Here is a 115,343-nt window from a genome sequence, read left to right on the forward strand (position 1 = left end):
TTTACCCATATTCACCTTTACCTAATTTAATTCTTCCAGGAATACGCCGCATGTTGATTTCCCTTCCACTGACGACGAGCCATTGATATTGCGACTGCGTCAGGGGATATCAACCCCTTTGTCTTACTGAACGTCAAAGCGTTAACGCCCAGGTGATTGAGTTATCGGGTATTTTTCTCACATCGGATGTAATTCGTGACGAATTCCCGGTCGAATGTCAAGCAATTCTGTTGCCAGAATGACGAAAGCGCACACTCTACCTGATAAAATTCGTTACGCAACTTTATTAGCATGCAAAAGCAAATCCTGCCAGCCAGGTCACGGCACCTTACCCCCTCACATTACAGGGAAAATTTGCCCCCAAAGCGCCCCCGGCGTAGACTATTGTCACTGTTTAAGGAGTGGATTATGCAGAATACAACCCAACCCATTGATCGAGCCTCTCTGCTTATCGAAGCAAATAAGCTGATTCGTGACCATGAAGACACCCTGGCGGGCATTGAAGCGACCGGCGTGGAACAACGTAACGGCGTGCTGGTATTCAGCGGCGAATACTTCCTTGACGAACAAGGGTTACCCACCCCGAAAAGCACCGCCGTGTTCAATATGTTTAAATACCTGGCGCACACGCTTTCAGAGAAATATCACCTGGTCGATTAACGCAAAACGCGAGGCACTGGCCTCGCGTTTTTGTTTACAGCAGCGGTTTTTGTCCGCGTTGCAACCAGCGGAGTAGCAGGCGATCCGCGCTTTCGGCCGCGCTGTTCGTAAAGCGGTCAAGCAGTCGCTTACGCTGAGTAAAGCGCACGCCAACCAGTTCGCGCCCTTCCATCAGATTCAACAGCAGGTCGTCACTGGTGCCCACTTCATCCACCAGCCCTTTTTCCAGCGCCTGCGTACCGTACCAGTGCTCCCCTGTTGCCACCTGGTCAATATCAAGCGCCGGGCGCATACGGTGCACAAAGTCTTTAAAGAGGTGATGGGTTTCATTGAGATCTTCACGGAATTTCTGCCGTCCTTCTTCCGTGTTCTCCCCCAGCAGCGTCAGGGTACGTTTGTACTGACCCGCCGTGTGCAATTCAATGTCGATCTCTTTGCTTTTCAGGAAGCGGTTAAAGTTCGGGATTTGCGCAACCACCCCGATGGAGCCAATAATAGAAAACGGCGCCGCAACAATTTTATCCGCCACGCAGGCCATCATATAGCCACCGCTCGCCGCGACTTTATCCACGGCAACCGTCAGCGGGATCTGTTTTTCACGCAGACGCTGTAGCTGCGAAGCCGCCAGCCCATAACCATGAACGACCCCACCCGGACTCTCAAGACGGACGACCACCTGATCCTGCGGGTTTGCCACGGCAAGCACGGCGGTGACTTCTTCACGCAGGGAAGAGACTTCATGGGCATCCATGCTGCCTTTAAAATCGAGCACATAGACACGCGGGGTTGACGTTTCCTCCGGCGCGTTAAGCTTCGCTTTGGCTTTTGCCGCTTTGGCGTCCTGCTTATGCTTTTTCTTCTGCGCTTTGTGCCACAGTTTCTGTTGATGGCTGTCAAGCAGGGCCAGAGACATCTCTTCCTGCATCTCTTTATACTGCTCGCTCAGGCGGGTAATGCGTAACTCACCACGCTGACGTTTGCGCTGCGTCAGGTTAACAATCAGAACGGCCACTACCGCAATGGCAATCACCACCGTCGCGATCTTTGCCAAAAACAACCCATATTGAGAAAGTAATTCCACGCGTTCCACCTTGATTTAACCACGAATCTTTCACGGCAGTGTACAACAGCCCTGCCCATGCGTCTCGCTCGTGACATTACCTCTGCGAGCCGTCTTCAGGAATCCCCCGATTCTGGTTTAAATATTTGCAAATTGTTAATTTTACAGCGATGCGTCCTGTAGACTGATTGAATTCTCATGCTAATTCGGGCATAAAGCCGAAAAGTCACACAATAAGGCGTCTTTGCATCACTGTGCGCCGAGGAGTCACCGTGCATTATCAACCGCAAAAAAATCTGCTGCAGAACCGCATCATTCTGGTCACTGGTGCCAGCGATGGCATTGGCCGCGAAGCGGCACTGACCTACGCTGACTATGGCGCGAGCGTAATTCTCATTGGCCGTAACGAAGAAAAACTCAAAGGAGTGGCTCAGGAGATTGACGCCGCCGGTGGCATTCCTGCCCGCTGGTACACACTGGATCTGCTCACCTGTACCCCTGAAACGTGCCAGGAGCTTGCCCACCGCATCAGCACCCACTACCCACGGCTGGATGGCGTACTGCACAATGCCGGCTTGCTTGGGGAGGTTCGCCCGATGGATGAACAGGATCCTGAAATCTGGCAGCAGGTCATGCAGGTCAATATCAACGGCACCTTTTTCCTGACCCAGGCACTTCTTCCTTTATTACTCAAATCTGATTCCGGTTCGCTGGTGTTCACCTCCTCCAGCGTAGGGCGCGAAGGCCGCGCAAACTGGGGGGCGTATGCGGTCTCAAAATTCGCGACCGAAGGGATGATGCAGGTGCTGGCGGAGGAATATCAGAGCCGTCATCTGCGCGTGAACTGCATTAACCCAGGCGGAACGCGCACCAAAATGCGCGCCAGCGCCTTCCCGACGGAAGATCCACAGAAGCTTAAAACCCCGGCAGATATTATGCCGCTCTATCTCTGGCTGATGGGCGATGACAGCCGCCGTAAAACAGGGATGACTTTTGATGCCCAGCCAGGCCGTAAACCCGGGATTTCGCAATGAGTGAAGAACGTCACCAGCAACGTCAGCAGCGCCTGAAAGAACAGGTTGATGCCCGTGTCGCCGCTGCGCAGGATGAACGCGGGATCATCATCGTGTTTACCGGCAACGGCAAAGGCAAAACCACCGCTGCCTTTGGTACCGCCACGCGCGCCGTTGGTCACGGGCAGAAAGTGGGTGTCATTCAGTTTATTAAAGGGGAATGGCCCAACGGCGAACGTAACTTACTTGAACCGCACGGGGTTGAGTTCCAGGTGATGGCGACAGGCTTTACGTGGGATACCCAAAACCGGGAAACCGACACCGCGGCCTGCCTCGCGGTATGGGAGCATGCAAAACGAATGCTGGCAGACCCGGCCCTGAACATGGTGTTACTGGATGAGATCACCTACATGGTCGCCTACGACTATCTGCCGCTGGACGCCGTACTGGAGGCACTGAGGAATCGCCCGGCGCATCAGACGGTGATCGTCACAGGCCGCGGCTGTCATCGGGATATTCTGGAATTAGCGGATACCGTCAGCGAATTGCGTCCGGTTAAACATGCTTTTGATGCCGGTATCAAAGCGCAAATCGGCATTGATTACTGATAAAAAAGCCCGGTGATATTAACCGGGCTTTTATTTTTAACCGTTGTTATTACGGCTGCCAGCGCGGCGATTATTGTTCACCTGGCTGTGGCGTTTCACCGCACGACGGATCTGGTTCGCCTTCATGCGACGACGATCTTTCTCCACCGCCACTTTGGAAGTGGTTTCTGGCGCCAGGCCCACCAGTTCACGCAGGTAGTTGGTCTGCGTCAGGTCCAGTTCGGTATAGCCACCACGTGGCAGACCTTTTGGCAGCAGAATATCGCCGTAACGGACACGGATCAGACGGCTAACCTGCACGCCCACCGCTTCCCACAGACGACGAACCTCACGGTTACGGCCTTCGGTCAGGGTAACGTTGTACCACTGGTTGATCCCTTCACCACCGGTAAATTTGATGGTTTTGAATGCTGCAGGACCGTCTTCCAGCTGAACGCCACGCGACAGATCGCGCAGTTTGTTCTCATCAACCTGGCCGAACACGCGTACGGCGTATTCGCGTTCCACTTCACGACTAGGGTGCATCAGACGGTTTGCCAGCTCACCATCCGTTGTGAACAGCAGCAGACCGCAGGTGTTCACATCCAGACGCCCCACGGCAATCCAGCGTGCGCCACGCAGTTTAGGCAGACGGTCAAATACCGTCGGGCGACCTTCCGGGTCGTTGCGCGTACACAGTTCACCTTCCGGCTTGTAGTACGCCAGCACGCGGCAGATCTGCTCAGCAGATTCTTTAACCGAGATAAGATGACCGTCGATACGGATTTTAAGCCCCGGCACGATTTCTACGCGGTCACCGAGCGTGGCGATTTTACCGTCCACACTCACGCGTCCGGCTTCAATAATGGCTTCGATTTCACGGCGCGAGCCGTGGCCGGCACGCGCCAGCACTTTCTGTAACTTCTCGCTCATTGAGCTTCCTCAGGTGTCGCCTTCACAGGCGTCGAATCAGGTCAAACCAGAGCTATGCCCTGATTTGATGGCCGCGTAGTATAGCTGCTTACACCTTTACAAGAAAGGCTTAACATCGCCCACGCCTTCGCGAATCACTTCCGGTGCATCTTCCGTTAAGTCGACAACCGTGGTCGGCTGCTGACCGAGGTAACCGCCATGAATAATCAATTCAACTACCTTTTCCAGACGGTCTTTGATCTCTTCCGGATCGGACTCGGTGAATTCACTGCCGGGCAGCATCAGCGAGGTTGAGAGCATCGGCTCACCCAGCGTTTCCAGCAAGGCCTGGGCAATCGGGTTAGACGGCACGCGCATCCCGATGGTTTTGCGCTTTTCCTGTAACAGACGGCGCGGAACCTCTTTCGTCCCTTTCAGGATGAAGGTGTAGTTGCCCGGCGTGTTATTTTTAATCAGACGAAATGCCACGTTATCGACATAAGCATAGGTCGATAGCTCAGAGAGATCCCGGCACATCAGGGTAAAGTTGTGACCGTCCGGCAACTGGCGAATACGGCAAATACGCTCCATCGCCGCTTTATCTTCAATCTTACAGCCCAGCGCATAACCCGAATCGGTCGGGTAGACGATAACGCCCCCTTTACGCACGATCTCCACGGCCTGATTAATCAGGCGCGGCTGCGGATTATCCGGATGAATATAGAAAAACTGACTCATACTTCCCTCTCTTCAAGTTGCTGTGGCTGTTCCCAGAGCTGCCAGACAGGCTCAACGCCTGCGGGTAACCAAAGCTTGCGTCCCAGTTCTATCCACGCACAGGGCTGATGAAAATCTGAGCCTTGTGACGCCAGCAAACCAAACTGGCGGGCGTAGGTCGCAAGCTGCGAACGCTCGTTGGGCGCCTGCTGACACTGGGCGACTTCCATCGCCTCGCCACCGCATTCGGCAAAATGCGCCAGCAGTCTTTTCAGCCATTTAGCAGAAAGATTATACCGCCCCGGATGGGCCAGCACGGCCTTACCGCCAGAATGATGAATCACATCAATAGCTTGTTTTATTGTACACCACTGTGGCGGAACATATCCGGTTTTCCCGCGAGCCAGATAGCGTTTAAAGACATCCGCTATCGTTGTGGCCTTGCCGGCCTCAACCAGAAAACGGGCAAAATGACCGCGCGTTACCGCGCCCCCGTTTGCCAGCCTTTGTGCCCCCTCCAGTGCGCCCGGAATATGCGCCTTTTCCAGACGTTCAGCGATCATTTCTGCGCGCTGATTGCGGCGCGTTTTTTGTTCTTGCAAAAACGCACACATTACCGGATGGTCTATATCGATGTTCAGGCCAACAATATGGATTTCGTGATTCTCCCAGACGGTCGATATCTCGACGCCAGGAACCAGTTTGAGTGCCAGACCACTGCGGGCAATCTCGGCGCGCGCGGCTGGAATGGCATCGGTTGTATCGTGATCGGTTATGGCCAGCGTGCCAACCCGCATTTCAACGGCACGATGCACCAACGCTTCGGGCGTCAGCAGACCATCGGAGGCCTGGGTATGGCTGTGTAAATCATAAATTACGGCGTAGGTGGTATCGCTCAAAGCACTTCCCGTCACAGGTTAGAGACATCTTAAAAGCCCATGATACCGACTTGCCACGAAATTCTGAAATCAAGGGTTGACAACACGCCATCGAACTAGTTAACTAGTACGCAAGTTCACACGAGAAAGGTATCTGAAAATGACTGCACATTTCACTCTGCACGGTTGGTGGCGCACTTCCTGATTTCCGGGCAGTGTCACACGTCTGCGTACAGCAAACAGATACCCGCCCGCTCATCCGCGGGCTTTTTTTTGAACAGAATAAATGAGAACAACATAATGCAAACAGCCAAACCACACCTCGAATTGCTGACCAGCGAGGCGGCCTATCGCCACAACCCAACCGCGCTGTTTCATCAGGTCTGCGGTGCGCGTCCAGCCACGTTGTTACTGGAGTCCGCTGATATCGACAGCAAAGACGATCTCAAGAGCCTTCTGTTGGTCGAGAGCGCACTGCGCATTACCGCGCTAGGTGACACTGTCACTATCAAAGCGTTATCGGATAACGGTGCGGCTCTGCTGCCGTTACTGGATGCGAGCCTGCCTGCTGGTATCGAAAATGAACACCATCCTGAAATGCGCGTTCTGCACTTTCCGCCGGTGAGCCAGCTGCTGGACGAAGACGCACGCCTGTGCTCTCTTTCCGTTTTTGATGCCTTCCGTCTGCTGCAAAATTTGGTCACCGTGCCGGAAGATGAACGCGAAGCAATGTTCTTTGGCGGGCTGTTTGCTTACGACCTGGTGGCCGGGTTCGAAGATTTACCGGACATTGAACAGGGTAACCGCTGCCCCGACTACTGCTTCTACCTGGCCGAAACCTTACTGGTGATCGACCACCAGAAAAAAAACACCCGTATTCAGGCAAGCCTCTTCACGCCATCTGCGACAGAGAAAAAACGCCTTGAGCAGCGAATTGAGCAGTTGCAGCAACAAATGACCGAAGCACCGCCTGCGCTCCCTGTACATCGTGTCGAGAAAATGACCTGTGAGGTTAATCAGAGCGACGATCAGTACGGTGCCGTGGTTCGCCAGATGCAAAAAGCGATTCGCGCCGGAGAAATTTTCCAGGTTGTTCCTTCCCGTCGTTTCTCTCTGCCCTGCCCGTCGCCGCTCGCGGCCTATGACGTGCTGAAAAAGAGCAACCCAAGCCCGTACATGTTCTTTATGCAGGACAACGATTTCACCCTGTTTGGCGCATCCCCTGAAAGTTCACTGAAATATGACGCCACCAGCCGCCAGATTGAGATCTACCCGATTGCCGGAACCCGTCCACGCGGCCGTCGAGCCGATGGCTCGCTGGATCGCGATCTCGACAGCCGCATTGAGCTGGAAATGCGTACCGACCATAAAGAGCTCTCCGAGCATCTGATGCTGGTTGATCTGGCTCGTAACGACCTGGCGCGCATTTGTACCCCTGGCAGCCGCTACGTGGCGGACTTAACCAAGGTCGACCGCTACTCGTTTGTTATGCATCTGGTGTCCCGCGTGGTGGGCGAACTGCGCAGTGACCTCGACGTGCTTCACGCCTACCGCGCCTGTATGAACATGGGCACGCTGAGCGGCGCGCCGAAAGTCCGCGCCATGCAGCTGATCGCGGCGGCTGAAGGGCGCCGTCGCGGCAGTTACGGTGGTGCAGTGGGCTACTTCACCGCCCACGGCGATCTGGATACCTGCATTGTGATCCGCTCCGCCTACGTTGAGGACGGTATCGCTACCGTGCAGGCAGGCGCAGGGATTGTTCTTGATTCTGTTCCGCAGTCTGAAGCTGACGAAACCCGCAGTAAAGCCCGCGCGGTATTGCGCGCCATTGCTACCGCACATCACGCACAGGAGATTTTCTGATGGCTGACATTCTGCTGCTCGATAACATCGACTCTTTTACCTATAACCTGGCAGATCAGCTGCGTGCGAATGGTCATAACGTTGTCATCTATCGTAACCATGTTCCGGCACAGACGCTGATTGACCGTCTGGCAACCATGCAAAACCCGGTGCTGATGCTCTCCCCTGGCCCCGGCGCCCCCAGCGAAGCAGGCTGTATGCCGGAGCTGCTGACCCGTATGCGCGGTAAACTGCCGATTATCGGCATCTGCCTGGGTCACCAGGCGATAGTGGAAGCCTATGGCGGCTACGTGGGTCAGGCAGGCGAAATTCTGCACGGCAAAGCCTCCAGCATTGAACATGACGGCCAGGCGATGTTTGCCGGCCTGCCAAATCCACTGCCGGTTGCGCGTTACCACTCGCTGGTAGGCAGTAACATCCCTGCCGGCCTGACCATTAACGCCTCGTTTGAAGGGATGGTGATGGCCGTGCGCCACGATGCGGATCGCGTCTGCGGCATGCAGTTCCATCCGGAGTCGATTCTCACGACCCACGGTGCGCGTCTGCTGGAGCAGACGCTGGACTGGGCGTTGCAGAAACTGGAGCAGACCAACACGCTGCAACCGATTCTTGAAAAACTGTATCAGGCGCAGACCCTGAGCCAGCAGGAGAGCCACCAGCTCTTTTCTGCCGTGGTTCGCGGTGAGCTGAAACCTGAGCAGCTGGCGGCCGCACTGGTAAGCATGAAAGTGCGCGGCGAAAGCCCGCAAGAAATCGCCGGTGCCGCCACGGCCCTGCTGGAAAATGCCGCCCCCTTCCCGCGCCCGGATTATCAGTTTGCGGATATCGTCGGCACCGGGGGTGATGGCAGCAATAGCATCAATATCTCCACCGCCAGTGCCTTCGTGGCCGCGGCGTGTGGCCTGAAGGTGGCGAAACACGGTAACCGCAGCGTCTCCAGCCGCTCGGGCTCGTCCGATTTGCTGGCTGCCTTCGGCATTAACCTGGATATGAACGCCGAACGCTCCCGTGAAGCGCTGGACGATCTGGGCGTCTGCTTCCTGTTTGCGCCGAAGTATCACACCGGTTTCCGCCATGCGATGCCGGTTCGCCAGCAGCTTAAAACGCGCACGCTGTTTAACGTGCTGGGGCCACTGATCAACCCGGCTCATCCGCCGCTGGCACTGATCGGCGTTTACAGCCCGGAACTGGTTCTGCCAATTGCAGAAACCCTGCGCGTGCTCGGTTATCAGCGCGCGGCAGTGGTTCACAGCGGGGGGATGGATGAAGTGTCGCTTCACGCGCCAACCCTGGTCGCGGAACTGCGCGACGGCGAGATCCTGAGCTACCAGCTTGAAGCCGCTGACTTTGGTTTAACGCCGTATCACCAGGAGGCGCTGGCAGGCGGCACGCCGGAAGAAAACCGTGACATTCTCACGCGCTTATTACAAGGTAAGGGAGAGGTCGCCCATGAGGCTGCTGTGGCAGCCAACGTCGCCATGCTGATGCGATTGCACGGCGAGGAGGACCTCAAAGCCAACGCACAAAAAGTTCTGGACGTACTGCGCTCTGGTGCAGCTTACGATCGCGTTACCGCACTTGCGGCAAGAGGGTAAAGAATGCAGACCGTTTTAGCGAAAATCGTTGCCGATAAGGCCATCTGGGTGGAAGCCCGCAAAGCGCAGCAGCCGCTTGCCAGTTTCCAGAACGACGTCGTCCCAAGTAGCCGTCGTTTCTATGATGCCCTGCAGGGCGCGCGCACCGCATTTATTCTTGAGTGCAAAAAAGCCTCCCCGTCGAAAGGCGTTATCCGTGAAGATTTCGACCCGGCGCGTATTGCCGGCATTTACAAGCATCATGCGTCAGCCATCTCCGTGCTGACGGATGAAAAATATTTCCAGGGCAGCTTCGATTTTCTGCCTGTTGTCAGCAGCATCGCGCCGCAACCGATTCTGTGCAAAGACTTTATTATCGACCCGTATCAGATCTGGCTGGCGCGTTTTTACCAGGCTGACGCCTGCCTGCTGATGCTCTCAGTGCTCGACGACGAGCAGTATCGCCAGTTGGCTGCGGTGGCGCACAGCCTCAACATGGGCGTGCTGACCGAGGTGAGCAACGAAGAAGAGCTGGAGCGAGCCATTGCACTGCAGGCGAAAGTGGTCGGGATTAACAACCGCGATCTGCGCGATCTGTCAATTGACCTGAACCGTACGCGCCAGCTGGCACCGCGTCTGGGTTCTGGCGTGACCGTTATCAGTGAATCCGGGATCAACAGCTACGCCCAGGTGCGCGAACTGAGCCACTTCGCCAACGGTTTCCTGATTGGCTCCGCGATGATGGCACATGACGATCTCAATGCCGCAGTGCGTCGCGTGTTGTTGGGTGAAAACAAAGTGTGCGGTTTAACCCGCGAACAGGATGCCCAGGCCGCCTATGAGGCGGGGGCTATTTACGGCGGGCTGATCTTTGTGGACGCCTCACCGCGTGCGGTGAGCGATGAGCAGGCACGCAAGGTGATCGCGGCCGCCCCACTCAGCTATGTGGGCGTCTTCCGTAACGCTGATATTGCGGACGTTACGGCAAAAGCCGAAGCGTTATCCCTGAGCGCAGTACAGTTGCACGGTGATGAAGATCAGGCGTACATCGATGCCCTGCGTGCCGTGCTGGCTCCTCAGGTTCAGATCTGGAAAGCGCAGAGCGTGGGCAGCACCCTGCCAGCACGTAACCTGAATCATGTTGATAAATACGTGCTCGATAACGGCCAGGGCGGTACAGGCCAGCGTTTTGACTGGTCACTGCTGAACGGCGAAGCGCTGGACAATGTCCTGCTGGCGGGTGGACTTAGCCCGGATAACTGTGTGGAAGCAGCCAAAACCGGCTGCGCGGGCCTCGATTTCAATTCAGGCGTAGAGTCGCAACCGGGCATCAAAGATGCCAGTAAGCTGGCCTCGGTATTTAAAACTCTGCGTGCATATTAAGGAAGAAAAAATGACGACATTACTTAATCCGTATTTTGGTGAGTTCGGCGGGATGTACGTTCCGCAGATCCTGATGCCCGCACTGCGCCAGCTGGAAGAAGCGTTTGTGAGCGCACAGAAAGATCCAGCGTTTCAGGCTGAATTTACCGACCTGCTGAAAAACTACGCGGGCCGTCCAACAGCGCTGACCAAATGCCGTAACCTGACTGCCGGCACCAAAACCACGCTGTACCTCAAGCGTGAAGACCTGCTGCACGGCGGCGCGCATAAAACCAACCAGGTGTTAGGACAGGCGCTGCTGGCAAAACGGATGGGCAAAACCGAGATCATCGCCGAAACCGGCGCGGGTCAGCACGGCGTGGCATCAGCACTGGCAAGCGCCCTGCTTGGCCTGAAATGCCGTATCTATATGGGGGCGAAAGACGTTGAGCGTCAGTCTCCGAACGTATTCCGTATGCGTCTGATGGGCGCAGAAGTGATCCCGGTTCACAGTGGTTCAGCCACGCTGAAAGATGCCTGTAACGAAGCGCTGCGCGACTGGTCTGGTAGCTATGAAACCGCGCACTACATGCTCGGCACGGCCGCTGGCCCGCACCCGTTCCCGACTATCGTGCGTGAATTCCAGCGCATGATTGGCGAAGAGACCAAAGCGCAGATCCTTGAAAAAGAAGGCCGTCTGCCGGACGCGGTGATTGCCTGCGTGGGCGGGGGATCAAACGCCATCGGAATGTTCGCTGATTTTATCGACGAAACCCGTGTTGGCCTGATCGGCGTGGAGCCAGCTGGTCACGGGATTGAAACCGGTGAGCACGGCGCACCGCTGAAACATGGCCGCGTGGGGATCTACTTCGGCATGAAAGCGCCGATGATGCAGACCGATGAAGGTCAGATTGAAGAGTCGTACTCCATCTCTGCCGGTCTGGATTTCCCGTCCGTCGGGCCACAGCATGCGTTCCTGAACAGCACCGGACGCGCGGACTACGTCTCCATCACCGATGACGAAGCGCTGGAAGCGTTTAAGACGCTGTGCCGCAGCGAGGGGATCATCCCGGCACTGGAGTCCTCGCATGCTCTGGCGCATGCGCTGAAAATGATGAACGAAAACCCGGAAAAAGAGCAACTGCTGGTCGTTAACCTTTCCGGTCGCGGTGATAAAGATATCTTCACCGTTCACGATATTCTGAAAGCACGAGGGGAAATCTGATGGAACGCTACGATAACGCATTTGCACAACTGAAATCCCGCCAGGAAGGCGCGTTCGTTCCCTTCGTCACGCTGGGCGATCCGGGCCCGGAGCAGTCGCTAAAAATTATCGACACCCTGATTGAAGCCGGTGCCGATGCGCTGGAGCTGGGGATCCCGTTCTCTGATCCGCTGGCGGATGGCCCGACCATTCAGAACGCCACCCTGCGTGCCTTTGCCGCGGGCGTCACCCCAACGCAATGTTTTGAGATGCTGGCCGCGATCCGTCAGAAGCACCCGACCATTCCGATTGGCCTGCTGATGTATGCCAACCTGGTGTTTAACCGCGGAATCGACGAATTTTATGCCGAGTGCGCGCGGGTCGGCGTTGACTCCGTGCTGGTGGCCGACGTCCCGGTTGAAGAATCTGCACCGTTCCGCCAGGCGGCTATGCGTCATAACGTGGCGCCGATTTTCATCTGCCCGCCAAACGCCGATGACGAACTGCTGCGCCAGATTGCCTCTTACGGCCGTGGTTACACCTACCTGCTCTCCCGCGCGGGCGTGACGGGTGCTGAAAACAAAGCCGCGCTGCCGCTGCATCATCTGGTAGAAAAACTGGCTGAATACCACGCAGCACCTCCGCTGCAGGGATTCGGGATTTCATCCCCGGATCAGGTTACGGCGGCAATTGACGCAAAAGCGGCAGGCGCGATCTCCGGCTCTGCTATCGTCAAAATCATTGAGAAGAACGTGGACAAACCCGAGCATATGCTGGCTGAACTCAAAGCATTTGTTACGGCGATGAAAGCCGCAACGCGTAAAGCCTGATCCTTCCACCGTCTGGCGACTCAGCCAGACGGTCTTCCTCTTATATTCCCGCTATCACTTAAGCGTTACGCCAAAATTGATCCCATCGATATTTTCGGCGTGAATGGCTTTTCAAACCTTGCCGTAAGCGTATGATTTGGTCTCTTTTCGGCTTTAAACCTTCTGAGTTCAGAGGCTTACTCATGTCATGGCAATACTTCAAACAGACTTACCTGGTTAAGTTCTGGTCACCAGTACCGGCCGTCATCGCGGCGGGGATCCTTTCCACCTACTATTTCGGCATTACCGGCACCTTCTGGGCCGTGACCGGCGAATTCACCCGCTGGGGTGGGCAACTGCTGCAGCTCGCTGGCGTACATACCGAGGAGTGGGGTTACTTTAAGCTTATTCATCTGGACGGCACGCCGCTGACCCGCATCGACGGTATGATGATTATCGGCATGTTCGGGGGGTGTTTTGCCGCCGCGCTGTGGGCTAACAACGTTAAGTTGCGAATGCCTAAAAGCCGGATACGCGTTATGCAGGCGATTGTCGGCGGCATGATTGCCGGATTCGGCGCCCGCCTGGCGATGGGGTGTAACCTGGCCGCTTTCTTTACCGGCATTCCACAGTTTTCGCTGCACGCCTGGTTTTTTGCTGTCGCCACGGCGATTGGCTCTTACTTTGGCGCGAAGTTTACCCTCCTGCCGCTGTTCCGCATTCCGGTCAAAATGGTGAAGGTCAGCGCTGCCTCGCCGCTGACGCAAAAGCCTTCTCAGGCGCGTCGTCGTTTTCGTCTTGGCATGCTGGTCTTTTTCGCCATGGTCGCCTGGGCGCTCTGTACGGCGCTCAACCAGCCTAAGCTGGGCCTGGCCATGCTGTTCGGTGTCGGTTTCGGCCTGCTGATAGAACGTGCGCAGATCTGCTTCACCTCGGCGTTTCGCGATATGTGGATCACCGGCCGTACAATGATGGCCAAAGCGATTATTACGGGCATGGCGGTAAGCGCCATTGGCATCTTCAGCTATGTGCAGCTGGGTGTTGAGCCGAAAATCATGTGGGCTGGTCCGAACGCGGTGATTGGCGGCCTGCTGTTTGGCTTCGGAATTGTACTGGCTGGCGGGTGTGAAACCGGCTGGATGTACCGCGCGGTTGAAGGTCAGGTGCATTACTGGTGGGTAGGTCTGGGGAACGTCATCGGCTCCACCCTGCTGGCCTGGTACTGGGACGATTTGTCTCCGGTGCTGGCCACGAACTGGGACAAGGTGAATCTGCTCAGCACGTTTGGCCCGCTCGGCGGGCTGCTGGTGACCTACGCCCTGCTGCTGGTCGCTTTTTTACTGGTTGTCGCGCAAGAGAAACGCTTCTTTCGCCGTGCCACGGTTAAACCTGAACCCCAGGAGAATGCAGCATGAAAGAGATTGTGCCTGACTACCGCCTTGATATGGTCGGTGAACCGTGTCCTTACCCGGCTGTCGCTACGCTTGAAGCGCTCCCGCAGCTTCAAAAAGGGGAAATTCTGGAAGTGGTGAGCGACTGCCCGCAGTCCATCAACAACATTCCTCTGGATGCCAAAAACCACGGTTACACCGTACTGGATATTCAGCAGGATGGCCCGACCATTCGCTATCTTATCCAGAAGTAAACCGCCAGGTGACGGGGGGCGTCCCCCCCGTCAAAAAAGCTGCCTCACCTCCCATTTTGATGGCGAATACAGCGCCACTGAAAATGGTAGCACTACACTTAAAGTGGATAAAAAACAAACAGGAGGTGAGGTATGTTTAATTCAATTTTAGTCCCTGTCGATATCTCTGAAAGTCGTCTGACCGAACAGGTGATTCCCTATGTTCAGGCAAACGCAGCAATCGGTAACGGTAAAATCCATTTTCTGACGGTAGTGCCTTCTTTCCCTTACTATTCATCGCTTGGGCTGGCGTATTCGGTTGAAATGCCAAAGCTGGCGGAGATTCAGGAGGAAGCCCTTACGAAGCTCAAAGAGATGGTTAAGCAGTTCAATTTACCTGCCAATCGTGTGGAGACACACGCCATCTCAGGTGCGCCTAAAGATCAGATCCTGAAGCTGGCTGACAGTATCAACGCTGACCTCATTATCATTGCGTCCCATCGACCGGATATCACAACCTACCTTTTAGGTTCAAACGCGGCGGTTGTGGTACGCCATGCTAAATGCCCGGTGCTGGTTGTACGCTAGCGAGGCTGCTGAGAAACTTAAGCCCCGGAATTCCGGGGCTTATTTAAGACGTTGTACAATAAAATAATTTCGATAAACGGACTTAACAATGAAAAAAGTAGTGATGCTGGTATGCCTTGCCACAGCAATAACGGGCTGTGCTCCTCTCGCGCCTGAAGGTTGTCAGAAGAAAACCGCTCTCGACTCGTGCTCCTATAAGCAGTCCGGTAAAGTCTCCGATAAGGATATCTATGGTCAACAGGCTGCCGCGATAAAGAAAGCGCTGGACTCGGCGCTGGCCGATCCACACGCCTGGAATGGTAAGCAATGCAACATGCATCTCGACTTTACCGTCGACGGACTACTGCAGAACCTGGAGATAAAAGGCGGAGACAAAGCGTATTGCCAGGCTTTAGCCGACGCGGCAACACGGGCCACCTTCCCGCCCTTCACGGACGAGCGTGTGTTTCAGGATATGGGTTCTGCCCGCTGGAACATGGAGGGGCAACCGTAGAGGTAAGCCGGTAGAAAGACTGGCCATGTTCTGGCCAGTCCCGGAAAGTAGAATCAGAAACGATAACCCGCAGAGAACATAAATACCCACGGATCCAGACGGGTACTGATGCTTTGTTGCTGTCCGCCTGCCTTGAAGCGGACATCGGTATCGATATCCATATACCAGACTGAGGCGTTAATTAACCAGTCGCGGTTAATGAGATAGTCCATGCCCACCTGTCCTGCCACGCCCCATGAATCTTTCAGGCTGAGATCGGTCAGCCCGGCCTCTTTACCGGTATCGTTGAATTTCTCATCAAAGAAGGTTGTGTAGTTCACGCCTGCGCCAATATAGGGACGCAGTTTGCTGCTTGAGTCACCAAAGTACCACTGCGCCATCAGCGTTGGCGGCAGATGATGCACCGTGGCGATATCACCGGTTGGGCCTAAACCAACGCGATGACGGAATGGCGTCGCTGCCAGAAGCTCAACGCCAATGTTATCCGTCGCCATATACGTGAATGTTAAACCTAACTGGGTATTGTTGCTGACGTTAAAGCCACCCATCCCCAGCACGTTATCAGAACCTTCAGTTGGACGTACCGTTGCCGAACCGGCACGAATAAAGAATTCACCTGCTTCATGCGCATACGCGCCGCCAGAGAGACTGCTTAAGATAAGGGCTGCCACCGCTAATTTTTTCATATCCGCTCCATCGTTGTGGTTTTAGCTGCGGATGAGAATATACTCACAAATGAGTAATAAGTGATCTGTCACAGATCACATTAAAACCAGTAACTTAACATTCATTGATCTGGGTTAATTTTTGGTGACACACCGTAAGGCCAAAAGTTGTTCTTACGTCAATTTTTGGCATTTCCCGGTTACAAAATTTTCTGTTTCCCCCCTCTTGCTCTTCGAATGGCGGCTGGATAACTTAGCGCTCTCACAATGTGATTTGATGCGTTCTTTTTTGCAGGTGTGCCATGAGTGATATGAACCCGTGCATGACGTGCGGAGCCTGTTGTGCGTATTTTCGAGTCTCTTTCTACTGGGCCGAAGCCAGCGATGGCGGCGGTACTGTTCCGGTTCATCTCACTGAACCGTTATCCCCTTTTCTGCGCTGCATGAGCGGTACGAATCAAAAGCAGGCCCGCTGTGTGGCGTTACAAGGCGAGCCAGGCGTGTCGACCCGCTGCTCCATCTATGAGGATCGCCCCAGCCCGTGTCGGGACTTTGCGATGTCTGGCGAAGAGGGTCAGGTCAACGAAGCCTGTAATCGCGCCCGCGCGCGCTTCGGATTACCGCCGCTTTACAAAGATATGCTTTTCCATACAAGCCTTGATGCTGCCACGACCGCGTTATCCGGTGTACAATTGCCGGCTAATTAACACCTGCAATACTCAAGGAGAGTGCATGTCTATCACGGCGAAGTCTGTCTACCGTGACACGGGAAACTTTTTCCGCAATCAGTTCGTAACCTTTTTACTGATCGCGTTGTTATGCGCCTTTATTACGGTGGTGCTGGGTCACGCGTTCTCTCCGAGTGACGAACAGATCGCCAGCCTGAGCCAGGGCGACCATCTTGCAGGTAGCGTGGGGTTGTTTGAGCTGGTGCAAAACATGACGCCAGAGCAGCAGCAAATCCTGCTGCGGGCCTCTGCGGCATCGACTTTCTCTGGACTGATCGGCAATGCCATTCTCGCGGGCGGCGTTCTGCTGATGATCCAGCTGGTTTCTGCAGGCCACCGCGTCAGCGCCTTACGGGCGATCGGTGCCAGCGCGCCGGTATTGCCTAAGCTGTTTATCCTCATCTTTTTAACCACCCTGCTGGTGCAGATGGGGATCATGCTCGTTGTGGTTCCAGGCGTGCTGCTGGCTATCGTCCTCGCGTTCGCTCCGGTGATGGTGGTGCAGGACAAAATGGGGATCTTTACCGCCATGCGCAGCAGCATCAAACTGGCATGGGCCAATATGCGCCTGGTGGCACCGGCCGTAATTAGCTGGCTGCTGGCCAAAACGCTCCTGCTGCTGTTTGCCCCAAACTTTGCAGTCTTAACGCCGAACGTCGGTGCGGTGGTAGCCAACACGCTGAGTAACCTGATTTCAGCGATACTGCTGGTTTATCTGTTCCGCCTGTATATGTTAATTCGTCAGTAATCCTGTGGCCGGGTGCATCGCAAAACCCGGCCACACACAGAAGATGGAATCACAGAATGAAGCAGTTTCTTGATTTTTTACCGCTGGTCGTGTTTTTCGCGTTTTATAAGCTGTATGACATTTATGCAGCCACGATGGCGCTGATCGTTGCTACCGCTATCGTGCTGATCTACAGCTGGGTTCGCTATCGTAAAGTCGAAAAAATGGCTCTGATTACGTTCGCACTGGTGGCCGTGTTCGGTGGGCTTACGCTGTTCTTTCACAACGATGAATTCATTAAATGGAAAGTCACCGTGATTTACGCGCTGTTTGCCGGTGCGTTGCTGATCAGCCAGTGGGTAATGAAAAAGCCACTTATCCAGCGCATGCTGGGTAAAGAGCTGACGCTGCCACAGGAAGTATGGTCCCGTCTGAATATCGCCTGGGCGCTGTTCTTTATTCTTTGCGGCCTGGCGAATATCTACATCGCCTTCTGGCTGCCGCAGAATATCTGGGTCAACTTCAAGGTCTTTGGTCTGACGGCGCTGACGCTCATCTTCACTCTGTTAAGCGGTGTCTATATCTACCGGCACATGCCGCAGGATGATAAACACTGATGAATCCCCGACCAGAACGTGCACAACAGGCGTTCTGGTCTATTCTCTCCTGCCAAAAATCATAGTAGCATCCCGCCTGAAGTCTTCAGTTACGAGTTTAAAACAATGACAACAAATGACGCCCCTCAGGGCGAACTGGTTTTACGCACACTGGCAATGCCTGCGGACACGAATGCCAATGGCGATATTTTTGGCGGCTGGCTGATGTCGCAAATGGATATGGGCGGCGCAATTCTGGCAAAAGAGATCGCGCATGGTCGCGTTGTGACCGTCCGGGTGGATGGGATGACCTTCCTGCGCCCGGTCGCGGTGGGTGATGTGGTCTGCTGCTATGCACGCTGCGTCAAGCGCGGTAATACTTCCATTTCCATTAACATTGAAGTCTGGGTGAAGAAGGTCTCATCTGAACCGATTGGACAGCGTTATAAAGCAACAGAAGCGCTGTTTATTTATGTGGCAGTCGATAGCGAGGGCAAACCCCGCCAGCTGCCTCAGGCCTGATCTTCAGGCATAAAAAAGCCTCCTTGCGGAGGCTTTTCTTATTCCATCTGCGCCCCGCCGTTCAGGCGGAAAACAATATTAACGATCAACCCACTGCCTGGTTTGCCTGGCTCATAACGCCATCTGCGCATCGCCGATTTCACTTCACGCTCAAACATATTTGAAGGCTGAGCAGACAAGATTTCCACGTTATCAACACGCCCGTCCGGGGTGACGTCAAATTTGACCCGCACGCGACCTTCAATGCGCAACGCCTGAGCACGAGGAGGATATTGCGGCTGGTTGCGGCTCACGGCGCGCGGGCCAGCGGGCGCGGTTGGAGTCGGTTTTGCGGTCGCGGGCGTGTTATTCATCAACGGACGCGAAGGCGCTGTGTTTTCTACCCTCTGCGTAGCGCGTGGTTCAACAGGGCGTTCTTCCCGTTTAGGGCGCTCCTCCACCTTTTTCACCGGTTTTGGTTTCGGCTTAGGCTTCGGTTTGGGTTCGGGCTTATGGATCACCACCGGCGCTTCCTTTGGTGGCTCCGGAACCGGCTCAGGTTCTGGTTCTGGCTCCGGCTCAGCAACCGGCTGCGGCGGTGGTGCAACCTGCGGCGGCTCAAGATCCGCAGGCGAGACCATCGTCACTGAAATGGGCTGCGAAGGCGCTGGCATTTCAATAACCTGATGAACCGAGGTATAGAGCAAACCCGCCACGACAGCACCGTGAATCACGACAGAAAGCAGCGTCGGCCAGGGAAAGCGGCGAGGTAAATCAAGGGTCATCGAAGTCATAATCATCAACGTTAAAAAACCGAATCCTGATTTTAAATGCAAATAGCAATCATATTCAATAAGACACTTTGTTCTGGCGCAATTTAGGCGCGGGAGAGGCCAAAAAAGAGGCATTCAGATCAGGGTATTAACATTGTTTTTATTTTACATTGCAGTCAGTTGTCCTTTCACATAACGTAACTGACACTTTTAATGGTTAAGGAGCTTCACCGTGTTTTATGTGATTTACTCTGAAGATGTCGCTGATTCCCTGGAAAAACGCCAGTCTGTACGCCCTGCTCACCTCGCACGCTTACAGTTGCTGCAGGATGAAGGGCGTTTACTGACTGCGGGCCCTATGCCGGCCGTCGACAGCAACGATCCGGGTGCTGCCGGTTTTTCTGGCTCCACGGTGATTGCCGAGTTTGAATCCCTGGAGGCCGCTCAGGCCTGGGCCGATGCCGATCCGTACGTTGCTGCGGGTGTGTATGCGAAAGTGACGGTTCGGCCGTACAAAAAAGTGTTCTGATACCAAAAAGGCTCCCTCAGGAGCCTTTCTTGCAATCAATGCAGCGATGCTAACCGCGCCGCAAACCCGACAAACAACAGTCCTATCAGGCCGTTCCCCAGCTTTGCCAGTTTCTTTTTCGTTTTCAGATAACGTGTGACAAAAGCGCCTGAGAAGATCAGGAAGCTCATATACATAAAGCTTATTAGCTCAAGCGTGGTCGCGAGGATCAGGAAAGAGGTACCGGTATTCTTCGCATTCACATCGATAAACTGAACAAAGAACGAGACGTAGAACAGAATCGCTTTCGGGTTCGTCAGGCTCAATACCAGCGAGCGTTTCATGATCATGCTGGCAGGCTCGGTACCGCTTTCATGTGTATTATTCTGACGGGTAATAACCGACCAGAGCATTTTGCCGCCCAGCCACAGCAGATAAAAAGCACCTAAATAACGTACGATATTAAACAGTACCGGTGTGGTCTGAATTAACGCGGCAACGCCCGCCCAGGCCAGGAACATCAATACGGCATCGCCGATAAACACGCCGGTGGCGGCGAGATAGCCTTTTTTAACGCCGTGACCAATCCCGGTTTTCAGCACAAATAAAGTATTCGGCCCTGGCACCAGCACGATAAAAAATGCGCCGACAACGTATGTCCAGAAATTCAGTACGCCAAACTCCGCAAACACTTCTCCCTCCTTTTGCTCAACACAACAGGAATAGCGCTGCAAAGACGCTATTCCCAACAACCAGACGCCATAAAATCATTGGGCACCTTGCGGTGCCCTGATGGTTCTCAGAAATCCTGGACTGCGAACAGCAACGCGTTGCGGTGCCGGGTCATTCCACATTTCCTGATGGCGTGTATACGCATATTGCGGCGGGATTGTGCTTCCAGCCAACGAGCCTTACGACGGTTCACCTGTCGCAACATGCGCCAGCGCCCTACTTCAGTTCTACTGCGCTTCATGTCTACAACTCTTTCTCTAAAAGAGAGGCCATTATAAACCCAACCCTGCAGCAAACCAGCGCTTTTACCTGGCGTTTTTATTTGCCAGATGATTCCTGATGCGTACACTCATAACAATACGCTTTCAAAAGGATTTTTTTACCTATGACAACCTTCTACACCGTGGTGAGTTGGCTGGTCATTCTGGGATACTGGCTGTTAATCGCGGGTGTGACATTGCGCATCCTGATGAAGCGCAGAGCCGTACCCTCTGCCATGGCCTGGCTTCTTATAATTTATATCCTGCCGCTGGTAGGAATTATTGCCTATCTCTCTTTCGGTGAACTTCATCTGGGCAAGCGTCGTGCCGAGCGTGCCCGGGCCATGTGGCCTTCCACCGCCAAATGGCTGAGCGATCTCAAAGCCTGTAAACATATCTTCGCAGAGGAAAACAGCAGCGTTGCCTCCTCATTATTTAAACTGTGCGAACTCAGACAAGGTATTGGTGGGGTAAAAGGCAATCAGCTCCAGTTGCTGACCTCTTCTGATGACGTCATGCAGGCCTTGATCCGCGATATTCAACTGGCTCGTCACAATATCGAGATGGTGTTCTATATCTGGCAGCCCGGCGGGATGGCAGACCAGGTGGCGGAATCGCTGATGGCTGCCGCACGTCGTGGCATTCACTGCCGTCTGATGCTCGACTCCGCAGGCAGCGTCGCCTTTTTCCGTAGCCCCTGGGCAGGGATGATGCGTAATGCCGGCATCGAAGTGGTGGAGGCGTTAAAGGTCAATTTACTGCGCGTTTTCCTGCGCCGGATGGATCTTCGCCAGCACCGCAAGATGATCATGATCGACAACTATATTGCCTATACCGGCAGCATGAACATGGTTGACCCCCGCTTCTTCAAGCAGGACTCGGGTGTCGGCCAGTGGATTGACCTGATGGCAAGGATGGAAGGACCTATCGCCACCTCCATGGGGATTGTCTATTCCTGTGACTGGGAGATAGAAACCGGTAAGCGTATTCTCCCGCCGCCACCGGATGGCAATATCATGCCCTTTGAAGAGGCCAGCGGACATACCATCCATACCATTGCCTCCGGGCCGGGTTTCCCGGAGGATTTAATCCATCAGGCGCTACTGACCGCCACTTACGCGGCGCGTGAATATCTGATCATGACCACGCCCTACTTCGTTCCGAGCGATGACCTGCTGCACGCAATCTGCACCGCAGCACAGCGCGGTGTCGATGTCAGCATCATTCTGCCACGCAAAAATGACTCGCTTCTGGTGGGCTGGGCCAGCCGAGCGTTCTTTAGCGAACTGCTTGCCGCCGGTGTAAAAATCTACCAGTTTGAAGGCGGGCTCCTGCATACCAAAAGCGTCCTCGTGGACGGTGAGTTAAGTCTGGTGGGCACGGTAAACCTGGATATGCGCAGCCTGTGGTTAAACTTTGAAATCACGCTGGTCATTGATGATGCCGGATTCGGGGGTGACCTGGCGGCGGTACAGGACGATTATATCTCCCGTTCGCGCCTGCTGGATGCCCGGCTGTGGGTAAAACGTCCGCTGTGGCAGAGAATTGCTGAACGACTGTTTTACTTCTTTAGTCCGTTGCTGTAAAACGTGCCCAACGATGTTTAACAGGTAGTCATCATGGAAATGGATCTGAACAATCGCCTGACCGAAGACGAAACGCTCGAGCAGGCCTATGACATTTTTCTCGAACTGGCGGTTGATAACCTCGATCCCGCAGATGTGATCCTCTTTAATCTGCAGTTCGAAGAGCGCGGCGGTGCGGAGTTATTCGACCCTGCAGAAGACTGGGCTGAGCACGTGGATTACGATCTCAATCCTGACTTCTTTGCCGAAGTGGTGATTGGGCTGGCAGATGAAGATGGTGGCGAAATTAATGACATCTTCGCCCGCGTGCTGCTCTGCCGCGAGAAAGACCATAAGCTGTGCCATATCATCTGGCGCGAATAGTAAAAGGCTGCGGATGCAGCCTTTTTTGTTTAACCCGGTAGCGCACTCCCGCAACGGTTACAGAAGCGGGCGTTAAGCTCATGTTCAGCCTGGTGACAACCCGGACATTTTCGCTGCTGTTTGCGGCTCTGAAATGCGCTGCTCATATGGGTTGTGATAAGACCTGTCGGAATGGCAATCACCGAATACCCAATCAGAATCAGCACCGATGCGACGATACGTCCAAGCGGCGTATGCGGCGTGATATCCCCGTAGCCAACGGTCGTGACGGTGACAATGGCCCAATACACAGAGGCATTCAGCGTTGTGAAGCCATATTTTGGCCCTTCTATCAGGTACATCAACGCACCGAAAACAATCATGACGATCGCGATAAACGAGTAAAACAGAATGAGCTGATGCCGGGCACTGACTATTGCGCTCCAGAAGACCCGCAGAGACGGCATAAAACGCAGCAATTTCAGAATACGTAATACACGAATAACGCGCATCGCCCGCCATGCAAAGACATAGCTCATGCTAATCTCCGGCCACAACCACATGACGTAGAGCGGCAGGACGGTGGCTAAATCGATAAATCCCCAGAAGCTGAAAACATATCTCGCCGGGTTGGGCCAGCAGACAACCCGCAGCAGATATTCGGCAGTAAAGACCAGGGTAATAATCAGTTCGATCCAGACAAATATATGCCATTCATCATAGGTCAGGTGATACTGCGTCCCGGCTCCCGATTCAAAGAAAATAACCACCACGCTGATGAGTGCAAACAGCCCGCAGATCCCTTCGAAGCGGCGTCCGGATATCGTTTTAGGATCGAATAAAAAATGATAAAGCCGCCGACGGGCTGAGGTGAATAGACTCGACACGGTAACCTCGCAAAAAATAAGGGCTGACATCATGTCAGCCCTTGCGATTATAACGGGTCTACTTTCAGGCAGGAAACCGCATGTCGGAAACTGCCTTCCAGAACCGGTCGTGTTTTCGCACACTCCGGCCCGGCCAGTGGGCATCGCGTACGGAACACGCAGCCTGATGGCGGGTTAATCGGCGACGGCAATTCGCCTTCCAGCAGCTGGATGGTTTTATTTTTTTCCAGATCGGGATCGGGAATTGGCACCGCGGACATCAGCGCTTTGGTGTAGGGGTGCAGTGGATTGTGGTACACCTCATCATAGGTGCCCAGCTCCACGGCATGGCCCAGGTACATGACCAGTACGCGGTCAGAAATGTGCTTCACCACCGCCAGGTCGTGCGCAATGAAGATCAGCGACAGCCCCATCTCACGCTGCAGCTTCTGCAGCAGGTTAACCACCTGCGCCTGAATCGACACGTCCAGCGCGGAGACAGGCTCATCGCAGATGATCAGCTTCGGCTCAAGGATTAACGCGCGGGCAATACCGATACGCTGACACTGGCCGCCGGAGAATTCGTGCGGATAGCGGTTGATGAGGTTTGGCAGCAGCCCCACTTTCATCATCATCGCCTTAACACGATCGCGTACTTCCTGACGTGGCATCTTCGGATGATAGGTCCGCAGCGGCTCGGCAATGATTTCACCAATGGTCATACGCGGGTTTAAGGAGGCCAGCGGATCCTGGAATATCATCTGGATATCGCTGCGTACGTCGCGCCACTCTTCGGGCTTCATCCCCAGCAGATCTTTACCCAGCCATGCCACTTTACCGCCGGTCGCTTTCACCAGCCCGATAATGGCACGCGCAAAGGTCGATTTACCGCATCCGGACTCACCCACCACGCCCAGCGTTTCCCCTTCATACAGACGAAGCGTTACGCCATCCACAGCTTTCAGGGTCTTGGGCGGCTGCCAGAACCACTGTTTACCGTCTTTGATGTCGAAATGCACTTTAAGATCGGCAATTTCGAGCAGCACATTTCTTTTTTCATCTAATGCGTTCATACCAGTTCCTCCTGCGGCTTAAAGCAGGCGCGCAGACGGCCTGGTGCAAACTCTTCCAGCGGCGGAGCGCTGTTACAAATCTCCATCGCGTGCGGGCAGCGCGGCTGGAACGGGCAGCCTTTCGGCAGGCGCAGCAGGTTTGGCGGGTTGCCCGGAATGGTCAACAGGGATTCCCCTTCCGCATCAAGACGTGGCACCGCATTCAACAGGCCGATCGAGTACGGGTGCGCAGGCTGATAGAAAACATCGCGCGCTTTGCCATATTCCATCGTACGGCCGGCATACATTACCAGCACTTTGTCACAGATACCGGCAACCACGCCCAAATCGTGGGTGATCATGATAATCGCCGTGTTGAACTCACGCTTAAGCTCGTTCAGCAGAGTCATGATTTGCGCCTGGACGGTCACATCCAGCGCGGTGGTCGGTTCATCGGCAATCAGCAGTTTTGGACGACACAGCAGCGCCATGGCAATCATCACACGCTGACGCATACCGCCAGAGAACTCATGCGGGAACATGCGCATGCGCTTACGCGCCTCCGGCATTTTTACCGCATCAAGCATTTTAACGGACTCTTCAAAGGCTTCAGCTTTGCTCAACCCTTTGTGCAGCATCAGGACTTCCATCAGTTGCTCACCGACGCGCATGTACGGGTTCAACGAGGTCATCGGATCCTGGAAAATCATCGAAATCTGCTCGGCACGCAGCTTGTTCAGCTCGTGTTCAGGCAGGTTGAGGATCTCACGTCCGTTGAATTTGGCGGATCCGCCAATTACACCGTTTGCGGCCAGCAGTCCCATCAGCGCGAACGCCGTTTGAGATTTCCCGGAGCCGGATTCGCCCACGATACCCAGCGTTTCACCCGCTCGCAGGTTGAAGTTGAGATCGTTTACGGCGGTGACATCCCCGTCCGGTGTCTTAAAGGTGACGCGGAGATCGTTTACATCCAGCAGAAGGTCACTCCGCTGTTGCGCCTGTGGCGCAGTTGCCGTTTCAATAATTGTCATGACGGCGCTCCTTAACGGTCTTTCGGGTCGAGGGCATCACGCAGGCCATCGCCGATAAAGTTGAAACAGAACAGGGTCACGACCAGGAAACCCGCCGGGTATAACAGCAGCCACGGTGAAACTTCCATTGAGTTTGCGCCATCGCTCAACAGCGCGCCCCAGCTGCTCAGCGGCTCTTGCGTGCCCAGCCCAAGGAAGCTCAGGAAGGATTCAAACAGGATCATGCTTGGTACCAGCAGTGAGGCATACACCACCACCACGCCCAGCACGTTAGGAACAATGTGGCGGACAACGATATTCCCTGTTGATACACCACCCACCTGCGCCGCTTCGATAAACTCTTTGCGTTTAAGGCTCAGCGTCTGGCCACGTACGATACGCGCCATATCCAGCCAGGAAACCATGCCGATGGCCACGAAGATCAACAGGATGTTCTGGCCGAAGAAGGTTACCAGCAGGATCACGAAGAACATGAACGGGAAGGAGTTTAAAATCTCCAGCAGACGCATCATGACCGAGTCCACTTTCCCGCCGAGATAGCCGGAGAGCGAGCCGTAGAGCGTGCCGACGATCACGGCCACCAGCGCTGCTGCAATCCCCACCATCAATGAAATACGGCCCCCAATGGCGACGCGGACCAGCAGGTCACGGCCGGACGAGTCCGTACCAAAGTAGTGACCGGACTCCATATCCGGCGCACTGGACATCATGCCCCAGTCCGTATCGAAATAGGTGAATTGCGACAGCATCGGCGCCAGGGTCACAAACAGCGCGATCAGCACCAGAACAACCAGACTGGCGACCGCTGCGCGGTTATGCATAAAGCGACGGCGGGCGTCTTGCCAGAGGCTACGACCTTCGACTTCCAGTTTTTCACTGAAGTTTTCCAGCGCCTCGCTGTTTTTCTTACTCAACATCATGGCGTGCTCCAGTTAGTAACGGATTTTCGAGTCGATAACGGCATACAGCACATCGACAACAGCGTTAAAGAGAATGGTCAACGCACCCACGAGGATCGTCAGGCTCAGCACCAGAGAATAGTCGCGGTTGAGGGCACCGTTAACAAACAGCTGGCCAATACCCGGCAGACCGTAGATGGTTTCAATAACCATTGAACCGGTAATAATACCGACGAACGCCGGTCCCATGTACGAGAGCACAGGTAAAAGAGCCGGCTTGAGCGCATGGCGGAAGATAATCCGGCGCATCGGCAACCCTTTCGCGCGCGCGGTACGGATGAAGTTTGAATGTAACACTTCAATCATCGAACCACGGGTGATACGCGCGATACTGGCGATGTAAGCCAGAGAAAGCGCCACCATCGGTAAAATCATGAATTTCAGTGCCCCGCCGTTCCAGCCGCCGCCGGGCAGCCATTTCAGCGTGATGGCAAATATCATCACCAGTAACGGCGCGACAACGAAGCTGGGGATAACCACCCCGGTCATTGCGACCCCCATTACCGTATAATCCCATTTGGTATTTTGTTTAAGCGCGGCGATAACGCCTGCGGTGACCCCGAGAACCACGGCCAACAAGAATGCCGCAGCACCCAGTTTTGCCGATACCGGGAAGCTGGACGCCACCAGGTCGTTAACGGAATAGTCTTTATATTTGAATGACGGCCCGAAATCGCCATGCGCCAGTTGCTTCAGATAGTTGAAGTATTGCGTGGAGATAGGATCGTTTAAATGATATTTCGCTTCGATGTTCGCCATCACTTCAGGTGGCAGCGTACGTTCACCCGTGAATGGACTTCCCGGCGCGAGACGCATCATAAAGAAGGAAATTGTAATTAGAATAAATAACGTTGGTATCGCTTCTAAACAGCGACGCAGGATAAATTTCAACATTGCCCGTACCTTCTGGCGTGTGCCTGATGAATGTTACAAAGTAGACACAGTGGGGCAAGCCAGGCCCGCCCCACGTATTGCCATTAATGCTTGATAATATATAGATTCTTAACGGAAATATTATCCAACGGGTCTTTACCGGTATAGCCGCCAACCCATGGTTTCACCAGGCGGGCGTTCACGTAGTAGTAAACCGGTACAATTGCCGAGTCTTTATCGAGTTGTTGTTCTGCTTTGGCGTACAGGTCTGCGCGTTTTGCATCGTCAGTAACCTGCAGCGTTTCAGCGATAAGCTTATCGAATGCCGGGCTCTTATAGTGCGCCGTGTTGTTCGAGCTGTCGCTGAGCATGGTATTCAGGAAAGATGTCGGTTCATTATAGTCCGCACACCAGCCTGCACGCGCCACGTCAAAGGTGCCCTGATGACGGGTATCCAGGAAGGTTTTCCACTCCTGGTTTTCCAGCTTAACGTTCGCGCCCAGGTTTTTCTTCCAGATAGAGGCAACGGCAATCGCCAGTTTTTTATGCAGATCGGACGTGTTGTACAGCAGGTTAAACGTCAGCGGCTTATCTGCGGTATACCCCGCTTCGGCCAGCAGTTTTTTCGCTTCTTCGTTACGTTTTTCCTGTGACCACTTGAACCACTCAGGTTCAACCAGTTTCATGCCGTCGGTGTACGGTGGAGTGTAGCTGTAGGCTGGCAAATCGCCCTGGTTTTTCACTTTGTTCACGATGATATCGCGATCCAGTGCCAGCTTCAGCGCCGTACGGACACGTACGTCGGTGAACGGTGCTTTCTGGTTGTTAATTTCGTAGTAATAAGTACACAGGTATGGATCGACATGAACTTCTTTCGGGATCTCTTTCTTCAGTTTCTGGAACAGTTCAATCGGCATGTTGTTATAGGTCATGTCGATTTCACCGCTGCGGTAGCGGTTCACGTCAGTCACTTCAGAAGAGATTGGCAGGTAGGTCACCTGGTTAATCACGGTTTTGGCGTTATCCCAGTATTGCGGGTTACGCTCCAGAACCATACGTTCGTTGACCACCCAGTCTTTCAGTTTATAAGCACCGTTGGTCACAATATTGGCAGGCTGGGTCCATTTTTCACCGAATTTTTCCACTGCGGATTTCGGTACCGGGGAGACAGACGGGTGAACCAGCAGCTTATAGAAGTACGGAACAGGTTCGCTCAACGTCACTTCAAACGTGTTGGCATCAATCGCTTTTACACCCAGATCGGTGACCGGTTTTTTACCGGCGATGATGTCATCGATATTGGCGATATGGCCATATTGCAGATAGCTCGCATACGGAGAGGCGGTGTTTGGATTCGCCAGGCGCTGCCAGCTGTAAACGAAATCTTCGGCGGTAACCGGTGTACCGTCGGACCATTTAGCATCTTTGCGCAGATGGAAGGTCCAGACTTTAAAATCTTTGTTTTCCCACTTTTCGGCGACACCCGGCGCCGGGTGGCCTTCTACGTCAGTGACCAGCAGCCCTTCAAACAGGTCGCGGTTGACGTTTGACTCTGGCACGCCCTCAATTTTATGCGGATCAAGAGACTGGACTTCCGCCCCGTTGTTACGTACCAGCGTCTGCTTCTCAGCCAGCTGTACCCCTGCAGGCACGTCCGCAGCCATTGCAGCGTTGCCCGCGATTAGCGCAGTTAAAATCCCCGCCGCTACCAGATTTTTTTTTGTGATGATGGACATTGTGTTGGTACTCCACTCATTATAATTACTGGCCTTCGCCAGCTGTGTAATCCCCTGTTGGGGCCTGTACAGCGCAGGAGTTTTTTTTGCTGCTGTCAGGTTCTTTTTTTACTTCTTGCTATCACCGACTTCTTTATTACTGACCGCTCGTATGGCCGTCTTGCGTCGATTCTTTACACGTCTCCCCTGTCTGAGACATGTGTTGGATATTCGCGAAGATGACTATATGAAAATAATTCTCATCTTCTTGTTTTATGCTGCAAAATATTAGGCCGGAAAGTATCAAAAGGCGGAAACGCACGCCAATACATTTTGCAAATTTGTTAAGCAATTCTCTTTTACGAAGTGTACTAAATCGTTGAGGGCAGCCCTGTCAGACATGAAAGGACAAGAAAAATCTTTTCATTCAAAGAGATAAAAAAATCAGTCTCTCTGCGCGCGTCGCTGCGCTACCATCACGTCATTTTGTACAAAAATTTAACAACTGATTATTATTTAGCACATTCCTCTAAGGGAACGTTGAATTTACTAATATCATTTCGGTTATCACTCAGCAAGCCCCAGAGTATCGTGTGAGTAAAATAACAGAATGATCGCAGGTTTTCTGTGCAGGCAGGAAACGGTGGGATTAATAACTCGTTGAAATATAAGAATTGAACATTATTAGTAGAATTTATTATGACATGTAAGCATTTCAACTTTATTTATATGATTTGCTGATATTCACGTAAAAAAAACGGAGCCGTTGGCTCCGTTCTTTCATATGAAACTTCAGTGCAATAAGCCGGGGAAAATGCTTTTGATGCCGGTCACAATGAATTCGATGCCCAGGGCCATCAATAGCAGCCCCATAATACGGGTAATGACGTTGATGCCTGTCTGCCCAAGCAGACGCACCAGCCAGGGTGCCATGCGGAAAACGCCCCAACAACAAAGCGCAAAAATGGCAATGGCGACAGAAAAGCCAATCAGATGCACCCAGTTGTGGTAGCGCGTACCCCAGACAATCGTCGAGCTAATAGCGCCGGGACCGGCCATCAGCGGTAACGCCAGCGGCACTACGCCTATGCTCTCGCGAATGGCGGTTTCTGATTTTTCCTGCTTGTTCTGTTTGTCTTCCCCCAACTTCCCGCTGATCATCGACATAGCGATGGTGACCACCAGGATCCCACCCGCAATACGGAAAGAATCAATCGAGATACCGAACACCTGAAGAATGGCATCCCCAAGGTAAAGGGAGGTCAGGAGAATAATCGCCACTGACAGGTTAGCGGTAAGATTGGTTTTGTTTCTTGCCGCCGCCGTCTGGTAACTGGTCATACTAATGAAGACAGGAATGATCCCCACCGGGTTGACCAATGCAAACAAACCAATAAAAAACTTAAAATATGTAGGAAAATCAAAGAGCGATAAGATCACATTTTGCTCCGCTTATGCGTATGCCCCGGGGCTGACAACTGTCAGTGAAAATCGCGCTGAAGATACGCTTTTTATCAGCATACTTCACCAGAAATCTGTGCCAAAACGTTATCAATTCATGATGTTAAATATTTGTATAAGCAATGATAGCGCCACTTCCAATAGTTACTTAATTATTTAACACTGGAATAATCTCAAAGAAATAACCCTGCTGAAAGGTATCAGCTTGGGGGAAAATTGACGCAGATCATGATTTTCGTACTCAGAAGTGAGTAATCTTGATTACGTCCCCAGGGAGATGACCTGCCAAAAAAGGATGATGCTAAGGTAAGGCTCTTTTAGTAAATTAGTGGGCTGGTGCAGGAAGTAACCCATTGTTTTACTGTGTGTTACGCAAGTCGTATTGGCTCTGTCTATACTGTCTGACGTATCGAGCGCTGGTTTACTAAAAGAGTTTAAACATTATCAGGAGAGCATTATGGCTGTTACTAATATCGCTGAACTGAACGCCCTCGTCGAGCGCGTTAAAAAAGCCCAGCGTGAATATGCCAATTTCACCCAAGAACAGGTTGATAAAATCTTCCGCGCGGCCGCTCTGGCTGCTGCAGATGCTCGAATCCCTCTCGCTAAAATGGCCGTTGCCGAATCCGGCATGGGTATCGTTGAAGATAAAGTGATCAAAAACCACTTCGCTTCAGAGTATATCTACAACGCCTATAAAGATGAGAAAACCTGTGGCGTGCTGTCTGAAGACGACACTTTCGGTACTATCACCATTGCAGAACCTATCGGCATTATTTGCGGTATCGTTCCAACCACCAACCCAACGTCTACCGCTATCTTCAAATCTCTGATCAGCCTGAAGACCCGTAACGCAATCATCTTCTCCCCGCACCCACGTGCAAAAGATGCGACCAACAAAGCCGCTGACATCGTTCTGCAGGCTGCGATTGCTGCCGGTGCCCCTAAAGACCTGATCGGCTGGATCGACCAACCGTCCGTTGAGCTTTCTAACGCGCTGATGCACCACCCGGACATTAACCTGATCCTGGCGACCGGTGGTCCAGGCATGGTTAAAGCGGCATACAGTTCCGGTAAACCTGCTATCGGCGTAGGCGCGGGTAATACCCCAGTGGTTATTGATGAAACGGCCGATATCAAACGTGCTGTTGCGTCCGTGCTGATGTCCAAAACCTTCGACAACGGTGTTATCTGTGCTTCTGAACAGTCTGTTGTTGTTGTTGATTCCGTTTATGATGCTGTTCGCGAACGTTTCGCCAGCCACGGCGGCTACCTGCTGCAGGGCAAAGAGCTGAAAGCGGTTCAGGATATCATTCTGAAAAATGGCGCGCTGAACGCGGCTATCGTGGGTCAGCCAGCGTATAAAATCGCTGAACTGGCAGGCTTCACTGTTCCGGCAACCACCAAAATTCTGATTGGTGAAGTTAAAGTTGTCGACGAAAGCGAACCATTCGCTCACGAAAAACTGTCCCCTACTCTGGCGATGTACCGCGCCAAAGATTTCGAAGACGCGGTAGAGAAAGCAGAGAAACTGGTTGCGATGGGTGGTATCGGCCACACCTCTTGCCTGTACACTGACCAGGATAACCAGCCAGAACGTGTTGCTCACTTTGGTCAGATGATGAAAACTGCACGTATCCTGATCAACACCCCGGCTTCTCAGGGTGGTATCGGCGACCTGTACAACTTCAAACTCGCACCTTCCCTGACTCTGGGTTGTGGTTCCTGGGGTGGTAACTCCATCTCTGAAAACGTTGGTCCAAAACATCTGATCAACAAGAAAACCGTTGCTAAGCGAGCTGAAAACATGTTGTGGCACAAACTTCCGAAATCTATCTACTTCCGCCGTGGTTCTCTGCCTATCGCGCTGGATGAAGTGATTACTGATGGCCACAAACGTGCGCTCATCGTGACTGACCGTTTCCTGTTCAACAACGGTTACGCTGACCAGATCACCTCTGTTCTGAAAGCCGCTGGCGTAGAAACTGAAGTGTTCTTTGAAGTTGAAGCTGACCCAACCCTGAGCGTTGTGCGTAAAGGTGCGGAGCTGGCTAACTCCTTCAAACCAGATGTGATTATCGCACTGGGTGGTGGTTCCCCAATGGACGCCGCGAAAATCATGTGGGTAATGTACGAGCATCCAGAAACCCACTTCGAAGAACTGGCGCTGCGCTTTATGGACATCCGTAAACGTATCTACAAGTTCCCGAAAATGGGCGTAAAAGCGAAGATGATCGCCGTTACCACCACTTCCGGTACAGGTTCTGAAGTTACGCCGTTCGCAGTGGTCACTGATGACGCAACGGGTCAGAAATACCCACTGGCTGACTACGCGCTGACCCCGGATATGGCCATCGTTGATGCCAACCTGGTGATGGATATGCCGAAATCACTGTGTGCATTCGGTGGTCTGGACGCTGTGACTCACGCCCTGGAAGCCTATGTTTCCGTACTGGCTTCTGAGTTCTCTGATGGTCAGGCTCTGCAGGCGCTGAAACTGCTGAAAGAAAACCTGCCAGCGTCTTACAACGAAGGGTCTAAAAACCCGGTTGCCCGTGAGCGTGTCCACAGTGCAGCAACCATCGCCGGTATCGCGTTTGCTAACGCCTTCCTCGGGGTTTGCCACTCCATGGCTCACAAACTGGGTTCTCAGTTCCACATTCCTCACGGTCTGGCGAACGCCCTGTTGATCAGCAACGTTATCCGTTATAACGCGAATGACAACCCAACCAAGCAGACTGCTTTCAGCCAGTACGACCGTCCGCAAGCACGTCGTCGTTACGCTGAAATCGCAGACCACCTGGGTCTGAGCGCACCGGGCGACCGTACTGCTGCGAAGATCGAGAAACTGCTGGCATGGCTGGAAAGCCTGAAGGCTGAACTGGGCATTCCTAAATCTATCCGCGAAGCGGGTGTTCAGGAAGCTGACTTCCTGGCACACGTTGATAAGCTGTCTGAAGATGCATTCGATGACCAGTGTACTGGTGCGAACCCGCGCTACCCACTGATCTCCGAGCTGAAACAGATCCTGCTGGATACATTCTACGGACGTGAGTTCAAAGAAGGTGACGTCGCTGCTGTGAAAACAGAAGCACCCGTCATTAAAGCTGACAAAAAAGCGAAGAAAAGCGCTTAATTGACCGCTGTTAAAAAACCCGCCTCTGGCGGGTTTTTTTATGTCTGAAGATCAGGCTTTGAGTTCTTTGAAACTACTTCCGGTTATCGTGCTGAATCGCCGTCAGGGAGCCCACAGACAACGCCTCTTTATAATGCTTACGACAGACCGACACATAGCGTTCATTGCCCCCTATCACCACCTGCTCACCGTCTGCATAGGGTTTACCAGACTGATCAAGACGAAGCACCATACTGGCTTTACGGCCGCAAAAACAGATGGTTTTCAGTTCGACCAGTTTATCGGACCAGGCAAGCAAATACTGGCTACCGGCAAATAGCTCCCCGCGAAAGTCCGTGCGCAAACCATAGCAGAGAACGGGAATATCAAGTTCATCTACGACCTCTGAAAGCGCATGCACCTGTTCACGCGTCAGGAACTGGCTTTCATCGACCAGAACGCAATGAATGGGCTGGGAAGTATGCTCGGCACGGATATCCTGCAACAGGTCCGTTTGTGGGTTAAACAGTCTGGCCGGAGACGAGAGACCAATTCTTGAACTCACCTTACCTGCACCGAAGCGATCGTCGATTTCAGCGGTGTAAACAACGGTGCGCATCCCTCGTTCCTGATAATTGTAAGAGGATTGCAGTAACGCCGTGGATTTTCCGGCATTCATTGCCGAATAGTAGAAATAAAGTTGTGCCATTGGCCGTCAAACCCTAATCAATGTGTAATATTCCCAATGATTCATTGTACCATATTTTGTCTGGTCATCAGCGATACACCACACAGAGTATGGGGTTCAAGCCGCTGTTAACCACGAGATGCACAGGAAAATAATGCGATAAAACAGGAGGTAAACGGATTCAGCATGCTCTATATGTCGCGAACCCACTAAACATAACACTTCTTTTTATACTGGAATCCACGTTCATTAAAATTCACTATTTATTAACTATTTTTGCCCTGGCAACGCTGGCAGAAACTAATACAAAAGGCTGATATTTATCCGCCGCAACTATAATTCCTGCGGTAAATGTCACAAAAAAAAGATGCAACCGAACGGGTTAAGCAGGTAAGCGTGATAACAAGCGAGCCTGTGTGGGTATGAAATTTAAGTTAGCGTAATTAATAATAGCGCCCATTATTCCGTATTTTTTGAATTCCTTACATTCCCACCTATTGCACAACTGAATTTATCGCTCTATTATTAGGACAACAAACCACCCCCCATTATAAGTTTGAGATTACTACAATGAGCGAAGCACTTAAAATTCTGAACAACATCCGTACTCTTCGTGCGCAGGCAAGAGAATGCACCCTGGAAACGCTTGAAGAAATGCTGGAAAAATTAGAAGTTGTAGTTAATGAACGTCGCGAAGAAGAAAGCGCTGCTGCTGCTGAAATCGAAGAGCGTACGCGTAAACTGCAGCAATATCGTGAAATGCTGATTGCTGATGGTATCGATCCAAATGAATTGCTGAACAGCATGGCTGCAGCGAAGACCGGTACTAAAGCAAAACGCGCTGCTCGTCCTGCTAAATATAGCTATGTCGACGAGAACGGCGAAACTAAAACCTGGACTGGCCAGGGTCGTACACCTGCTGTTATCAAAAAAGCCATGGATGAGCAAGGTAAACAGCTGGACGACTTCCTGATCAAGGATTAATCCTAACGTATTCAGAAAAATCCCGCTTAATGCGGGATTTTTTTATCCTCAATTCCTGCAAACATCCCCTTACATGCCGTCATATTGGGACATCGTACTATTTAACGTTCCTTACAGACCGGCGTGGTTACCCTGAGTTGTGGGCATAAAAAAACCGGTGGGCATCGCCTCACCGGTCTTGATCATTTGCAGACGGGGTTATTTTTTAATACCCACGCTCTCTTTCAGCCAGGCTTTAAATTCTTCACCCAGTGAATTGTGGCGGATGCCATATTCCACGAATGCCTGCATATAACCGAGTTTATTACCGCAGTCGTGGCTCTTACCTTTCATATGGTAGGCTTCAACGGTCTCTTTCTCGATCAGCATATCGATGGCATCGGTCAGCTGGATCTCATCTCCTGCTCCTGGAGGCGTTTTCGCCAGCAGTGGCCAGATTTCAGCACTCAGGACATAGCGACCTACTACCGCCAGATTAGACGGCGCTACGTCGGCTTTAGGCTTCTCTACGACGCCTACCATTGGCACGCTTTCACCGGGTTCAAGATTAACGCCTTTACAGTCAACAACACCGTAAGCCGTCACGTCTTCAACAGGTTCAACCATAATCTGGCTGCTACCCGTTTCGTCAAAGCGCTTGATCATCTCAGCAAGGTTATCCTGAGACAGATCGGATTCATATTCGTCCAGAATGACGTCTGGCAGAATGACCGCAACAGGTTCATTACCCACAACAGGATATGCACAAAGTACCGCGTGGCCCAGACCTTTCGCCAGCCCCTGACGCACCTGCATAATGGTAACGTGCGGAGGGCAAATAGACTGAACTTCTTCTAACAGCTGACGCTTAACGCGTTTTTCCAGCATGGCTTCGAGTTCGAAACTGGTATCGAAATGGTTTTCGATAGAGTTTTTAGATGAATGTGTAACCAGCACAATTTCAGTGATGCCGGCCGCGATACATTCGTTTACGACATACTGAATTAATGGCTTATCAACCAGTGGCAACATCTCTTTAGGAATTGCCTTAGTTGCTGGTAACATCCTGGTCCCCAATCCCGCTACCGGGATGACGGCCTTTCTGACTTTCGAATTTAGGGCAGCCATTCAAATTCTCCTGAGCTGTTCAAGTTTTGAACTTTTATGCATTAAATAACGCGTTGAGTATATCAGCCTCATCACACAGTCCGGGTCTGAAAAGAACGCGTTGCCGATCAATTAGGATAAATACGCATGAAACTGGGCAGCGATAGTAGCACTCCCCACAAAACACAGGTAAGGCAATCTTAAAATTAAGATCCAACTGCTTATTCCGTGGACAACATTAACCGCAACCGCCCCCCGGCGCCCCAAATTTGGCACTGCCAGGAAGAACAGCGATGGCTAATTTGATTAAGATAAGCCGTACCCAATGTACCCAGCGGCACACCGTTGCTAACCTGAATATGATGTTCCCCGGTATTCAGAGAGGCGTTCAGACCCGCTGAAACGAGGATAAGATTTTTCAATCCACTATGGTAATAGCCAACCAGCAATGGAAATTGTCCTGGTAAATTGGCCTGGCGAAAAAGCTGGTTAACCTGTTTAAGTAAACTGCCTAACTCCGGAAGCCGTTGCCCCTGATGCGATAACTGTTCCTGCAACAGCCCGTTAAATAGCGCACGAAGTAATAACGCTGCTAATACACCATTATCCCCTGCACGGGTAACATCCAGGGAATAAAACGCAAGATCGGAATCCGATAATGGCGCAATATCCAGCACCAGACCGGGCTGATCCGCGGCAACAAGCTGGCGATAATTTATTCGACAGTGTGAAAAGGTCTGTTGTACCGGCGGCTGAAGTTCCTGCAATAGCTTGGCCGCGGCAGGCGGATTACTGACTAAAGCATCCCAGTCCTGGAAAAGGCGCTCTTCTTCCTCGACGCGGGAATTAAACATATTCGGATAAAGGCAGGCCAATACCGTTTCACGCAAACGGTTCAGATCTTTTACTGGTTTCAGCAGAATATCCTGCACCCCCAGACGCAATGCTTTGGCAATATCCGCCATATTTTCCGTCGCGGAGATCACCAGTATGGGCGTCTGGTTGCCCTCATTACGCAGATGTTCAACCAACTTCAGGCCATTCATCCGTGGCATTGCGATATCACAGATCATCAGGTCGGGCGTGATACTGACCATTTTTTCCAGGGCATCAACACCATCTTCAGCCAGGGCAGTGGTTGCCCCCAGCGAGGATAACCACGAATCCAGTAGCGATCGGAAAACGGGCTCGTCTTCAACAATCAAAATGTGTTTTCCGGCCAATGGCTGCGTCATGGTTCCTCCCCTGGCTGACAGTTACTAAATAGTGGCATGCTATCGGCACTATCGCCTGTCAGATTTTGCTGAAGTAGTCAAAAAAAGGTGCTCAACGTGCGGTTCGCACAAATGGCAATAATTCGTCCATTTTCTTTTCGACGGCTAAAGAGCCCGCTGCGATGGCGGCCTCAGCCCGATGGAAATCAAGGGTAGAGATTTGTGGACAATAGGGTTGAATCAGAATATCCGGTGGGTCGCCCGCCATACGGTTACGTTTCAGGCGGTTTTCCAGCACCTGGATTGAGGTGGTCATAATCTCCATTGCCGTGGGTGCAGCGACTGAGCGGCGCGCGGCTATCCGACCAATTCGCCCACGTAAGCGCTCATGCCAGGCCAGTTTTTCCGCCTCGGCATCTTCGCTTTGCAAATTGACCGGCATGAGGTCTTGCTGCATCAGGTGAGCGTCGTGTTGTAAATCGACCGCGATCACGATGTCAGCCCCCATTGCGCGCGTCAAAGAGATTGGCACGGGGTTAACGACTCCGCCATCAACAAGCCAGTACCCATTATGCGGGACAGGAGCCATAAGGCCCGGCATACTGCAGGAGGCGCGAACAGCAAGGTGGATATCCCCTTCGGTCAGCCACAGCTCACGTCCCGTACTGAGATTCGTCGCCACGGCACCAAATGGCAGCTGACAATCGCTGAAGTCCTGAAGAGGCATAATCTGACGGAACTGATTAAAGACGCGTTCACCGCGAAGCAACCCACCGCGCTGCCACGAAAGGTCCATCAGGCGCAGCACGTCCCAGTAACTGAAGGATCGCACCCACGTTTCAAGTTCGGGCAATTTGCCGCACGCATAGGCGGAACCTACCAGCGATCCAATCGAACATCCTGCAACAATATCGACATCGACGCCCATCTGGTTTAAGGCATTTATCACGCCGATGTGTGACCATCCGCGGGCTGCACCTGAGCCCAGCGCCAGTCCAATTTTAACCTTTCTCATTAGCCCTGTTTTACTTCCCCTGGATTCCCGACATAGCGTCAACGCAACAGCTCAGTTAACATGGTGCTACCCGAAGCGTTTTACGCCCTTAATTTTTTGTTCCAGGAAGAGAATCGTGTCTCAACTCTGCCCCTGTGGTAGCGCTCTGGAGTATAGCCTATGTTGCCAGCGATATCTTTCTGGCGATCAGGTTGCACCAGACCCATCACACCTTATGCGTTCACGGTATACCGCTTTTGTGATCAAAGACGCAGACTACCTGATTAAAACCTGGCACCCCTCATGCCAGGCCGCCAGTTTCAAACAGGAGATCGAAGCCGGGTTCGCCAATACCCAGTGGCTCGGTCTTACCGTTTATGAATCCGCACCCGGTAGTCACGAAAATGAAGGTTACGTCAGCTTTGTTGCCCGATTTACTGAACACAATAAACCGGGTGCCATTATCGAACGTTCCCGGTTCTTAAAGGAAAGCGGGCAATGGTATTATATTGACGGAACGCGCCCGCAGTTTGGTCGTAACGATCCCTGCCCTTGTGGTTCTGGTAAAAAATTTAAAAAGTGTTGCGGGCAGTAACGCCCGACAACCGAGACTTCGCAAATACTCAAACAGGATTTCCCGGCGATGCAATCACTACAACGTAAAGTTCTGCGCACCATCTGTCCCGATCAAAAAGGGCTGATCGCACGAATTACCAACATCTGTTACAAACATGAATTGAATATCGTGCAGAACAACGAATTCGTTGACCACCGTACCGGTCGTTTCTTCATGCGTACCGAACTGGAAGGTATTTTCAACGACACCACTCTGCTTGCCGATCTGGATAGCGCGCTGCCGGAAGGTTCCGTACGCGAGCTGACGCCAGCGGGCCGTCGTCGCATCGTGATTCTGGTGACCAAAGAAGCCCACTGCCTGGGCGATTTGCTGATGAAAGCAAACTACGGCGGTCTGGATGTCGAAATCGCCGCCGTTATCGGTAACCACGAGACGCTGCGTACGCTGGTAGAGCGTTTTGATATTCCGTTCGAGCTGGTGAGCCATGAAGGCCATACGCGTGAAGAGCACGACAACCTGATGGCTGAGGCTATTGAAGCGCACAACCCGGACTACGTTGTCCTGGCGAAATACATGCGCGTGTTGACGCCCTCCTTCGTGGCGCGTTTCCCGAACAAAATTATCAACATTCACCACTCCTTCCTGCCCGCCTTTATTGGCGCACGCCCCTACCATCAAGCCTATGAACGCGGCGTGAAGATCATCGGCGCAACGGCGCATTACGTAAATGACAATCTGGATGAAGGCCCAATCATCATGCAGGACGTGATTCATGTGGATCACACCTACACGGCGGAAGACATGATGCGTGCCGGGCGCGATGTTGAGAAGAACGTTCTGAGCCGCGCACTCTATCAGGTGCTGGCGCAGCGCGTATTCGTTTACGGTAACAGAACGATCATTCTTTAATCGACAGTGAAATGAATTGGTTAGCTTTACAGCTTTGCGGGTAAAAATCAGGCAACCAGTTTATTTTTCTTGTGGTAACGCTTTACAGGGGCGTGTCATTTGATATGATGCGCCCCGCTTCCAGCAGGAAGCAGGCCAGTAGAAGCATTACCCCGTGGTGGGGTTCCCGAGCGGCCAAAGGGAGCAGACTGTAAATCTGCCGTCATCGACTTCGAAGGTTCGAATCCTTCCCCCACCACCATCTCTCAGCACGACCTCAAAAATTTGAATTACCCCTGGTGGGGTTCCCGAGCGGCCAAAGGGAGCAGACTGTAAATCTGCCGTCATCGACTTCGAAGGTTCGAATCCTTCCCCCACCACCATTACTTCCAAAAATCATAAAAAACCAAACCGAGCACACTTTCGTAGGCCGGGTAAGGCGTAGCCGCCACCCGGCGACAGACGTTTACATCGGCGGCAAGCGTCGCTTCACCGGTGAGCTCTTCACAATCGACGTATTACACTGGGCATGCTCCGCCAGCCCGTCCAGCAACACATCCAGTTGCTCAATTGACCGCACCACCAGCCGGATGACAAAACAGTCTTCACCGGTCACTTTGTCGCTTTCAATGCACTCCGGCATCGCCTGGATGTATTTGTCCACTTTATGTAACAGTCCAGGCAACGGGCGAACCCGCACCAGCGCCTGTAGCGTATAACCTAACGCCGCCAGATTGACCCGGGCACCGTAACCCAGAATCACTCCACGCTCTTCCAGCCTTTTCAGGCGTTCTGCGGTGCTGGGCGAAGTCAGACCAACACGACCGCTGAGCACCTTCAGCGACATACGCGCATCGTCGACCAGACAAGCCAAAATTTGCCGATCGATATCATCGAGAAGGTATTCCATCGTTTTCACCTAATTTTAAAAAGTCATTCGCGTATTTAACCTTATCTCAACCCTGTAAAACCCGACAGCAATTTTCGACAATAGCGTCATCAACCAGGAGGTGAATGATGCGTGACTTACATAAAGGCGTCTGGCAAATGAGCCTGGCGATGTTAATTTCCGGCTCGATTGGCGCGTTTGTTTTACTCTCCGGACTGCCAGTGTCAGAAGTGGTTTTCTGGCGCTGTCTGATCGGCGCAATCGCACTGTTCATTTTCATTCGAATGAGCCAAAAACCCTTTAGTCCCCTCACCCGCACCTCTCTGCTGCTGGCTATTCTCGGCGGGGTAGCATTAGTGGTGAACTGGCTGCTGCTGTTCGCTGCCTATGACCGTATTTCGATTGGCCTTTCCACTGTGGTCTATAACACTCAGCCCTTTATGCTGGTGATGATGGGTATGTTATTAGGCGAACGCGTCAGTCTGGTCAAATGGGGCTGGCTGTTTCTTGCCTTCGGCGGGGTGGTAATTTTGCTCTCAGGCGAACTGTCCGGTTCCCATGGCTCAGCCTGGCTCGCGGGGATCGGTCTGGCACTGGGTGCGGCGTTCTTCTATGCGTTGACGGCGATTATTGCCCGCAAACTGAAATCCATCGCGCCACAGCATATAGCGTTTATTCAGGTGCTGACAGGCGTGGTAATGCTTCTGCCGTTTGCCCGTATGCCCACCTTGTCCGCTGATTTTCCGTGGCCAATTTTACTGACGCTGGGCATTGTCCATACCGGTATCATGTATCAGCTGCTGTATAGCGCCATCCAAAAACTTCCGACGCCCATTACCGGTTCACTGTCCTTTATCTATCCGGTAGTAGCCATCGTTGTCGATAACGTGGTCTTCGGGCATTCGCTGGATATTACCCAACTGGCGGGCGGCGCGCTGATCCTGTTTGCTGCGGCAGGCAATAACCTGGGCTGGGGCGAAAAAAAACCCCGCGAATGCGGGGTTAGTATCAAAACGACAAATTAGCGACGGGCACGCACAATCTGGTATTTGCGCGTCAGGTACTCCACCGGCGCGCTCCAGATGTGCACCAGACGAGAGAACGGGAACAGCACAAACAGGGTCATACCCAACACCAGGTGCAGGCGGAAGATAAACGCCACCCCATCCAGATGTTCAGATGCGCCTCCGTGGAAGGTCACTACGGACTGCGCCCATCCCACCAGCTTCATCATCTCGCTACCGTCCATATGCTGCGCCGAGAATGGAATGGTCAGCAGACCCAGTGCGCACTGAACCATCAGCAGAGAGAGGATCAGGATATCCGCCGTGGTCGTGGTAGCCCGCACGCGCGGACTGAACAGACGGCGTTTCAGCAGCAGCAGACCACCAACCAGGGTCATCACGCCGCAAGCGCCACCGGCGATCATCGCCATCTTCTGCTTCACTTCGATGGGCAGCCACGCTTCATACATCCAGTGTGGCGTCAGCATTCCCAGGAAGTGACCGGCAAAAATCCCCAGAATACCGATGTGGAACAGGTTAGACGCAACGTGCATCCCTTTACGATCCAGCATCTGGCTGGAGGCAGCACGCCAGGTGTACTGGCCATAGTCATAACGCAGCCAGCTTCCCACCAGGAACACGGTGCCCGCGATATACGGGTAAATGTCAAAGAAGAACATATTCAGGAAGTGCATTAGTGCCGTCCTCCGTTAGAGATATTCAAATATTGCGGGGCAACCGCGCCGGCAAAACGACGCTGGTGAGCCGAAATTTCAGATTCGCCGCAGCTCTGGTCAGCAAAGAATTTCACCTGCTCTTCTTCCCAGACTGCATCCAGCGCCTGTGGCGTGTCGTCGCGGGCTTCGTCCGCAATTTTCTCCGCCACTTTTTCACTGTCGACCGAGGCATTCGCCAGCTTCACCAGCACCCCAAACAGCACCGCATAGCGGCTCTCGCGCTGCTGAAGACGGGCGCTGAGCAACGCCAAAATCGGCGCGATGTCCTGCAGACCACCCAGCGCTTCTTCTTTTGGCAACTGCGCCAGATACTCCAGGTACAGCGGCAGATGATCCGGCAGCTCGCGGCTGTCGAGCTGCAGGCCGTGCTGCTCGTACTGGGCCATCAGGTCCACCATCGCCTGCCCCCGATCGCGGGATTCACCATGAACATGTTCAAACAGCAGCAGCGAGGTTGCGCGACCGCGATCGAACAGCTGGCTGTAATCCGCCTGCGCATCGAGAAGATCGCGCGCTAACAGGTCGCGGAGGAAAACGCCCAGTGTCTGGGCATCTTCTTTATCCAGGTTTTCAGAGGACGCGAGCGCATCAAAGAGTTCCTGCTGATGCTGCGCCAGCGCAGCATCCGGGTACTCCAGCAGACGCGAAACAATCACGAGTTCAATCATGGGTGCGGCTCCGTTTTGCTGGTCACATCCATGGCATCGATGCGGCGGCTGTTGAACAGGTTGAATTTGCTGTCAGACCCGTGGCAACCGTCGCCAAAGCTAAAGCCACAACCGTTTTTCTCCGGGAAGGCTTCGCGGGCCAGTTCACGGTGGCTGCTTGGTACCACGAAACGATCTTCGTAGTTGGCAATGGCCAGGTAGCGGTACATCTCCTGCGCCTGCGCTTCGGTCAGGCCGACCTCTTCCAGCGCACGGGTGTCGGTCACGCCGTCCACGGTTTCCGCACGTTTGAAGTGGCGCATCGCCAGCATACGTTTCAGCGCCAGCAGTACCGGCTGGGTATCGCCTGCGGTCAGCAGGTTTGCCAGGTACTGAACCGGGATACGCAGGCTCTCCACGTCCGGCAGAATGCCGTTGCTGCCCAGCTCGCCTGCATCCGCGGCTGACTGAATTGGCGACAGAGGCGGCACGTACCAGACCATCGGAAGCGTGCGGTATTCCGGGTGCAGTGGCAGGGCCAGCTTCCAGTCCATCGCCATTTTGTATACCGGAGACTGCTGCGCCGCGTCGATTACGCTCTGCGGAATGCCGTCTTTCAGCGCCTGCTCAATCACTTTCGGATCGTTCGGGTCAAGGAACACGTCCAGCTGACGCTGGTACAGATCTTTCTCGTTCTCGGTGCTCGCGGCATTTTCAATCGCGTCCGCGTCATACAGCAGCACGCCGAGGTAACGAATACGGCCTACGCAGCTCTCAGAGCAAACGGTCGGCATACCGGCTTCGATACGCGGGTAACAGAAGATGCACTTCTCAGACTTACCGCTCTTCCAGTTGAAGTAGATTTTTTTGTACGGACAACCGGTGATGCACATACGCCAGCCGCGGCACTTATCCTGGTCGATCAGCACGATGCCGTCTTCTTCACGCTTATAGATGGCGCCGCTCGGGCAGGTCGCCACGCACGCCGGGTTGAGGCAGTGCTCACACAGACGCGGCAGGTACATCATGAAGGTGTTTTCAAACTGGCCGTACATCGCCTTCTGCATGTTCTCGAAGTTCTGGTCTTTGGCGCGTTTTTCGAACTCGCCGCCCAGAATCTCTTCCCAGTTTGGACCGCTGGTAATTTTGTCCATGCGCTGGCCGGTGATCAGCGAGCGAGGACGGGCAATCGGCTGGTGCTTACTTTCCGGTGCGTTATGCAGGTTCTGGTAGTCGTAGTCAAACGGCTCGTAATAATCTTCGATACCCGGCAGATGCGGGTTGGCGAAGATTTTACCCAGCAGCATCGCACGGTTACCCATGCGCGGCTGCAGCTTACCGTTGATTTTACGGATCCAGCCACCCTTCCACTTCTCCTGGTTTTCCCAGTCGGTCGGGAAGCCGGTACCCGGCTTACTTTCCACGTTGTTGAACCAGGCGTATTCCATCCCTTCACGGCTGGTCCAGACGTTCTTACAGGTGACTGAGCAGGTATGACAGCCGATGCATTTATCCAGATTCAGCACCATGCCGACTTGTGAACGAATTTTCATTTTACGCTCTCCTGTACCTGGTCATTACCTTCGCCATCTAACCAGTTAATATTTTTCATCTTACGTACCACCACGAACTCATCGCGGTTAGACCCTACCGTGCCGTAGTAGTTAAAGCCGTAGGCCAGCTGTGCATAGCCACCGATCATGTGGGTCGGCTTCGGCGTAATACGGGTCACGGAGTTGTGAATACCGCCGCGCTGCTCGGTGATCTCTGAACCCGGCAGGTTCACGATACGTTCCTGCGCGTGGTACATCATGGTCATCCCGGCCGGTACGCGCTGGCTCACCACCGCACGCGCCGTCAGGGCGCCGTTGCTGTTGAACACTTCGATCCAGTCGTTATCTTCAATACCCAGATCTTTGGCGTCCGCTTCACTCATCCACACAATCGGACCACCGCGGGACAAGGTCAGCATCAGCAGGTTGTCGCTATAAGTAGAGTGGATCCCCCACTTCTGGTGCGGCGTCAGGAAGTTCAGCGCCTTCTCCGGGTTGCCGTTCGATTTCGCGCCCATCACCGCTTTCACGGAGCGGGTGTCGATTGGTGGACGGTAAACCAGCAGGCTTTCGCCGAAGTCACGCATCCACTGGTGATCCTGATACAGCGACTGACGACCGGACAGAGTACGCCATGGGATCAGCTCGTGAACGTTGGTATACCCGGCGTTATAAGAGACATGTTCATCTTCCAGGCCAGACCAGGTCGGGCTGGAGATAATTTTGCGCGGCTGCGCCTGAATATCGCGGAAGCGGATTTTTTCGTCTTCTTTGTTGAGCGCCAGATGCGTGTGGTCGCGGCCGGTGAATTCGCTCAGCGCTTTCCAGGCCTTCACGGCAACCTGGCCGTTGGTTTCCGGTGCCAGGGTCAGGATCATTTCTGCCGCATCAATCGCCGTATTCAGCATTGGCTGGCCTTTGGCCGGGCCGTCCGCTTTGGTGTAATTGAGCTTGCGCAGCAGATCCATTTCGCTCTGGGTGTTCCAGGCAATCCCTTTCCCGCCGTTGCCGATTTTCTCCATCAGCGGGCCGATAGAGGTAAAGCGCTCGTAGGTCGCCGGGTAGTCACGTTCCACCGGAATAATGTGCGGCGCCGTTACGCCCGGGATCAGGTCACATTCACCTTTTTTCCAGTCCTTCACGTCCAGCGGCTGCGCCAGTTCAGCAGCGGAGTCGTGCTGGATAGGCAGCGTCACCACGTCGGTCTCTTTGCCCAGGTGCCCTACGCAGACTTCAGAGAATTTCTTCGCGATGTCTTTGTAGATATCCCAGTCGCTTTTTGATTCCCACGCCGGGTCAACGGCCGCAGACAGCGGATGAATAAACGGATGCATATCCGAGGTATTCATGTCGTCTTTTTCGTACCAGGTAGCGGTAGGCAGCACGATATCGGAGTACAGGCAGGTGCTGGAGAGACGGAAGTCGAGGGTCACCACCAGATCCAGCTTGCCGTCGAGACCGTTGTCTTTCCACTCCACCTCTTCCGGCTTCACGCCGCCCTGCTTGCCGAGATCTTTACCCTGGATACCGTTTTCGGTACCGAGCAGGTATTTCAGCATGTATTCGTGGCCTTTACCGGACGAGCCCAGCAGGTTGGAACGCCAGATGAACAGGTTACGCGGATGGTTTTTACCGTTTTCTGGCTGCTCGGCCGCAAAACGGATTGAACCGTCTTTCAGAGACTTAACGGTGTAATCCACTGGCGACATCCCTGCCTGCTTCGCCTCTTCTGCAATGCGCAGCGGGTTAGTGCCCAGCTGAGGCGCGGACGGCAACCAGCCCATGCGTTCAGCGCGGACGTTAAAGTCGATCAGATGACCGCTGTAGCGGGATTTATCTGCCATTGGCGACAGCAGCTCCTGCGCGGTAACCGTCTCGTAGCGCCACTGGCTGGAGTGGTTATAGAAGTAGGAAGTGCTGTTCATATGACGCGCCGGACGCTGCCAGTCGAGGGCAAACGCCAGCGGCTGCCAGCCGGTCTGCGGACGCAGTTTTTCCTGGCCCACGTAGTGCGCCCAGCCGCCACCGCTCTGACCGACACAGCCGCAGAAGATCAGCATGTTGATCAGGCCACGGTAGTTCATATCGAGGTGATACCAGTGGTTCAGACCGGCACCGACGATAATCATTGAACGACCGTGGGTTTTGTCAGCGTTTTCTGCGAATTCACGGGCGATACGGGTGATCTGCGCACGCGGTACGCCGGTGATCTGCTCCGCCCAGGCTGGGGTGTACGCCTTCACATCGTCATAGCTGGTCGCGCAGTTTTCATCGTTCAGACCGCGCTCCAGACCGTAGTTGGCCAGCGTCAGGTCATACACGGTGGTCACCAGGGCGCTAGAGCCGTCTGCCAGCTGCAGGCGTTTCACCGGCAGTTTGTGCATCAGCACGTTCTGTAGCTCGACCTTGTTGAAGTGCTCAGAACCTTCGCCGCCAAAGTACGGGAAGCCCACTTCTGCGATCTCATCCTGGCTGCCCAGCATGCTCAGGCGCAGCTCGGTCTCTTCGCCTGTTGTACCGTTACGTTGTTCAAGGTTCCATTTGCCCTTCTCACCCCAGCGGAAGCCGATTGAACCGTTTGGCACCACCAGCTCACCGTTGCTGTTATACGCGACGGTTTTCCACTCAGGGTTGTTTTCCTGGCCCAGCGCGTCCACCAGATCCGCCGCACGCAGCGTACGGCCTGCTGCGTAGTAGCCGTCACGCTCTTCCAGCATCACCAGCATTGGCATGTCGGTATAACGACGCACGTAATCGGTGAAGTACTGGCTTGGTTTATCGAGGTGGAATTCACGCAGCATGACGTGGCCCATAGCCAGCGCCATCGCGGAGTCAGTACCCTGTTTTGGCGCCAGCCACAGGTCACACAGCTTGGCAATTTCGGCGTAGTCCGGGGTCACCGCAACGGTTTTGGTGCCTTTGTAACGCACTTCAGTAAAGAAGTGGGCATCCGGGGTACGGGTCTGCGGTACGTTTGAGCCCCAGGCGATAATGTAGCTGGAGTTATACCAGTCGGCGGACTCCGGCACGTCGGTCTGCTCACCCCAGGTCTGTGGAGACGCTGGCGGCAGGTCGCAGTACCAGTCGTAGAAGCTCAGACAAGTTCCCCCAATCAGGGAAAGATAGCGCGCGCCAGAAGCGTAAGAGACCATCGACATCGCCGGGATCGGCGAGAAGCCTGCCACGCGGTCAGGACCGTAAGTTTTGACGGTATAGACGTTAGAGGCGGCAATCAACTCATTCACCTCTTTCCAGGAGGAGCGAACAAAACCACCGCGGCCACGCGCCTGCTTGAAGCTTTTCGCTTTGTCGGCGTCTTCGATGATGGATGCCCACGCCTCTACCGGATCGCTGTGCTGCACCTTGGCTTCACGCCACATTTTCATCAGGCGCTTGCGCATCAGAGGATATTTAAGACGGTTCGCACTGTAGAGATACCAGGAGTAGCTGGCGCCACGCGGGCAGCCACGTGGTTCATGGTTCGGCATATCCGGGCGGGTGCGCGGATAGTCGGTCTGCTGCATTTCCCAGGTCACCAGACCGTTTTTAACGAAAATCTTCCAGCTACACGAGCCAGTGCAGTTTACACCGTGGGTTGAACGGACGACTTTGTCATGTTGCCAGCGCTGGCGGTAACCGTCTTCCCAGTCCCGGTTGGTATCCAGAACCTGGCCGTGCCCATCGGCAAAAGTTTCACCCTTCTGTTTGAAGTAGCGAAACCGGTCCAAAAATTTGCTCATCGGGTATCTCCTGTGTGGAGCCTGTGGCTCTCTAAATCGACATTGCTGATTTGCAGCGAAGGTAACGTCCTGTAAGACAGGGAGAATTGATAACGATCAAGACGGAGGGGGACTATGAAGTGAGGAGTTATAACGAATACCACCAAAGCGGTAGAATTTTTATTTTTATATCCCAATGATTTTAAAGGGTATTTTTTATTTATCGTACAATAAGCCCGCCTGTTTTTAACATCTCGGGTATTAAGGGGTAGGCTCGGCTGAAAAGCGATGGCGATCACAGAGTTACCTGCGGGCGGGACGTTAGAAAAGCCAATAGTATGTTGTAACTACTAAGGAAACAAAAAAACGCGACCCGAAGGTCGCGTAAACGGATAATCAAACTTACTTATTTTTCTTGGAATTACGGCCATATACCAGCCACGTGATGGCGACACAGGCGATATAGAAAACGAGGAATACTTTCATTGCTCCTGCCGGGGAGCCGGTCAGGTCCAGCGAGATCCCGAACGCTTTTGGAATAAAGAAGCCACCGATAGCGCCAATCGCGGAGATAAAGCCCAGCGCTGCCGCCGTATCCGTTGCCGCTTCGCGCATGGCCTGCTCTTCGCTACCGCCCTGCGCTTTCACGCGGTCCATGGTCAGCTTACGGAAGATGACGGAGATCATCTGGAAGGTAGAAGCACTTCCCAGCCCGGCCGTCAGGAACAGCACCATAAACACGCCGAAGAAGGCGATGAAGTTCCCCCCCTGCCCGTCGGCTGGCAGGGTCAGGAACAGCAGCGCACAGAAGACCGCCATCACAACGAAGTTAATCAGCGTCACGCGGGTCCCGCCCAGACGGTCAGAGACCATGCCGCCCAGCGAACGCGCCAGCGCGCCAATAAACGGTCCGAAGAAGGCGAACTGCAGAATTTGCACCTCCGGGAACTGGGTTTTCGACAGCATGGCAAAGCCCGCAGAGAAACCAATGAACGAGCCGAAGGTCGCCAGATAGAGCAGCGCCATCACCCACAGGTGGCCGCGCTTCAGCACCGGCAACTGCTCGCTCAGGGATGCCTTCGACGCAGACAGGTCATTCATAAAGAACCAGGCCGCAAGGGTAAAGACCACCAGGAACGGTACCCAGATCCAGGCCGCGTTTTGCAGATAGAGGGAAGAGCCATCTGCCTGCGTCACCCCACCGCCGCCAAACGCCGCGAAGATAGAGACGGAGATCGCCAGCGGTGCAATCAGCTGCATTACGCTGACGCCCATGTTACCCAGGCCGCCGTTAATCCCCAGCGCACCGCCCTGCTTCGCTTTCGGGAAGAAGAAGCTGATGTTTGCCATGCTGGAAGCGAAGTTTGCGCCCGCAAAGCCGCAGAGCAGAGAGATGATCACGAACACGCTAAACGGCGTGGAGGTGTCCTGCACCGCAAAACCGAGCCACACGCAAGGCACGATCATGATACCGGTACTGAACGCCGTCCAGCGACGGCCGCCAAAAACCGGCACCATGAACGCGTAAGGCACGCGCAGCAAGGCTCCCGACAGCGACGGCAGCGCGGTCAGCATAAACAGCTGATCGGTGGTAAAGGTAAATCCGACCTTAGGCAGGTTCACCGCTACCGCGCTGAACAACATCCAGACGCAAAACGCTAACAATAAACATGGAACGGAAATCCACAGATTTCGGCTTGCGACACGGTGGCCGCGCTGCTGCCAGAACGCCGGATCTTCCGGACGCCAGTCAGTTATAACGGCACCATTTTCCCTTTCAGGAGCGGATGTGTGACTCATAGACACCTCTGATTCTCGAATGATGCTGCAAACATTAGGGTTTTAGGGCGGCGGTAAGTTGATATAAATCAAAGGAAAAGTGGGAGGATTTGCGGCGAAAAAAAAGCCATCATCCTTAGTGAGTAGAGTAAAACGGTAAAAAAGACGTGGTTTTTCACAGAACTGACGTCTCGCTGTCCATTCCTCCCCCTGAGCCTTACCCCATTGGCAATTTAGGGGTAATCCTTTATTGGTATGGGTATACTCCAGGGTATGCACCAGAATAACGCCATTCCTGCAAGCAGGCCACGTCAGGAGCCCGGCAACTCTATGTTAAAAAGATGTTTATCTCCGCTAACACTCGTCAATCAGGTCGCCCTGATCGTTTTGCTGTCTACCGCCATCGGCGTGACCGGCATGGCGATTTCCGGCTGGCTGGTACAGGGTGTACAGGGTAATGCCCATGCCATCAACGAGGCAGGCTCACTACGCATGCAGAGTTATCGTCTACTGGCATCGGTGCCGTTAACCCAGGACGATCAGAAGCTGCTGGACGATATGGAACATACCGCTTTCAGCACCGAACTGGAAAGTGCGGCGATTCGTGCCGGTCAGGAATCCCAGCTTAAAGCCCTTCAGGGCTACTGGCACACTCAGCTGGAGCCGGGGTTAAAGCAGGCGAAAAATCCTGATACCGTTGCCCGTGATGTCGCCGGGTTCGTTTCCCGCATTGATACCCTGGTCTCCTCTTTCGATCAAACCACCGAATTACGCATCGACCGGGTGGTGATGATCCACCGGGCGATGGCGCTGTTTATGGGGCTGCTGCTGATTTTCACCATTGTCTGGCTGCGCGCCCGGCTACTAAATCCCTGGAAGCAACTGCTGGCGATGGCCCGCGCGGTGACTGCCCGGGATTTTACCCAGCGCACCCACATCAGCGGACGTAACGAAATGGCGATGCTGGGCCAGGCGCTGAACACCATGTCAGATGAACTCGCCGAGAGTTACGCGGTGCTGGAAAAACGCGTACAGGAGAAAACCGCGGGGCTGGAGCAGAAAAACGAGATCCTCTCGTTCCTGTGGCAGGCTAATCGCCGCCTGCATATGCAGGTGCCGCTGTGCGAACGTCTCTCCCCGGTCCTGAATGGCCTGCAGAATCTGACCCTGCTGCACGATCTGGAGCTTCGGGTGTACGACATGGAAGATGAAGAAAATCACCAGGAGTTTACCTGTCAGTCAGACATGACCTGCGATGACAAAGGCTGCCACCTGTGCCCACGCGGCTTACCGCCGCTGACCACCAGCGGCACGACGCTAAAATGGCGGCTGACAGACAGCCACACCCAGTACGGTATTCTGCTGGCGACCCTGCCCGCCGGGCGTCATCTGAGCCACGACCAGCAGCAACTGGTGGATACGCTGGTTGAACAACTGACGGCCACGCTGGCCCTAGACCGCCATCAGGAGAAGCAGCAGCAGCTTATCGTGATGGAAGAGCGCGCCACCATCGCCCGCGAACTCCACGACTCTATTGCCCAGTCGCTCTCCTGTATGAAAATGCAGGTCAGCTGTCTGCAAATGCAGGCCGCAGAAATGCCGGAAAGCAACAAAGCGCTGCTGAGCCAGATCCGCAACGAGCTGAACACCTCCTGGGTACAGCTTCGCGAACTACTGACCACCTTCCGCCTGCAGCTCACCGAACCCGGCCTGCGCCCGGCGCTGGAAGCAAGCTGCCAGGAATTTAGCGCCCGACTGGGGTTCCCGGTGAAGCTCGATTACCAGTTACCGCCTCGTTTTGTGCCTTCTCATCAGGCCATTCATTTACTGCAGATCGCCCGCGAAGCGCTGAGCAACGTGCTAAAACACGCTGACGCGACGGCGGTCACCGTTACCGTTAGCCAGCACGATAATCAGGTGAAGCTCACGGTTCATGACAACGGCCGCGGCGTGCCGGAAAATGCCGAACGGACAAACCATTACGGTTTAATTATCATGCGAGACCGCGCCCAAAGCCTGCGCGGTGATTGCCAGGTTCGTCGGCGAGAAACAGGTGGCACAGAAGTGGTTGTCACCTTTATCCCCGAAAAACCCCTCACAACTATCCAGGGAGAAACCCATGACTAATCAGGAACCGGCATCAATCCTGTTGATTGACGACCATCCGATGCTGCGTACTGGCGTAAAACAGCTGGTCAGCATGGCACCTGATATCACCGTCGTTGGCGAAGCCAGCAACGGTGAACAGGGCATTGAACTTGCCGAATCGCTTGATCCTGATTTGATCCTGCTCGATCTCAACATGCCAGGCATGAACGGTCTGGAGACGCTCGATAAGCTGCGGGAAAAATCGCTGTCGGGACGCGTGGTGGTCTTTAGCGTCTCAAACCATGAAGAAGATGTGGTCACGGCGTTAAAACGCGGTGCAGACGGCTACCTGCTGAAAGATATGGAGCCGGAAGATCTGCTCAAGGCCCTGCAACAGGCTGCCGCAGGCGAAATGGTACTGAGCGAGGCGTTAACCCCGGTGCTGGCCGCCAGCCTGCGGGCAAACCGCGCCACCTCCGACCGCGACGTCAGCCAGTTAACCCCGCGCGAGCGCGATATTCTGAAGCTGATTGCCCAGGGTCTGCCGAACAAAATGATCGCCCGTCGTCTGGATATCACCGAAAGCACGGTCAAGGTGCATGTGAAACATATGCTGAAGAAGATGAAGTTAAAATCCCGCGTTGAAGCCGCCGTGTGGGTGCATCAGGAACGCATTTTCTGAGGATTACTCATCCGGGAGTAACTTCCAGCGCGGGTCGTCGTCAGGTAACGCGACAAGCGGCTGAACCACGGTAAGCGTGATCTCATTGGATGAGACGCGCTGTCCTTTTTCATCTTCAACCACCGCCGACAGGTGCCAGCGGTTCTTCGCCCCGTCACTGTCATCCCAGGCAGGCATAATCACACTCCAGCCATCGCTGCTGTGCGTGTTGGCCGGTGCGGTCAGGCTCAGTGCCTGGGTATCGCCCTGCCAGTGGATCTGCCGAATACCGTGAGTGCTGCGTACCTGAAGCTTGAGCATCACGGTCTCGCCCCCTTTCAAATCCCACGGCGGGGTCGCCAGCCAGACGGAGAGCGTTTTGCGCTGGCGGAACTCCATTACCGGCAGGTTATCCCGCTCCGGTGAATCATAGCGACTGCCGCGCAGGGAGCGCGTGGCGGCAACTTCGCTGGCGGAAAGCTGCCTGGAAAGGGGCACGCCGAAGCGGTAGTTGAGCTTAAGCCCGAGGTTGTTCTGACTCGCACCGCTCTCCCCCTGCTTATGCGCCGCCGTCAGGGTGACCAGAGGAACAGGCGTATAGTTAAGCCCCAGGTTGACCGCCACCGGGTTGTGATAGCCGGTTCCACTGTTGAACAGGTCAACGTTGTCACCAAAGTACTGCTCAAAGCTGACGCTGGTGTTGAAATGATGAAACCACGGCAGCCAGGCTTTAGCGGTCACGTCATAGCCACGCGCCATGCGCTGCTCCTGCACGTCCGAACTCTCGCGCCAGCTGGCCAGCGGTTGATAGTAATTGGCAGACAGACGCAGATTCTCGCCCCACGCCTCCGCACCCAGCCCGGCACGCTGCAGGTTTTCATCAAGCAGGTTATCGTAAAAGGTGTTGTAGCCGAGCAGCCATTTTCCGGCAACCCAGCGCTGACCGATGCCGGCATTGCTCACCAGGCCGTCACTCTGCTGCGTCAGCCCCAGCTGGCTCCAGCTCAGGTAACGGTTGTTATCATTCCAGGGAATGAACCAGCTCCCGCTGCTGCCGTTAAAGTTCCCCTCGTCATCCACCAGTAAATTGACGCTGGCGTTGCCCCAGGGCGAGAGCCAGGACTCAATCTGCTGATTCACCTCGCCGCTCACCGCGTCCCGCACCTTACCAAACGCGAACTGACGCGCCTGCTCGCCGGTGGTGAGGCCGTTATCGGTCATACTGGCTTCGCCAAAGGCTTTTGCCATTTCGGCCAGGTGCTTTTCCCCCTCGTCTGTTGGTGTCGCCATGCCGAGATCGGGCAAACTGTCCCCGTTGTTATCAAAGGGGTTTTCTGCCTGATGCATAAAGGAATTCGGGGCACCGTGAACGGCACCCGCCGTAAGAAGTGGGAGTAATAACAGAAAGCGAATGCGGGACGATACAGCCATCAACGTCGTAAATAAGAACCTGTGTTTATGAGGCAACGCTTTTAATGTTAACGCGATAAGCTGTGAAATGCAGTCTTAGCGCAAATTTCAGGAATATCCTGAACATTATTGTCGCCTTACCCGACACTCTTAGACCATTATCCAAACAGCCCTTTCAGCTCCGGCACGCAGGAGCCGCAGTTGGTGCCACACCGTAGTTTCGCCCCCAGCGCTGCAACGGAATCGCACCCGCCGACAATCGCCTCCCGTATCGCATTTTCCCCGACGCAGTAACAGCTACAGATAATGCGTCCCGGATCGACACTCTCCCCCGCGCCCGCGCCGTTCAGGAGCGCATGCCGCTCCGCAAGCGTCTCAGGAGCCCGACGAAAAGCCTCTTCAATAGTCGCATGCGCCAGCGCTGGCAACGTAGTCCCTTCCCAGAATCCGAGCATCAGCTCGCCGTTATGCCATGCCAGTACGCTGCTGCGCGCATCCGTCCGTGCAAGTTGCAGCTGCCAGCCCTGCTGTTCAGCATACTCTTTCACCCACGGCATCAACGGTTCGTCAGCCGCCACCGTCAGGCGTGATGCTTTGCGCCACCAGTGTACCGAAGGCGGCAGTTCCGGCAGCACACGGGCATACAGCTCTCCCTGCCATTCAGGCTGCCATGGCATGATCCTGACGGCGGTCTGTTTACTCTCCGGCTGGCCAGACTGCGGATCGCAGCACCCCTCCACCAGCGTATTGACCTTTCCCTGACGGGCAAACTGCGCATTCCAGTGCATGGGCGCGAATACTTCCCCTTCCCTTTGTCCATCGTTGATACGTACTTTTGCCACCATCACTCCACGCGGAGAGCTGATCCGTGCCAGTTGCCCGTCGCAAAGGGCGAAACGCGCGGCATCTGCAGCGCAGATCTCAACGCAGGGCTCAGAGATATGCTGCATCAGCCCGGGAACATATCCCGTACGGGTCATGGTATGCCATTGATCGCGGATGCGTCCGGTATTCAGCAGCAACGGATATAACGCATCTGGCGCCGCGCCGTGCGGACGCGGGTCAACGGGCACCACATTCCGGTGGGGAAAATCGCCCGCCGCCCACTGATAAGGCTCAAGCTGATCCCAGTCCTCACGGGTAAGCCCCGCCAGCGCATGCAGATTAAACGCCCGTGCCCCGTCATTCTCAAACGCCGACAGTGCCGCATGTTCACAAAAAATCTCCTGCGGATGTTCCCAGGCAAAGGCCTCACCATAGCCCAGCTGTTTCGCCACCTGGGCAACAATCCACCAGTCCGGTTTTGCCTGGCCCGGGGCAGCCAGAAAGGCGCGCTGGCGCGAAATCCGCCGTTCGGAGTTGGTGACCGTACCGTTTTTCTCTCCCCAGCCCAGCGCCGGGAAACGAATATGGGCGTAGCGGCTGGTGTCAGTCTCCTGCATCACCTCAGAAACAATGACCAGCGGACAGTTCGCCAGCGCCTGGCATACTGCGTGACTGTCCGGCAGCGAGACAGCCGGATTGGTGCCCATGATCCATACCGCCTTCACATCACCGCGGGCAATGGCGTCAAACAGATCAACGGCCATCAGGCCCGGCGTTTGCGCCAGCCGTTCGGTTCCCCAGAAACGTGCCACCCGCGAGAGATCGTCCGGCTCGAAGTTCATGTGCGCCGCCAGCTGATTCGCGAGGCCACCCACTTCCCGTCCCCCCATCGCGTTTGGCTGGCCGGTCAGCGAAAACGGCCCGCAGCCCTGACGGGCAAATTTCCCGCTGGCAAGATGGACGTTAATGATGGCGTTGCACTTGTCGCTGCCGCTGGAAGACTGGTTGATCCCCATGGTGTAGAGCGTAATGGCACGCGGCGCCGTGAGGAACCAGTCGTAAAACGTGGCAATCTCCTGTGCATCAAGACCACAAAACCCGGCCACGCGGGCAATCGGCCAGTCGTCGGTACCCTGGATCAGGTTGAGCAAACCGACAAACAGCCCGGCGTCACTGCCGGGCGCGAGCGCCAGATGCAGGTCGGCGATATCACAGGTGGCGGTTTTACGCGGATCGATCACCACCACTTTCATTTGCGGATTGTTTTGCCGCGCCTGAACCAGCCGCTGATAAAGCACCGGATGCGTCCATGCCGCGTTTGAACCCACCAGCACCACCAGATCGCTGTTCTCCACGTCCTCATAGCTGCACGGCACCACATCTTCGCCAAATGCGCGCTTATAGCCTGCTACCGCCGACGACATGCAGAGCCGCGAGTTGGTATCGATGTTCGCCGCGCCGATAAACCCTTTCATCAGCTTATTGGCAGCGTAGTAATCCTCGGTGAGTAGCTGGCCGGAGGCGTAAAACGCCACCGCCTGCGGCCCCCAGGTGTCGATAATCGCCCGCAGCCGCTCGCCGGCCGCGCTTAACGCCTGCGGCCAGTCCACCTCCAGCCCGTCCACCACCGGGTGCAACAGCCGCCCCTGCAGGCCCGTGGTTTCACCTAACGCCGCGCCTTTGACGCACAGCCGTCCAAAACTGGCGGGATGGCGTTCATCGCCGCGCACCGTGACCTTGTCGCCCTCAACCCGGGCCACCACGCCGCAACCGACGCCGCAGTACGGGCACGTTGTTCGGGTTTCATTCATGATGCCTCCGCACGGACCAGCAACGCGTCGTTCCCCACCCACACCTTGCCGTTTTCGATTTTCACCGGCCAGGCGCGCACCGCAGGCTCACCGTTATCCACCTGGCAGCCGTCGCGCAGGCGAATACGCTGTTTATAGAGCGGCGAGATAACCACCGGCTCACCCGCCGCATCGCCAAGAATACCGCGTGACAGTACGTTCGCATCGCTGCCTGGCTCCTGATCGTCAAGGGCATAGACCGATTTGCCAAAACGGAACAGCGCGATCGGCTTACGCCCCAGCCGGGCGCCGATCCCCGCCTGCTCCGGGATCTCATCCAGACCGCAAATTTCCTGCCAGCGTTTACTCTCTTCCGTCGCCGGACCGTTCACCGCCGTGCGGAACAGCGCCAGACGGTTCGGATCGTTAAGTGTGGTCTGCCATTCACACTGATACGTTTCCACCACACGGGCCATCTCCTGCTCAAGCTCCTGCGCAATACCGAGGCTATCGTCGAGGATCACCTCCCGCAGATAGTCGAGACCGCCTTCAAGGTTGTCCATCCAGGTGCTGGTCCGCTGCAGGCGATCCGCCGTGCGAATGTAGAACATCAGAAAACGGTCGACGGTACGGATCAGCGTCTCTTCATCCAGATCGCTGGCGAAGAGATCCGCGTGTCGCGGCTTCATGCCGCCGTTGCCGCACAGATAGAGATTCCAGCCCTTGTCCGTGGCGATCACGCCGACATCTTTGCTTTGCGCCTCGGCACACTCGCGGGTACAGCCGGACACCGCCATTTTGATTTTGTGCGGCGCGCGCAGCCCCTTGTAACGGTGCTCCAGTTTGACCGCAAGGCCGGTGGAGTCCTGCACGCCATAGCGGCACCAGGTTGACCCGACGCAGGATTTCACGGTACGCAGGGATTTACCGTACGCATGCCCGGTTTCAAATCCGGCCTCCACCAGCGCCTGCCAGATCTCCGGCAGCTGCTCCAGCGTGGCACCAAACAGGTCAATACGCTGTCCCCCGGTGATCTTGCTGTACAGCCCGTAGCGCTTTGCGATCTGCCCGATAGCAATCAGCCCGTCGGCCGTTACTTCCCCGGCGGGCATGCGCGGCACAATGGAGTACGTTCCGTCCTTCTGAATATTGGCAAAGTAGCGGTCGTTGGTGTCCTGCAACGGCAGATGCGCCGGTTTCAGCAGGTATTCGTTCCAGCAGGAGGCCAGCACTGACCCCACCAGCGGTTTACAGATCTCACAGCCGTGCCCTTGGCCGTAGCGGCTAATCAGCTGGTCGAAGGTACGAATATGGTTGACGCGCACCAGGTGGTATATCTCCTGACGCGAGTACGGGAAGTGCTCACAGATATCTTTTTTCACCTCCACGCCCTGCTCAGCCAGCTGGAACTCCATCACCTGTTTCACCAGCGCGCTGCACCCACCGCAGCCGGTCGCCGCTTTGGTGCACTGCTTGATGGCGCCGATGTCCGTCGCACCGGTGCTTACTGCCTGGCAGATATCGCCTTTGCTGACGTTATGACAGGAGCAGATCTGCGCGCTGTCCGGCAGCGCCGCCACCCCCAGCGCTTTTGGCGCGCTACCGGAGAAGGCTGGCAAGATGAGCGTTTCAGGCTCTTTTGGCAGGCTGATTCCGTTAAGCATCATCTGCACCAGCGTGGCGTATTCGCTGGCATCCCCCACCAGCACGCCGCCGAGCAGGGTTTTGTTGTCATGGCTGACGACAATTTTTTTATAGATTTGCTGCGGGCCGTGGGTCCACTGGTAGCTCAATGCCCCCGGCGTACGGCCATGGGCATCCCCAAACGAGGCCACGTCCACGCCCAGCAGCTTAAGTTTGGTGCTCATATCCGCGCCGGTGAAGGATTTCTCCTCACCCGCCAGCGTGGCCGCCGCCACACGTGCCATCTGATAACCTGGCGCCACCAGACCGAAGATTTTACCTTCCCACAGCGCACATTCCCCGATGGCGAAGATGTCCTTATCTGAGGTCTGGCAGGCGGTATCAATGCAGATCCCGCCACGCTCGCCGATTGCCAGGCCGCTGCTGCGCGCCAGCGCATCCTGCGGGCGGATCCCGGCAGAGAAGACCACCATATCGGTGTCCAGCTGTTCACCGTCGGCAAAACGCAGGACCAGTCCGTCGTCAGTGGCCGCAATTTCAGTGGTGGCTTTGCTGGTGTGAACCCCGACGCCGAGCGCTTCAATTTTTTTACGCAGCATCGCCGCTCCGTCGTTGTCGAGCTGTACCGCCATCAGGTTGGGGGCGAATTCCACCACGTGGGTTTCTAGCCCCAGCTGTTTGAGGGCGTTGGCCGCTTCCAGCCCGAGCAGGCCACCGCCTATGACCACGCCGCGTCGGGATCCCTTCGCATGCGCGGCAATGTTATCGAGATCGTCCAGCGTACGGTAGACAAAGCAGCCCGGCAGCGTGTTGCCCGGCACCGGCGGCACAAACGGATACGAGCCGGTCGCCAGCACCAGTTTGTCCCAGTGGGTTTCGTGACCGCTGGCGGTACGCACCACGTGCGCGTCGCGATCGATGGCGACAATTTGCTGCGACAAACGCAACTCTATGCCGTGTCTGGCAAAGAAATCGCCCTCCACCAGCGAGAGGGACTCCGCGCTGCGGCCGCCAAAATACTCTGAGAGATGGACGCGGTCGTAAGCGGCATAACGCTCTTCGCCAAAGACGACAATCTGGTATTGCTGATGCAGATTGCGGTTTACGCAGTCTTCAAGAAAATGGTGGCCGACCATACCGTGCCCAACCACCACCAGAGTAGGTTTTGTCATAGCGTTCTGTCCTGCAACCTGCGGTTGCGTCGTAGTGAATCGATCGAACAGCCAGTCCACGTGTGCGGGCGCAGCCGTTGCCAGTAAATCGGTAAATGTTGCCGCGCTGCGGCAATCTCCCATCAGCAGTACGCCAGCCAGCGCACCGCGATGAATCAGTAAGCGACGGTAGTGACGGGTCAGCGGATCCCACGCGTCCCAGACCGTATCCTCCGGTTGCGCCGTTACGCGCCCGGCGCTGAAGAGCTCCACACCGGTGACCTTCAGGCGCATCCCGCTGTCGGTATGGGCAAAAGGCACAGGGGCGTCCCCTGCCAGCCGGGCGGCGAGAATGTCCGCCTGTGCCAGGCAGGGGGCAACCAGGCCAAACGTCTGACCGTCGATTTCGCAGCACTCCCCAATGGCGCTAATAGCCGGGACGGAGGTCTGCATCTGCTGGTCGACCACAATGCCACGGGCGCAGTGAATACCGCTGGCGCTTGCCAGGGCGATGTTGGGCAGTACGCCGGTAGCCAGCACCACGCGCGCGGCGCTAACCTGGCGTCCGTTGAGCAGCGTCACTGAATCCGGCGCGATTGCCGCGATCCCTGACGACAGCTCGCAGCGCACGCCGCGCTCCGCCAGCGCAGCCTCCAGCAGCAGCCCCGCCTGCCGATCCAGCTGTTGTTCCATCAACCACGGTCCGCGATGCACCAGCGTGACGTTGTCACAAATTTGTGCCAGCGCCGCTGCCGTCTCAACGCCCAGCACGCCACCGCCCAACACCACCGCTGGCCCCGGGATCTGCGCAATGGCTCGCGTATCCTCAAGGCGGCGGAAGGTAAAGACGTGTGGCGCATCGCCCCCGGGGATCGGCGGCACGAACGGTATCGACCCGGTGGCGAAGACCAGTTCATCCCACCCCAGCGTGGTCTGCGCGGTACGGATTTCCCGTTTCGCCACGTCCACGGCGAGCACCTTTTGCCCCCTGAGCACCGTGACGCCGCGCTCGCGGTACCAGTCATCGTCCTGCAGGCGGATCTGTTCCGGACGTTTTTCCCCACCCAGCACCGGCGAAAGCTGGATGCGGTTGTACGCATGCTCAGGCTCCTCACCCAACACGGTGATCGCGAAGCGGCCAGGCGCACGCCCGGTCAGCGAGGCAATCAGCCGTGTTGCTGCCATTCCATTGCCGATAATGACCAGTCGCATCGTGGTGCCCCCACTACGCCGCTTTGGGCTGTTTTTCATAGAGGAAATGGAGGATCTGCTGGCGCATGTGGTGGTAGCGGCTGTCGTCCGCCAGCTGCACCCGGTTACGCGGACGCGGCAGGTCAACCTCCAGGATTTCGCCGACGGTCGCCGCCGGGCCGTTGGTCATCATCAGCACGCGGTCAGAGAGCAGCACCGCTTCGTCCACGTCGTGGGTGATGAGCACAATGGTGGTGTTGAGCGCCTGCTGGATTTGCATCACCGAATCCTGCAGATGGGCACGTGTCAGGGCATCCAGCGCGCCAAACGGTTCATCCATCAGCAACACTTTCGGCTTCATCGCCAGCGCACGAGCAATGCCCACGCGCTGCTTCATGCCGCCTGAGATCTCCCCCGGGCGTTTATGCAGGGCGTGCCCCATCTGCACGCGATCGAGGTTGTGTTCAATCCACTCACGACGCTCCGCCTTGCTCATGGTGTGGCGGAACACCTGATCGACCGCCAGCGCAACGTTGTCGAAACAGGTCAGCCACGGCAGCAGGGAGTGGTTCTGAAAGACCACCGCACGCTCCGGTCCCGGACCCGCAATTTCACGGTTGTCGCAAATCAGTCCCCCTTCCGTCGGCAGGGTGATCCCGGCGATCAAGTTCAGCAACGTTGATTTGCCGCAGCCGGAGTGGCCAATCAGGCTCACGGTTTCCCCTTCGTGGATATCAAACGAGACGTTCTGCAGCGCCAGAAATTCACCGCTGGCGGTAGAAAAACGCTGGCTTACGGCCTGGACCTGAATGATTGGTTTCATGTTCGCTCCTTATTTTTCCTGCCAGCTAAAGCGACGGGCGATCAGCATCAGCCCCTGCTCCAGCAGTAACCCGACCACGCCAATGATGACGATGGCGATGAGAATGTTTTCGACGTTGAGGTTGTTCCACTCATTCCAGATCCAGAAACCGATCCCTAAGCCGCCTGTCAGCATTTCGGCGGCGACAATCACCAGCCAGGCGATACCGATGGAAAGACGTACCCCGGTCAACACCGCCGGCAGCACCGCCGGGAAGAGGATCCGACGCAGAATGGTCCACTCAGAAAGCTGCAGCACGCGGGCGACGTTGAGGTAATCCTGCGGAATACGGCGTACCCCTTCGGCGGTGTTAATCACCATTGGCCAGATCGAACAGATAAAAATGGTCCAGCTGGAAGCCGGCTCTGCTTTCTGGAACAGCAGCAGGCCGATAGGCAGCCAGGCCAATGGGCTGACCGGGCGCAGCAGCGCAATCAGCGGGCTGAACATGCGTGAGAAAAAGGTGAAACGGCCAATCAGAAAACCGAGCGGGATACCGACTAACGCGGCCAGGCCAAAGCCCACCGCCACGCGCTGCAGGGAGGCAAGCACGTTCCAGCCGATCCCCATGTCGTTTGGCCCGTCGCGATAAAACGGATCGGCAAACAGCGTGATGGCAGAATCCAGCGTGCTCAGCGGCGTCGGGAAGCCTTTGCTGTTGATTGCCGCCAGTTGCCAGAGCACCACCAGCAGCCCCAGCCCCAGCAGAGCCGGAATGATACGCTGGAGCAGGTCGTTAATCCGGCGGGCAATCGCCGGAGGACGACGGCGAACCTGAACTGGTGGCAGGGTAATCACCTCGCCACTCACCGGCGTCTCGTGTTTTGCTTTCGTGCTGTGCAGATGCTGCATAATCAGGCCCCTTTACGGTGAATAGCGAAGCGGTTGGCATAGCCTTCAGGATCGGTGCCGTTCCAGACGGTGCCGTCCATCAGGGTGCTACTGCGTAGTGGTGAAGTCGGTGTGGTAATGCCCCCCACCGCGGTGGCGGCATCCTGCCAGACCGCGGTCTGGTTAATGCGCTGCGCGATGCCCGCGTAGTCCGGCGCGGCTTTGAGCAAACCCCAGCGGCGGAACTGGGTTAAGAACCACATGCCGTCGGAGAGATACGGGTAGCTCACAGCCCCCTCGTTGAAGAAACGAATCGGATGCGCGTCCTGCCAGCGCGTGCCCACCCCGTTGTCGTACTCACCCAGCATCCGTCCGGTGAGGTACTGCTCTTTGGTGTTCAGCCATGCGCGACGCGAGAGGATCTGCGCCGTTTCACGTTTGTTTTCCGGTGAAGCGTCGATCCAGCGCGCGGCTTCCAGTACTGCGCTCACCAGTGCCCGCGCGGTGTGCGGATTTTTCTCCACCCAGTCGCGACGGGTACCGAGGATTTTTTCCGGGTGGTCAGCCCAGATAGACTGCGACGTTGCAGCGGTAAAACCGATGCGATCGTTAATGGCCCGGGCATTCCACGGCTCGCCGACGCAAAAGCCGACCATATTGCCAATGCGCATGTTCATGACCATCTGCGGCGGCGGTACCACCACGGTGCGAACATCGTCGAACGGGTTAATGCCCGCACTGGCCAGCCAGTAGTAGAGCCACATGGCGTGCGTGCCCGTCGGGAAGGTATGCGCGAAGGTGTACGAGCCCGGTGCCTGCTGACCAATCAGTTTCTTCAGCCCGTCGAGATCGCGAACGCCCTTCTCTGCCAGATCGGCAGAGAGCGTAATCGCCTGGCCGTTCTGGTTGAGGGTCATCAGATTCGCCATCTGCTGTGGCTTACCAGCGATCCCCAGTTCCAGTCCGTACAGCAGACCGTAAAGAATGTGCGCAGCGTCCAGCTCCCCCGCGACTAACTTATCGCGCACGGCCGCCCAGCTCGCCTCTTTGGTGGGCACTATGGTAATGCCATGCTTTTTATCGAACCCTTTCAGCGCCGCGATGACCACCGGAGCGCAGTCGGTCAACGGGATAAACCCGATGCGCACCGTCTCCTGCTCGGGTTTATCCGAGCCTGCCGCCCACGCGGCCTGCATGACACCCGGTAACAACATTGCACTGCTCGCCAGCACGCTGGCCTGCAAAAACCGCCGTCTCGACAAATCCGCCATGACCACTCCTGAAAAAAAGACAAAAAAAAGCGCCCGACGGTGCCGAAGCACCGCTGGACGCCTTTATCCCGAAGACTGATGCACCGCCGTTGGCGCACCGTCAAAATTGGTTACTGAATTAATGCAAAGCGAATGCCAGGTTTTAATGCCTTGTTTTTGTGGCTTTTGCCCCACTGGCTCTGCAAAAACGCACCTCAATCAGGCACAACGTGCCCACTGATTGTGCAGCTACTCCTTAGGGATTAGCTGCCACAATCGCTTCACGGTAAGCAGCGCGCGGGCGATATCCACCATGCGCTGGTTCTTGTCCATCGCCATTTTGCGCAGCGCCGTCCACGCCTGTTCCTCACTCATATTGTGGTGGGTCATCAGCACGCTTTTGGCTTTATCAATGGTCTTGCGCTCTTCCAGCGTATCGCGCAGCGTCGCGAGCTGGCGGGAAAGCTGTTCTATTTCACGAGCCTGCTGGCGAACCAGCGGCAGCAAAGGTTTATCCGGATAAAGCGCGAGCGGATCGTCATTCTCATCGGCACTTACCGGATGTTGAGGGTCATGATGGATACGCTCATCAACCGCCAGCATCAGGTCGGCGATAACCATCTCCTCCAGGGTGCGCAGGTGCTCAAGACGCGACGTTTGCAGGGCGAACCAGTTCAGCGCCGTGTCGCCATTATCCGCAGCAGGCTGGCGGGTACAGGCCACACGCCGGAGTTGCTCCGTCTCGCGGTCGGGCTGGCAGTCCCGGGAAAAGGTGCTCTGCACATCCGCCGGGCTGTGGCTTAAAAAGATCTCAAAACAGGCCTGCTGCCCGTCAATGCGATCCACCAGCCTCTGGCGGGTGACATCATCAAAAAAACCCTGCGTGAAGCCGATAGCCCCCAGCGCCCGCTCTTGTCCCGCCAGCTCTTTGCCCTGCATCAGGCTATACAGGGCGACAAAACGTCCCGCAAGTTGCGGATCGTCAATGCTGTCGTTGAGCTGCGGCACGATACTGAGCAGATGGCGAAGCATGCGACAGTAATGCTCCATCGCCTGCGGGGCGGTAACGGTTTGTTGATTCACCCCTTCTCGCAGGGCGGGGAGTGATTCAAGGCTCTGCAACGCAGCGGCGATGCGCTCACATACGGCGCTGCCCGGCACTGGGGAGTGTCTATCCAGAATGCCATACAGTATGGTGAGATTTTCATCCACCAGCGCCCGGCTGGCTTTGCATTCGGGGGCATAGAGCTTACCCTGTGAGCAGAGCCAGACGTTTGATGCACCGCGCTCGCACTGTAGCATATGCACCAGTTGGCTAATGCCATTCACCAGTACGCCCAGCTGTGCCAGCTTGCTGAGCTGCTCCTGGCGCAACGCTTTTGCGCGCTGGAGCCATTCGGTTGCACCCGACGAATTGCCAGCCATTAATGTCATGCTTACTCTCCCGGATAACCCTACCTGGGAGAATGAAGCAATATTCGTGCCTTAATATAAACAGGAGTTAACATGCAGAAGATTGTGATCGTCGCCAACGGGGCGGCCTACGGCAGCGAATCCCTTTTTAACAGCCTGCGTCTGGCCATAGCGCTGCGCGATAATGCGAGTGAGCTGGAGCTGCGGATCTTTTTGATGTCCGACGCGGTCACCGCCGGTCTGAAAGGCCAAAAACCGGCAGAGGGCTACAACATTCAGCAGATGCTGGAGATCCTGACGGCGCAAAACGTGCCGGTTAAGCTCTGCAAAACCTGTACCGACGGGCGTGGTATCACGGGGCTGCCGCTGATTGACGGCGTGGAAATTGGCACACTTGTCGAGCTGGCCGAGTGGACGTTAGCCGCCGATAAAGTATTAACTTTTTAATAATAAACCCGTAAAAATATTATTTTCTTATGGACGCGGTTTCAGCATCAAGTTTACCTGCGGGGTTGCCGATAGGCATGGAAACAACACAGCAGGTATTTCACTTATGTTCAGATCGATTCGTGCTCGCATCATTGTCGCGACGACAGGCTGCCTGGTCGTCGCCCTTCTTCTCAATACCGTCATTAATTTCCAGGTCACGCGCCAGGATAATCAGCAGTCGCAGCGTGACATTCTGACCAGCACCAGCGCCAGCCATAACATGGCGATTGCCGACTGGGTGAAAAGCAAAATGACGGTCATTACCTCCGCCCAGAGCGTGGCGCTGAGTGACGACCCGGTACCGGTCTTTAAACAACTCGCCCAGGCGGGAGGCTTCACCAACGTCTATGTGGGCTATGCCACTAAAACGGCGAAATTCTCTGAGCCTGCGGGCGTGCCTGCGGATTATGACCCGACCATTCGCCCCTGGTATCAGCAGGTGGTCAGCCAGGACGGACCGGTGGTGACCGCGCCTTACGTGGACGCCGGAACCGGAAAACTGGTGGTGACATTTGCGGTGCCGGTAAAAGAAAACGGGACCCTGAAAGCGGTGGTGGCGGGCGACGTGGCCATGGATAGCGTGGTGGCTAACGTGCGCGGCATTCACCCGACCCCGGCCAGCAGCGGGTTACTTCTGAACAGCGACGGCAGCGTTATCGCCGCCAACGATCCGGCCCTGACGTTAAAACCGTTTGCTGAGACCATTACCGGCACCGATTTAGCGACCCTGAAAAGCGGTGAACCGGTTGATGGCACTTTTGACGGCGGTGATAAAACCCTCGTGGCCACGGCCGTTCCGGGAACAAACTGGATGCTGGTGGTCGCGCTCGACAATAACGACGCCACCTCCGGCATGCGCTCGCTGCTGAAAGCCTCGGCACTCTCGCTGGTGATCCTCGCCCTGCTGAGCGGCGCGCTTGTCCACATCCTGATTGCCCGCCTGCTCAAGCGGTTGTCCGATATCCGCGACGCGATGCATAACATCGCCAACGGTACCAACGACCTCTCCCAGCGCCTGCCGGAGAGCGGTAACGACGAAGTGGCGCAAATTGCCCAGGCGTTTAACGCCTTTAGCGATAAGCTCTCGGTGGTGATGATCCAGCTGCGTGATGCCAGCGCCTCGGTGAAAAATGCCGCCCAGGAGATCGCGGCTGGCAACCAGGATCTCTCCGGGCGTACCGAGCAGGCAGCCTCCAGCCTGCGTGAAACCGCCAGCGCCGTAGAGCAGATCACCGCGTCGGTGACTCAGTCAAATGAGTCCGCGGCAGAAGCGAATGAACAGGCCAGTAAAGCCTCCGCTGCGGCCTCACGCGGCGGTGAGGTCGTCTCTCAGGCCATCAGCACCATGCAATCCATTGAAGTGGCTTCGGCAAAAATTGGCGATATCACCAGCGTGATTGATGGCATCGCCTTCCAGACCAATATCCTGGCGCTGAACGCCTCGGTGGAAGCGGCGCGCGCCGGTGAGCAGGGCCGCGGGTTTGCCGTGGTGGCAGGCGAAGTACGTAACCTGGCGAGCCGCAGCGCCCAGGCAGCGAAGGAGATCAAATCGCTTATCGACTCCACCACCGACAGCGTGGCAACCGGCTCCCGCTATGTACATCTGGCCGGGGAAAGCATGGATGAGATCCGCGCCAGCATCGGCAGCGTCTCGGGTATCATGCGTGAAATTTCCATCGCCACCAGCGAGCAGATGAAAGGCATCCATGAGATCAACCATGCTGTCACGCACCTCGACAGAATGGTGCAGCAGAACGCTGAACTGGTGGTGCAATCTGCCGCAGCCGCCAGCGCCCTGCAGAGCCAGGCGGGCGACCTTGCTGAAACTGCCGGACATTTCCGCATTTAATTTTCTTCTGGCGCGCCTTCACCGTGTAAACGCGCGCCAGCTGAATGCTTTCAGGTATTTTGTCATTTTTGTTTAAACGTTATGCCATTTTTTGATCAAAATCAGCATCCCGACGCTCCCCCTTTGGTGTTATGCCATGAGTGAATTGTGAACAACATCACGCTCGGAAATGGCAGCAGGGAGAGCGTTGTTTAAGACTACGGGGTAAATAAATGGCACTGGTAAAAACAAGTTTGAAACTGTTTGGCGGGGATACGGTAGTGGTGCGTTGTTCAGAGCGCTGCCGTATTCATTTGATGAGTGCGAAGGCACAAAAACAATCGCAGGCAGATATCCTGACCGTGCAGGATGATAAGGCGTGGCTAACCGTCCCTTATACCGGCACATGGGATGTCCTGATTGACAGCCATAGTCAGTCACTCGAACACTCTGTCAGCTACGTGGCCGCTTAAAAACAAACGCCCGGTCTGCACTCTCGCAGCCGGGCGTATTATCAGGCAAAACCCGGACGCAGCGGGTTATTCAGCGGATTTCCTTCCAGCAACGCTTTCACCTTCGCCACCAGCTCATTCAGACACTCGTCCTGCATGCCGAGGCGCGTCAGTTCCTGATCGAGAGAAAACAGATACTGCGCATTTGTGCCGAGCGGTCCGCTGGCTGCCGCAATCAACGGCGCGATCACCTGCGTACGGGTATCCGCTTCATACAGCGGATGGCGCGGATCCATAATAAACACCAGCGCGTTGACGGTGCGTCCGTCATCAAGTTCCAGCTTGCACCAGCTTGGCATATAGCAGCCGGTGATCATCTCGCGCTTCCAGAGCAGCGTCAGCTCCTCTTCGAGCGTGGCATCCGGCAGGCGATACGCCACCCCCGTGGTGCGTCCGCCCTCTTTCAGTGCAAGCATACGTCCCGGCTGACAGGCACTTCCGCGTCCGGCGGTTAATCGCAGACAAAATGCGCGATGCCACCCCGGGAGCGTACCTGTCGCCGATTCGACAAATTCCAGAGCCGGGTTCCACATCAGCGAACCGTAGCCAAAAATCCATACCGGGCCATCATCCGGGCGGCAGGCAAGCGTGACAGCGAGCGACGCCGCACGTTGTTCAGCTGACCAGAGAAGCGATTCCTCAATAGCACCAAATGCCGTCTTACAATCTGCCTTCATTAAGAAATCACGCGTTAACACTTTACACCTCCGCCACTGCATGCTTCCTTGCGACATCTGTAATTCACCTTCCCGGCATTATCTACTGGTCATTTTGCCAGCAGTTGAATAACGATAAGCAATTCGCGGGCCAGTTGCAATACAACGGCAGTTCAACCGCCTGAAAAGTCAAAATGAAGGCAGCTTATTATTTTACGGCTATTTCTTTTTATGCCATTTATCATCGTCTCCTTTCTCGTAGTCATGTTTTACTGCCGCCCAGGCCACTTTATGCGCCGTCTCTTCCCGGCTGGCATCGTCCCGACGATCGTCTTTATCTTTGTATTGATCCCAGGCGCTGTTAAACGCCTCTTTATAGATATCCTGCGCATGTGCGGGCAGTACGTTTTGCACGTTATCGGGTAAATCGCGTTTCGTTTTATATGGCATCACTAACCTCTCTTTTGCTTAAAAAGATAAGTGTGGACGACGATGCTGCAAGCTGCCAGTCGCGGATCAATTTTGAAGAATTAATGAAATTAATTACATGTTATTTAATATGTATTAATCAAAAATATGACATTATGGATATCAGGAGACTTAAAACAGGATTAGGGTAAAATTAAGTAAAAGATAAAGGGTATTTAACAGAGATCTGTTAATTTAATGACCTCAAAATTCTATCTATAATTACAAGCACCTGCATTGATGGAGAAGCACATGACAGCAGCACACGAGGCGGTAAAAACCCGCCACAAGGAGACGTCGCTCATTTTCCCGGTTCTGGCACTGGCTGTGCTGCTCTTCTGGGGAAGCAGTCAGTCACTGCCAGTGGTGGTTGGTATCAATATTCTTGCGCTGGTAGGGATTTTAACCAGTGCCTTTAGCGTGGTTCGCCATGCCGATGTCCTGGCTCACCGTCTGGGCGAGCCGTATGGATCGTTAATTCTCAGCCTTTCCGTTGTGATTCTTGAGGTCAGCCTCATTTCCGCGCTGATGGCGACCGGTGATGCCGCGCCAACCCTGATGCGCGATACGCTCTATTCCATCATTATGATTGTGACCGGTGGTCTGGTGGGCTTTTCACTGTTGCTGGGCGGCCGTAAGTTCGCCACCCAGTATATGAACCTGTTTGGCATTAAACAGTATTTGATCGCCCTGTTCCCGCTGGCGATTATCGTGCTGGTCTTCCCGATGGCGTTGCCGGGAGCAAACTTCTCTACCGGTCAGGCGCTTCTGGTCGCATTGATTTCCGCCGCCATGTACGGCGTGTTCCTGTTGATTCAGACCAAAACGCACCAGAGTCTGTTTGTGTATGAGCATGAAGATGACAGCGACGACGATGACCCGCACCATGGCAAACCGTCTGCCCACAGCAGCGCGTGGCACACGGTTTGGCTGATCGTACATCTGATTGCGGTTATCGCCGTCACCAAGATGAACGCCAACCCGCTGGAGACACTGTTAACCGAGATGAATGCCCCGGTGGCCTTTACCGGCTTCCTGGTGGCGCTGCTGATCCTCTCGCCGGAAGGGCTGGGCGCGCTGAAAGCGGTGCTGAACAATCAGGTACAGCGCGCCATGAACCTGTTCTTCGGCTCGGTACTGGCGACCATTTCGCTTACCGTTCCGGTGGTGACGCTGATTGCCTTTATGACCGGTAACGAGCTGCAGTTTGCGCTGGGCGCGCCGGAGATGATTGTGATGGTAGCGTCACTGCTGCTGTGTCAGATTTCGTTCTCAACCGGGCGCACCAATGTACTTAACGGCGCGGCGCATATGGCGCTGTTTGTGGCGTATCTGATGACGATATTTGCGTAGTTTTATCTGGTGCGGGCTGATGCCCTCACCCCAACCCTCTCCCACAGGGCTGAGGGATCCCCAGTAATATGGTCATGCCACCATGACCATATTACTGTACTCTTTTCCCAGCTTTTTCATCTCGTTAACTATATTCAGCCGTCTTACTTTCCCGGGCTCATGCCGGATGACTTCTTCCGCCAGACTCAGGTATGACAGAACCCGTCTGTGCCTGATGCTGCTTGCCTGATAGTGCCAGTGTAAACACTGCCTTTCTGCCCTGTAACCTGCCAGCCACATCACCAGGCTTGCCATTGCCGCGACCATATTCAGCACTTCCAGTCGCCCTTTTCCCTGACTCCGGCTCAGCCTCAGACCGAACCCGAAGCGTGGACTTTTGTCGTCCCGGAAGTTTTGTTCTATCTGCATTCTGCGGCTGTACAGGGCCATTATCTGGTGCGGCTCCAGTCCCTCTGCATTACTGAACAGCAGCCAGGGCTCCCGCGCGCTACTGCGGTGTTCCCGCTGTGTTTTCGGCATCCCCCCTTTTCCCTGACGCCCTGCGTCAGGGCGCTTATGCAGATAGAACCGGCCGTAACAGGGCGTTCGTGGTTTACGGGACAGGACACCGTAACCCACGCAGACCGGTTGTCCGGTAGCCTCAAGCTCACTGATTTTCATCCACTTTTTATCTCCATCCAGCCGGAAGCTGATGCAGCCCCTGACCCTGCCGGTGAAGCTCCAGCCCAGCTGGCTGACATGCCGGAACCAGTCTGTCCGGAAGCCTGCATCCGTAATGATGGTGACGGCTTTATCTTTCGGGATGGCATCATGCAGGCGGTCAAGGAAGCGGCACTGTACATCGCTGTTCTGCGCCAGCTCTGCGGGGACAACCTCACTCATAAGCGGCAGTGAGCGACCATTACAGACCAGGCTTGCCCGCAGAAGATACCAGTTCCTGTCATGCCAGCCTGTCCAGTCGACAGCAATCACACAGAAGGGCATCAGGGAGGTGATGGTATGTGTGAGCAGGTGCTGAATACGGGGAATATCCCGGTGAAGGGCGGTATTACCCAGGGCACGGTCAACACGTTTAATTTTATTTTTGACGTGCGCTCTGCCGGGAAGAGTGCGACCAAGGCTGGTCAGGGTCAGATCCGCACCGTGCGTGAGGGCAACGGCCATGGAAACAAGGACATTAATCCGGAAGCTGTGAACGTCCGGTAAAGACGCGGAGAAAAATTTCTGGCAGACTGTCTGTAAAGGCACGATGAGGTCTCTTCTGATTTGTTAGCGCAACCAGTAGATCACACTTCATCGTGCTTTTCATTTTTCTGGGGAACCCTCAGCCCACAGGGAGAGGGAGAAAAAAAACCCGCCGAAGCGGGTTTTTTTATTAATTGCTGGTATCCAGCTCGTCGAAGCTCTTCACCAGATCGTCAATCGCTTTGATCTGTTTCAGGAACGGCTCCAGTTTGTCCAGAGGCAGCGCGGACGGACCGTCGCATTTCGCATTCGCCGGATCCGGGTGCGCTTCAATGAACAGACCCGCCAGGCCGGTCGCCATACCGGCGCGCGCCAGTTCGGTCACCTGCGCACGACGGCCGCCAGACGCGGCACCAAACGGGTCGCGGCACTGCAGAGAGTGGGTCACGTCAAAGATCACCGGAGACTGGTTAGAGACGTTTTTCATCACGGTGAAGCCGAGCATATCCACAACCAGGTTGTCGTAACCGAAGTTGGAACCACGGTCGCACAGGATCACCTTGTCGTTACCGCCTTCGATAAACTTATCGACGATGTTCCCCATCTGGCCTGGGCTCACGAACTGCGGTTTCTTCACGTTGATGACCGCACCGGTTTTCGCCATCGCTTCCACCAGGTCAGTCTGACGAGCCAGGAACGCTGGCAGCTGAATAACGTCAACCACGTCAGCCACAGGCTGCGCCTGAGACGCCTCGTGAACGTCGGTGATCACTTTCACGCCAAAGGTCTGCTTCAGTTCCTGGAAAATTTTCATCCCCTCTTCCAGGCCCGGGCCACGGTAGGAGTGAATGGAAGAGCGGTTGGCTTTGTCAAAAGAGGCTTTAAACACGTACGGGATGCCCAGCTTCTGGGTCACGGTCACGTAGTGCTCGCAGATACGCATGGCGAGATCGCGGGATTCCAGCACGTTCATACCGCCAAACAGCACGAACGGCAGGTCGTTTGCCACCTTGATATCGCCAATACTAACCACTTTTTGTTTCATTGGATCGCCTTATTTAAGTGTGAATCGGAATAAAGATTAATGCAGTGTAATTTGTTTGTGCGAGATCGCGTTGATCTGCGCGCGAATCATTTCGCTGATCGGGTCTTCCGGGCATTGCTCGACGAAATAGCTTAAATCGTTCAGCGCCACATGCTCGCAGTCGAGCTGGGCATAAATCAGCCCGCGGTCGCGAATTTCGTACGGGTCTTCCGGATTAAATTGCAGCAGCACTTCGCTGGCGCGCAAGGCCAGCTCCATCTGCCGCTCTTCCATCAGTGCAGATTTCAGCGTATCCAGCAGCTTGCGGATCACTTCGGCGTTATCGGCTTCGTCGAGATCTTCGTTAAAGAGCTCGGCCACCGGGCTGATATTACCTTTCAGCCAGACATCCAGCGTATGTTCATCCAGCGTATCGCCGTTAAACGGATTGATTAACCACATCTCCCCGTCCAGCCACTCGGCACGCAGGATCATCTGCGTCGGGAAAATGACCGGCACCAGTGGAATATCCAGACGGTGCGCGATCCACAGCAAAATAGAGCCCAGCGCAACGGCGCTGCCCTGACGATTTTTTAAGACCTGGTCCAGCCATAATGCGTCAGACAGGCGATACACGCCACGCGTGTCGCAGAAACCCCACTCGCCGTAGAAAAGCTCCAGCAGCTTTTCCAGTTGCCAGTCCTGCGGACGCGCCTGATTGATCTCTTCGCGCGCCAGGCTGACCAGACTTTCCAGCTCATCGTAGACATACTGCGACGTAAAATCGTCGCGAATCATCTCCGAAATCAGGATCATGCCATCGCAGAGCGGCACTTTATTAAATTCGAAATCGGCTAAGGACCTCATGACTTACCCCAGTAACGGTATTCTAGTGGTGGCGAGTTTAATGATGATGTACAGCACCACCAGACCCAGCAGAAAGGCGATAAACCCGACCTGCTGGCTGCGCGGACGACGACGTCCAGGCGCGATAAAACCCAAAACGATATATACCCATCATACTTCAAGCTGCATGCGCGTTGGCTGCGCTCGCTCACCTCAGTCACATAGTTAACTATGCTCCTGAGGACTCGCTCTCTTGCCGCCTTCATGCAACTCGAATTATTTTGGGTATAGATGATAACGCCAAACAGCTTTTCAGTCAGCCATGCGCCTTTATCAGTAAATGGCAGATAACCTGTTTTCACTGCCACTGCCCCAGCGTCAGACGCTCGTTACCGCCGTAGTCGCGGCAGGTCTCGACAGCAGCATAACCCGTCTGCCTGAAGAGCCCACGCACCGCCTCCCCCTGCGTCCAGCCATGCTCCACCAGCAGCCAGCCGCCGGGCAGGAGATGTTGTCGTGACGTTGTCACAATGTGTTCCAGATCGGCCAGCCCTGCATTACCTGCGACCAGCGCCGTCAGCGGTTCAAAGCGAACATCCCCCTGCGCCAGGTGTGGGTCGTGTTCGTCAATATAGGGCGGATTACTGACAATCATCCCGAACGTCTGCTTCTCCAGCGCACTGAACCAGCTGCTTTGCTGCACGGTCACATTAGTCACGCCCAGTCGCTCAACGTTACGCTGCGCAAGTGCCACCGCGTCGGGCATCACATCGACCGCCGTTACCGCGCAATCGGGCCGCTCGGTGGCGAGCGCCAGCGCGATTGCGCCAGTGCCCGTTCCGAGATCGAGAATGCGGCTGGCCGCTGCGGGTAACCGCGCCAGCGCCTGCTCCACCAGACATTCGGTGTCGGGACGCGGGATTAGCGTCGCCGCTGAGACGAACAAGGGTAACGACCAGAACTCGCGCTCCCCGACCAGATGCGCCACCGGCTCGCCGGTTTTACGGCGGGCGAGCAGCGCGGCCAGTTGCGCTTCCTGCTCTACGGTCAGTTCGGTTTCACCGAAGGCCAGCAGATACGTGCGGGCTTTTCCCGTCACATATTCCAGCAAAATTTCGGCGTCGCGCTTCGGGCTTTCACTGTCAGAGAGCGCGCCGGTGGCCTGGCGTAACCAGCTCTGAAAATCCATTATTCCTGCTCGGACAATGCCGCCAGCTGGTCGGCCTGGTATTCCTGCACGATAGGCTCAATCAGCATATCGAGCTTGCCTTCCATCACCTCATCCAGACGGTATAACGTCAGGTTGATGCGGTGGTCGGTCACGCGGCCCTGCGGGAAGTTGTAGGTACGGTTACGGTCGCTACGATCGCCGCTGCCCAGCAGGTTACGACGGGTAGAAGCTTCCGCCTGCTGACGTTTGGCCATTTCCGCCGCGTGAATACGCGCACCCAGCACGGACAGCGCTTTGGCTTTGTTTTTGTGCTGAGAGCGTTCGTCCTGACACTCCACCACAATGCCGGTTGGCAGGTGGGTAATACGGATGGCGGAGTCGGTGGTGTTAACGTGCTGACCACCCGCCCCGGAAGAACGGAAGGTATCAATACGCAGATCGGCCGGGTTAATGTCCGGCAGTTCCGCTTCCGGCAGCTCTGGCATCACCGCAACCGTGCAGGCTGAAGTGTGAATACGGCCCTGCGACTCGGTCGCCGGTACACGCTGCACGCGATGGCCGCCGGACTCAAACTTGAGACGGCCGTACACGCCGTCACCGCTGATTTTGGCGATCACCTCTTTAAAACCGCCGTGCTCGCCTTCGTTGGCGCTCATGATCTCCACGCGCCAGCGACGCGATTCGGCGTAACGGCTGTACATGCGGAACAGGTCTCCGGCGAACAGTGCCGCCTCATCACCGCCCGTTCCGGCGCGGACTTCCACAAACGCATTACGCTCGTCGTCTGGATCTTTCGGCAGCAGAAGCACCTGCAGCTGTTGCTCCATCTCTTCTGAGCGCGCTTTGGCATCCTGCAGCTCTTCCTGCGCCATTTCGCGCATTTCAGGATCGTCGAGCATCATCTGCGCGGTTTCGATATCTTCCTGAACCTGTTGCCAGTCGGTAAAGCATTTTGAAACATCACTTAACTGCGCATATTCACGCGACAGTGCGCGAAAACGTTCCTGGTCCGCAATGGTCCCGGCATCGCCGAGCAGCGCCTGGACTTCTTCATGGCGCTCGTGCAGAGCTTCCAGTTTAGCGACGATAGAAGGCTTCATAGGCGTAAGTGCACCTTGTAATAGAAAATGGGTATAGGGCGCTATTCCAGCCCGAGGCTGTTGCGCAGAATAGTCAGGCGTTCATCGTCCCCGTCACGGGCAGCCTGCTGGAGTGATTTGGTTGGTGCATGGATCAAGCGATTGGTCAGTTTCCAGGCCAGATCCTGCATAATAGCGTGTGCGTCGCCGCCCTGTTCCAGAGCTGCTAACGCTTTGGCAGTCAGGTCATCACGCACCTGCTCCGCCTGACCGCGATATTCGCGGATGGTCTCGCTGACGCTTTGCGCGCGCAGCCAGGCCATAAATTCACTGGCTTCCTGCTCGACAATGGTTTCCGCCTGCACCGCTGCCGCTTTACGCTGGGCAAGGTTGTGCGAAATGATGCTTTGCAGGTCATCCACGCTGTAGAGATAGGCGTTGGCCAGTTTGCCAACCTCCGGTTCGACATCACGCGGAACGGCGATATCCACCAGCAGCATTGGCTGATTACGACGGGATTTCAGCGCGCGCTCTACCATCCCTTTACCGATAATCGGCAGCGGGCTGGCGGTAGAACTGATGATGATATCCGCCTCTTTCAGGCGTTCGTCGATCTCGCTCAGCGCAATCACCTCGGCCCCGACTTCGTCTGCCAGCACCTGTGCACGCTCGCGGGTGCGGTTAGCGATAACCATCTTTTTCACTTTATGCTCGCGCAGATGGCGCGCCACAAGCTCAATGGTTTCGCCCGCGCCGACCAGCATCACGGTGACGGTCGACAGGGATTCGAAGATTTGACGTGCAAGGGTACAGGCCGCGAACGCAACAGAAACCGCACTGGCACCAATGTCGGTTTCGGTTCGCACACGCTTCGCCACGGAGAATGACTTCTGAAACATACGCTCCAGCTCGCTGGCTTTCAGATGCCCTTTTTGCGAATCCGCAAACGCTTTTTTTACCTGACCGAGAATTTGCGGCTCGCCCAGCACCAGCGAATCCAGACCACTCGCGACACGCATAAGATGGCTCACCGCATCGTTATCCTGATGCCAGTACAGGCTCTTACGCAGCTCGTCTTCGTTGAGATTGTGGTAGTCGCATAACCAGCGGATCAGCGCTTCATGCAGGTTATCCTGCTCTTCCACGCTTAAGTAAAGCTCGGTACGGTTGCACGTCGAGAGCACCACACCACCCTGCACCATCGGTTGTGCAAGCAGGCTATCCAGCGCCAGGTCGAGCGTATCCGGCGAAAACGTGACGCGTTCTCGCAGCGAAACCGGGGCGGTTTTGTGGTTGATGCCGAGTGCTAATAGGGTCATGTTGAGCGGGAGTAGTACCAGCGTTAATAAGGTTAGCAAGACGCATCATACAGGATGCGTGAGATCAATAAAAGAGACTGCCCCCTTTCGGAGTAATAGGTTACTCAACGCTTTGAGATAATTTGAACGTAGACGGTGACACCCTTCAACGCTAGCATTAACAGTTATAACTGCAACGTATCTCAAGGATTTGTCCTCATTATGACCCGACTGATTCGCCTGCTGCCGCTGGCAGCACTGGTTCTGACCGCATGTTCTGTCACTCAACCAAAAGGCCCGGGCAAAAGCCCTGACTCACCACAGTGGCGTCAGCACCAGCAGGACGTACGTAATTTAAGTCAGTACCAGACCCGCGGCGCGTTTGCTTATCTCTCTGACGAACAAAAGGTTTATGCCCGCTTCTTCTGGCAGCAAACGGGGCAGGATAACTACCGCCTGCTGCTGCTGAACCCGTTGGGCAGTACCGAGCTGGAGCTTAACGCTAAGCCGGGTGAAGCGCAGATCACGGATAACAAAGGCCAGCACTACACCGCCACCGACGCGGAAGAGATGATTGGCAAACTGACCGGAATGCCTATCCCGCTGAACAGCCTGCGCCAGTGGATCCTGGGCCTGCCGGGTGACGCCACCGACTACACCCTGGACGATCAGTACCGTCTGAGCCAGGTGAACTACACGCAGAACGGTAAAACCTGGAAAGTGGTGTACAGCGCCTATGACAGCAACAGTAAACCGTCGCTGCCATCGAATATGGAGCTGACGCAGGGTAGCCAGCGCATCAAGCTGAAAATGGACAACTGGATCGTTAAATGATGACCCACTGGCCCTCTCCGGCAAAACTTAACCTGTTTTTATATATCACCGGCCAACGTGCTGACGGGTATCACACCCTGCAGACGCTGTTTCAGTTTATCGATTATGGCGACACGCTCTCGATTGAGCCGCGTCAGGACGGGCAGATTTGTCTGCTGACGCCGGTGGAAGGCGTAGCGCATGAGGATAACCTGATCGTGCGCGCCGCGCGTCTGCTGATGAACGCAGCGGCTGACACCGGGCGCTTGCCCGCCGGGAGCGGTGCGGATATTCGCATTGAGAAGCGTCTGCCGATGGGCGGTGGGCTGGGTGGCGGTTCATCCAATGCCGCGACCGTCCTGGTCGCCCTGAATCATCTCTGGGGCTGCGGATTGTCAACGGATGAACTGGCCGCGTTAGGGTTAACGCTGGGGGCGGATGTCCCGGTGTTTGTGCGCGGTCATGCAGCATTTGCTGAAGGGGTGGGTGAAATCCTCTCCCCGGTTGAACCGCCGGAAAAATGGTACCTCGTAGCCCATCCAGGCGTCAGCATTCCGACTCCGGTCATCTTCAAAGATCCTGAGCTGCCACGCAATACCCCGGCGCGGTCAATAGAAACGTTATTAAATTGTGAATTCAGCAACGATTGCGAGGTTATCGCAAGAAAACGTTTTCGCGAGGTTGATGCGGCGCTTTCCTGGCTGTTAGAATACGCGCCGTCGCGCCTGACTGGTACAGGGGCCTGTGTCTTTGCTGAATTTGACACCGAATCCGCCGCTCGTCAGGTGCTTGAGCAAGCGCCGGATTGGCTGCATGGTTTTGTAGCGCGCGGGATGAACACCTCCCCCCTACAGCAGGCCATTCTGGCGCAGACTGAGTTTCGGTGACAACGTCACCCTGTTCCAGACGTTGCATCGCGCTCTTTAATACACCGCCTGGATAGCATTTCGCCTGGCCCCGCACAGTTTGCGGCGAACGCTATCCACCACTGGACGCATGCCTGAGGTTCTTCTCGTGCCTGATATGAAGCTTTTTGCTGGTAACGCCACCCCGGAACTAGCACAACGTATTGCCAACCGCCTGTACACTTCCCTCGGCGACGCCGCTGTAGGTCGCTTTAGCGACGGCGAAGTCAGCGTACAAATTAACGAAAATGTACGCGGTGGTGATATTTTCATCATCCAGTCCACCTGTGCTCCAACGAATGACAACCTGATGGAATTGGTTGTTATGGTCGATGCCCTGCGTCGCGCTTCTGCAGGCCGTATCACTGCTGTAATCCCTTACTTTGGCTATGCCCGCCAGGACCGTCGCGTCCGTTCCGCGCGTGTGCCAATCACCGCTAAAGTTGTCGCGGACTTCCTGTCCAGCGTTGGCGTTGACCGCGTACTGACCGTTGACCTGCACGCAGAGCAGATCCAGGGCTTCTTCGACGTCCCGGTTGATAACGTATTCGGCAGCCCAATCCTGCTGGAAGATATGCTGCAGCTGAACCTGGACAACCCGATTGTGGTTTCTCCGGACATCGGCGGCGTGGTACGTGCCCGTGCTATCGCTAAGCTGCTGAACGATACCGACATGGCAATCATCGACAAACGCCGTCCGCGCGCTAACGTTTCTCAGGTGATGCATATCATCGGTGACGTTGCTGGCCGTGACTGCGTGCTGGTTGACGACATGATCGATACCGGCGGTACGCTGTGTAAAGCCGCTGAAGCACTGAAAGAGCGTGGTGCCAAGCGCGTGTTCGCGTACGCGACTCACCCGATCTTCTCCGGTAACGCGGTAAACAACCTCCGTAACTCCGTCATTGACGAAGTTGTGGTATGCGATACCATCCCACTGAGTGACGAGATCAAGGCACTGCCAAACGTGCGTACCCTGACCCTGTCCGGGATGCTGGCCGAAGCGATTCGTCGTATCAGCAACGAAGAATCCATCTCTGCAATGTTCGAACACTAATCGAACACGGCCGAAAAACCCGCTGCGGCGGGTTTTTTTGTCTCTGGGTTTTATTTGTATGATTAATGCCTCCTTCACCTGCCATTCATATGACAGATGATGCGCATACGGATGATAGATAATTGTGAAAAACATCACTTCCTCACATGTTCTGCCCTTTCGCGCCCTCATCGACGCATGCTGGAAAGAGAAATACACCTCGTCACGCTTTATCCGTGACCTGATTGCCGGGATCACCGTTGGTATTATCGCCATTCCGCTGGCCATGGCGCTGGCGATTGGCAGCGGCGTGGCTCCACAGTATGGCCTGTATACCTCGGCCGTCGCCGGGATCGTGATTGCCCTCACGGGCGGTTCGCGTTTCAGCGTGTCCGGCCCTACCGCTGCTTTTGTGGTGATCCTCTATCCGGTATCACAGCAGTTTGGTCTGGCAGGCCTGCTGGTTGCCACGCTCATGTCTGGCCTCTTTTTGATTCTCTTTGGCCTGGCCCGCTTTGGCCGGCTGATTGAATATATTCCCCTTTCCGTAACGCTGGGATTCACCTCCGGGATCGGCATCACCATCGGAACGATGCAAATTAAAGATTTCCTGGGGCTGCAGATGCCTCACGTTCCTGAGCACTATCTGCAGAAAGTGGGGGCACTGTTTATGGCACTGCCCACGGCCAACCTGGGCGATGCCGCCATCGGGATCGTTACGCTGGGTACGCTCATCGTCTGGCCGCGCTTAGGCATTCGTCTGCCTGGCCACCTGCCCGCGTTGCTGCTGGGCTGTGCGGTTATGGCCATCGTCAACATGTTTGGTGGTCATGTCGCCACCATCGGCTCACAGTTCCACTATATTCTGGCGGACGGTTCACAGGGTAACGGTATTCCGCAGCTGCTGCCGCAGCTGGTTCTGCCGTGGGACATGCCAGGTTCGAGTTTCACCCTGAGCTGGGATTCCCTTCGCGCCCTGCTGCCCGCCGCGTTCTCCATGGCGATGCTGGGAGCGATTGAATCTCTGCTCTGCGCCGTAGTGCTCGATGGCATGACCGGTACCAAGCATAAAGCTAACAGCGAGCTGGTCGGCCAGGGCTTAGGTAACCTCATCGCTCCGTTCTTCGGCGGTATTACAGCCACCGCAGCTATCGCCCGTTCTGCGGCCAACGTGCGCGCGGGTGCAACCTCACCGGTTTCGGCGGTTATCCACTCCCTGCTGGTGATCCTCGCGTTGCTGATCCTCGCGCCGCTGCTCTCCTGGCTGCCGCTCTCCGCCATGGCCGCACTGCTGCTGATGGTGGCCTGGAACATGAGCGAAGCGCATAAGGTGGTGAACCTGCTGCGTCGCGCACCGAAAGACGACATCATCGTCATGCTGATCTGTATGTCGCTGACCGTACTCTTCGATATGGTGATCGCCATCAGCGTCGGCATCGTGCTGGCCTCCCTGCTGTTTATGCGCCGGATCGCGCAGATGACGCGCCTTTCCCCGGTAAATGTGGAGGTGCCTGATGATGTACTGGTGCTGCGGGTAATCGGTCCGCTGTTCTTCGCTGCGGCGGAAGGCCTGTTCAGCGATCTGGAATCCCGTATTGCGGGCAAACGGATTGTGGTGCTGAAATGGGATGCCGTACCGGTGCTGGACGCCGGTGGGCTGGACGCCTTCCAGCGCTTTGTAAAACGTCTGCCGGAAGGCTGCGAGCTGCGGGTGAGTAATCTGGAATTTCAGCCGCTGCGCACTATGGCGCGCGCTGGCGTGCAGCCGATCCCTGGCCGCCTTGCCTTCTATCCCAACCGCGACGCCGCGTTAGCGGATCTGTGATTCATCTGATGCGGAGAAACGTCTCTGCATCATTATCCCTATCGCCTGCTGGAGCCATTCAAGCACAGCAGGCGTCATCCATGTCCCTTTCATCAGATGCGGCTCCTGCTGCATAGCAGCGCGAAACTTTTGCTGCGTCTCAGGGTTTGTTCCTGCATATGACTGGAACAACGCCAGCCAGGTTTCAGCCAGCTTTTGCGCCTCGTCAGAGGCGGGATCGAGATTTTCCCGCTGCGCCTGGTGCAGCTTCGCCACCAGCGGCGGCCACTCCATCATGCGGTCAAAGTAGTGTTTCCGGGTAAAAGCCATCTCATCGGCAGAGAGATACTTTTCCCAGATGGCCAGCTTCGATTCGGCAAACGCCCGCGTGATGTAGTCGGTCATCTCTGCGGTGATGCCCGTTTGCTCACGCATTTGCGGCTCGACGCTGTGCATCTCGTTCAGCCGGGTGAGAAACTCCGGCTTGCCGGCAGTGTCCTGCTCCAGGCGCTCCATCCAGCGCGTCGCGAGATCCATCGCCCGCGGGTCAGAAACGGGTATGTGCTGTTCCAGCAGCGTGTTGGCCTCGGTAACCAGCCCTGACCAGACAGCCGCCAGCGCATCTTTCTGCACCGCAAACGGCAGTTGCTGTAACTCTTCTTTGCTAAACCAACGATCGTACATATTCATTAACTCCAGAGTCTGTAGCCAGGATTCCAGATCGGGGGTTTCATCGCCGGTAAGCCCGGTGCGCAAGTCCAGCAGCCTGTCACGCAGCGTGTTAATGCTGCGCAGCTGTTTATCCAGCAAACTGATTTGCGCATCGAGGAGTTCCGTTAACGAAAGCGACGCCTGCTCCAGAAAATCCCTGATTTCAGCAAGCTCCAGCCCCGCTTTTGCCAGTGCCTGAATCATATGCAAGCGCTGTACATCCGCCAGATTATAAAGCCGGTAACCTGCCGCGCTTCTGGCAGAAGGCAGCAATAACCCTGTTTGCTCATAGTGATGCAATGTGCGCACGGTGATCCCAGCGCGTTTTGCCAGTTCACCCACCTGAATCAACATAACTGCTCCTTTTATTTTGCCAGTGACGCCACTCTGGTGCCTTACGTTACGTGAGGGTCAACCCCTCAGGCAAAAAAAAACGACTCCATCTGGAGTCGTTTCAGTGTTCTTTATTCTATGCGCACTAGCTGTGCTTATGCTGGTCGCGGCGGCAGCGTTTGTCGTAATGGCGCACCCACCAGTATTTATCACACACTTCCTCATGACCGCTCACACGCGCCCCGGCGAGCCACAGTACCGCCCCCAGGAAGATGCTCAATACCGCACCATGCGCGAAGTATTGTGGGAGATCAAGCTGCGGCAATTGGTTTAAAATTGAATAACCCACACCGGCTACCATCACGAACAGCCCCAACCCCATCAGCACGTTACCGAGTAACGAAGCGTTTTTGCGTTTCATATGTCACCTCCGGAACTTTGGGTTGTAGGGAATAAGTCCCTATTCCTTGTGTGTAAAGTATAGACAACGCCCCTTTTATGAGTTGCGTCAATGATCACAATTACAGATTACTCCCAAACAAAAATTTACAAATAACGCATTGAACAGCTTGAAATTCTAATTGTTCAAAGAAGTAATTATTCGTATTTCGCTGTTAAGGTCGCAGAATTTTGTCAAGCGGCGCGCCAGACAGTAAACTACGCGCCAGATCTGGAACCCATTAGGAATTGAATCGTGACGATTAAACTGATTGTCGGCCTCGCCAACCCAGGCGCAGAGTACGCTGCAACCCGCCACAATGCCGGGGCCTGGTACGTTGATCTGCTGGCCGAACGGTTACGTGCTCCCCTGCGTGAAGAACCAAAATTCTACGGGTATACCTCACGTATCAATCTCGCCGGTGCGGATGTGCGCCTGCTGGTGCCTACCACCTTTATGAACCTGAGCGGCAAGGCCGTGGCGGCAATGGCAACGTTTTATCGCATCAATCCGGATGAGATTCTGGTTGCTCACGATGAGCTGGACCTGCCGCCAGGCGTGGCAAAGTTTAAACTGGGCGGCGGCCATGGCGGACACAACGGTCTGAAAGATATCATCAGTAAGCTGGGTAATAACCCGAATTTTCACCGTTTGCGCGTGGGAATCGGCCATCCGGGCGATAAAAACAAAGTTGTTGGTTTTGTGCTGGGTAAGCCCCCGGTTTCTGAGCAGAAACTGATTGATGAGGCGGTAGACGAAGCGGCGCGCTGCACTGAAATCTGGCTCAAAGATGGGTTAACCAAAGCGACAAACCGCTTACACGCTTTCAAAGCGCAATAATCTGCCCGATACGGCATTTTTACCGCGCGGTAGGCGGGTTACGTGTATAATAGGCGTAGTTATTTACTTTTCATCAGTCGGTTATCGTTAACGGATTGATTATCAAGATATTAAGGTGATTTAGAAATGGGATTCAAATGCGGTATCGTCGGTCTGCCAAACGTGGGCAAATCCACCCTGTTTAACGCGCTTACCAAAGCGGGTATCGAAGCGGCGAACTTCCCGTTCTGTACCATCGAACCTAACACCGGCGTTGTGCCAATGCCCGACCCGCGTCTGGACCAGCTCGCGGAAATCGTGAAGCCGCAGCGCATTCTGCCAACCACCATGGAGTTCGTGGACATCGCGGGTCTGGTGAAAGGTGCATCCAAAGGTGAAGGTCTGGGTAACCAGTTCCTGACCAACATCCGTGAAACCGAAGCGATCGGTCACGTGGTGCGTTGCTTCGAGAACGACAACATTATCCACGTAGCGGGCAAAGTAAACCCGGCGGAAGATATTGATGTCATCAACACCGAGCTGGCGCTGTCGGATCTGGATACCTGCGAACGTGCGATCCACCGTATCTCCAAGAAAGCCAAAGGTGGCGATAAAGACGCCAAAGCCGAATTAGCGGTACTGGAAAAATGTCTGCCACAGCTGGAAAACGCAGGTATGCTGCGCTCTCTTGACCTGAGCAAAGACGAGAAAGAGCTTATCCGCTACTTGAGCTTCCTGACGCTGAAGCCAACCATGTACATTGCCAACGTGAACGAAGACGGTTTCGAAAATAACCCGTACCTCGATCAGGTTCGTGCTATCGCCGAGAAAGAAGGTTCTGTCGTTGTTCCGGTTTGCGCCGCTGTAGAAGCCGATATCGCCGAGCTGGATGACGAAGAGCGTGACGAGTTCATGGCTGAGCTGGGTCTGGAAGAGCCAGGTCTGAACCGCGTTATTCGTGCAGGTTATGCCCTGCTCAACCTGCAGACCTACTTCACCGCTGGTGTGAAAGAAGTGCGTGCATGGACTATCCCTGTTGGCGCAACGGCTCCACAGGCTGCGGGCAAGATCCACACCGATTTCGAGAAAGGCTTTATCCGTGCGCAGACTATCGCGTTTGAAGACTTCATCACCTACAAGGGTGAGCAAGGCGCGAAAGAAGCTGGCAAGATGCGTGCTGAAGGGAAAGACTACATCGTTAAAGATGGCGATGTGATGAACTTCCTGTTTAACGTCTGAGTCGGTATGAATGAAAAAAATCCACGCTTTGGCGTGGATTTTTTTATTGCGCGGTCAAAACACATTGGCTAAGCGTTCTGTTTTCATGCTGGGTTCAAAAGGAATGATGTCAGCCGTCGCAAGCTTTAACCTCTGAAACGGAGCTTCGCGTAGTCGCTCTTCAAGTGAGGCAAGACTCTCACTTTTAGCGAGAATGACACCACCGTTTCTCGGGACCCGTCTTCCGGATGCGAGGAAAATCCCCTCTGCATACCCCTTTTTTAGCCACTCTACATGCGCAGGTATCGCTGCATCAATCTCTTCGAGTGGTTTGATATAGGTTAAAATGACAATATAAACTGTGCTCATGCTTTGCCTCTCAGCTGTGTTTTTAGCCGCTTGTTGGAATTGCTTATGCAGTCCCTCTTTTGCCACCCGGTTATGGTTATCATTTTGGGCACATTTGATCTTAATATGCAGGGCCTGAGCAAGACAACGCGTTACGCGTCATATCCCAGGAGTAAAACCAATCATGCCAGCCGTTTTTTTTTGCTGGATAGCTACAGACAACGACCACTTCCTTTGACAGGTTGAATGTTAAGTAATAGAAAGTCGCGCCTTCAGGAGGTGCAGAAAAAAATAGTTTTTCGCCCTGAGCATTGAAGATGGTTAAAATGGTTGGTAATGGCTTTGGTTCGCTTAACGCAAAAACTAACTGGCGTGTTGAGTCGACCATTGCATAGTCTAAAAATGGTATATTAACCAGTATGTTACTTTCACCACATACCCATTGAAGCAGGTCATTCTCTTTACTACAACTGAGATTTTCAATCATTGGCAAACCTCAACTTTTAAAGTTTGAACTGTTTCAAATCACCTTCAAAAAGCCCCACAAGATAAACCCGGTATCGGGCTGGCTGCACTTCTTTATACGTTAATACAGTAGAAAACTCTTTTAAACACTTTGAACATGTGTTTTGCGAAACATTTAGTTGGCTGTCATCGTAAATATATATATTATTGTCACTGACGAGCTTCACACCTCTCATTTTCTTAACCAGGAAGTATTTTACCTCTTCAGAAAGCAAGTCAAACTCATATGAGTTCACGATGGAATAGGTTATTACACCCTCGCATTCAGGGCATGCTATTTCTGTGCCATAATCTATAAAGTCATTATCTATGCCATCCAGGACTAATATTTTCTTTTTCAGTCGATTAGTTATTTTCATTTCCTTTAAACTTTTTAATTTATTAATAGACAAGTAAAGTGAGAAGAAAACGGGGCGATTTATTAATCACTAACATTATTTAATCAAACATTCCATTCGATATAAATACCACAATCGAAGATTTTTTCATTAGACTGTACAATAATTCTTCCCCATTCATGATCCCATTGAATTCCATATGGGGGAGTGATAATTTTAAGTTTGGGGTGCGAGGTTATTTCACTCTCAATCCATGCTGCCAAGCGTTGTTCTTCTTCAGATAAATTACTCAAATTGGCTCTTTTATTCCAATCTCCTAAAGTTTTATAAAAATTTCCATTCTTACTTGTAAGGAATATTGAAGGGGAAAAAGAAAACACTGAAGGCCTCAGTTCCAAAATGAAAGTTTGATCTTTCCAATCTATATTATCAATAGAGAAGTAATAATGACCTATTGTCGTAAATGGCGAGAATAACTTGTAAAACTCCGAATTTTTAAACGTCTCTAAATCCTTTAATTCAAGGGGGTGGTTATCAATGGCCACTAAGCCACTATTAACATCAAAATGCATTTCTAACATATCTAAACCACCTTATCTGAAAGTGACTATGTTATATTCCAAACTATATATATCCCATGATTAAATGATTTTATCTCATATGAGACGGAAACCCGTCCCCATTCAAAGCGCCATCTCGTCATGTCTGTTTCCGTGGTATCAGGCGTTTCCAGGTTTAATGATTCTTTCAGCCAATCAGACAAGCTTTTCACTGAGTCATTAAGCATATGAATATTAGTTCGCGCATTCCAGTCATTTAATGCGTTATAGTATTGACTATTTTTATCAACAAGATGAAGCATAAAAGGAAATCCATAGCACACTGGACGTATAGTAACTTGAAATTCTTTGTCGAAAAACGCTACTGAGTCAACAAGGTAGTGATTCGGCATGATTTTATTTGCAGCATTGCGCTTTACTAATTCGTGGTATAAATCACACTTACAAAACCCTTCTTCAGTATCAATTCCCAAAGGCAGATCATCAAATTTTAGCTCACCGGTAATCGGATTAAAACTTAATTCAATCATGTTCCCCTGCTTTAGTTTTGACTGCCTAACAAGATCTTAATGATATAACCGACTGCAACATGATAGCATTCATGTGAGGAAAGTTTTTCCGAGTAGAAATTACATTTCCTATAACCATTTCCAATGGCACCAGCATAATAATAAAGTCTTATTACCAAAGGTGCAATAAATCAATCCACATTTCTTTTTCCCCAGCAATAACGTTTATGTCATCTCTATTTTGTTTTACATACTGCATGTACGTTTCATAAATAGCTCTTATTATCACCGTTTTTTCAGAGCGAGATCCTTCAATCAAAGTCATTAGTTTTTCTAAATAAATGGATGAATCTACTCTTTCGTTGAAAAACACCTTGAGATAATCGAGTACTTCATTATATGAATCGTAGTTCATGAGAGTCATATCCTACTTCAAATACTGATTTGTTTTGGCATATCAACTTCTTGAGATGTCCTGATAGCTGTGTCTCGCTTTCCAGCAGCAGCTTGCCTCAGCCTGTTCACGCCTTCCCAGCGTATCTGCCCTTCGATATCCACTATCCGCTCTGGCGTGCCGTTGGGCTGGCAGTGGAACCAGAAGATCTCTGGGGCATTAACGTCGTCAGTATGTGCCAGCGGGTCATCACTGTCTGGTCGCAGTATAATTAGGTCATCGGCACGTCCCCGAGCACCTTCTGCAGCAGCCGGTTAGGGGTAATTTTCTCAATCGCCCTTCGAACGGATTATCATCAACGGCGAACAGATTTTGAATAAAGTTAAAAGAAGGAAATCAGCGTAATGCGTGATATAGAAAATAAAATCTGTAATTAATATATTTCTAATACCCCTCATAGAGGAGGGTAAGGATTGGGACGAGTCAAGAATCATTTACCCTTCCCCATGCATCAACCTGCTCACCTTCCATAAAAAACAAACATAATAAACAACCTGAAAAAATTAATTCCCCGCATAACTATTAGTTAGCAAAAATAAAAGTAAATATCACGTATCAAATCTCCATCCGCTTCATCAACGGTTCTTGTTTTGACTTTATTAAAGTCAGCTAAAATACCTTTCACTGGCACATCAGGCTTTGATATGTCATCATAAAATGCTTCCTGTTGACTTTCCCGAACATATTTTTTTATTAAAAAAACAAGATTCTTTCGTAACTCTTCTTCTGTCATCGCTTTTACTCCGGAATTATAGTAACACGGTCAAAAACAACAGGGTAATTACGTTCGACTGGTAGCAACTGTAATGCCCCACCTTTACCATACTCAGGATATGCACTGGTGAAAAGCTCATAACCTGGCCCTCTGCCACCATTGGCAAGAGGGACTTGCACCTGAGGTATACCATTTTTATAAAGTTGTAATGTATCAAACTCACCCAGTAAACGTGCATCACTCCATGAATCAGGATTACCTTTCTCATAAAATATTTGATAGGCATCCCTGGCTTCATGTGCAGATTTATATTTCGTATATCCAAAATAACTTAATGGTGCTGATTTATTTTCCATTGTCTGTGCAGCATATTTGCTATCCATATACCGGTATGCGATAGAAGGCATAGTCGAACTTGGGCCACTTGGACCAACATAGAAATCAGGTTTTGTTTTACCGCTACACTCACGGCTCAACCCCCACGGATCCACCCAACCCAGCGCATTCGGCGCATACTGGTAAAGATTTATCCCTCCCGCCAGCCCTATCGGGTCCTGCTGCGTAAACCGCCCGCAGTCCGGGTCGTAATACCGGAACAGATTGTAGTGCAGCCCTGTCTCACGGTCCAGGTATTGCCCCTGCATCCGCAGGTTCTGGGAATATCCTGATAGCTGCGTCTCGCTTTCCCGTAGCAGCTTGCCCCAGGCGCTGTTAACGCCTTCCCAGCGCACCTGCCCTTCGATATCCGTCATCCGTTCCGGCGTGCCGTTCGGCTGGCAGTGGAACCAGAAAATCTCCGGAGCATCAACGCCGTCAATACGTGCCAGCGGGTCGTAGCTGTCCTGATCGCTGTAGACATAGGTCAGCGGCACGTCTCCGTGCAGCTCCTGCAGCAGGCGGAACCCTTCCCAGACAAACCGGGTGGTGACGGGCTTACCGGTTGGCTGTCCGCCCAGCATCTGCTGGCGCGTTTTGCTGATGCGGCGTCCAAGCAGATCGTAACGGAAGCTGACCTGCGTCTGCGGCCTGTTACGATCCCGCGGCTGGCTGATCACTTCCGTCAGGCGGCGTTCACCGTCGTACCGGTAGTGCCAGCGGGTCTGGCCGTTATCCTTCTCCACGGTGCGGCCGTGGATGTCATAACGCCAGTGAATGCCGTTCAGCTGCGTCAGACGGTTGTGCGTGATCTTTTCAGCAGATCCGTCGAGCGGGTTACCGGCCGCATCCCAGCGCCACTGCTCCTGCCCGGGCAGCGTGCCGTCCTGAACGAGCAGGCGCCCGGCGCTGTCGTACTGCCAGCGGTACCAGCTGAACGGATTATCATCCCGTTCTTCCCGCACCAGGTTATTGCGGTAGTCATAATCCCAGCGGCGGGACCAGCGGCGAGGTGACGGGCGCTGGGCGTTGCCGGTGAAGACATCCCGGCGATGCAGGCGGCCGAGACGGTCGTATTCGCTGCGGGTGGTGAGCAGCCCCTGCGTGCGGCTGGTCTCCCGGTGGAGTTCGTCGCGTGTAAAGTCGGATACCGACAACTTATCAAGGGCAATGCTGAGCAGATGCCCGCTGCCGTAGTAGAACTGTTTGAGTTCGCGGCCATCCGGCAGCGTAACGGAGGTGCGGTTGCCAAGGGCATCATACTGCCACGCCAGCTCACCGTGCTCGCCCGCTTCGCGGGTCACGCGACCAAGTGCGTCATACTCAAAGGAAAGCTCCTGCTCAGCCTCGGTACTCCACGCGTCGGCTGAAAGCGCCGGGTGCAGCCCAATCCGGGTCAGCAGCCCTGACGGGGTGTAGTGGTAGCGGGTCTGCCCTTCCGGCGTAGTGCGGGCGACCAGTTGCCCGCTCGCGCTCCAGGCAAAGGCGTGGGTGATGGCCTCCGGATGGCCGGCAGCAAAGGTGCGCGCTATCGTGCGCCCACAGGCGTCGTAGCGATACTGCGAGGCCACACCATCAAGCCCCACCTCCTCCAGCAAGAGCGAGTCAGGCCCCCAGCGGAACTGATACGCTTCGCCGTTTTCATTTTCAAGGGCAATCAGACGCCCTCTGCTGTCCCAGCAGCGACGAACTTCCTCACCCTGCGTATTACGCGTGGCGGTTAAGCGTCCGGCCTCATCGTATCTGAACTCACTTTCTTTACCGTCAGCGCCAGCATGCTTCACTGGCAGGCCACGTTTGTTCCATGTAAGCGACTCTGTCCAGCCTTCCGGGCGATCGAGCTGCACCGGGCGCCCGGCAGCGTCGTAGCGATAACGCGTCTCTTCGCCGTCGGCGCCCGTCTCGGTCATCAACCAGCCCAGCGGATGATAGTGATAGCGGGTGGTGCGGCCAGAGCAGTCTGTCGCACGCACCACTTGTCCCGCTTCGTTGTACTCCTGATGGCGGCTGTTTCCGGCGGCATCCACCTCTTCAACGACCAGACCAAACTCGTCCCGGCGCAGCAGCGTGGTCTGCCCCATTGGGTCCACCACGCGGTTCAGGCCGTGATGTTCGTCGTACCAGAACCGGGTAGCGCTGCCGTCGGCTTCAATGATGGCCGTCGGTAGCGCGCGGTGTTCAAGCCAGGTCGTGGTGCGGGCATTGCCGTCAGGGTCGATCTCCTGCACCCGGTTGCCCATCTCGTCGTAAACGAAGGTGACGGTGTTCCCGAGCGGATCGATGCGTTGCGTGAGGAGCTCGTTCTCATCCCACGTGTAGCGCCAGTTCTCGCCGCGCTCGTCAACGTAGCGGACGATCAGATTTTGCGCGTTCCAGTAGTGCTGACGTTTCTGACCATCGTAGTGTTCGACGGTGGTCAACCCGGCGTCAAGATCGTAGGTGAAGCGACAGCCATCCCCGGTACTGGTGCGGTTTTCAACCACGCGCCAGTGGTCAAATTTTTTCCAGCGGTATTCACTTTCCAGCCCGCCCGGCAGACGATGCCAGACCATCAGGCCATGGTCGTTATAGCGGTATTCGCGGGTGACTACACCAGAGGCATCCGTCGCGCTCGCCAGCTGGCCACGCGCATCGTAACCCCATTGCATCAGCGGCCAGCTACGGCTGCCGTCAAAATGGCTGGCAGCGGTTACGCGCTGCGGGAATCGTTCGTCCTCATAGCGCAGGGAGACGTCTATTGCCCGCGGCTCATCGTGCAAACCGACCAGCCTGCCGAGCTCATCCCACTCCGTCAGCAGTGCGTTGCCGTATTCGTCGCTAAGGGAGGCCAGACGCAGAACGGATGGATTCACGCGTGTCGGTTTATACAGGCGCCACACCGCGCCGTCATCGTCGGCTATCGCCACATCACCGCTCTCGTTGCGGCGGATGATGATACCCTCGCTGATGCTGTAGAATGCGCGGTCGACGGGTGGCAGTTCAAAGCTCAGCTCACGCCCGGTTTCGTCGAACCAGGTGGCATTGTTCTCTTCAAGCGTCAGATAACTGTCAAAGGTAGTTGCCCAGCCCAGGCCAAACAACCCTTCGCGGGTGGTCAGGCTGTTATAACTGCGCTGCCAGCGAAGCGGAAAACGCCCGGGCAGCGAGAAATCGAGCTCATCATCGTCATTCAGCACCTTCACGCCGGTGGCGGCATGAACCGGGTGCGTGGAACCAAATACGGCATTGACGGCCATATCGGCCAGCATCCCGCCCCCGGCTGCTGCCAGGGCACAGGGCATGTTTTTTAAAATCTTGCCCGGACGGCCGCGCAGCAGGGAGAGCGCAATCATCCCCAGTGCCAGCCCCGGCGTTTTGCCGCTCTTGATATCGCGAACCGTCAGCGTCTCGCCGCCGATGATCACATTCGGGGAAACGTCATCGGAAACGGTGCCTTCGCAGGTGGTGCGATCTTTGGCACGTACTGCCGGTTGTCCATTGATAAAGACGCTTTTAGAGCCTTCCGCCAGATACTGTGGTCCGGAGTGTTTTTCACACGCGACCTTATCCTCTTCCAGCGGCGATGTACCCGCCGCAGCGGAGGCCACGCTCGGCTGCCACATTTCGCTGCCGAACTGTCCGGCAGCAGAGAGCAACATGCCGGCGTAATCGGCAAAACTTCCCGGTGACTGTGGTTCTGGAGGTGGCGTATCTGCGGGCGTCAGCGTTCCGGCCGCGCGTGCAGCGGGAAGGCTGTTGGTGAGCACATTGCTGGAGCCGGTGGTGATTTTACCTGCGGGTGACGGCGGGAACAGCGCATCACCCAGCCCCTCCGCGATATTACTGATATCGTCGGTAACACCCGCCAGGTTAGCCAGTACGCCACCGACGATCCCGCTTAACAGGCAGCTGGATCCAATCGCCGCCACGCCCGCAGCGGCGGCCCCGGCCCCCAGCAGTGGTGCGGCGGCAGTTGCTGCCAGCCCTACCGCCGCGCCGATCACCGCGTAGGCGGCACCTTCCGCCACAATGCTGGTGATATCCGCGAAAATGCTGGAGTGAATAATCTCGTCACCCTTGCGGGCCGCGTTGTTATCGCTCATGCCTTACACATTCCGGTTGTCGTTAAGCGTCAAACTTTGCTTAAGCGCGCTCCAGCGCGCCTCGTCTTCTTCATTGAATGCTCTGAGTGCCGAGAGGGTAAAAATCATCAGGACCGGTTTACCCGGGGTCTGCACCGCCAGCTGTTTTTGCCACAGGCGCTGGCCGTTACGGTCAAACGAGGTTTCAACTTCCAGACCGTTGATTTTTCCGTCAGGACCGGCTTTTACGCGCTGAAATTCACTCTGGACGATCTCCCCCATCTGTGGGCGCAGCAGCTCCCACTGGCGGTGGAACTCTTTCTCATGATCGCTGCCATCCGGGATAACCCCGCGACTGACAACCACAGATAGCCCGCTTTCGTCATCGCGAATGATGTTCATCGTGTTATCCTGCCAGGCAGCAGGAAAAAGGGAAAACGAACCTTCCTGGAGGGTGTATTTCATAGGTGGACTCGGGATGATTAATATTGAAAGAAATAAAGTGACCGGTTTGATTTGGCCTTTTGAACGGCTGTTTCGTTATTCAAGCCAGTGGCCCGACTGCTCAACCAAAATATGGCCGCCTTTGCTGACAACCAGTTTCAGTGGTGCATAGGTCACGGTATAGGTAACGTCCCCATTCTTATAGGTTGAGCCGGTTATTTTACCTGTGGGATCCTGAAGCGTTTTCCCCTTTAAGGAGATCGTACTGTTATCACTTTTGCGAACGCCAAGATAATACATCTGGCCACACTCACGCTCGAAACGCCCGCAGTTATTTACCAGAGAAATAGTGAACTTATCGGTATCCAGCTTTCTGGTTTCAACGTTATGAACGGGAGCCGCTTTATTTAACGTATAACGCAGCGGAGCATAATAACGACCTTTTTGAGGAGGCGTGACTAAACGCCACACCATTTTGCTTCCGTTAATTTCCAGAACGGCTCGTCCATCCACATCGCCAAACGAGGAGTCAAACTTAACGTTCGCACGATTGCCCGTGATAGCACCGCTTAGATTGTGTTCATCCTCTGCGGGACAATCGATGCGGTTTCCTCTCTGAGAGATATAGCAATATGACCCGGAGATACGGTCGCCTGATTCCGTTAAACGCAGGGTTAGCGTCGAGTCAGTGCCGAACGTGCCTGCCCACACCCCATCAAACGTTAATTTTGCCTGGCTGTTCGTTGCAAAATGCATCGCTTTGAATCTGGCAGCCCATTGCTGAATATCAGCATTCACCACCTGACTATGATCAGATGACTGATAATGAATAACGTCTGACTCAGGAACGACCCAGGCCGTATAGATTTTGCCGTCAGGTTCGATGACCAAAGCTGACGCATTCTCCTGATAAAGATCGTTAAGCCAGCCTTCAACAAACAGGCCTCCGCCTGAGGTTGAATGGGGTTCGCCAAAGACATCAAAATTGCTAATAAACGTCTCGTAATCGCTGCCCAGCGTCTTCCTGAGCGTCTCTTTCACTTCGCTGTCGTTAACGATGTGGCCTACGGTATCGAGCCTATTGTATTGCGATAGCTCAAGCGCGGCTGAAGTTTCAACTGAGCCCAGTAATAGCGCGGTGAACAATGCGCATGCTAAATTTTTCCTGGCCATAAATTACTCTTGGGCGCCATTATCGTAATTCAATGTTATTGTCACAATCTTGCTGTCTTTAATCCCGAACGAGAGAAGCTTGTTACCCAATTGATAAAAACACCATTGTTCCCCGGCATCATTTTCCATCTGACCCTTGCCATATGCATTACTGAGTTCCCTGGCTGTTGACCCTACATGAATACCGCGCGGTGTTTTGCCCTCCCCGGCGGTAAGGGTAATTTGCGATACGATATAATCGTCAGCATTGCGTTCGACCTTATCCCACCAGAGATTGGAAACATAAATGTCAAACCCCACCTTTTGATGCTGGTAGAATTTATAGTGGGTTCCGTCAAAAGGAACCTCACCGACAAAATTACCTTCTATCGGTACCTCAATTTTACGCGCAACGTCATCTGTCCATCTTTCACCCAATGTGACAGTCTCATCTTCCATCTGCACAGTAAAATCCTGGTTAACTAAAACCGGCGGCATATTATGTGCATACACCACATAGCAGTTCAGAGAGAAAAATATCGCGGTAAAACGGAGAAATATTAAAATGTAATTTTTCACGTTAATCATTGCCCGCGTTAATGACAACCGAGTCCAGACAATCAGGTTTATTTACGGAGAAACTGAAACTAACCTTTTGTCCATTAATATCTTCTGGCGCGGTATAGCTGGTCACTTCATTTCCGGAGCGGCCTCGGGGATAATCCGTTAACACCAGCTCCGGATAATGCTTTTTAACGGCATCGAGTGTGATGCACAGACCTGACGGGGAAAAATTCAATAACGGTGCCATGCCGTCGCGCTCTTTGCTTACCCGAAAATCAATCCCGGTAATGCGCATATCGTCCGCCAGCCTGACATCATCGGCATGATAGAAGTGAATGTATTCATTATCTTTTGTCAGCGTAAACTGCAACGGCAGATCATTAACACTGGTGTTGGATAGCGTTCTAAGTGAAGCACTCATCTCTGCAATGAACATCCAGAGATCTTTTTTCGTTGCGTGTCCTTCTGGCATGCCCATCGCTAATAACGCGACAAGCACCGCTCCAGCCTTAATCACCCTTGGTCGTGAATTTCGCCTGAACCGCCGCATCAATATCTCCTTTGTGCCCCGCGCCCGGCGCCGTTGTGCCTGGCTTAGCGCCTGACGTATTGAGATGCAGCTTACCGCCCGTGGTGATATGACCATCCCCTTCAACGAAGAAGTTAAACTCTTTACCGATCAGGCTAATTTTGCCGTTAGCGTTAAGTTCAATCGCACTTTCACCTGACACCAGCCGCAGTTTGGTGCCGGAGGCAACGACATACTGCTCCACCGCCGCATCCAGCTTTCCTTTGCCGGTCAGGATCTCGGTTCCGCCTTTTACCGCCTGGATCTGATTCGCTTCCACACGATGCAGTTCATTTTTCTTTACGTAATGGCTACGCTCGCCGCCGACGCTGTGCGTTTCGTCATTCTTGATGCTGGTATCCATATTTCGCTCGGCCTGGATCCACACCTGTTCCGCCCCCGCCTTGTCCTCAAACCGCAGGGCGTTGGCATTATCCACGGAGCCATCTTTCGTGCGGCTCATAAAGCCCATCTGCGTCGCCGCCGCCGGCAGCGCCCACGGTGGCATGCTGGCATCGTTGTATACGCGCCCGGTGATAATCGGACGGTCCGGGTCGCCGTTGATAAAGTCCACCACCACCTCATCGCCCACGCGCGGGATCTGCACCCCGCCGTAGCCCTGGCCCGCCCAGGCGCTCGACACACGCACCCAGCAGGAGCTGGTGTCGTCCCCTTTTGCCAGACGATCCCAGTGGAACTTCACCTTCACGCGGCCATATTTGTCCGTCCAGATGCTTTCTCCCTGGGGCCCGACGACCTTCGCCGTCTGCGGGCCGTAGGTACGCGGCCACGCCGTGGACTGCGCCGGACGGAACGACACCGACGCCGGGATAACCGTGAAATCGATACGGTGAATGGTCTCCCCTTCGCCGCTGGCATAGCGGTTCTCTTCCAGATGATACCCGGCCGCCGTCACCAGATAGTCAGCGTTATCGCTGAAGAACGGTGCATTGGTCAGGGTGAAGGTGTGACCCGGCGCAATACCCGCAGCCGTTGCCGTGGCCTGAATCTGCTGATGCTCCACCTGCCAGCGCTCCTGGCGAATGCGGGCGTAGAACTCCGCATGCCCGGACTCCACAAAGCGCCCCGGCCAGTCGTACACGTCGATGCTGCCCGGCTTCGGCGAGGCCGGGTTCTGCTGCGCCTGGAACAGCCACGCGTTCGGCTTGCGGAAGTCGTAGTCGTCGAGGCTGTAAATGCCCGGCGTGACGCTGTCCTCCAGCGCCCACTGGCTGATGCCCTCTTCGTCCGTGCTGCCGCCGGACGGCGTCTGGTGATAGGGGATGACCTCGTAGCCGCTGAATGGCTGATGCTGCGTCGCGGCGTCGGTGAGCACCAGGGTGTGTTTGTCGGCCTCGTGGCTGAAGTAATACGCGATTCCCTCCAGCTCCATCAGGCGGCTGATAAAGTCCAGGCTCGACTCCTGATACTGGACACAGTAGTCCCACACCCGGTAGCTGCCGGTGAGCTTATCTTCCACGTTGACCTGATGCTCGCCCAGCAGGGTTTTCACAATCTGCGGCACCGTCTGCCCCTGGAAGATACGCAGGTTACGGTCACGCTTCATCGGCCACAGGTCCGGCTCCACCGTCAGCTGATACACCGCATAGCGCGTGCCCGTCAGCTCAACGGCGCTCACCGCCACGCGCGTGACTTTGCCGTTGATGTAGCGCGGGGTAAGCAAGTTCTGGGTCGGGATGGTCACCGTGACCGGCTGGCCCAGCAGTTTGCTGCGGTCGATACGCGCATCCGTGCCGAGCAGGGTCAGCGTCAGGGCGAACGACTCAGACATCGCCTCGCGGCCGGAGAGTTTCCAGAAGAGCAGCCCCTCGACGGGGAGCTGGACGGTAATTCGGTTGAGCATAATCGTTATTCCGTAAATGCAACATCTTAGTTTCAGCAGCTTCGATGCAGCGTTAATTGCAACGCTTACTTAAGCCACAAACCTGAAAACATAAGGACACACCCCAACGAGAGAAGGAGTTTGGCAAAGATAAACAGGGGCGGCGCTACGGTGTGTGTGACCCGGGAAATTTTTTCATAATTCGGAGCGTTGTATTTTTTATGCACCACCATAACACCAGACAATATTGTGCATAGCAAAACGGCGGTAAATTTCATACCCCAGACGCACAGGAGAGACATAGATATGATGATGGAGTAGTGTTTAGCCACCGCGACCGGAAATAATGAAAATGACTGAGCCAGCCATTTCAAAAGAAAACCAATGCCGACTGTAGAAAGCAGGACAAGTACCAGTATCAGACCCGTATTGATCCATTGTTTCTTATTAAACAGGTTATTGTTATTCCAGATAAGCGCAAGTGTGAGGATCAAAAAGAAAAAAAAGAAAAACCAGTTCATTTCAATATGCCTCTTTTGCCCACCAACACATGCACCTCCCGTCGCCTTACGGTAACGGGATTGCCGGTTGTGTGGCAGGCTGAATATGCTTACTTATTGGCATTGAAAACAAAAAAACCATCCACTTCCTGCTGGATTGCCGTCTGGTGGGATGCCCCTGGTGCATTAATGGCATTGCTGCCATCAGCAGGATTAAGATGCAGTTCCCCGGAAAGCGTGTTTATTTGTGCACTCTGTTTTGCGGTAAAGTTAAAGTTATTGCCAATGATATTTACGCTCCCGTCTTTTGATAATTCAATGGCGCTTTCACCACACTCCAGCCTCAACGTATTGCCCGCTGAAATAATAAAGTTATTAACAACTTTATCGCTGCGGCTGTTGCCCGTCAGGCAAACCACATCCCCTTTAACCCCTGCCTTCTGATTTTTTGCCACCCGTAAGGTTTCATCCTCTCCCACATATTGGGTTCGATTTTTTTCCGTGGCATGCGATTCATCATTTTTGACGTTGATATCGAGATTGCGCTCGGCCTGGAGCCACACCTGTTCCGCACCCGCCTTGTCCTCAAACCGCAGGGCGTTGGCGTTATCCACGGAGCCATCTTTCGTGCGGCTCATAAAGCCCATCTGCGTCGCCGCCGCCGGCAGCGCCCACGGTGGCATGCTGGCATCGTTGTACACGCGCCCGGTGATAATAGGACGGTCCGGGTCACCGTTGATAAAGTCCACCACCACCTCATCGCCCACGCGCGGGATCTGCACCCCGCCGTAACCCTGGCCCGCCCAGGCGCTCGACACACGCACCCAGCAGGAGCTGGTGTCGTCCCCTTTTGCCAGACGGTCCCAGTGGAATTTCACCTTCACGCGGCCGTATTTGTCCGTCCAGATGCTCTCTCCCTGGGGCCCGACAACCTTCGCCGTCTGCGGGCCGTAGGTACGCGGCCACGCCGTGGACTGCGCCGGACGGAACGACACCGACGCCGGGATAACCGTGAAATCGATACGGTGAATGGTCTCCCCTTCGCCGCTGGCATAGCGGTTCTCTTCCAGATGATACCCGGCCGCCGTCACCAGATAGTCACCGTTATCGCTGAAGAACGGTGCGTTGGTCAGGGTGAAGGTGTGGCCCGGCGCAATACCCGCCGCCGTGGCCGTGGCCTGAATCTGCTGATGCTCCACCTGCCAGCGCTCCTGGCGAATGCGGGCGTAGAACTCCGCATGCCCGGTCTCCACAAAGCGCCCAGGCCAGTCGTACACGTCGATGCTGCCTGGCTTCGGCGAGGCCGGGTTCTGCTGCGCCTGGAACAGCCACGCGTTCGGCTTGCGGAAGTCGTAGTCGTCGAGGCTGTAAATGCCCGGCGTGACGCTGTCCTCCAGCGCCCACTGGCTGATGCCCTCTTCGTCCGTGCTGCCGCCGGACGGCGTCTGGTGATAGGGGATGACCTCGTAACCGCTGAACGGCTGATGCTGCGTGGCGGCATCGGTGAGCACCAGGGTGTGTTTGTCGGCCTCGTGGCTGAAGTAATACGCTATCCCCTCCAGCTCCATCAGGCGGCTGATGAAGTCCAGGCTCGACTCCTGATACTGGACACAGTAGTCCCACACCCGGTAGCTGCCGGTGAGCTTATCTTCCACGTTGACCTGATGCTCGCCCAGCAGGGTTTTCACAATCTGCGGCACCGTCTGCCCCTGGAAGATACGCAGGTTACGGTCGCGCTTCATCGGCCACAGGTCCGGCTCCACCGTCAGCTGATACACCGCATAGCGTGTGCCCGTCAGCTCAACGGCGCTCACCGCCACACGCGTGACTTTACCGTTGATGTAGCGCGGGGTAAGCAGGTTCTGGGTCGGGATGGTCACCGTGACCGGCTGGCCCAGCAGTTTGCTGCGGTCGATACGCGCATCCGTGCCGAGCAGGGTCAGCGTCAGGGCGAACGACTCGGACATCGCCTCGCGGCCGGAGAGTTTCCAGAAGAGCAGCCCCTCGACCGGGAGCTGAACGGTAATTCGGTTGAGCATAATCGATATTCCATATGGCTTATGCGACACAAATGATTACGTCAGTAGATCTGACATGCTGAATACTATTCTGATTCAGCCGACTTATTTATGGCGGGTTGGCTTTTTATGAGATAAATAAGTGAACCTATCTTTACTATTTCAGACAGGACAAGAAGTGAGATATTTACTTTTAATCCGCCCCATCCTAATCCACCTGCAATCATAGGAAAAAAAGGTACTGAGCTTCGTAAAGTGATAATGCGCAAAACCTCAAGTGACAATGAAAACTTGACAGCATAATGCTTTTTCTTGAAAAAAAACCACGCAGAAAAAAGCAACACCAGCGGTATCAACACATAAACAAGGTAATACGTCCCCTGCAACGTATCATCTACCCCTCCGAACCATGTCATGTACACTAGCAAAGCCAGATTCACTAATGCTGAAACCCAATCTCCACCCAGAAAACCCCAGGAATCAATGGCGTAATACACAGCCCCAATGACATCCATGACACCCCAAAAGTAGAATATTTTTTCTCTCGCAGTCATACTGGGCACCAACGTAATTTAAATTTCGCAAAGAAAATTTATTTTCAGCAATCAACGCGAGTCATTTAAACTACGTTCTGTTTTCCTGTTGCTCATCAAATAGAGCATAGAATATAATTTCAGACACTCAGATAAAACAAACAACCCTAAATTCAGCCAGATGTTCGATATTCCAGACACGGTTACTAGCAGAGGGAATAGTGTTACTGAACATCTGAAAGAAATAAGCCGCAAAACCTCTTGGATAATCGCAAACTTAATCGCATATGTTTTTCTTTTAAAGAAAAACCAGGCAGAAGCAAATAGCGAAAGTAAGAGAGCTAAATCCAAAATAAAAAAAAGGAATACCAGAGCACTATAACCACCGCTTGCAACATCGCTGGAAAGGCCACTAAACGCCACGATATCAGAAATAAATGGAATTTTACCCTGCCGAATTGTATTCACAAAATAAAGCATGACTGCCAGGACATCCATACATCCCCAGAAATACCATAATTTATTTTTTAAATTCATAATCTTCTTCTCTGACTCCCGGTATCCATTGCCATGATTTACCACTTACAGCCCAGGCATCATCCCCTTCCTGATACTTTTGATAAATCGATCGTGCTTCACCATATCGCCTGATTACAGACTTTTCCGATATCAAGGCACGAGAAACATTATCTAAATCATCAGGTAAAGGCGTCCAATGTTGAATTTTATCACGTGACGTATTCATATAATCTTTGCCGTCAGATCCAAAAACTCGCCCCTCATCCCCCATACTTGTCAGTCGGTTTATCGCCATAATCAGAACATTTTTTGTGCCATGATAATCATTGTCTACCGTCTTCCAATATCCAGGCCCATATTGAGCCGTGGCGGGAACAAACGTATCTCTCGTTGGAGACGGTTTTCCGAACAGAGCCACATTATGGCGATAGCGCTCGATGATGTAATTTACAAAAGCCGAGTTGTACATCGTCGGATCAACACAAAATAAATCACCCGATTCAGCGATGAAAAAAGGGTAAGTGGATTTTGTACGTTGGCGTTGAGCAATTAAAACCACTTCCCCTGAGTCAATTAATCGCTCAATCTTATTCAGGTTCTGAGCATATAGCGGATCGAATACCGCATTAGGGTTAAATTCGAAGCGATGTCGTATACTCAGGCCGTCTATGCTGTGAAATGGATTAGATACTCCACGAACCACGACAAATTCACGACCTACATCGCTCCGTGCATACACAGGAGAGACAATCTTTTCGAATTCCTTTGGATGAAGTCTTTGGCTTCTAAGATCGTACACTTCCATAAGATCTCCTGTTTATATTCCTACGGATTCACCAGCCAGGTGCCAGGCTTCACGATATCCAGCGTCTGGCTACGGGTTCTGCCGTTGCCCTGCAGTTCAATGCTCACCTCACCCGCTGGCAGCTTGAGCGATGCATAGCCGTTGTTCGCCGGACGCAGCGCTTTTGGCTCGCCGTTCACTTTCAACGTCTCGCCGTCAAGAATGCGAATGTAGACCAGAGCAATCGGGCTGGCTTCAACCGGTGGCGGCGTCGGTTGCGCTGTCGCAGGCGTTGCCGCTTGTTCGCTTACCTTCGCGGTCTCCGGTTTGACATCTGGCGCGTTCGATGCGGTTTCCGTCGTGCGGGATGCTTCCGGCGCTTGCGCAGCCTGTTCTGGCGCATCGTGGCCGCCGCTGAACAGCATCGCGCCAGCGACCACCCCAACCAGCACACCCGCGGCAACCATCCCGGGGATCTTGTAACGACGCCAGTCAAATGCCGAAGCCGGTGCCTCTTCTTCCACCGGCACCAGCATGGTGCCCGGTTTTTTAGCAGTCAGCACGTCATCGATACCGGCGACCGGCATCTCGATTAACGCCGCGAACTCATCAATAGACTGCGGACGGTCTTCCATGTGCAACGCCAGGGCACGGTCGATAGCCTGCAACAGCGACAGGGAGTACCCCTGCGGCTGGATTTCCGCCAGCGGTTTGCAGGTATCCTGAATGGAACGCACCACGCTGACCGGCGGCGGTGAGCCCACGATCAGGGTGCGCAGCACCGCGCCGAGCGCGTAGATATCCGTCCACGGTCCCTGCTCGCTTTCGTTGTCGTCGGTGTACTGCTCGATAGGCGCAAAGCCCGGACGCAGCATGGTCTCGGTTTCGTCAGAGAGGTTACCGATGGTGCGACGCGCGGAGCCGAAGTCCAGCAGCACCGGCAGGCCGTTATCCTGGATCTGAATGTTATCCAGCGAAATATCGCGGTGCAGATAGCCCTCGTCATGGATGGTCTTGATTGCGCCAAACAGCATCGGCAGCGTACGACGGATCCATGCCTCGTTAATCAGCTCCGGCTTCTCCTCGCGCAGGCGAGAAAGCGTAGTGCCGCTGTAAAACAGCGTGCCCATGTAAGCCGTATCGTTTTGCACCCAGAAGCGCAACACGTGCAGCAGGTTCGGGTGGTTGAAGCGCGCCAGCAGGCGGGCTTCCTGAATGAAGCTATTCAGCCCCGCCGAAAACGCTTTGCCAAAGCGTTCGCTGCGCAGTACCAGCGTCATGTCGTCGCCGCGCACGGCGAGCGAGGAAGGCATAAATTCTTTGATAGCGATAGTGCGTTCGAGCTGGTGATCCCAGGCGCGATAGACGATGCCGAATCCGCCGCCGCCAATCACCTCTTTAATTTCAAACTCGTTGAAGCGATACCCGACCGGGAGCGCGTTTGGGACAGTCCGATTGTTATCATTATCCGTCATCTTTTACAGTTCTCTTGATGATTATTACGCGGCAAACTGACAGTGAAACTCGCCCTGCTCGCAGGTGACATGCAGACGTCGGTACTGCTCGTCGCTGCGGCTGGCGGTAAGTAATATCTGACTCATCTGAGGCAGCAAGGTGTTGGTCAGGATCGCATCCACCATACGTCCACCTGATTCCACCTCGGTACAGCGCTGAACAATCTGTTCTACAACGCTGTCATCAAACTCGGAAATAATATTGTGATTCTCTTCCAGCCGACGCTGAATGCGTTTGAGCTGCAGGCGAACAATTTGCCCCAGCATCGCGTCGCTCAGCGGATAGTACGGCACCACCAGCAGACGGCCCAGCAGCGCCGGTGGGAACACCTCCAGCAGCGGCTGGCGCAGCGCCCCGCTTAACGCCTCCGGTTCCGGCATCAGTTCCGGATCGGCACACATGGCGCTGATAAGCTCGGTTCCGACGTTAGACGTCAGAATAATAATCGTATTACGGAAATCAATGTGACGACCTTCGCCATCCTCCATCCAGCCTTTGTCGAAGACCTGGAAGAAGATCTCATGTACGTCCGGGTGCGCTTTTTCGATTTCGTCCAGCAACACCACGCTGTAAGGACGGCGACGTACGGCCTCGGTTAACACCCCGCCTTCACCATACCCGACGTATCCCGGGGGTGCACCTTTTAAGGTGGAAACGGTGTGCGCTTCCTGGAATTCACTCATGTTGATGGTAATGACGTTCTGCTCACCACCGTACAGCGACTCCGCCAGCGCCAGCGCGGTTTCGGTTTTCCCCACGCCGGACGGGCCACAGAGCATAAACACGCCAACCGGCTTGTTCGGATCGTCGAGTTTTGCCCGGGAGGTTTTCACCCGGCGGGCAATCAGATCCAGACCGTGACGCTGGCCAATTACCCGCTGGTTCAGCGTGTCGGCGAGGTTCAGTACCGCGTCAATCTCGTTTTTCACCATCCGGCCCAGCGGGATGCCGGTCCAGTCAGAGACTACGGCCGCCACCACGTTTTCATCCACAGCGGCAAACAGCAACGGTTCATCACCCTGTAAGGCGTTCAGCGCCTGCTGCTGCTCTGCCAGTTGGCTGCGCAGCTCAGCGGTGTCGTCATCGCCCGCCGCAAACAGTGCGGCACGCAGGCGAATGATCTCCTGCACCAGGCTACGCTCGTCTTCCCAGCGCCGGGCCAGGGCCTCACGTTTGGCCTCATACGCGTCACGCTCTGCGGTTAATGCCGTGACGCGCTCAGATTCCCCTGCACCGACGCGCGCTTCGCGCTCCGCTATCTCAATTTCCACGTCCAGCGCCGCAAGATGGCGCAGGCAATCTTCCAGCTGCGCCGGAGGTGCACTCTGGCTCACCGCCACGCGGGCGCAGGCCGTATCCAGCAGCGCAACGGCTTTATCCGGCAGCTGACGGGCCGGAATGTAGCGATGCGAAAGCTTCACGGCTGCGCTAACCGCTTCGTCGAGCAGTAAGACCTGGTGGTGGGTCTCCAGCGGCGACACGGTGCTGCGCAGCATCAAAACCGCTTTGGCCTCATCGGGTTCATGTACCTGCACCGTCTGGAAGCGACGGGTCAGCGCCGGATCTTTCTCGATGTATTTTTTGTATTCCGCCCAGGTAGTGGCGCCAATGGTACGCAGTTGTCCACGCGCCAGCGCTGGCTTCAGCAGGTTGGCGGCATCACCGGTGCCCTGCTGACCGCCCGCACCGATCAGGGTGTGGATTTCATCGATAAACAGAATGACTGGCGTGGCGCTGGACTGCACTTCATTGATTAATGCCTGCAGACGGGCTTCGAACTCGCCTTTCATCCCGGCACCGGCCTGCAGCATACCGATATCCAGCAGCCACAGCTGAATGTTTTGCAGCGGCTCCGGCACATCGCCGTCGGCGATGCGCAGCGCCAGCCCTTCCACCACCGCCGTTTTTCCGACGCCGGCTTCCCCGGTCAGCAGCGGGTTGTTCTGGCGGCGACGCATCAGGATATCGATCATCTGGCGGATCTCTTCATCGCGCCCAACCACCGGGTCAATTTTGCCTTCACGGGCACGGGCGGTCAGGTCCTGACCATACTGGGCCAGCGTTCCCTGGGCAGCAGGCACCGAACCGGCTGGCGCATCCACTGCGGCAGCGGCCTGCTGCGTCTCTTTGCTGTTGGCGCAGATGGTGTCGAACTGCTCGATCAGCACCTCGACGTTAAGACGGGTAAACTGCGCCGAGATGCTCTTCAGCACGTTCGCCAGATTCCAGGTTTTCAGAATGCCGATCAGCAGATGGCCACCGCGGATACGGCTGACGCCAAACTTCAGCGATCCATAGACCCAGGCGCGCTCGACGGCGCTGTCGATATGTTCGGAGAGATCGGAAACGGAACTGGCTCCGCGCGGCAGGGCATCGAGCGCCGCCACGATATCGCGCGTCAGCTGCTGTTCGTCGAGGGCAAAATGACGGATCACCTGTTGCAGATCACCATCCTGCTGCTGCATCAACTGATGCAGCCAGTGCACCAGCTCGACGTAGGGGTTGCCGCGCAGCTTGCAGAACGCGGTGGCGCTTTCCAGAGAGGTAAATAACAGCGTATCCAGTTTGCCGAAAAGCACGGCACGGCTAATTTCTGACATGTTAGTTTCCATTAACAATGATTCGGTATACGGAAGGATTACCGCTCTGCGCGATACACCAGATCGCCACGCGGGACAGGCTGCGGCTGAAGGCCCAGCCAGGTGTTATACCCCAATCGCCCGGTGCTGCCGAGCGTGGCGCCCTGCACGGCGTCAGCGCGCAGGATCACCCGTGTTTCCCATTCAAATTCCACCCCTGCGTACTGGCGTACCCAGTCCCGCAGTTCGGTTACCCATGCTTCTCCGGGCAAAAACCGGTTGTACTCTTCCGCGCTGAGTGGGCCAATCTCGATGCGAAATTTATGCTGCACGTCGCGGACCGCCACGCCCAGAAACGCAGATTCGCCCATCCGCGGCACGCGGCGTCCTGCTCCCAGCTGCGCCTGCTCGCGCGGTGAAAGCGGCATCCACTGCGGTACGTTGGCGATCAGTTTGACCGGGGCTTTAAAATAGTTACGCAGGATTTTTTCCAGACCTTCAGGATCCCGTCCGTGGCGGGTCAGGTGTCCGGCGTGGGTAAAGCGGGCATGGGCGCTCAGGCTGCCTTTGTCCATCTGGCCGGGCTGCCCCATACCAATCAACGACGCCAGATATCCCTCAAAACGTTTATTGTCGGCGCGGTCGAGGGAGACGGCAGGCTGCGCATCGGCCCAGGCGCGATAAAACAGCAGCGTCAGACGATGATGGAACAGATCGGCAAACGCGCTCAGGCTGGTGTCCTGATGATGATGGATCCGCTCGCGGGCGTACTCGGTCATGTGAACCGGCAGCGGCCCGTTAGGACCAAACAGGCCGAAGCTCAGAATGGAGACCTCGTGCAGCCCGTTGGCTTCGCGCTGGCGTACCTGCGCCACCGTCGAAGGCGCAAAACTCATCGACGGCTGCTGGCCCAGACGTAGCGGCTCGAATTTTGGCAGCGGCGCACGCCCCAGCGGGTAGCGTTCCCCGCCCTGAGCATCAATGCGCCTTAACAGCTGGAACAGATCGTAGCGCCATGGCGTCTCGCGAACCCCGCGCCAGAAACTGTCCGGCAGCAGCGTCAGACGATGGACCTTCAGTGGCGCAGTGACTACGTCGCTCATACCAGTGCCCTTTTGCCCATACGCGGCGCCCAGTAGCCGATCTCGCCGCGCTGCTGACTTTTCAGGGTGAATTCCGTGAAGCTGTTGATCGACACCAGACGGGCAAACAGCCGCTCCAGCACGCTACCGAAAAGCCAGGGACTGGCACCGGAAAACGCACGTTCATCCACCGTCAGGGTAATGCCGATGCCACGGGCGAAGACGACCGGTCCCGGCTCGGGCACGCGGCGGTGAACCGGCTCCAGCACGCAGTGACGAACCCCTTCAACCTGACGCGCAACCGGCGTCTCCGCGAGATTGGCGTACAGTCCTAACAACTGACGCAGCGCGGCGGCGCCCTCTTCGTTTTCACTGTCCATCAGGCTGAGGTAGTTCATCTGTAGCTGGCTGATCAACCGCCAGGTGCTGAACCCTTCTGCCAGCGCCGGACGCGGCGGCGTCGGCCCCTTACGCAAGGTCAGCGACTTCACCGGCATGGAGTCAGCCATAATGAACTGTCCCAGCTCCTGCTGCAGCATCAGCGGCAGATCCCGGCTGGTGCACAGCACCTCGGCCGAGATGTAGCGCAGGTTCTCCTGCCAGGGCGCATGCTGCTCATCCACCAGCGAGACAAAGACCTCCGAGCCAATGTAGCCGGTGCGGGTGCCGTAACGCAGGGCATGCTCAGATAGCACGCGTTGTTCCCGGCGCAGGGAAAAGTAGGCCCCGTAGTTGCCTGCATCACCGCTCCAGGTGCTCCAGAACGGACGAAACGTCTGGTCGTCGCGCTGACCATCCGCACTGCCGTATATCTTGTTTACCGCGTAAATTTCGTAATCCAGCGGGCGGATGTTATCCACCACCAGATGGTATTCATGCTGGCCTTCGCTCAGCTTCTGACGCGCCGCTACCTTCGGGAACAGGTTGATCACCGGCGTGCAATGCAGGGCCAGATGGCTGGCATCGACAACGCGCTCCAGCTGTTCATCGGTTTTATCCAGCAGAATGAAGATATCGAAGGCTTTTTCATTTTCGCAGCGCTGGATCAGTTTGCTCAGCCCGCTCAGGCTGATGAAGCGGAAACGGGCCGGAAAAGCAAAGTACTCCTGCAGCAGACGGTAGCCGTCAAAGTTGCGCAGATCGTCCGGGAGTAGCGACTGATCCGCGTCAAACCCTTCCTGACGCAGGGCATCAGATGCCAGCACATCACGCTGCGGATGTTTGCTGACGGTCTGGCAGACCACCCCGACATGGTGCTCCATTACCAGCTCCAGCAGCTTTAACGCCTCGATATCCGGGCCGCTTAGGAAAAACTCCAGCCGGTCAAAATCAAGGTGGCCGAGGTTTTGCGGACCGTCGCAGGCAATGCGGATCCGTAAGGCGCTGCTGATCCCCTGCTGGCCCAGACCAAGCTGCGTCAGGGGCAGGTCGGCAGGCACACCGCCCAGCTCAACCTTGTCGATTTTCAGCGGCAGCAGGTTCACCTCATGCGCCGTGGTGTAGCTGCAGGTCACGCCGGTTTTCTTCAGCGCCAGGCTGTCCATCATTGTGCCGCGCGGCACGATAAAACCGTTGCTCAAATCGCCACGGCTGCTGTCAGGCTGAATTTCAGCAATCGCCATGGACGGAGTGGGCGCGAGATAGTTCGGCGCAATCATCTCCAGCAAGCGCTGGGAGAAGCGCGGAAACTCCGCGTCCATTTTCATCTGCACGCGCGAGGTCAGAAAGGCAAAGCCCTCCATCAGTCGTTCGGTGTACGGATCCGCCACTTCGATGCCGCGCATGCCCAGCCGTCCGGCCACTTTGGGATAGCGCTCGGCAAATTCGGCGCCCATCTCACGCAGATAGGCCAGCTCACGGTTGTAATATTCGAGCAGTTTACTTTCCACGATCACCCCGCATCTTTCAGTTCAAAGTGGCCGTTTTCCAGATCGACATCGGTACGAAACAGAAACTCCAGCGGGTACGGCACACACCACAAACGCCCTTTTATCTCGATGGAGAGCACGTTGTGCAGATCCAGCGAGGAGGTGTCCGACACACAGCGGACCTGCAGCCCCTGGGGCAAAATGCGGGGTTCAAAGTTGACAATGGCCTCAGTGAGTTTGCGCTGAATGTCGTGCCATTCGATATCCGACATGCGCTTTCCGGCCAGCGGCGCAACGCCAAAATTCACTACCGAACGACTTACGTGTGGCAGCATGCTCAAATCGCCGGAGGCGTCGTGATTGATGGTATTAAACAGCCACTGCAGATCCCGCAGCACGTTGCGACGCAGCGCGGCATGGGTGATCAGGTTGCTGTTGGCCGACTCGCGCTTTTTCTCTGGGTCGTTATCGGTGAGGCGATCGAGCAGCGACGGCTGCATTTTATCGCGTGCGCCCACCTTCTCCTGCTTACTGCGGGCTTGCCAGCCGCTGCGCAGCAGATCGCCTTCGCCAGCAGGATTACTCATGGGCTCCATCCGTTGCAAAAGTAACGAGACTCAGCGACAGCAGCGGGCTTTCGCTTTGCTCGCTGAGCCAGGCTTTCTGCCCCAACCCTTCATACAGAGTGCCGTCATCATCGAGCGGCAGCCACTCGGTGGTGCGTGCGAGTTTAACGGCGTCAGAGGCATCGGCGGCAAAAGGATAACGCGCCGGGATCTGACCCACCTGCTCCGTCCCATCGGTCAAACGCACCAGCGCATGACGCCAGACCAGATCGGTGACGCTGGCCGGAGCCTGGAAACGGATCTCCGCGATAGCGCTAAACGGCAGCCAGAAGTAACGGCCGTTAACAAGGGTTTCGCACACCGGCCCCAGACGGGCATCGCCGTCCATCAGCCATTCAAAGGTCTGCGTCTCATCATTCTCAAGCGTCCATTGCCCCGCGCTCGCCTGCGCCTGTTCAAGGGCTTCCAGACGCAGCGCGTGAGCGCGTTCATCGCTCTCGCTCAGCGCGGCGGCAAGGGTTGTCAGCCATGGCCACTGGGCTTCCGGCATGGCCGGACGACGTTCTCCCGCCATCACCTGCGCGCGCTGCAGTTCTCCCTGAATGCACTGCTCCAGCAGGGTGACGGTGGGTTTCGCCTGCGGCTTAAGCGCCAGCCAGCTTTTCAGCTGGGTCAGTGCGCGCGTCCAGTTACCGCTGAGGGTGAGAAACTGCACAAACGCGGCACGGAGATCGGCATCCGCCGGACGGGCTTTAATCTCGTTTTCAAGACGCACCAGCGCGTCGCTGAGCGACTCACCCGCCAGATGTTGATAGAGCGTATTCATAGCCATTCCTTAGTTTGCCGCGCGCCAGGCGCCCACTGCCGGGTCACGCAGCTGAGGACGCAGGGTATCAATCAGGACAATATTCAGCGTGGTGCCAGGGGTAACCCAGGCGCTCCAGACCTTCTTCACTGCAGCAATACGCGCCTGCAGTTTTGCATCGTCGCTGGCGGTTTCACGCGAGATCTCCACGGCCACCGTGCCGTTGCTTTTCCAGCCGTTCAGGGCGCTGTCGTAAGGCAGGATCATCCAGCTCTGGTCGCTGTTCGGGGTGCTGAAGACCATACGCTCTTTGTTGACGGAGGTGATCAGAGCATGTTCCGGGTCGACGCTTTGATTCAGCCCCATCACCGGGAAGCCGTGAATGTAAGTCACCGCTATCTCTTTTTGACCGCCGCTGCGGATCTGCGAGATAACCGTGTGGCCGCTCAGCCAGCTGCCGTTGCCGCAGCGGGTCGTGTCGGAATCCGGGATAAACAGCGCCGGCGCGGAAGATCCGCCTTCCCAGAAGGTGCGCAGATGGCAGCCGTCCTGGAGGGTAAACTCCTGCCACGGTGTGCGGTCAGCGGCCACCGTATTGGTTTCAGAGTTCTGGTCAGGTGGCAGTAACGCGCCGCTGGTCTGGGTCGCTACGGGCGCCGTCTGCTGCTGTTTCACCACCAGCTTCCACTCCTGAGCTTTGTCTGCCGTTCCCTGCGCAAGCGTAGTCCCTGCCGGATCGTTAAGGGCCCAGCTCAGCTTATTCACTTTGCTGCACTGGTGTTCCAGCAGCGAGCCGAGACGCGGAACAAAGTTTTCCAGCACTGAAACGTCTTTATTGCCGTTCGCCACAATGCGCAGCGCAATCTCTGATTTACACCAGCTCTGCGGGGTGTTGTCTTTGATGTTGTCGATCCAGATATCCAGCTTCTGCGCAGGAGACTGCACGATGCGGAAATTTTCAGCCTGGGCGGTGGAGGCCACCGCCAGAAGTGCCAAACCCGATAGCCAAAGTTTCATATCGTTCCTTGTGTGTCTAGTCAGTTCCGCAGGGAAGAAATTGTGCTGCGTCAGAGAGCGTATGCAGCAAAGTGGTGTCTTGAGGGTTGCCCATCCATACCGCCAGCGCCGTATAGTTATCCTGAGCATTCCCCTCCTGTTCAGCATTCTTTTGAATGATTTGGTTCATTAAGGTCAGCCACTCCTGTGGGGTGTTGACCATATGCAGCGACTGTTTCATCTGCTCTTCGCTGACGCCGTGCCAGAAACCGTCGGTGCAGAGTAAAAAGGCATCGCCGTCTTCAACCTGCACCACGTCGCTGTAACTCGCTTCCGGGCCACCGTTTTCAATACCCAGCGCCAGATACAACAGGTTGCTGTTGAGGTTATCGGTCTGGTGACCGGCATCTTTCATCTGCTGAACCAGGCTGTGGTCGGTGGTGACATGCCACAGCCAGCCGCGACGAAACAGGTACAGACGGCTGTCCCCGGCGTGTGCCCAGTAGGCCAGACGGTAATCCCGGTCGATAAACAGGCTGACCAGGGTGGTACCCATCCGGCGATAGTCCTGCACCGCCTGCTGTTCGCTGAGAATGGTGCGATTCGCGGTTTGCACATAGTCACGAATATGCTGCGCGTTAAGGTGTTTGTCGCCATCAAAACGGGAGATGATGCTGTTGCGGGCCAGTTCAGCGGCCACCTCACCGCCCGGCAGACCAGCGATGCCGTCACAGACGACAAAGCAGGCTGAACGTTCCCCTATGGTTTCTCCCGTCTGGTCCTGATTGCTGGCGCGCGTTCCCTGGCGGGAGAGAGAAGCCGTTGCGATATTCATTTTTCTTCCGATCCGCTCTGTGAGTCTTTGTACTGATTGACCTCCATGTCATAGGCATGAAGGAACGCTTCGCCAAACAGGGTGTGGAAGTCATCCTCAATCTCACCGGCCGTCTCGCCATAGCTGCGAACAAAGTAGTCCCACAGCGCGGCTTTGCGGCTGCCCGGCAGCGCCAGACGAGAGGTCATGCCGTTCTGCTTCGCCTGCTCTTCCAGTTGCTCCGGATTAAAGGACTGCAGCATCGCGGCGATGATGGCGCGGATACCGGAGATCATCCCCAGCTGATGCGCCTGCAGATCGATCAGCGCGTCACGCACTGATTTGGTGGGTGGCATAAAGCCCGGCATCGGCGTACCGAACATCTGAATCAGGACCGTTTTCCCGGTCGGCAGCAGCTTGAACGGGTTGTTGGCATCGTCCAGCACCATGGTCATATCGGCTTTTACGCCGCGCTTGAGGATAGAGCGCGAAGAGAGCAACGCCACGGTGCCCTGCGAGAACATGCCGAGGATCTGGCCCAGCTGACGCATATTTTCACGGTCAAACTGCGGCACCGGCTGCATTTCGCTCAGGCCCATCCCTTCCAACAGCGCCTCCAGCAGCTCGCCCTGCAGCACCTCGCCTTTCTCACCGTTTTGCGCCGTAGCGCTTGGCACAGCCGCGTTTTTGACCGGGTCGATACGCAGACGCCCCTTCGGCGTCTGTGCGCTGCTGCGTGCGACGGCCTGCGGCGTAGGCATAGTAAAGCCTGCGTAATCGGTACGTACCGGCTCTTCCTCTTCCGCACGCGGTGGGTCCTGTGGCTCAGGGGCAAACAGCGGAGAATCCGCCAGCGGATCGTCCTGCGGTACGGCCTCTGGCTCTGGCGCGGGTGCAGATGTCTCAGGCACGATCTCATCCGGATGGGTTAATGGCGCCCCGCCCATCAGCCCGAGCGGATCATCGTTACGCGCGGCTGGCGCGCTGGCCGAACCACCAAACAGGGCCAGCGGGTCGAGTTCATCCGTCGCCTCTTCTGCAGGCGCAGGTTTGCTCTCTACCGGCGGCACCAGCGTTGAAGGGGTGACATCGTCAAAAATGCTCTCTTTTTTGAACAACGCTTCATCGCTGAACAGCGTGTCGGGATCGACATTCTTACGCTCAAGCTTCGGCTCGCTGTCGTTGAACATTGCCAGCGGGTCTTCAGCGTTACGCTCGGGTGCCGCGGGTTGCGAGAAGGGATCGTGAGACGCCGCAGGCTGCGGTTTCGCGCGGTTGCTGGAGATGCTGTCAGAGATTGAGAACTCCTGCATCAGGCTATCCCAGATTTCCGACGGCACGGCCGTTGGCTCCGCCTTGCCGCGCGGTGCGGCACTGGCTGGCTTCGGCTGCGGAGCAGGTGTCGGCGCCACTGTCGGGCGAGCCTGCTGCTGCATACTGGCGGCCATGCGGCTCACCGGCTGCGTGTCGTGGATAAGTTCCGTCACTTCGATGCGGTAGTCATCAATACCGAGAATATCCCCGTCCTGCAGCTCTACCTGACGCCCCCGCTCCAGCGGGATGTCGTTCAAAACCACGCGGGTGACGCTGCCACGGTTGGTCACGCGGCATTCGCCCTGGGCGTCAACGTGAACAATAGCCTGCAGGCGCGAGATGGTGCGGTCATTGTCCGGCAGTACCAGATTGTTATCCGTACCGCGCCCAATAGTGCCCCCGGGGGCATAAAAATCACAACTGCTCTGCGGCGGCTGATGACCGGGTTTCGTAGAAATAATCGTGAATCGCATGGCGTATTCCTGCTGGTATGATTAGCGCTCAAACGCTGCCGCTCTCGGGGGTGAGAACGGCGGCGTTTGGGGCCGATTTCATCTTTACTACTTTGAGGATTTGAGTGGTCGAATAGCGTCACTATTAGCGATCAAGGTGCACTTCAATATCTGATAATGACCAGGCTCGGTACCACCTACCTTCTGTTTCAGTAAAGAAACAATCACCTCATCAGCTTTTTCAAAATTCTCAGCAGGCAGATTGCTTGCTTCCAGCCATGCCGCGGCGCTGGCGTCAGCATCTTCTTTCAGGCTTTTACTGTCCGCAATCTTACCGATGCATCGATTCTGCACCCAGTTTTCGAAGATTTGTTGTTGAGAAAAAGTACTGATATCAGGCAACGTCTGGGCATTTGCGGCGGAGGCAACGAAGGCTAAGACAAAGAGCAATGGCTTTTTCATTTCAGGCTCCAGAAGGTTGCGTTAGTAGGGATAAATGAACCATTACCCGGTGAGCCAAGGAAATGACAATCATCCGAACAAATATTTCCGTTCCAGAGTGTTACATGCCCGGTTGCATCAAGCCAGCCATGCCCGGTAAAAATAATAATACCTTGCTTGCCCGCAAATTGTGCTGGGGTTGGAGAAGAAACAGATATGTCAGCTTTTCCCAATACCGTGGGTAAAAAAGCAATCATATCTTTAACACGGAACATATATCGCTTCTTGTCGCTCCCGGTCACAGTTGCATATTTACTATTAGAAGGAACTGGAATGCCACAATAATTTAAAACATAGCTCATACGAATGGGGCAGGCATTTTTAAAAATACCAGCATCTATATTA

110 protein-coding genes, 2 tRNA genes, 2 pseudogenes and 1 other annotated feature (2 of these 115 cut by a window edge) are annotated in these 115,343 nt (G+C 54.9%); of the genes and pseudogenes, 40 read left to right on the forward strand and 74 right to left on the reverse strand.

The annotated features are described in order from the left end of the window. On the reverse strand, positions 1-9 hold the start of the coding sequence (gene topA / locus ACQG2G_RS12160) for a type I DNA topoisomerase (RefSeq protein ID WP_348595853.1). Its footprint begins 2,589 nt before the window's first position; 9 of the gene's 2,598 nt are visible here — the first part of the coding sequence; its start codon is at positions 7-9; its stop codon lies off the left edge, out of view. A gap of 399 nt (positions 10-408) precedes the next feature. Between topA and ACQG2G_RS12165 the strand changes: the two genes are divergently transcribed. Continuing rightward, on the forward strand, positions 409-660 hold the full coding sequence (locus tag ACQG2G_RS12165; protein WP_003856804.1) for a YciN family protein: 252 nt from the start codon (positions 409-411) through the stop codon (positions 658-660). 34 nt (positions 661-694) lie between these two features. Here the strand turns inward: ACQG2G_RS12165 and sohB are convergent, their stop codons facing one another. After that, positions 695-1,741 (reverse strand): protease SohB, encoded by a 1,047-nt coding sequence (gene sohB / locus ACQG2G_RS12170; protein WP_348595854.1) that lies wholly within the window; start codon positions 1,739-1,741, stop codon positions 695-697. Between the two features lie 251 nt (positions 1,742-1,992). Between sohB and ACQG2G_RS12175 the strand changes: the two genes are divergently transcribed. Together ACQG2G_RS12175 and cobO are read left to right on the forward strand one after the other, a co-directional pair. Then, positions 1,993-2,754: a YciK family oxidoreductase gene (locus tag ACQG2G_RS12175; RefSeq protein WP_023620279.1), complete on the forward strand. Its 762-nt coding sequence runs from the start codon at positions 1,993-1,995 to the stop codon at positions 2,752-2,754. Beyond that, positions 2,751-3,341, forward strand: coding sequence for a cob(I)yrinic acid a,c-diamide adenosyltransferase (gene cobO, locus ACQG2G_RS12180; protein ID WP_013096364.1), 591 nt, complete (start codon positions 2,751-2,753; stop codon positions 3,339-3,341). The genes ACQG2G_RS12175 and cobO overlap by 4 nt, the downstream gene beginning before the upstream one ends. A 36-nt stretch (positions 3,342-3,377) precedes the next feature. Here the strand turns inward: cobO and rluB are convergent, their stop codons facing one another. The 3 genes from rluB to rnm form a co-directional block, all read right to left on the reverse strand. Next, complete coding sequence (gene rluB / locus ACQG2G_RS12185; RefSeq protein ID WP_013096363.1) at positions 3,378-4,253, reverse strand: 23S rRNA pseudouridine(2605) synthase RluB; 876 nt, start codon at positions 4,251-4,253, stop codon at positions 3,378-3,380. A 96-nt stretch (positions 4,254-4,349) separates the two neighbouring features. Further along, entirely contained in the window at positions 4,350-4,970 is a 621-nt protein-coding gene (locus ACQG2G_RS12190) for an L-threonylcarbamoyladenylate synthase (protein WP_013096362.1), read from the reverse strand. Continuing rightward, entirely contained in the window at positions 4,967-5,848 is an 882-nt protein-coding gene (gene rnm, locus ACQG2G_RS12195; RefSeq protein ID WP_013096361.1) for an RNase RNM, read from the reverse strand. The genes ACQG2G_RS12190 and rnm overlap by 4 nt, the downstream gene beginning before the upstream one ends. A 139-nt stretch (positions 5,849-5,987) precedes the next feature. On the opposite strand from rnm, the gene trpL reads away from it, so the two are divergent. The 10 genes from trpL (at position 5,988) to ACQG2G_RS12245 (ending at position 15,344) form a co-directional block, all read left to right on the forward strand. Further along, entirely contained in the window at positions 5,988-6,032 is a 45-nt protein-coding gene (gene trpL / locus ACQG2G_RS12200) for a trp operon leader peptide (RefSeq protein ID WP_106993556.1), read from the forward strand. Then, positions 6,009-6,102, forward strand: a sequence feature (Trp leader region). (Overlaps the previous gene by 24 nt.) A gap of 25 nt (positions 6,103-6,127) precedes the next feature. After that, positions 6,128-7,690 carry an anthranilate synthase component 1 gene (locus ACQG2G_RS12205; RefSeq protein WP_094084392.1) on the forward strand — a complete coding sequence of 521 codons (1,563 nt, stop codon included), beginning with the start codon at positions 6,128-6,130 and terminating at the stop codon, positions 7,688-7,690. Beyond that, the gene (gene trpD / locus ACQG2G_RS12210) at positions 7,690-9,285 is read left to right on the forward strand and encodes a bifunctional anthranilate synthase glutamate amidotransferase component TrpG/anthranilate phosphoribosyltransferase TrpD (RefSeq protein WP_047361576.1); all 1,596 of its coding nucleotides are present in this window, start codon (positions 7,690-7,692) and stop codon (positions 9,283-9,285) included. Before ACQG2G_RS12205 ends, trpD begins: the two co-directional genes overlap by 1 nt. Before the next feature lie 3 nt (positions 9,286-9,288). Then, a complete protein-coding gene (gene trpCF, locus ACQG2G_RS12215) occupies positions 9,289-10,647 on the forward strand; it encodes a bifunctional indole-3-glycerol-phosphate synthase TrpC/phosphoribosylanthranilate isomerase TrpF (protein WP_094084393.1) in 1,359 nt (452 codons plus the stop codon). A gap of 10 nt (positions 10,648-10,657) precedes the next feature. Further along, positions 10,658-11,851, forward strand: coding sequence for a tryptophan synthase subunit beta (trpB, locus tag ACQG2G_RS12220; RefSeq protein WP_306497880.1), 1,194 nt, complete (start codon positions 10,658-10,660; stop codon positions 11,849-11,851). Next, positions 11,851-12,660: a tryptophan synthase subunit alpha gene (gene trpA, locus ACQG2G_RS12225; RefSeq protein ID WP_248766540.1), complete on the forward strand. Its 810-nt coding sequence runs from the start codon at positions 11,851-11,853 to the stop codon at positions 12,658-12,660. Before trpB ends, trpA begins: the two co-directional genes overlap by 1 nt. A gap of 182 nt (positions 12,661-12,842) precedes the next feature. Then, positions 12,843-14,054: a selenium metabolism membrane protein YedE/FdhT gene (yedE, locus tag ACQG2G_RS12230; RefSeq protein ID WP_061771735.1), complete on the forward strand. Its 1,212-nt coding sequence runs from the start codon at positions 12,843-12,845 to the stop codon at positions 14,052-14,054. Next, entirely contained in the window at positions 14,051-14,284 is a 234-nt protein-coding gene (yedF, locus tag ACQG2G_RS12235; RefSeq protein ID WP_013096288.1) for a sulfurtransferase-like selenium metabolism protein YedF, read from the forward strand. The genes yedE and yedF overlap by 4 nt, the downstream gene beginning before the upstream one ends. Positions 14,285-14,416: 132 nt before the next feature. Then, positions 14,417-14,851, forward strand: a complete 435-nt coding sequence (uspF, locus tag ACQG2G_RS12240) for a universal stress protein UspF (protein ID WP_047024096.1) — start codon at positions 14,417-14,419, stop codon at positions 14,849-14,851. A gap of 88 nt (positions 14,852-14,939) precedes the next feature. Then, positions 14,940-15,344 (forward strand): cell envelope integrity TolA C-terminal domain-containing protein, encoded by a 405-nt coding sequence (locus ACQG2G_RS12245; RefSeq protein ID WP_045903117.1) that lies wholly within the window; start codon positions 14,940-14,942, stop codon positions 15,342-15,344. Positions 15,345-15,397: 53 nt separating this feature from the next. Here ACQG2G_RS12245 and ompW read toward each other — a convergent pair whose 3' ends face one another. Continuing rightward, positions 15,398-16,030 (reverse strand): outer membrane protein OmpW, encoded by a 633-nt coding sequence (gene ompW / locus ACQG2G_RS12250; protein WP_013096285.1) that lies wholly within the window; start codon positions 16,028-16,030, stop codon positions 15,398-15,400. A 281-nt stretch (positions 16,031-16,311) separates the two neighbouring features. Between ompW and ACQG2G_RS12255 the strand changes: the two genes are divergently transcribed. From ACQG2G_RS12255 to yciA, 4 genes are all read left to right on the forward strand, one after another. After that, entirely contained in the window at positions 16,312-16,716 is a 405-nt protein-coding gene (locus ACQG2G_RS12255; protein ID WP_058650762.1) for a YkgJ family cysteine cluster protein, read from the forward strand. Positions 16,717-16,741: 25 nt separating this feature from the next. After that, positions 16,742-17,485 carry a YciC family protein gene (locus ACQG2G_RS12260; RefSeq protein ID WP_013096283.1) on the forward strand — a complete coding sequence of 248 codons (744 nt, stop codon included), beginning with the start codon at positions 16,742-16,744 and terminating at the stop codon, positions 17,483-17,485. 56 nt (positions 17,486-17,541) lie between these two features. Beyond that, entirely contained in the window at positions 17,542-18,081 is a 540-nt protein-coding gene (locus ACQG2G_RS12265; protein ID WP_013096282.1) for a septation protein A, read from the forward strand. Between the two features lie 105 nt (positions 18,082-18,186). Then, a complete protein-coding gene (yciA, locus tag ACQG2G_RS12270) occupies positions 18,187-18,582 on the forward strand; it encodes an acyl-CoA thioester hydrolase YciA (protein ID WP_013096281.1) in 396 nt (131 codons plus the stop codon). A gap of 38 nt (positions 18,583-18,620) precedes the next feature. Here yciA and tonB read toward each other — a convergent pair whose 3' ends face one another. Continuing rightward, on the reverse strand, positions 18,621-19,346 hold the full coding sequence (gene tonB / locus ACQG2G_RS12275) for a TonB system transport protein TonB (RefSeq protein ID WP_013096280.1): 726 nt from the start codon (positions 19,344-19,346) through the stop codon (positions 18,621-18,623). A 220-nt stretch (positions 19,347-19,566) separates the two neighbouring features. Here tonB and ACQG2G_RS12280 point away from each other — a divergent pair, with 220 nt between their 5' ends. Beyond that, on the forward strand, positions 19,567-19,863 hold the full coding sequence (locus ACQG2G_RS12280; protein ID WP_013096279.1) for a YciI family protein: 297 nt from the start codon (positions 19,567-19,569) through the stop codon (positions 19,861-19,863). A 35-nt stretch (positions 19,864-19,898) separates the two neighbouring features. On the opposite strand, the gene leuE is transcribed toward ACQG2G_RS12280, so the two are convergent. Both leuE and ACQG2G_RS12290 read right to left on the reverse strand, forming a co-directional pair. Continuing rightward, entirely contained in the window at positions 19,899-20,534 is a 636-nt protein-coding gene (gene leuE / locus ACQG2G_RS12285) for a leucine efflux protein LeuE (RefSeq protein WP_013096278.1), read from the reverse strand. Positions 20,535-20,641: 107 nt separating this feature from the next. Further along, on the reverse strand, positions 20,642-20,815 hold the full coding sequence (locus tag ACQG2G_RS12290; protein ID WP_086528096.1) for a YciY family protein: 174 nt from the start codon (positions 20,813-20,815) through the stop codon (positions 20,642-20,644). A gap of 144 nt (positions 20,816-20,959) precedes the next feature. On the opposite strand from ACQG2G_RS12290, the gene cls reads away from it, so the two are divergent. Both cls and ACQG2G_RS12300 read left to right on the forward strand, forming a co-directional pair. Next, positions 20,960-22,420 (forward strand): cardiolipin synthase, encoded by a 1,461-nt coding sequence (gene cls / locus ACQG2G_RS12295; protein WP_020690926.1) that lies wholly within the window; start codon positions 20,960-20,962, stop codon positions 22,418-22,420. Between the two features lie 33 nt (positions 22,421-22,453). Next, complete coding sequence (locus ACQG2G_RS12300) at positions 22,454-22,783, forward strand: HI1450 family dsDNA-mimic protein (RefSeq protein WP_013096276.1); 330 nt, start codon at positions 22,454-22,456, stop codon at positions 22,781-22,783. A gap of 29 nt (positions 22,784-22,812) precedes the next feature. Here ACQG2G_RS12300 and ACQG2G_RS12305 read toward each other — a convergent pair whose 3' ends face one another. From ACQG2G_RS12305 to ACQG2G_RS12335, 7 genes are all read right to left on the reverse strand, one after another. Then, on the reverse strand, positions 22,813-23,682 hold the full coding sequence (locus ACQG2G_RS12305) for an ion transporter (RefSeq protein WP_061771736.1): 870 nt from the start codon (positions 23,680-23,682) through the stop codon (positions 22,813-22,815). A 14-nt stretch (positions 23,683-23,696) separates the two neighbouring features. After that, positions 23,697-24,701: a murein tripeptide/oligopeptide ABC transporter ATP-binding protein OppF gene (oppF, locus tag ACQG2G_RS12310; protein ID WP_020690924.1), complete on the reverse strand. Its 1,005-nt coding sequence runs from the start codon at positions 24,699-24,701 to the stop codon at positions 23,697-23,699. Beyond that, positions 24,698-25,711, reverse strand: coding sequence for an ABC transporter ATP-binding protein (locus ACQG2G_RS12315; protein WP_013096273.1), 1,014 nt, complete (start codon positions 25,709-25,711; stop codon positions 24,698-24,700). The genes oppF and ACQG2G_RS12315 overlap by 4 nt, the downstream gene beginning before the upstream one ends. Positions 25,712-25,722: 11 nt before the next feature. After that, positions 25,723-26,631: an oligopeptide ABC transporter permease OppC gene (oppC, locus tag ACQG2G_RS12320; protein ID WP_013096272.1), complete on the reverse strand. Its 909-nt coding sequence runs from the start codon at positions 26,629-26,631 to the stop codon at positions 25,723-25,725. A gap of 12 nt (positions 26,632-26,643) precedes the next feature. Continuing rightward, complete coding sequence (oppB, locus tag ACQG2G_RS12325; RefSeq protein WP_369118589.1) at positions 26,644-27,564, reverse strand: oligopeptide ABC transporter permease OppB; 921 nt, start codon at positions 27,562-27,564, stop codon at positions 26,644-26,646. Positions 27,565-27,647: 83 nt separating this feature from the next. Further along, on the reverse strand, positions 27,648-29,279 hold the full coding sequence (gene oppA / locus ACQG2G_RS12330; RefSeq protein WP_020690922.1) for an oligopeptide ABC transporter substrate-binding protein OppA: 1,632 nt from the start codon (positions 29,277-29,279) through the stop codon (positions 27,648-27,650). Positions 29,280-30,050: 771 nt separating this feature from the next. Further along, complete coding sequence (locus tag ACQG2G_RS12335) at positions 30,051-30,698, reverse strand: YchE family NAAT transporter (RefSeq protein ID WP_038419826.1); 648 nt, start codon at positions 30,696-30,698, stop codon at positions 30,051-30,053. Here ACQG2G_RS12335 and ACQG2G_RS12340 point away from each other — a divergent pair. Beyond that, the gene (locus ACQG2G_RS12340) at positions 30,604-30,879 is read left to right on the forward strand and encodes a hypothetical protein (RefSeq protein ID WP_162185062.1); all 276 of its coding nucleotides are present in this window, start codon (positions 30,604-30,606) and stop codon (positions 30,877-30,879) included. The two genes, ACQG2G_RS12335 and ACQG2G_RS12340, sit on opposite strands and share 95 nt — an antisense overlap. A gap of 297 nt (positions 30,880-31,176) precedes the next feature. Then, on the forward strand, positions 31,177-33,855 hold the full coding sequence (gene adhE, locus ACQG2G_RS12345; protein ID WP_013096268.1) for a bifunctional acetaldehyde-CoA/alcohol dehydrogenase: 2,679 nt from the start codon (positions 31,177-31,179) through the stop codon (positions 33,853-33,855). A gap of 73 nt (positions 33,856-33,928) precedes the next feature. On the opposite strand, the gene tdk is transcribed toward adhE, so the two are convergent. Next, a complete protein-coding gene (gene tdk / locus ACQG2G_RS12350; RefSeq protein ID WP_013096267.1) occupies positions 33,929-34,543 on the reverse strand; it encodes a thymidine kinase in 615 nt (204 codons plus the stop codon). Between the two features lie 549 nt (positions 34,544-35,092). On the opposite strand from tdk, the gene hns reads away from it, so the two are divergent. Further along, the gene (hns, locus tag ACQG2G_RS12355; protein ID WP_008502781.1) at positions 35,093-35,506 is read left to right on the forward strand and encodes a histone-like nucleoid-structuring protein H-NS; all 414 of its coding nucleotides are present in this window, start codon (positions 35,093-35,095) and stop codon (positions 35,504-35,506) included. A gap of 198 nt (positions 35,507-35,704) precedes the next feature. Here the strand turns inward: hns and galU are convergent, their stop codons facing one another. The 3 genes from galU to rssA form a co-directional block, all read right to left on the reverse strand. Further along, positions 35,705-36,613: a UTP--glucose-1-phosphate uridylyltransferase GalU gene (gene galU / locus ACQG2G_RS12360; RefSeq protein ID WP_029883446.1), complete on the reverse strand. Its 909-nt coding sequence runs from the start codon at positions 36,611-36,613 to the stop codon at positions 35,705-35,707. A gap of 200 nt (positions 36,614-36,813) precedes the next feature. Next, positions 36,814-37,827 carry a two-component system response regulator RssB gene (gene rssB, locus ACQG2G_RS12365; protein ID WP_013096265.1) on the reverse strand — a complete coding sequence of 338 codons (1,014 nt, stop codon included), beginning with the start codon at positions 37,825-37,827 and terminating at the stop codon, positions 36,814-36,816. A gap of 91 nt (positions 37,828-37,918) precedes the next feature. After that, positions 37,919-38,821 carry a patatin-like phospholipase RssA gene (gene rssA / locus ACQG2G_RS12370; protein WP_047024087.1) on the reverse strand — a complete coding sequence of 301 codons (903 nt, stop codon included), beginning with the start codon at positions 38,819-38,821 and terminating at the stop codon, positions 37,919-37,921. A 115-nt stretch (positions 38,822-38,936) separates the two neighbouring features. Between rssA and ACQG2G_RS12375 the strand changes: the two genes are divergently transcribed. From ACQG2G_RS12375 to ACQG2G_RS12390, 4 genes are all read left to right on the forward strand, one after another. After that, positions 38,937-39,395 carry a YchJ family protein gene (locus ACQG2G_RS12375; protein ID WP_029883447.1) on the forward strand — a complete coding sequence of 153 codons (459 nt, stop codon included), beginning with the start codon at positions 38,937-38,939 and terminating at the stop codon, positions 39,393-39,395. Between the two features lie 48 nt (positions 39,396-39,443). Further along, positions 39,444-40,286: a formyltetrahydrofolate deformylase gene (gene purU / locus ACQG2G_RS12380; protein WP_013096262.1), complete on the forward strand. Its 843-nt coding sequence runs from the start codon at positions 39,444-39,446 to the stop codon at positions 40,284-40,286. 156 nt (positions 40,287-40,442) lie between these two features. Next, positions 40,443-40,527, forward strand: a tRNA-Tyr gene (locus ACQG2G_RS12385). A 36-nt stretch (positions 40,528-40,563) separates the two neighbouring features. Beyond that, positions 40,564-40,648, forward strand: a tRNA-Tyr gene (locus tag ACQG2G_RS12390). An 83-nt stretch (positions 40,649-40,731) separates the two neighbouring features. Here ACQG2G_RS12390 and ACQG2G_RS12395 read toward each other — a convergent pair. Further along, positions 40,732-41,175 carry an Lrp/AsnC family transcriptional regulator gene (locus ACQG2G_RS12395; RefSeq protein WP_061771980.1) on the reverse strand — a complete coding sequence of 148 codons (444 nt, stop codon included), beginning with the start codon at positions 41,173-41,175 and terminating at the stop codon, positions 40,732-40,734. Positions 41,176-41,282: 107 nt separating this feature from the next. On the opposite strand from ACQG2G_RS12395, the gene ACQG2G_RS12400 reads away from it, so the two are divergent. Beyond that, complete coding sequence (locus ACQG2G_RS12400; protein WP_061771979.1) at positions 41,283-42,179, forward strand: DMT family transporter; 897 nt, start codon at positions 41,283-41,285, stop codon at positions 42,177-42,179. Here the strand turns inward: ACQG2G_RS12400 and narI are convergent. From narI to ACQG2G_RS12425, 5 genes are all read right to left on the reverse strand, one after another. Then, complete coding sequence (narI, locus tag ACQG2G_RS12405; RefSeq protein WP_013096259.1) at positions 42,176-42,853, reverse strand: respiratory nitrate reductase subunit gamma; 678 nt, start codon at positions 42,851-42,853, stop codon at positions 42,176-42,178. The two genes, ACQG2G_RS12400 and narI, sit on opposite strands and share 4 nt — an antisense overlap. After that, positions 42,853-43,563 (reverse strand): nitrate reductase molybdenum cofactor assembly chaperone, encoded by a 711-nt coding sequence (gene narJ, locus ACQG2G_RS12410; protein ID WP_013096258.1) that lies wholly within the window; start codon positions 43,561-43,563, stop codon positions 42,853-42,855. Before narJ ends, narI begins: the two co-directional genes overlap by 1 nt. Further along, positions 43,560-45,095 carry a nitrate reductase subunit beta gene (gene narH / locus ACQG2G_RS12415; RefSeq protein WP_013096257.1) on the reverse strand — a complete coding sequence of 512 codons (1,536 nt, stop codon included), beginning with the start codon at positions 45,093-45,095 and terminating at the stop codon, positions 43,560-43,562. The genes narJ and narH overlap by 4 nt, the downstream gene beginning before the upstream one ends. Beyond that, positions 45,092-48,835, reverse strand: coding sequence for a nitrate reductase subunit alpha (locus tag ACQG2G_RS12420; RefSeq protein WP_013096256.1), 3,744 nt, complete (start codon positions 48,833-48,835; stop codon positions 45,092-45,094). The genes narH and ACQG2G_RS12420 overlap by 4 nt, the downstream gene beginning before the upstream one ends. A 381-nt stretch (positions 48,836-49,216) precedes the next feature. Beyond that, complete coding sequence (locus tag ACQG2G_RS12425) at positions 49,217-50,614, reverse strand: NarK family nitrate/nitrite MFS transporter (protein WP_013096255.1); 1,398 nt, start codon at positions 50,612-50,614, stop codon at positions 49,217-49,219. Between the two features lie 309 nt (positions 50,615-50,923). On the opposite strand from ACQG2G_RS12425, the gene narX reads away from it, so the two are divergent. Continuing rightward, on the forward strand, positions 50,924-52,720 hold the full coding sequence (gene narX, locus ACQG2G_RS12430) for a nitrate/nitrite two-component system sensor histidine kinase NarX (protein WP_020690912.1): 1,797 nt from the start codon (positions 50,924-50,926) through the stop codon (positions 52,718-52,720). Then, a complete protein-coding gene (gene narL / locus ACQG2G_RS12435; RefSeq protein WP_003856701.1) occupies positions 52,713-53,363 on the forward strand; it encodes a two-component system response regulator NarL in 651 nt (216 codons plus the stop codon). The genes narX and narL overlap by 8 nt, the downstream gene beginning before the upstream one ends. Before the next feature lie 3 nt (positions 53,364-53,366). Here narL and ACQG2G_RS12440 read toward each other — a convergent pair whose 3' ends face one another. The 7 genes from ACQG2G_RS12440 to nasR all read right to left on the reverse strand — a co-directional run bounded on the left by ACQG2G_RS12440 (position 53,367) and on the right by nasR (position 65,730). Further along, positions 53,367-54,773, reverse strand: coding sequence for a YchO/YchP family invasin (locus ACQG2G_RS12440; protein WP_061771841.1), 1,407 nt, complete (start codon positions 54,771-54,773; stop codon positions 53,367-53,369). Between the two features lie 137 nt (positions 54,774-54,910). Then, complete coding sequence (locus ACQG2G_RS12445; protein WP_061771842.1) at positions 54,911-57,388, reverse strand: nitrate reductase; 2,478 nt, start codon at positions 57,386-57,388, stop codon at positions 54,911-54,913. Beyond that, positions 57,385-61,374 carry a nitrite reductase large subunit NirB gene (nirB, locus tag ACQG2G_RS12450; RefSeq protein WP_080453041.1) on the reverse strand — a complete coding sequence of 1,330 codons (3,990 nt, stop codon included), beginning with the start codon at positions 61,372-61,374 and terminating at the stop codon, positions 57,385-57,387. Before nirB ends, ACQG2G_RS12445 begins: the two co-directional genes overlap by 4 nt. Before the next feature lie 13 nt (positions 61,375-61,387). Beyond that, a complete protein-coding gene (locus ACQG2G_RS12455; protein WP_013096250.1) occupies positions 61,388-62,176 on the reverse strand; it encodes an ABC transporter ATP-binding protein in 789 nt (262 codons plus the stop codon). 9 nt (positions 62,177-62,185) lie between these two features. Further along, positions 62,186-63,067 carry a nitrate ABC transporter permease gene (gene ntrB, locus ACQG2G_RS12460; protein WP_020690908.1) on the reverse strand — a complete coding sequence of 294 codons (882 nt, stop codon included), beginning with the start codon at positions 63,065-63,067 and terminating at the stop codon, positions 62,186-62,188. 2 nt (positions 63,068-63,069) lie between these two features. Beyond that, a complete protein-coding gene (locus ACQG2G_RS12465; RefSeq protein WP_061771843.1) occupies positions 63,070-64,317 on the reverse strand; it encodes a CmpA/NrtA family ABC transporter substrate-binding protein in 1,248 nt (415 codons plus the stop codon). Between the two features lie 228 nt (positions 64,318-64,545). Then, complete coding sequence (nasR, locus tag ACQG2G_RS12470) at positions 64,546-65,730, reverse strand: nitrate regulatory protein (RefSeq protein WP_248078836.1); 1,185 nt, start codon at positions 65,728-65,730, stop codon at positions 64,546-64,548. 72 nt (positions 65,731-65,802) lie between these two features. Here nasR and ACQG2G_RS12475 point away from each other — a divergent pair, with 72 nt between their 5' ends. The 3 genes from ACQG2G_RS12475 to ACQG2G_RS12485 all read left to right on the forward strand — a co-directional run bounded on the left by ACQG2G_RS12475 (position 65,803) and on the right by ACQG2G_RS12485 (position 68,499). Further along, the gene (locus ACQG2G_RS12475) at positions 65,803-66,156 is read left to right on the forward strand and encodes a DsrE/DsrF/TusD sulfur relay family protein (protein WP_013096245.1); all 354 of its coding nucleotides are present in this window, start codon (positions 65,803-65,805) and stop codon (positions 66,154-66,156) included. Between the two features lie 106 nt (positions 66,157-66,262). Continuing rightward, a complete protein-coding gene (locus ACQG2G_RS12480) occupies positions 66,263-68,047 on the forward strand; it encodes a methyl-accepting chemotaxis protein (protein WP_023620820.1) in 1,785 nt (594 codons plus the stop codon). 212 nt (positions 68,048-68,259) lie between these two features. Next, positions 68,260-68,499: a DUF1883 domain-containing protein gene (locus ACQG2G_RS12485; protein ID WP_013096243.1), complete on the forward strand. Its 240-nt coding sequence runs from the start codon at positions 68,260-68,262 to the stop codon at positions 68,497-68,499. Between the two features lie 41 nt (positions 68,500-68,540). Here ACQG2G_RS12485 and ACQG2G_RS12490 read toward each other — a convergent pair whose 3' ends face one another. Then, entirely contained in the window at positions 68,541-69,236 is a 696-nt protein-coding gene (locus ACQG2G_RS12490) for a gamma-glutamylcyclotransferase (RefSeq protein ID WP_061772289.1), read from the reverse strand. 177 nt (positions 69,237-69,413) lie between these two features. Beyond that, on the reverse strand, positions 69,414-69,644 hold the full coding sequence (gene chaB / locus ACQG2G_RS12495; RefSeq protein WP_013096240.1) for a putative cation transport regulator ChaB: 231 nt from the start codon (positions 69,642-69,644) through the stop codon (positions 69,414-69,416). 270 nt (positions 69,645-69,914) lie between these two features. Here chaB and chaA point away from each other — a divergent pair, with 270 nt between their 5' ends. Continuing rightward, complete coding sequence (chaA, locus tag ACQG2G_RS12500) at positions 69,915-71,015, forward strand: sodium-potassium/proton antiporter ChaA (protein WP_013096238.1); 1,101 nt, start codon at positions 69,915-69,917, stop codon at positions 71,013-71,015. A 72-nt stretch (positions 71,016-71,087) separates the two neighbouring features. On the opposite strand, the gene ACQG2G_RS12505 is transcribed toward chaA, so the two are convergent. From ACQG2G_RS12505 to hemA, 8 genes and pseudogenes are all read right to left on the reverse strand, one after another. Then, complete coding sequence (locus ACQG2G_RS12505) at positions 71,088-72,263, reverse strand: IS4 family transposase (RefSeq protein ID WP_038418736.1); 1,176 nt, start codon at positions 72,261-72,263, stop codon at positions 71,088-71,090. Positions 72,264-72,390: 127 nt separating this feature from the next. Beyond that, positions 72,391-73,245 carry a 3-deoxy-8-phosphooctulonate synthase gene (gene kdsA / locus ACQG2G_RS12510; protein WP_045903132.1) on the reverse strand — a complete coding sequence of 285 codons (855 nt, stop codon included), beginning with the start codon at positions 73,243-73,245 and terminating at the stop codon, positions 72,391-72,393. A gap of 36 nt (positions 73,246-73,281) precedes the next feature. After that, positions 73,282-74,091, reverse strand: coding sequence for an invasion regulator SirB1 (sirB1, locus tag ACQG2G_RS12515; RefSeq protein ID WP_013096236.1), 810 nt, complete (start codon positions 74,089-74,091; stop codon positions 73,282-73,284). A 3-nt stretch (positions 74,092-74,094) separates the two neighbouring features. Beyond that, a pseudogene (locus tag ACQG2G_RS12520) lies at positions 74,095-74,237 on the reverse strand (siroheme synthase); the annotation flags it as partial. 123 nt (positions 74,238-74,360) lie between these two features. Then, positions 74,361-74,453: pseudogene (locus ACQG2G_RS12525) on the reverse strand (siroheme synthase); the annotation flags it as partial. Continuing rightward, complete coding sequence (gene prmC, locus ACQG2G_RS12530; RefSeq protein ID WP_058661903.1) at positions 74,429-75,259, reverse strand: peptide chain release factor N(5)-glutamine methyltransferase; 831 nt, start codon at positions 75,257-75,259, stop codon at positions 74,429-74,431. The pseudogene ACQG2G_RS12525 and the gene prmC, both read right to left, overlap by 25 nt. Beyond that, positions 75,259-76,341 (reverse strand): peptide chain release factor 1, encoded by a 1,083-nt coding sequence (prfA, locus tag ACQG2G_RS12535; RefSeq protein ID WP_013096233.1) that lies wholly within the window; start codon positions 76,339-76,341, stop codon positions 75,259-75,261. Before prfA ends, prmC begins: the two co-directional genes overlap by 1 nt. Positions 76,342-76,382: 41 nt before the next feature. Then, entirely contained in the window at positions 76,383-77,639 is a 1,257-nt protein-coding gene (gene hemA, locus ACQG2G_RS12540; protein WP_013096232.1) for a glutamyl-tRNA reductase, read from the reverse strand. A 201-nt stretch (positions 77,640-77,840) separates the two neighbouring features. Here hemA and lolB point away from each other — a divergent pair, with 201 nt between their 5' ends. The 4 genes from lolB to dauA all read left to right on the forward strand — a co-directional run bounded on the left by lolB (position 77,841) and on the right by dauA (position 82,197). Further along, positions 77,841-78,452, forward strand: a complete 612-nt coding sequence (gene lolB / locus ACQG2G_RS12545) for a lipoprotein insertase outer membrane protein LolB (RefSeq protein WP_013096231.1) — start codon at positions 77,841-77,843, stop codon at positions 78,450-78,452. Beyond that, a complete protein-coding gene (gene ispE / locus ACQG2G_RS12550) occupies positions 78,449-79,318 on the forward strand; it encodes a 4-(cytidine 5'-diphospho)-2-C-methyl-D-erythritol kinase (RefSeq protein WP_061771551.1) in 870 nt (289 codons plus the stop codon). Before lolB ends, ispE begins: the two co-directional genes overlap by 4 nt. A 127-nt stretch (positions 79,319-79,445) precedes the next feature. Continuing rightward, entirely contained in the window at positions 79,446-80,393 is a 948-nt protein-coding gene (gene prs, locus ACQG2G_RS12555; RefSeq protein ID WP_003856663.1) for a ribose-phosphate diphosphokinase, read from the forward strand. Positions 80,394-80,517: 124 nt separating this feature from the next. Further along, on the forward strand, positions 80,518-82,197 hold the full coding sequence (dauA, locus tag ACQG2G_RS12560; RefSeq protein WP_061771717.1) for a C4-dicarboxylic acid transporter DauA: 1,680 nt from the start codon (positions 80,518-80,520) through the stop codon (positions 82,195-82,197). Here the strand turns inward: dauA and ACQG2G_RS12565 are convergent. After that, positions 82,183-83,241: a MerR family transcriptional regulator gene (locus tag ACQG2G_RS12565; protein ID WP_048972365.1), complete on the reverse strand. Its 1,059-nt coding sequence runs from the start codon at positions 83,239-83,241 to the stop codon at positions 82,183-82,185. The genes dauA and ACQG2G_RS12565 overlap by 15 nt on opposite strands. A 124-nt stretch (positions 83,242-83,365) precedes the next feature. After that, the gene (ychH, locus tag ACQG2G_RS12570) at positions 83,366-83,641 is read right to left on the reverse strand and encodes a stress-induced protein YchH (protein WP_013096227.1); all 276 of its coding nucleotides are present in this window, start codon (positions 83,639-83,641) and stop codon (positions 83,366-83,368) included. A 273-nt stretch (positions 83,642-83,914) separates the two neighbouring features. On the opposite strand from ychH, the gene pth reads away from it, so the two are divergent. Next, positions 83,915-84,499, forward strand: a complete 585-nt coding sequence (gene pth, locus ACQG2G_RS12575; protein ID WP_013096226.1) for an aminoacyl-tRNA hydrolase — start codon at positions 83,915-83,917, stop codon at positions 84,497-84,499. Positions 84,500-84,625: 126 nt separating this feature from the next. Then, the gene (gene ychF, locus ACQG2G_RS12580; protein WP_013096225.1) at positions 84,626-85,717 is read left to right on the forward strand and encodes a redox-regulated ATPase YchF; all 1,092 of its coding nucleotides are present in this window, start codon (positions 84,626-84,628) and stop codon (positions 85,715-85,717) included. A 54-nt stretch (positions 85,718-85,771) separates the two neighbouring features. Here the strand turns inward: ychF and ACQG2G_RS12585 are convergent, their stop codons facing one another. The 29 genes from ACQG2G_RS12585 to ACQG2G_RS12725 all read right to left on the reverse strand — a co-directional run. Continuing rightward, on the reverse strand, positions 85,772-86,065 hold the full coding sequence (locus ACQG2G_RS12585) for a YciI family protein (protein WP_061771716.1): 294 nt from the start codon (positions 86,063-86,065) through the stop codon (positions 85,772-85,774). 100 nt (positions 86,066-86,165) lie between these two features. Beyond that, the gene (locus ACQG2G_RS12590; protein WP_071830012.1) at positions 86,166-86,531 is read right to left on the reverse strand and encodes a hypothetical protein; all 366 of its coding nucleotides are present in this window, start codon (positions 86,529-86,531) and stop codon (positions 86,166-86,168) included. 16 nt (positions 86,532-86,547) lie between these two features. After that, complete coding sequence (locus tag ACQG2G_RS12595) at positions 86,548-86,928, reverse strand: hypothetical protein (RefSeq protein WP_045294335.1); 381 nt, start codon at positions 86,926-86,928, stop codon at positions 86,548-86,550. 83 nt (positions 86,929-87,011) lie between these two features. Next, positions 87,012-87,488: a hypothetical protein gene (locus ACQG2G_RS12600; RefSeq protein WP_061771715.1), complete on the reverse strand. Its 477-nt coding sequence runs from the start codon at positions 87,486-87,488 to the stop codon at positions 87,012-87,014. Positions 87,489-87,514: 26 nt separating this feature from the next. Continuing rightward, complete coding sequence (locus ACQG2G_RS12605) at positions 87,515-87,997, reverse strand: hypothetical protein (protein WP_061771714.1); 483 nt, start codon at positions 87,995-87,997, stop codon at positions 87,515-87,517. Positions 87,998-88,148: 151 nt separating this feature from the next. Further along, entirely contained in the window at positions 88,149-88,391 is a 243-nt protein-coding gene (locus ACQG2G_RS12610; protein ID WP_045294338.1) for a hypothetical protein, read from the reverse strand. A 565-nt stretch (positions 88,392-88,956) separates the two neighbouring features. Next, on the reverse strand, positions 88,957-89,163 hold the full coding sequence (locus ACQG2G_RS12615; protein WP_032674991.1) for a hypothetical protein: 207 nt from the start codon (positions 89,161-89,163) through the stop codon (positions 88,957-88,959). Between the two features lie 5 nt (positions 89,164-89,168). After that, complete coding sequence (locus tag ACQG2G_RS12620) at positions 89,169-93,602, reverse strand: RHS repeat-associated core domain-containing protein (RefSeq protein WP_248078766.1); 4,434 nt, start codon at positions 93,600-93,602, stop codon at positions 89,169-89,171. Positions 93,603-93,605: 3 nt separating this feature from the next. Continuing rightward, entirely contained in the window at positions 93,606-94,046 is a 441-nt protein-coding gene (locus ACQG2G_RS12625) for a DcrB-related protein (protein ID WP_029882748.1), read from the reverse strand. Positions 94,047-94,121: 75 nt separating this feature from the next. Further along, positions 94,122-95,198: a hypothetical protein gene (locus tag ACQG2G_RS12630; protein ID WP_061772190.1), complete on the reverse strand. Its 1,077-nt coding sequence runs from the start codon at positions 95,196-95,198 to the stop codon at positions 94,122-94,124. Between the two features lie 3 nt (positions 95,199-95,201). Continuing rightward, entirely contained in the window at positions 95,202-95,642 is a 441-nt protein-coding gene (locus tag ACQG2G_RS12635) for a hypothetical protein (RefSeq protein ID WP_236276381.1), read from the reverse strand. 115 nt (positions 95,643-95,757) lie between these two features. Then, on the reverse strand, positions 95,758-96,240 hold the full coding sequence (locus tag ACQG2G_RS12640) for a hypothetical protein (RefSeq protein ID WP_248105164.1): 483 nt from the start codon (positions 96,238-96,240) through the stop codon (positions 95,758-95,760). A gap of 10 nt (positions 96,241-96,250) precedes the next feature. Then, entirely contained in the window at positions 96,251-98,173 is a 1,923-nt protein-coding gene (locus ACQG2G_RS12645; RefSeq protein ID WP_248078763.1) for a type VI secretion system Vgr family protein, read from the reverse strand. A gap of 65 nt (positions 98,174-98,238) precedes the next feature. Continuing rightward, entirely contained in the window at positions 98,239-98,673 is a 435-nt protein-coding gene (locus ACQG2G_RS12650; RefSeq protein ID WP_061772260.1) for a hypothetical protein, read from the reverse strand. An 89-nt stretch (positions 98,674-98,762) separates the two neighbouring features. Beyond that, positions 98,763-100,691 (reverse strand): type VI secretion system Vgr family protein, encoded by a 1,929-nt coding sequence (locus tag ACQG2G_RS12655; protein WP_058684072.1) that lies wholly within the window; start codon positions 100,689-100,691, stop codon positions 98,763-98,765. 65 nt (positions 100,692-100,756) lie between these two features. Beyond that, entirely contained in the window at positions 100,757-101,224 is a 468-nt protein-coding gene (locus ACQG2G_RS12660) for a hypothetical protein (RefSeq protein ID WP_045903138.1), read from the reverse strand. A 51-nt stretch (positions 101,225-101,275) separates the two neighbouring features. After that, the gene (locus ACQG2G_RS12665; RefSeq protein WP_061772261.1) at positions 101,276-101,740 is read right to left on the reverse strand and encodes a hypothetical protein; all 465 of its coding nucleotides are present in this window, start codon (positions 101,738-101,740) and stop codon (positions 101,276-101,278) included. Beyond that, positions 101,724-102,527 carry a hypothetical protein gene (locus ACQG2G_RS12670; RefSeq protein ID WP_045903140.1) on the reverse strand — a complete coding sequence of 268 codons (804 nt, stop codon included), beginning with the start codon at positions 102,525-102,527 and terminating at the stop codon, positions 101,724-101,726. Before ACQG2G_RS12670 ends, ACQG2G_RS12665 begins: the two co-directional genes overlap by 17 nt. 20 nt (positions 102,528-102,547) lie before the next feature. Further along, complete coding sequence (locus ACQG2G_RS12675; protein ID WP_023620597.1) at positions 102,548-103,981, reverse strand: serine/threonine protein kinase; 1,434 nt, start codon at positions 103,979-103,981, stop codon at positions 102,548-102,550. 24 nt (positions 103,982-104,005) lie between these two features. Continuing rightward, positions 104,006-106,621, reverse strand: a complete 2,616-nt coding sequence (gene tssH / locus ACQG2G_RS12680) for a type VI secretion system ATPase TssH (RefSeq protein WP_040020078.1) — start codon at positions 106,619-106,621, stop codon at positions 104,006-104,008. A gap of 38 nt (positions 106,622-106,659) precedes the next feature. After that, entirely contained in the window at positions 106,660-107,703 is a 1,044-nt protein-coding gene (tssG, locus tag ACQG2G_RS12685) for a type VI secretion system baseplate subunit TssG (RefSeq protein WP_248078762.1), read from the reverse strand. Continuing rightward, the gene (gene tssF, locus ACQG2G_RS12690; protein WP_038420938.1) at positions 107,700-109,571 is read right to left on the reverse strand and encodes a type VI secretion system baseplate subunit TssF; all 1,872 of its coding nucleotides are present in this window, start codon (positions 109,569-109,571) and stop codon (positions 107,700-107,702) included. Before tssF ends, tssG begins: the two co-directional genes overlap by 4 nt. Positions 109,572-109,573: 2 nt before the next feature. Beyond that, positions 109,574-110,137 (reverse strand): type VI secretion system baseplate subunit TssE, encoded by a 564-nt coding sequence (gene tssE / locus ACQG2G_RS12695; RefSeq protein WP_013096188.1) that lies wholly within the window; start codon positions 110,135-110,137, stop codon positions 109,574-109,576. Next, positions 110,130-110,942, reverse strand: a complete 813-nt coding sequence (locus ACQG2G_RS12700; protein WP_040020073.1) for a type VI secretion system accessory protein TagJ — start codon at positions 110,940-110,942, stop codon at positions 110,130-110,132. The genes tssE and ACQG2G_RS12700 overlap by 8 nt, the downstream gene beginning before the upstream one ends. A 9-nt stretch (positions 110,943-110,951) precedes the next feature. Next, positions 110,952-111,938 carry a hypothetical protein gene (locus tag ACQG2G_RS12705; RefSeq protein ID WP_061771446.1) on the reverse strand — a complete coding sequence of 329 codons (987 nt, stop codon included), beginning with the start codon at positions 111,936-111,938 and terminating at the stop codon, positions 110,952-110,954. 16 nt (positions 111,939-111,954) lie between these two features. Continuing rightward, positions 111,955-112,752 (reverse strand): PP2C family protein-serine/threonine phosphatase, encoded by a 798-nt coding sequence (locus ACQG2G_RS12710; protein ID WP_013096185.1) that lies wholly within the window; start codon positions 112,750-112,752, stop codon positions 111,955-111,957. Further along, positions 112,749-114,518 carry a type VI secretion system-associated FHA domain protein TagH gene (tagH, locus tag ACQG2G_RS12715; protein WP_061771445.1) on the reverse strand — a complete coding sequence of 590 codons (1,770 nt, stop codon included), beginning with the start codon at positions 114,516-114,518 and terminating at the stop codon, positions 112,749-112,751. The genes ACQG2G_RS12710 and tagH overlap by 4 nt, the downstream gene beginning before the upstream one ends. A gap of 87 nt (positions 114,519-114,605) precedes the next feature. Further along, on the reverse strand, positions 114,606-114,959 hold the full coding sequence (locus ACQG2G_RS12720; protein ID WP_013096183.1) for a T6SS amidase immunity protein Tai4 family protein: 354 nt from the start codon (positions 114,957-114,959) through the stop codon (positions 114,606-114,608). Further along, a protein-coding gene (locus tag ACQG2G_RS12725) for a type VI secretion system amidase effector protein Tae4 (RefSeq protein ID WP_013096182.1) crosses the window boundary here: on the reverse strand, positions 114,956-115,343 show its 3' portion. 104 nt of this gene lie beyond the right edge of the window; 388 of the gene's 492 nt are visible here — the last part of the coding sequence; its start codon lies beyond the right edge, outside the window — the gene reads right to left on this strand; the stop codon is at positions 114,956-114,958. The genes ACQG2G_RS12720 and ACQG2G_RS12725 overlap by 4 nt, the downstream gene beginning before the upstream one ends.

The sequence above is a fragment of the Enterobacter cloacae complex sp. 382A5 genome, assembly GCF_050031095.1.
Taxonomy (GTDB): Bacteria; Pseudomonadota; Gammaproteobacteria; order Enterobacterales; family Enterobacteriaceae; genus Enterobacter; species Enterobacter cloacae.

Coding starts and splice junctions, on each gene's coding strand:
- ACQG2G_RS12165 (WP_003856804.1), top strand. CDS start 409: ATGCAGAATACAACCCAACCCATTGATCGAGCCTCTCTGCTTATCGAA.
- cobO (WP_013096364.1), top strand. CDS start 2,751: ATGAGTGAAGAACGTCACCAGCAACGTCAGCAGCGCCTGAAAGAACAG.
- rluB (WP_013096363.1), bottom strand. CDS start 4,253: ATGAGCGAGAAGTTACAGAAAGTGCTGGCGCGTGCCGGCCACGGCTCG.
- ACQG2G_RS12190 (WP_013096362.1), bottom strand. CDS start 4,970: ATGAGTCAGTTTTTCTATATTCATCCGGATAATCCGCAGCCGCGCCTG.
- ACQG2G_RS12205 (WP_094084392.1), top strand. CDS start 6,128: ATGCAAACAGCCAAACCACACCTCGAATTGCTGACCAGCGAGGCGGCC.
- trpD (WP_047361576.1), top strand. CDS start 7,690: ATGGCTGACATTCTGCTGCTCGATAACATCGACTCTTTTACCTATAAC.
- trpCF (WP_094084393.1), top strand. CDS start 9,289: ATGCAGACCGTTTTAGCGAAAATCGTTGCCGATAAGGCCATCTGGGTG.
- trpB (WP_306497880.1), top strand. CDS start 10,658: ATGACGACATTACTTAATCCGTATTTTGGTGAGTTCGGCGGGATGTAC.
- trpA (WP_248766540.1), top strand. CDS start 11,851: ATGGAACGCTACGATAACGCATTTGCACAACTGAAATCCCGCCAGGAA.
- yedE (WP_061771735.1), top strand. CDS start 12,843: ATGTCATGGCAATACTTCAAACAGACTTACCTGGTTAAGTTCTGGTCA.
- yedF (WP_013096288.1), top strand. CDS start 14,051: ATGAAAGAGATTGTGCCTGACTACCGCCTTGATATGGTCGGTGAACCG.
- uspF (WP_047024096.1), top strand. CDS start 14,417: ATGTTTAATTCAATTTTAGTCCCTGTCGATATCTCTGAAAGTCGTCTG.
- ACQG2G_RS12245 (WP_045903117.1), top strand. CDS start 14,940: ATGAAAAAAGTAGTGATGCTGGTATGCCTTGCCACAGCAATAACGGGC.
- ompW (WP_013096285.1), bottom strand. CDS start 16,030: ATGAAAAAATTAGCGGTGGCAGCCCTTATCTTAAGCAGTCTCTCTGGC.
- ACQG2G_RS12255 (WP_058650762.1), top strand. CDS start 16,312: ATGAGTGATATGAACCCGTGCATGACGTGCGGAGCCTGTTGTGCGTAT.
- ACQG2G_RS12260 (WP_013096283.1), top strand. CDS start 16,742: ATGTCTATCACGGCGAAGTCTGTCTACCGTGACACGGGAAACTTTTTC.
- ACQG2G_RS12265 (WP_013096282.1), top strand. CDS start 17,542: ATGAAGCAGTTTCTTGATTTTTTACCGCTGGTCGTGTTTTTCGCGTTT.
- yciA (WP_013096281.1), top strand. CDS start 18,187: ATGACAACAAATGACGCCCCTCAGGGCGAACTGGTTTTACGCACACTG.
- tonB (WP_013096280.1), bottom strand. CDS start 19,346: ATGACCCTTGATTTACCTCGCCGCTTTCCCTGGCCGACGCTGCTTTCT.
- ACQG2G_RS12290 (WP_086528096.1), bottom strand. CDS start 20,815: ATGAAGCGCAGTAGAACTGAAGTAGGGCGCTGGCGCATGTTGCGACAG.
- cls (WP_020690926.1), top strand. CDS start 20,960: ATGACAACCTTCTACACCGTGGTGAGTTGGCTGGTCATTCTGGGATAC.
- ACQG2G_RS12300 (WP_013096276.1), top strand. CDS start 22,454: ATGGAAATGGATCTGAACAATCGCCTGACCGAAGACGAAACGCTCGAG.
- ACQG2G_RS12305 (WP_061771736.1), bottom strand. CDS start 23,682: ATGATGTCAGCCCTTATTTTTTGCGAGGTTACCGTGTCGAGTCTATTC.
- oppF (WP_020690924.1), bottom strand. CDS start 24,701: ATGAACGCATTAGATGAAAAAAGAAATGTGCTGCTCGAAATTGCCGAT.
- ACQG2G_RS12315 (WP_013096273.1), bottom strand. CDS start 25,711: ATGACAATTATTGAAACGGCAACTGCGCCACAGGCGCAACAGCGGAGT.
- oppC (WP_013096272.1), bottom strand. CDS start 26,631: ATGATGTTGAGTAAGAAAAACAGCGAGGCGCTGGAAAACTTCAGTGAA.
- oppB (WP_369118589.1), bottom strand. CDS start 27,564: ATGTTGAAATTTATCCTGCGTCGCTGTTTAGAAGCGATACCAACGTTA.
- oppA (WP_020690922.1), bottom strand. CDS start 29,279: ATGTCCATCATCACAAAAAAAAATCTGGTAGCGGCGGGGATTTTAACT.
- ACQG2G_RS12340 (WP_162185062.1), top strand. CDS start 30,604: ATGAAGACAGGAATGATCCCCACCGGGTTGACCAATGCAAACAAACCA.
- adhE (WP_013096268.1), top strand. CDS start 31,177: ATGGCTGTTACTAATATCGCTGAACTGAACGCCCTCGTCGAGCGCGTT.
- tdk (WP_013096267.1), bottom strand. CDS start 34,543: ATGGCACAACTTTATTTCTACTATTCGGCAATGAATGCCGGAAAATCC.
- hns (WP_008502781.1), top strand. CDS start 35,093: ATGAGCGAAGCACTTAAAATTCTGAACAACATCCGTACTCTTCGTGCG.
- galU (WP_029883446.1), bottom strand. CDS start 36,613: ATGGCTGCCCTAAATTCGAAAGTCAGAAAGGCCGTCATCCCGGTAGCG.
- rssB (WP_013096265.1), bottom strand. CDS start 37,827: ATGACGCAGCCATTGGCCGGAAAACACATTTTGATTGTTGAAGACGAG.
- rssA (WP_047024087.1), bottom strand. CDS start 38,821: ATGAGAAAGGTTAAAATTGGACTGGCGCTGGGCTCAGGTGCAGCCCGC.
- purU (WP_013096262.1), top strand. CDS start 39,444: ATGCAATCACTACAACGTAAAGTTCTGCGCACCATCTGTCCCGATCAA.
- ACQG2G_RS12395 (WP_061771980.1), bottom strand. CDS start 41,175: ATGGAATACCTTCTCGATGATATCGATCGGCAAATTTTGGCTTGTCTG.
- ACQG2G_RS12400 (WP_061771979.1), top strand. CDS start 41,283: ATGCGTGACTTACATAAAGGCGTCTGGCAAATGAGCCTGGCGATGTTA.
- narI (WP_013096259.1), bottom strand. CDS start 42,853: ATGCACTTCCTGAATATGTTCTTCTTTGACATTTACCCGTATATCGCG.
- narJ (WP_013096258.1), bottom strand. CDS start 43,563: ATGATTGAACTCGTGATTGTTTCGCGTCTGCTGGAGTACCCGGATGCT.
- narH (WP_013096257.1), bottom strand. CDS start 45,095: ATGAAAATTCGTTCACAAGTCGGCATGGTGCTGAATCTGGATAAATGC.
- ACQG2G_RS12420 (WP_013096256.1), bottom strand. CDS start 48,835: ATGAGCAAATTTTTGGACCGGTTTCGCTACTTCAAACAGAAGGGTGAA.
- ACQG2G_RS12425 (WP_013096255.1), bottom strand. CDS start 50,614: ATGAGTCACACATCCGCTCCTGAAAGGGAAAATGGTGCCGTTATAACT.
- narX (WP_020690912.1), top strand. CDS start 50,924: ATGTTAAAAAGATGTTTATCTCCGCTAACACTCGTCAATCAGGTCGCC.
- narL (WP_003856701.1), top strand. CDS start 52,713: ATGACTAATCAGGAACCGGCATCAATCCTGTTGATTGACGACCATCCG.
- ACQG2G_RS12440 (WP_061771841.1), bottom strand. CDS start 54,773: ATGGCTGTATCGTCCCGCATTCGCTTTCTGTTATTACTCCCACTTCTT.
- ACQG2G_RS12445 (WP_061771842.1), bottom strand. CDS start 57,388: ATGAATGAAACCCGAACAACGTGCCCGTACTGCGGCGTCGGTTGCGGC.
- nirB (WP_080453041.1), bottom strand. CDS start 61,374: ATGCGACTGGTCATTATCGGCAATGGAATGGCAGCAACACGGCTGATT.
- ACQG2G_RS12455 (WP_013096250.1), bottom strand. CDS start 62,176: ATGAAACCAATCATTCAGGTCCAGGCCGTAAGCCAGCGTTTTTCTACC.
- ntrB (WP_020690908.1), bottom strand. CDS start 63,067: ATGCAGCATCTGCACAGCACGAAAGCAAAACACGAGACGCCGGTGAGT.
- ACQG2G_RS12465 (WP_061771843.1), bottom strand. CDS start 64,317: ATGGCGGATTTGTCGAGACGGCGGTTTTTGCAGGCCAGCGTGCTGGCG.
- nasR (WP_248078836.1), bottom strand. CDS start 65,730: ATGACATTAATGGCTGGCAATTCGTCGGGTGCAACCGAATGGCTCCAG.
- ACQG2G_RS12475 (WP_013096245.1), top strand. CDS start 65,803: ATGCAGAAGATTGTGATCGTCGCCAACGGGGCGGCCTACGGCAGCGAA.
- ACQG2G_RS12480 (WP_023620820.1), top strand. CDS start 66,263: ATGTTCAGATCGATTCGTGCTCGCATCATTGTCGCGACGACAGGCTGC.
- ACQG2G_RS12485 (WP_013096243.1), top strand. CDS start 68,260: ATGGCACTGGTAAAAACAAGTTTGAAACTGTTTGGCGGGGATACGGTA.
- chaB (WP_013096240.1), bottom strand. CDS start 69,644: ATGCCATATAAAACGAAACGCGATTTACCCGATAACGTGCAAAACGTA.
- chaA (WP_013096238.1), top strand. CDS start 69,915: ATGACAGCAGCACACGAGGCGGTAAAAACCCGCCACAAGGAGACGTCG.
- kdsA (WP_045903132.1), bottom strand. CDS start 73,245: ATGAAACAAAAAGTGGTTAGTATTGGCGATATCAAGGTGGCAAACGAC.
- sirB1 (WP_013096236.1), bottom strand. CDS start 74,091: ATGAGGTCCTTAGCCGATTTCGAATTTAATAAAGTGCCGCTCTGCGAT.
- prmC (WP_058661903.1), bottom strand. CDS start 75,259: ATGGATTTTCAGAGCTGGTTACGCCAGGCCACCGGCGCGCTCTCTGAC.
- prfA (WP_013096233.1), bottom strand. CDS start 76,341: ATGAAGCCTTCTATCGTCGCTAAACTGGAAGCTCTGCACGAGCGCCAT.
- hemA (WP_013096232.1), bottom strand. CDS start 77,639: ATGACCCTATTAGCACTCGGCATCAACCACAAAACCGCCCCGGTTTCG.
- lolB (WP_013096231.1), top strand. CDS start 77,841: ATGACCCGACTGATTCGCCTGCTGCCGCTGGCAGCACTGGTTCTGACC.
- ispE (WP_061771551.1), top strand. CDS start 78,449: ATGATGACCCACTGGCCCTCTCCGGCAAAACTTAACCTGTTTTTATAT.
- ACQG2G_RS12565 (WP_048972365.1), bottom strand. CDS start 83,241: ATGTTGATTCAGGTGGGTGAACTGGCAAAACGCGCTGGGATCACCGTG.
- ychH (WP_013096227.1), bottom strand. CDS start 83,641: ATGAAACGCAAAAACGCTTCGTTACTCGGTAACGTGCTGATGGGGTTG.
- ychF (WP_013096225.1), top strand. CDS start 84,626: ATGGGATTCAAATGCGGTATCGTCGGTCTGCCAAACGTGGGCAAATCC.
- ACQG2G_RS12585 (WP_061771716.1), bottom strand. CDS start 86,065: ATGAGCACAGTTTATATTGTCATTTTAACCTATATCAAACCACTCGAA.
- ACQG2G_RS12590 (WP_071830012.1), bottom strand. CDS start 86,531: ATGATTGAAAATCTCAGTTGTAGTAAAGAGAATGACCTGCTTCAATGG.
- ACQG2G_RS12595 (WP_045294335.1), bottom strand. CDS start 86,928: ATGAAAATAACTAATCGACTGAAAAAGAAAATATTAGTCCTGGATGGC.
- ACQG2G_RS12600 (WP_061771715.1), bottom strand. CDS start 87,488: ATGTTAGAAATGCATTTTGATGTTAATAGTGGCTTAGTGGCCATTGAT.
- ACQG2G_RS12605 (WP_061771714.1), bottom strand. CDS start 87,997: ATGATTGAATTAAGTTTTAATCCGATTACCGGTGAGCTAAAATTTGAT.
- ACQG2G_RS12610 (WP_045294338.1), bottom strand. CDS start 88,391: ATGAACTACGATTCATATAATGAAGTACTCGATTATCTCAAGGTGTTT.
- ACQG2G_RS12615 (WP_032674991.1), bottom strand. CDS start 89,163: ATGACAGAAGAAGAGTTACGAAAGAATCTTGTTTTTTTAATAAAAAAA.
- ACQG2G_RS12620 (WP_248078766.1), bottom strand. CDS start 93,602: ATGAGCGATAACAACGCGGCCCGCAAGGGTGACGAGATTATTCACTCC.
- ACQG2G_RS12625 (WP_029882748.1), bottom strand. CDS start 94,046: ATGAAATACACCCTCCAGGAAGGTTCGTTTTCCCTTTTTCCTGCTGCC.
- ACQG2G_RS12630 (WP_061772190.1), bottom strand. CDS start 95,198: ATGGCCAGGAAAAATTTAGCATGCGCATTGTTCACCGCGCTATTACTG.
- ACQG2G_RS12645 (WP_248078763.1), bottom strand. CDS start 98,173: ATGCTCAACCGAATTACCGTCCAGCTCCCCGTCGAGGGGCTGCTCTTC.
- ACQG2G_RS12650 (WP_061772260.1), bottom strand. CDS start 98,673: ATGAACTGGTTTTTCTTTTTTTTCTTTTTGATCCTCACACTTGCGCTT.
- ACQG2G_RS12655 (WP_058684072.1), bottom strand. CDS start 100,691: ATGCTCAACCGAATTACCGTTCAGCTCCCGGTCGAGGGGCTGCTCTTC.
- ACQG2G_RS12660 (WP_045903138.1), bottom strand. CDS start 101,224: ATGACTGCGAGAGAAAAAATATTCTACTTTTGGGGTGTCATGGATGTC.
- ACQG2G_RS12665 (WP_061772261.1), bottom strand. CDS start 101,740: ATGAATTTAAAAAATAAATTATGGTATTTCTGGGGATGTATGGATGTC.
- ACQG2G_RS12670 (WP_045903140.1), bottom strand. CDS start 102,527: ATGGAAGTGTACGATCTTAGAAGCCAAAGACTTCATCCAAAGGAATTC.
- ACQG2G_RS12675 (WP_023620597.1), bottom strand. CDS start 103,981: ATGACGGATAATGATAACAATCGGACTGTCCCAAACGCGCTCCCGGTC.
- tssH (WP_040020078.1), bottom strand. CDS start 106,621: ATGTCAGAAATTAGCCGTGCCGTGCTTTTCGGCAAACTGGATACGCTG.
- tssG (WP_248078762.1), bottom strand. CDS start 107,703: ATGAGCGACGTAGTCACTGCGCCACTGAAGGTCCATCGTCTGACGCTG.
- tssE (WP_013096188.1), bottom strand. CDS start 110,137: ATGAGTAATCCTGCTGGCGAAGGCGATCTGCTGCGCAGCGGCTGGCAA.
- ACQG2G_RS12700 (WP_040020073.1), bottom strand. CDS start 110,942: ATGAATACGCTCTATCAACATCTGGCGGGTGAGTCGCTCAGCGACGCG.
- ACQG2G_RS12705 (WP_061771446.1), bottom strand. CDS start 111,938: ATGAAACTTTGGCTATCGGGTTTGGCACTTCTGGCGGTGGCCTCCACC.
- ACQG2G_RS12710 (WP_013096185.1), bottom strand. CDS start 112,752: ATGAATATCGCAACGGCTTCTCTCTCCCGCCAGGGAACGCGCGCCAGC.
- tagH (WP_061771445.1), bottom strand. CDS start 114,518: ATGCGATTCACGATTATTTCTACGAAACCCGGTCATCAGCCGCCGCAG.
- ACQG2G_RS12720 (WP_013096183.1), bottom strand. CDS start 114,959: ATGAAAAAGCCATTGCTCTTTGTCTTAGCCTTCGTTGCCTCCGCCGCA.